90 protein-coding genes and 1 rRNA gene (1 of these 91 running past the window's edge) are annotated in these 115,343 nt (G+C 72.4%); 28 read left to right on the top strand and 63 right to left on the bottom strand.

Annotated elements, in window-relative coordinates; all coding sequences use genetic code 11:
* Both ABUW04_RS28000 and ABUW04_RS27995 read right to left on the bottom strand, forming a co-directional pair.
* Window positions 1-63: the beginning of an MFS transporter gene (locus ABUW04_RS28000; RefSeq protein ID WP_030259039.1), read on the bottom strand. 1,464 nt of this gene lie to the left of the window's left edge; the window shows 63 of its 1,527 coding nt (coding positions 1-63); it begins with the start codon at window positions 61-63; its stop codon lies beyond the left edge, outside the window.
* 118 nt (window positions 64-181) lie between these two features.
* Window positions 182-853 (bottom strand): TetR/AcrR family transcriptional regulator, encoded by a 672-nt coding sequence (locus tag ABUW04_RS27995; RefSeq protein WP_030259042.1) that lies wholly within the window; start codon window positions 851-853, stop codon window positions 182-184.
* Between the two features lie 219 nt (window positions 854-1,072).
* On the opposite strand from ABUW04_RS27995, the gene ABUW04_RS27990 reads away from it, so the two are divergent.
* Window positions 1,073-2,341: an MFS transporter gene (locus tag ABUW04_RS27990; RefSeq protein WP_380567093.1), complete on the top strand. Its 1,269-nt coding sequence runs from the start codon at window positions 1,073-1,075 to the stop codon at window positions 2,339-2,341.
* Window positions 2,342-2,425: 84 nt separating this feature from the next.
* On the opposite strand, the gene ABUW04_RS27985 is transcribed toward ABUW04_RS27990, so the two are convergent.
* Window positions 2,426-3,811, bottom strand: coding sequence for a M16 family metallopeptidase (locus tag ABUW04_RS27985; RefSeq protein WP_380567091.1), 1,386 nt, complete (start codon window positions 3,809-3,811; stop codon window positions 2,426-2,428).
* On the bottom strand, window positions 3,808-5,190 hold the full coding sequence (locus ABUW04_RS27980; RefSeq protein ID WP_380567089.1) for a M16 family metallopeptidase: 1,383 nt from the start codon (window positions 5,188-5,190) through the stop codon (window positions 3,808-3,810). Before ABUW04_RS27980 ends, ABUW04_RS27985 begins: the two co-directional genes overlap by 4 nt.
* Window positions 5,191-5,432: 242 nt before the next feature.
* On the opposite strand from ABUW04_RS27980, the gene ABUW04_RS27975 reads away from it, so the two are divergent.
* The 3 genes from ABUW04_RS27975 (at window position 5,433) to ABUW04_RS27965 (ending at window position 9,324) form a co-directional block, all read left to right on the top strand.
* Window positions 5,433-7,889 carry a DNA gyrase/topoisomerase IV subunit A gene (locus ABUW04_RS27975; RefSeq protein WP_380567087.1) on the top strand — a complete coding sequence of 819 codons (2,457 nt, stop codon included), beginning with the start codon at window positions 5,433-5,435 and terminating at the stop codon, window positions 7,887-7,889.
* A 334-nt stretch (window positions 7,890-8,223) separates the two neighbouring features.
* Entirely contained in the window at window positions 8,224-8,898 is a 675-nt protein-coding gene (locus ABUW04_RS27970; protein WP_380567085.1) for a DUF6082 family protein, read from the top strand.
* A gap of 237 nt (window positions 8,899-9,135) precedes the next feature.
* A complete protein-coding gene (locus tag ABUW04_RS27965) occupies window positions 9,136-9,324 on the top strand; it encodes a hypothetical protein (protein ID WP_134005651.1) in 189 nt (62 codons plus the stop codon).
* Between the two features lie 7 nt (window positions 9,325-9,331).
* On the opposite strand, the gene ABUW04_RS27960 is transcribed toward ABUW04_RS27965, so the two are convergent.
* Entirely contained in the window at window positions 9,332-10,846 is a 1,515-nt protein-coding gene (locus tag ABUW04_RS27960; RefSeq protein WP_380567083.1) for an IucA/IucC family protein, read from the bottom strand.
* A 57-nt stretch (window positions 10,847-10,903) separates the two neighbouring features.
* Between ABUW04_RS27960 and ABUW04_RS27955 the strand changes: the two genes are divergently transcribed.
* Together ABUW04_RS27955 and ABUW04_RS27950 are read left to right on the top strand one after the other, a co-directional pair.
* Entirely contained in the window at window positions 10,904-12,481 is a 1,578-nt protein-coding gene (locus ABUW04_RS27955; RefSeq protein ID WP_380567081.1) for an IucA/IucC family protein, read from the top strand.
* Between the two features lie 48 nt (window positions 12,482-12,529).
* On the top strand, window positions 12,530-13,486 hold the full coding sequence (locus ABUW04_RS27950; protein ID WP_380567080.1) for a sucrase ferredoxin: 957 nt from the start codon (window positions 12,530-12,532) through the stop codon (window positions 13,484-13,486).
* Between the two features lie 111 nt (window positions 13,487-13,597).
* Here the strand turns inward: ABUW04_RS27950 and ABUW04_RS27945 are convergent, their stop codons facing one another.
* The 6 genes from ABUW04_RS27945 to ABUW04_RS27920 form a co-directional block, all read right to left on the bottom strand.
* On the bottom strand, window positions 13,598-15,223 hold the full coding sequence (locus tag ABUW04_RS27945; protein ID WP_030259066.1) for a solute symporter family protein: 1,626 nt from the start codon (window positions 15,221-15,223) through the stop codon (window positions 13,598-13,600).
* A 23-nt stretch (window positions 15,224-15,246) separates the two neighbouring features.
* Entirely contained in the window at window positions 15,247-15,603 is a 357-nt protein-coding gene (locus tag ABUW04_RS27940) for a DUF485 domain-containing protein (protein WP_380567336.1), read from the bottom strand.
* A 438-nt stretch (window positions 15,604-16,041) separates the two neighbouring features.
* On the bottom strand, window positions 16,042-16,770 hold the full coding sequence (locus ABUW04_RS27935; RefSeq protein ID WP_380567078.1) for a response regulator: 729 nt from the start codon (window positions 16,768-16,770) through the stop codon (window positions 16,042-16,044).
* Between the two features lie 9 nt (window positions 16,771-16,779).
* Window positions 16,780-17,970: a sensor histidine kinase gene (locus ABUW04_RS27930; protein WP_380567076.1), complete on the bottom strand. Its 1,191-nt coding sequence runs from the start codon at window positions 17,968-17,970 to the stop codon at window positions 16,780-16,782.
* A gap of 11 nt (window positions 17,971-17,981) precedes the next feature.
* Entirely contained in the window at window positions 17,982-18,470 is a 489-nt protein-coding gene (locus tag ABUW04_RS27925; protein WP_380567074.1) for a DUF1453 domain-containing protein, read from the bottom strand.
* 158 nt (window positions 18,471-18,628) lie between these two features.
* Window positions 18,629-20,764: a DNA gyrase/topoisomerase IV subunit B gene (locus ABUW04_RS27920; RefSeq protein ID WP_030259078.1), complete on the bottom strand. Its 2,136-nt coding sequence runs from the start codon at window positions 20,762-20,764 to the stop codon at window positions 18,629-18,631.
* A gap of 611 nt (window positions 20,765-21,375) precedes the next feature.
* Between ABUW04_RS27920 and ABUW04_RS27915 the strand changes: the two genes are divergently transcribed.
* Window positions 21,376-21,606 (top strand): DUF7455 domain-containing protein, encoded by a 231-nt coding sequence (locus tag ABUW04_RS27915; RefSeq protein WP_380567072.1) that lies wholly within the window; start codon window positions 21,376-21,378, stop codon window positions 21,604-21,606.
* A 164-nt stretch (window positions 21,607-21,770) separates the two neighbouring features.
* Here the strand turns inward: ABUW04_RS27915 and ABUW04_RS27910 are convergent, their stop codons facing one another.
* From ABUW04_RS27910 to ABUW04_RS27880, 7 genes are all read right to left on the bottom strand, one after another.
* Window positions 21,771-22,601 carry a S1 family peptidase gene (locus tag ABUW04_RS27910; RefSeq protein ID WP_380567335.1) on the bottom strand — a complete coding sequence of 277 codons (831 nt, stop codon included), beginning with the start codon at window positions 22,599-22,601 and terminating at the stop codon, window positions 21,771-21,773.
* 218 nt (window positions 22,602-22,819) lie between these two features.
* Complete coding sequence (locus tag ABUW04_RS27905) at window positions 22,820-24,445, bottom strand: RNA polymerase sigma factor (RefSeq protein WP_380567070.1); 1,626 nt, start codon at window positions 24,443-24,445, stop codon at window positions 22,820-22,822.
* A 349-nt stretch (window positions 24,446-24,794) separates the two neighbouring features.
* Window positions 24,795-25,757: a FadR/GntR family transcriptional regulator gene (locus tag ABUW04_RS27900; protein WP_380567068.1), complete on the bottom strand. Its 963-nt coding sequence runs from the start codon at window positions 25,755-25,757 to the stop codon at window positions 24,795-24,797.
* Window positions 25,758-25,962: 205 nt separating this feature from the next.
* Window positions 25,963-26,718: a hypothetical protein gene (locus tag ABUW04_RS27895; protein ID WP_380567066.1), complete on the bottom strand. Its 756-nt coding sequence runs from the start codon at window positions 26,716-26,718 to the stop codon at window positions 25,963-25,965.
* A 4-nt stretch (window positions 26,719-26,722) separates the two neighbouring features.
* Window positions 26,723-27,856 (bottom strand): ATP-binding cassette domain-containing protein, encoded by a 1,134-nt coding sequence (locus ABUW04_RS27890; protein WP_380567064.1) that lies wholly within the window; start codon window positions 27,854-27,856, stop codon window positions 26,723-26,725.
* A 127-nt stretch (window positions 27,857-27,983) separates the two neighbouring features.
* Window positions 27,984-28,730 (bottom strand): NUDIX hydrolase, encoded by a 747-nt coding sequence (locus ABUW04_RS27885; RefSeq protein WP_030259093.1) that lies wholly within the window; start codon window positions 28,728-28,730, stop codon window positions 27,984-27,986.
* A 19-nt stretch (window positions 28,731-28,749) separates the two neighbouring features.
* Window positions 28,750-29,958, bottom strand: a complete 1,209-nt coding sequence (locus ABUW04_RS27880) for a DUF4192 domain-containing protein (RefSeq protein WP_380567061.1) — start codon at window positions 29,956-29,958, stop codon at window positions 28,750-28,752.
* A gap of 183 nt (window positions 29,959-30,141) precedes the next feature.
* Here ABUW04_RS27880 and ABUW04_RS27875 point away from each other — a divergent pair, with 183 nt between their 5' ends.
* Together ABUW04_RS27875 and ABUW04_RS27870 are read left to right on the top strand one after the other, a co-directional pair.
* A complete protein-coding gene (locus ABUW04_RS27875) occupies window positions 30,142-32,334 on the top strand; it encodes a RecQ family ATP-dependent DNA helicase (protein ID WP_030259099.1) in 2,193 nt (730 codons plus the stop codon).
* 192 nt (window positions 32,335-32,526) lie between these two features.
* Window positions 32,527-33,189: a hypothetical protein gene (locus ABUW04_RS27870; RefSeq protein WP_051725914.1), complete on the top strand. Its 663-nt coding sequence runs from the start codon at window positions 32,527-32,529 to the stop codon at window positions 33,187-33,189.
* 28 nt (window positions 33,190-33,217) lie between these two features.
* Here ABUW04_RS27870 and ABUW04_RS27865 read toward each other — a convergent pair whose 3' ends face one another.
* The 3 genes from ABUW04_RS27865 to ABUW04_RS27855 all read right to left on the bottom strand — a co-directional run bounded on the left by ABUW04_RS27865 (window position 33,218) and on the right by ABUW04_RS27855 (window position 35,431).
* Window positions 33,218-33,595 (bottom strand): hypothetical protein, encoded by a 378-nt coding sequence (locus ABUW04_RS27865; protein ID WP_232242422.1) that lies wholly within the window; start codon window positions 33,593-33,595, stop codon window positions 33,218-33,220.
* Between the two features lie 457 nt (window positions 33,596-34,052).
* The gene (locus tag ABUW04_RS27860; RefSeq protein WP_380567060.1) at window positions 34,053-34,733 is read right to left on the bottom strand and encodes a ribonuclease HII; all 681 of its coding nucleotides are present in this window, start codon (window positions 34,731-34,733) and stop codon (window positions 34,053-34,055) included.
* A 149-nt stretch (window positions 34,734-34,882) separates the two neighbouring features.
* Window positions 34,883-35,431 carry a TetR/AcrR family transcriptional regulator gene (locus ABUW04_RS27855; RefSeq protein WP_380567058.1) on the bottom strand — a complete coding sequence of 183 codons (549 nt, stop codon included), beginning with the start codon at window positions 35,429-35,431 and terminating at the stop codon, window positions 34,883-34,885.
* Between the two features lie 186 nt (window positions 35,432-35,617).
* On the opposite strand from ABUW04_RS27855, the gene ABUW04_RS27850 reads away from it, so the two are divergent.
* Both ABUW04_RS27850 and dapA read left to right on the top strand, forming a co-directional pair.
* The gene (locus tag ABUW04_RS27850) at window positions 35,618-37,204 is read left to right on the top strand and encodes an MFS transporter (protein WP_380567056.1); all 1,587 of its coding nucleotides are present in this window, start codon (window positions 35,618-35,620) and stop codon (window positions 37,202-37,204) included.
* A gap of 173 nt (window positions 37,205-37,377) precedes the next feature.
* On the top strand, window positions 37,378-38,274 hold the full coding sequence (gene dapA, locus ABUW04_RS27845; protein ID WP_380567334.1) for a 4-hydroxy-tetrahydrodipicolinate synthase: 897 nt from the start codon (window positions 37,378-37,380) through the stop codon (window positions 38,272-38,274).
* On the opposite strand, the gene ABUW04_RS27840 is transcribed toward dapA, so the two are convergent.
* Window positions 38,238-38,870: a histidine phosphatase family protein gene (locus ABUW04_RS27840; protein WP_030259119.1), complete on the bottom strand. Its 633-nt coding sequence runs from the start codon at window positions 38,868-38,870 to the stop codon at window positions 38,238-38,240. The two genes, dapA and ABUW04_RS27840, sit on opposite strands and share 37 nt — an antisense overlap.
* Before the next feature lie 100 nt (window positions 38,871-38,970).
* On the opposite strand from ABUW04_RS27840, the gene ABUW04_RS27835 reads away from it, so the two are divergent.
* Together ABUW04_RS27835 and ABUW04_RS27830 are read left to right on the top strand one after the other, a co-directional pair.
* Window positions 38,971-39,459 carry a MarR family winged helix-turn-helix transcriptional regulator gene (locus ABUW04_RS27835; protein WP_380567054.1) on the top strand — a complete coding sequence of 163 codons (489 nt, stop codon included), beginning with the start codon at window positions 38,971-38,973 and terminating at the stop codon, window positions 39,457-39,459.
* A gap of 75 nt (window positions 39,460-39,534) precedes the next feature.
* Window positions 39,535-41,004, top strand: coding sequence for an MFS transporter (locus tag ABUW04_RS27830; RefSeq protein WP_380567052.1), 1,470 nt, complete (start codon window positions 39,535-39,537; stop codon window positions 41,002-41,004).
* Between the two features lie 93 nt (window positions 41,005-41,097).
* On the opposite strand, the gene ABUW04_RS27825 is transcribed toward ABUW04_RS27830, so the two are convergent.
* Both ABUW04_RS27825 and nrdR read right to left on the bottom strand, forming a co-directional pair.
* On the bottom strand, window positions 41,098-44,007 hold the full coding sequence (locus ABUW04_RS27825; protein WP_380567050.1) for a vitamin B12-dependent ribonucleotide reductase: 2,910 nt from the start codon (window positions 44,005-44,007) through the stop codon (window positions 41,098-41,100).
* Between the two features lie 177 nt (window positions 44,008-44,184).
* Window positions 44,185-44,685, bottom strand: a complete 501-nt coding sequence (gene nrdR / locus ABUW04_RS27820; RefSeq protein ID WP_030259129.1) for a transcriptional regulator NrdR — start codon at window positions 44,683-44,685, stop codon at window positions 44,185-44,187.
* Between the two features lie 680 nt (window positions 44,686-45,365).
* Between nrdR and lexA the strand changes: the two genes are divergently transcribed.
* Complete coding sequence (lexA, locus tag ABUW04_RS27815; RefSeq protein ID WP_051725920.1) at window positions 45,366-46,103, top strand: transcriptional repressor LexA; 738 nt, start codon at window positions 45,366-45,368, stop codon at window positions 46,101-46,103.
* A gap of 65 nt (window positions 46,104-46,168) precedes the next feature.
* Here the strand turns inward: lexA and ABUW04_RS27810 are convergent, their stop codons facing one another.
* The 11 genes from ABUW04_RS27810 to miaA form a co-directional block, all read right to left on the bottom strand.
* A complete protein-coding gene (locus ABUW04_RS27810) occupies window positions 46,169-48,304 on the bottom strand; it encodes an ATP-dependent DNA helicase (RefSeq protein ID WP_380567048.1) in 2,136 nt (711 codons plus the stop codon).
* A gap of 39 nt (window positions 48,305-48,343) precedes the next feature.
* Entirely contained in the window at window positions 48,344-49,723 is a 1,380-nt protein-coding gene (locus ABUW04_RS27805) for a lysine N(6)-hydroxylase/L-ornithine N(5)-oxygenase family protein (protein WP_380567046.1), read from the bottom strand.
* Between the two features lie 44 nt (window positions 49,724-49,767).
* A complete protein-coding gene (locus ABUW04_RS27800) occupies window positions 49,768-50,457 on the bottom strand; it encodes a GNAT family N-acetyltransferase (protein ID WP_380567044.1) in 690 nt (229 codons plus the stop codon).
* Window positions 50,458-50,513: 56 nt separating this feature from the next.
* Window positions 50,514-52,403: an IucA/IucC family protein gene (locus ABUW04_RS27795; protein WP_380567042.1), complete on the bottom strand. Its 1,890-nt coding sequence runs from the start codon at window positions 52,401-52,403 to the stop codon at window positions 50,514-50,516.
* Window positions 52,400-53,920, bottom strand: coding sequence for a pyridoxal phosphate-dependent decarboxylase family protein (locus ABUW04_RS27790; RefSeq protein ID WP_380567041.1), 1,521 nt, complete (start codon window positions 53,918-53,920; stop codon window positions 52,400-52,402). The genes ABUW04_RS27795 and ABUW04_RS27790 overlap by 4 nt, the downstream gene beginning before the upstream one ends.
* The gene (locus ABUW04_RS27785; protein ID WP_380567333.1) at window positions 53,917-55,317 is read right to left on the bottom strand and encodes a diaminobutyrate--2-oxoglutarate transaminase family protein; all 1,401 of its coding nucleotides are present in this window, start codon (window positions 55,315-55,317) and stop codon (window positions 53,917-53,919) included. The genes ABUW04_RS27790 and ABUW04_RS27785 overlap by 4 nt, the downstream gene beginning before the upstream one ends.
* Before the next feature lie 271 nt (window positions 55,318-55,588).
* Complete coding sequence (hflX, locus tag ABUW04_RS27780; RefSeq protein ID WP_030259149.1) at window positions 55,589-57,136, bottom strand: GTPase HflX; 1,548 nt, start codon at window positions 57,134-57,136, stop codon at window positions 55,589-55,591.
* A gap of 7 nt (window positions 57,137-57,143) precedes the next feature.
* On the bottom strand, window positions 57,144-59,513 hold the full coding sequence (locus tag ABUW04_RS27775; RefSeq protein ID WP_380567040.1) for a RelA/SpoT family protein: 2,370 nt from the start codon (window positions 59,511-59,513) through the stop codon (window positions 57,144-57,146).
* A gap of 195 nt (window positions 59,514-59,708) precedes the next feature.
* On the bottom strand, window positions 59,709-60,623 hold the full coding sequence (gene dapF / locus ABUW04_RS27770) for a diaminopimelate epimerase (RefSeq protein ID WP_380567332.1): 915 nt from the start codon (window positions 60,621-60,623) through the stop codon (window positions 59,709-59,711).
* Between the two features lie 50 nt (window positions 60,624-60,673).
* Entirely contained in the window at window positions 60,674-61,165 is a 492-nt protein-coding gene (locus ABUW04_RS27765) for a hypothetical protein (protein ID WP_084714893.1), read from the bottom strand.
* 286 nt (window positions 61,166-61,451) lie between these two features.
* On the bottom strand, window positions 61,452-62,381 hold the full coding sequence (gene miaA / locus ABUW04_RS27760) for a tRNA (adenosine(37)-N6)-dimethylallyltransferase MiaA (protein ID WP_380567039.1): 930 nt from the start codon (window positions 62,379-62,381) through the stop codon (window positions 61,452-61,454).
* A 139-nt stretch (window positions 62,382-62,520) separates the two neighbouring features.
* Between miaA and ABUW04_RS27755 the strand changes: the two genes are divergently transcribed.
* Window positions 62,521-62,784, top strand: a complete 264-nt coding sequence (locus ABUW04_RS27755; RefSeq protein WP_380567038.1) for an antitoxin — start codon at window positions 62,521-62,523, stop codon at window positions 62,782-62,784.
* Here ABUW04_RS27755 and ABUW04_RS27750 read toward each other — a convergent pair whose 3' ends face one another.
* Entirely contained in the window at window positions 62,785-63,480 is a 696-nt protein-coding gene (locus ABUW04_RS27750; protein ID WP_380567036.1) for a class III extradiol dioxygenase subunit B-like domain-containing protein, read from the bottom strand.
* Between the two features lie 33 nt (window positions 63,481-63,513).
* Complete coding sequence (gene miaB, locus ABUW04_RS27745; RefSeq protein ID WP_380567033.1) at window positions 63,514-65,001, bottom strand: tRNA (N6-isopentenyl adenosine(37)-C2)-methylthiotransferase MiaB; 1,488 nt, start codon at window positions 64,999-65,001, stop codon at window positions 63,514-63,516.
* A gap of 101 nt (window positions 65,002-65,102) precedes the next feature.
* On the opposite strand from miaB, the gene ABUW04_RS27740 reads away from it, so the two are divergent.
* A complete protein-coding gene (locus ABUW04_RS27740) occupies window positions 65,103-66,137 on the top strand; it encodes a TAXI family TRAP transporter solute-binding subunit (RefSeq protein WP_380567031.1) in 1,035 nt (344 codons plus the stop codon).
* 8 nt (window positions 66,138-66,145) lie between these two features.
* On the opposite strand, the gene ABUW04_RS27735 is transcribed toward ABUW04_RS27740, so the two are convergent.
* Together ABUW04_RS27735 and ABUW04_RS27730 are read right to left on the bottom strand one after the other, a co-directional pair.
* The gene (locus ABUW04_RS27735) at window positions 66,146-66,991 is read right to left on the bottom strand and encodes a MerR family transcriptional regulator (protein WP_380567029.1); all 846 of its coding nucleotides are present in this window, start codon (window positions 66,989-66,991) and stop codon (window positions 66,146-66,148) included.
* Window positions 66,992-67,044: 53 nt separating this feature from the next.
* Window positions 67,045-68,001, bottom strand: coding sequence for an alpha/beta fold hydrolase (locus ABUW04_RS27730; RefSeq protein ID WP_380567027.1), 957 nt, complete (start codon window positions 67,999-68,001; stop codon window positions 67,045-67,047).
* Between the two features lie 187 nt (window positions 68,002-68,188).
* Between ABUW04_RS27730 and ABUW04_RS27725 the strand changes: the two genes are divergently transcribed.
* Entirely contained in the window at window positions 68,189-68,995 is an 807-nt protein-coding gene (locus ABUW04_RS27725) for a class I SAM-dependent methyltransferase (protein ID WP_380567025.1), read from the top strand.
* 35 nt (window positions 68,996-69,030) lie between these two features.
* Here ABUW04_RS27725 and ABUW04_RS27720 read toward each other — a convergent pair whose 3' ends face one another.
* Window positions 69,031-70,467: a sensor histidine kinase gene (locus ABUW04_RS27720; RefSeq protein ID WP_030259181.1), complete on the bottom strand. Its 1,437-nt coding sequence runs from the start codon at window positions 70,465-70,467 to the stop codon at window positions 69,031-69,033.
* The gene (locus tag ABUW04_RS27715; protein WP_030259183.1) at window positions 70,467-71,222 is read right to left on the bottom strand and encodes a response regulator transcription factor; all 756 of its coding nucleotides are present in this window, start codon (window positions 71,220-71,222) and stop codon (window positions 70,467-70,469) included. Before ABUW04_RS27715 ends, ABUW04_RS27720 begins: the two co-directional genes overlap by 1 nt.
* A gap of 265 nt (window positions 71,223-71,487) precedes the next feature.
* Between ABUW04_RS27715 and ABUW04_RS27710 the strand changes: the two genes are divergently transcribed.
* From ABUW04_RS27710 to ABUW04_RS27695, 4 genes are all read left to right on the top strand, one after another.
* Window positions 71,488-72,231 carry an amino acid ABC transporter ATP-binding protein gene (locus tag ABUW04_RS27710; protein ID WP_030259186.1) on the top strand — a complete coding sequence of 248 codons (744 nt, stop codon included), beginning with the start codon at window positions 71,488-71,490 and terminating at the stop codon, window positions 72,229-72,231.
* Window positions 72,232-72,424: 193 nt separating this feature from the next.
* A complete protein-coding gene (locus ABUW04_RS27705) occupies window positions 72,425-74,047 on the top strand; it encodes an FAD-dependent monooxygenase (protein ID WP_380567023.1) in 1,623 nt (540 codons plus the stop codon).
* Between the two features lie 494 nt (window positions 74,048-74,541).
* Window positions 74,542-75,063, top strand: a complete 522-nt coding sequence (locus ABUW04_RS27700) for a cupin domain-containing protein (protein ID WP_030259193.1) — start codon at window positions 74,542-74,544, stop codon at window positions 75,061-75,063.
* Entirely contained in the window at window positions 75,063-75,455 is a 393-nt protein-coding gene (locus ABUW04_RS27695) for a rhodanese-like domain-containing protein (RefSeq protein WP_380567021.1), read from the top strand. Before ABUW04_RS27700 ends, ABUW04_RS27695 begins: the two co-directional genes overlap by 1 nt.
* A 159-nt stretch (window positions 75,456-75,614) precedes the next feature.
* Here ABUW04_RS27695 and rny read toward each other — a convergent pair whose 3' ends face one another.
* The 6 genes from rny to ABUW04_RS27665 all read right to left on the bottom strand — a co-directional run bounded on the left by rny (window position 75,615) and on the right by ABUW04_RS27665 (window position 82,190).
* The gene (gene rny / locus ABUW04_RS27690; RefSeq protein WP_030259198.1) at window positions 75,615-77,039 is read right to left on the bottom strand and encodes a ribonuclease Y; all 1,425 of its coding nucleotides are present in this window, start codon (window positions 77,037-77,039) and stop codon (window positions 75,615-75,617) included.
* A 121-nt stretch (window positions 77,040-77,160) separates the two neighbouring features.
* A complete protein-coding gene (gene recX / locus ABUW04_RS27685) occupies window positions 77,161-77,832 on the bottom strand; it encodes a recombination regulator RecX (protein ID WP_380567019.1) in 672 nt (223 codons plus the stop codon).
* A 2-nt stretch (window positions 77,833-77,834) separates the two neighbouring features.
* Window positions 77,835-79,025 (bottom strand): recombinase RecA, encoded by a 1,191-nt coding sequence (recA, locus tag ABUW04_RS27680; RefSeq protein WP_030259202.1) that lies wholly within the window; start codon window positions 79,023-79,025, stop codon window positions 77,835-77,837.
* A 126-nt stretch (window positions 79,026-79,151) separates the two neighbouring features.
* Window positions 79,152-80,387, bottom strand: a complete 1,236-nt coding sequence (locus ABUW04_RS27675) for an AI-2E family transporter (RefSeq protein ID WP_380567017.1) — start codon at window positions 80,385-80,387, stop codon at window positions 79,152-79,154.
* A gap of 30 nt (window positions 80,388-80,417) precedes the next feature.
* A complete protein-coding gene (locus ABUW04_RS27670; protein WP_030259206.1) occupies window positions 80,418-80,612 on the bottom strand; it encodes a DUF3046 domain-containing protein in 195 nt (64 codons plus the stop codon).
* A 30-nt stretch (window positions 80,613-80,642) separates the two neighbouring features.
* Window positions 80,643-82,190: a S8 family peptidase gene (locus ABUW04_RS27665; RefSeq protein ID WP_380567016.1), complete on the bottom strand. Its 1,548-nt coding sequence runs from the start codon at window positions 82,188-82,190 to the stop codon at window positions 80,643-80,645.
* A 206-nt stretch (window positions 82,191-82,396) separates the two neighbouring features.
* Here ABUW04_RS27665 and ABUW04_RS27660 point away from each other — a divergent pair, with 206 nt between their 5' ends.
* Window positions 82,397-87,049 (top strand): ATP-dependent helicase, encoded by a 4,653-nt coding sequence (locus ABUW04_RS27660; RefSeq protein WP_449341757.1) that lies wholly within the window; start codon window positions 82,397-82,399, stop codon window positions 87,047-87,049.
* Here the strand turns inward: ABUW04_RS27660 and ABUW04_RS27655 are convergent.
* From ABUW04_RS27655 to ABUW04_RS27615, 9 genes are all read right to left on the bottom strand, one after another.
* Window positions 87,046-87,345, bottom strand: coding sequence for a hypothetical protein (locus ABUW04_RS27655; protein ID WP_380567013.1), 300 nt, complete (start codon window positions 87,343-87,345; stop codon window positions 87,046-87,048). The two genes, ABUW04_RS27660 and ABUW04_RS27655, sit on opposite strands and share 4 nt — an antisense overlap.
* A 189-nt stretch (window positions 87,346-87,534) precedes the next feature.
* Window positions 87,535-87,891, bottom strand: coding sequence for a helix-turn-helix domain-containing protein (locus tag ABUW04_RS27650; RefSeq protein ID WP_030259216.1), 357 nt, complete (start codon window positions 87,889-87,891; stop codon window positions 87,535-87,537).
* A gap of 192 nt (window positions 87,892-88,083) precedes the next feature.
* A complete protein-coding gene (locus ABUW04_RS27645; protein ID WP_380567012.1) occupies window positions 88,084-88,578 on the bottom strand; it encodes a CinA family protein in 495 nt (164 codons plus the stop codon).
* Complete coding sequence (gene pgsA, locus ABUW04_RS27640; protein ID WP_380567011.1) at window positions 88,575-89,183, bottom strand: CDP-diacylglycerol--glycerol-3-phosphate 3-phosphatidyltransferase; 609 nt, start codon at window positions 89,181-89,183, stop codon at window positions 88,575-88,577. The genes ABUW04_RS27645 and pgsA overlap by 4 nt, the downstream gene beginning before the upstream one ends.
* A gap of 68 nt (window positions 89,184-89,251) precedes the next feature.
* Window positions 89,252-90,784, bottom strand: coding sequence for a 30S ribosomal protein S12 methylthiotransferase RimO (gene rimO, locus ABUW04_RS27635; protein ID WP_380567009.1), 1,533 nt, complete (start codon window positions 90,782-90,784; stop codon window positions 89,252-89,254).
* A 104-nt stretch (window positions 90,785-90,888) separates the two neighbouring features.
* A complete protein-coding gene (locus ABUW04_RS27630) occupies window positions 90,889-91,809 on the bottom strand; it encodes a RodZ domain-containing protein (protein ID WP_030259229.1) in 921 nt (306 codons plus the stop codon).
* A 220-nt stretch (window positions 91,810-92,029) separates the two neighbouring features.
* On the bottom strand, window positions 92,030-94,858 hold the full coding sequence (locus ABUW04_RS27625; RefSeq protein ID WP_380567007.1) for an FtsK/SpoIIIE family DNA translocase: 2,829 nt from the start codon (window positions 94,856-94,858) through the stop codon (window positions 92,030-92,032).
* Between the two features lie 144 nt (window positions 94,859-95,002).
* Window positions 95,003-95,734, bottom strand: coding sequence for a response regulator (locus ABUW04_RS27620; RefSeq protein WP_380567331.1), 732 nt, complete (start codon window positions 95,732-95,734; stop codon window positions 95,003-95,005).
* Between the two features lie 459 nt (window positions 95,735-96,193).
* Complete coding sequence (locus tag ABUW04_RS27615; protein WP_380567005.1) at window positions 96,194-100,894, bottom strand: HAMP domain-containing protein; 4,701 nt, start codon at window positions 100,892-100,894, stop codon at window positions 96,194-96,196.
* A 246-nt stretch (window positions 100,895-101,140) separates the two neighbouring features.
* Here ABUW04_RS27615 and ABUW04_RS27610 point away from each other — a divergent pair, with 246 nt between their 5' ends.
* The 3 genes from ABUW04_RS27610 to ABUW04_RS27600 all read left to right on the top strand — a co-directional run bounded on the left by ABUW04_RS27610 (window position 101,141) and on the right by ABUW04_RS27600 (window position 107,207).
* Window positions 101,141-103,813 carry a SpoIIE family protein phosphatase gene (locus ABUW04_RS27610; protein ID WP_380567003.1) on the top strand — a complete coding sequence of 891 codons (2,673 nt, stop codon included), beginning with the start codon at window positions 101,141-101,143 and terminating at the stop codon, window positions 103,811-103,813.
* 96 nt (window positions 103,814-103,909) lie between these two features.
* Complete coding sequence (locus tag ABUW04_RS27605; protein ID WP_380567001.1) at window positions 103,910-106,378, top strand: cellulase family glycosylhydrolase; 2,469 nt, start codon at window positions 103,910-103,912, stop codon at window positions 106,376-106,378.
* A 247-nt stretch (window positions 106,379-106,625) separates the two neighbouring features.
* Window positions 106,626-107,207 (top strand): acetate uptake transporter, encoded by a 582-nt coding sequence (locus ABUW04_RS27600; RefSeq protein ID WP_030259242.1) that lies wholly within the window; start codon window positions 106,626-106,628, stop codon window positions 107,205-107,207.
* Between the two features lie 36 nt (window positions 107,208-107,243).
* Here the strand turns inward: ABUW04_RS27600 and ABUW04_RS27595 are convergent, their stop codons facing one another.
* Both ABUW04_RS27595 and ABUW04_RS27590 read right to left on the bottom strand, forming a co-directional pair.
* Window positions 107,244-108,095, bottom strand: coding sequence for a phosphatase PAP2 family protein (locus tag ABUW04_RS27595; RefSeq protein WP_063757595.1), 852 nt, complete (start codon window positions 108,093-108,095; stop codon window positions 107,244-107,246).
* 162 nt (window positions 108,096-108,257) lie between these two features.
* Window positions 108,258-108,839, bottom strand: a complete 582-nt coding sequence (locus ABUW04_RS27590; protein WP_380566999.1) for a helix-turn-helix domain-containing protein — start codon at window positions 108,837-108,839, stop codon at window positions 108,258-108,260.
* A 64-nt stretch (window positions 108,840-108,903) separates the two neighbouring features.
* Between ABUW04_RS27590 and ABUW04_RS27585 the strand changes: the two genes are divergently transcribed.
* Window positions 108,904-110,091, top strand: coding sequence for a benzoate/H(+) symporter BenE family transporter (locus ABUW04_RS27585; protein WP_380566997.1), 1,188 nt, complete (start codon window positions 108,904-108,906; stop codon window positions 110,089-110,091).
* Here ABUW04_RS27585 and ABUW04_RS27580 read toward each other — a convergent pair.
* The 4 genes from ABUW04_RS27580 to ABUW04_RS27565 all read right to left on the bottom strand — a co-directional run bounded on the left by ABUW04_RS27580 (window position 110,040) and on the right by ABUW04_RS27565 (window position 113,301).
* Complete coding sequence (locus ABUW04_RS27580) at window positions 110,040-110,711, bottom strand: VC0807 family protein (RefSeq protein ID WP_380566995.1); 672 nt, start codon at window positions 110,709-110,711, stop codon at window positions 110,040-110,042. The genes ABUW04_RS27585 and ABUW04_RS27580 overlap by 52 nt on opposite strands.
* Window positions 110,708-111,298, bottom strand: coding sequence for a TetR/AcrR family transcriptional regulator (locus ABUW04_RS27575; protein ID WP_380566993.1), 591 nt, complete (start codon window positions 111,296-111,298; stop codon window positions 110,708-110,710). Before ABUW04_RS27575 ends, ABUW04_RS27580 begins: the two co-directional genes overlap by 4 nt.
* A 105-nt stretch (window positions 111,299-111,403) precedes the next feature.
* A complete protein-coding gene (gene lpdA, locus ABUW04_RS27570; RefSeq protein ID WP_380566991.1) occupies window positions 111,404-112,810 on the bottom strand; it encodes a dihydrolipoyl dehydrogenase in 1,407 nt (468 codons plus the stop codon).
* A gap of 62 nt (window positions 112,811-112,872) precedes the next feature.
* Window positions 112,873-113,301, bottom strand: coding sequence for a DUF3224 domain-containing protein (locus tag ABUW04_RS27565; RefSeq protein ID WP_380566989.1), 429 nt, complete (start codon window positions 113,299-113,301; stop codon window positions 112,873-112,875).
* Window positions 113,302-113,481: 180 nt separating this feature from the next.
* Here ABUW04_RS27565 and ABUW04_RS27560 point away from each other — a divergent pair, with 180 nt between their 5' ends.
* On the top strand, window positions 113,482-114,288 hold the full coding sequence (locus ABUW04_RS27560) for a class I SAM-dependent methyltransferase (RefSeq protein WP_380566987.1): 807 nt from the start codon (window positions 113,482-113,484) through the stop codon (window positions 114,286-114,288).
* A 70-nt stretch (window positions 114,289-114,358) separates the two neighbouring features.
* Window positions 114,359-115,120, top strand: a complete 762-nt coding sequence (locus ABUW04_RS27555; RefSeq protein WP_380566985.1) for an LLM class flavin-dependent oxidoreductase — start codon at window positions 114,359-114,361, stop codon at window positions 115,118-115,120.
* Window positions 115,121-115,232: 112 nt separating this feature from the next.
* Here the strand turns inward: ABUW04_RS27555 and rrf are convergent.
* Window positions 115,233-115,343: ribosomal RNA gene (rrf, locus tag ABUW04_RS27550) — 5S ribosomal RNA — on the bottom strand; the annotation flags it as partial.

Genomic DNA, 115,343 nt, shown 5'->3' with positions numbered 1-115,343 from the left:
CTTCCAGCGCTGTGGATCGGGTTCGAGCGCGACGGGCTGAGCCGTCTGGTCTGTCTTGGACATGACTTTTCCCATGGCTGTGTAGGCATGTGTGAACTAGGGCCGGCACGCGGTGGTCGCGTGCCCGAGATCCGCCGCCGAGGTGCCGGCGGTTGTTGGTGCGATTCGGCTCAGCGAGTGGTCATTGCTGCGGGCCCGTCGGCACGGCGCACTGGCCGCGGAGGTCCTGCAGGGTGGCGGGCTGTCCCGGGAGGACGGAGCGCTGCGGTGCGCGCAGTCCGTCCAGGACCAGCTGGATGTACCGGTGGACGAATTGGACGTGCAGGAGGGGTGTCGTCCCCGGGAGCGGCCGGGCGATCTGCGAGGCCAGGATCATGACGTCGCCGGGGGCGACGTCGGTACGCAGTGTGCCGTCCGCCTGGGCTTCGTCGAAGAGCCGTTCGACCACGTTGTCGAGGCGGTTGCGGGCGGCCAGCAGCTCGGGGTCGTCGACGTCCATCCACTCCGAGAACATCGGGCAGAGGGCGCCGACCTTCCATTCCACCGCACCGTGGACGATCGCCTCGAGCGCCGCGAAGGCGTCGGGGGCCTCGGCGGCGATCGTCTCCGCCTCCTTGGCCATGGTGCCGAAGACGGACAGGACGACACTGCGGGCGAGTTCGCGCCGGTCGGGGAAGTGCCGGTAGAGCGTGGCATTGCCGATGCCTGCCCTGCGGGCGATCTCGTCCAGCGGTACGTCCGCCCCGAACTCGACGAACGCCTCCTGCGCCGCGGCGACGATGCGCTCGCGGTTGCGGGTGGCGTCCGCACGCAGGCGCGGGGTGCCGGGCTTGACGGCGGTCTGGCTGACCATGGTGGCGCTCCTCTACCTGCTCCGGGTCCTGGCGGACGACGGTCAACAACCGGGGATTTCCTCCCCGCTTCATTCAGTCAATCAGCTAAACGGGGAGGAGCTCCCCGGAAATCCCGCTATCGGGTGTGACCTGAGTCACATTCACAGCTGTCTCATATATCGATCGCTGGGTCCGCCAGTCGGACGGTAGGGTGCAGCCGACTCGGGAGGTCCAGACCAGTGACGGCAGAGGCGGCGGCAGCGGCGACGGAAGAGGCCACAGCGCAGGCGGGGACGCCCGAAGGGGTTGGCGGCGCGCTGACCCGGATCGGACGGGTGCTGCGGCGCCGTGACTTCCGCTGGTGGTTCGGCAGCCAGGTGCTCGGCGCCTCGGGAGCGGCGACCCAGGCCGTCGCCCTCTCCTGGGTGGTGCTGCAGAACACCGGCAACGCCTTCTGGCTCAGTGTGGTGACCGTGTGCACCTGGGGACCGATGCTGGCGCTCAGCCCCTGGGCCGGCGCCCTGGTCGACCGCCACGACCGCCGCCAGGTCCTGCTGGTGACCCAGTCACTGCTGCTGGTCAGCAGCCTGACCCTGGGCGTGCTGGCCGCCACCACCCGGCTGCCGCTGTGGCTGATGCTGGGCATGTCGCTGCTGGCCGGATCGGTCGGCGCGGTGGACGGCCCGGCCCGGCAGGTCTACATCGTGGACCTGGTCGGCCGGGAAGGGGTCGCCAGCGCGATCGGGCTGTGGGAGGTCGTGATCAACTCCTCCCGGGTGCTGGGACCGGCCTTCGGCGGCCTGCTGCTGGCCACCAGCGGTGCGGCCGGCTGCTTCCTGGCCAACGCCCTGACCTTCCTCGGCCCGCTCTTCGTGCTGTGGCGGCTGCAGCCCCAGTCCCACGAGAAGCTGGTGCGACCGCCGAAGCAGCCCCGGGCGATCCGCTCCGGCCTGCGCTACGCCTGGCGCACCCCGGTGGTCCGGGCCTGCCTGCCGATGGCCGCCGCCAGCGGCATGCTGTTCACCATGGGCATCGCGCTCACCCCGCTGGCCACCAGGTCACTGCACCTGGGCGGCGGCGGATACGGGGCGCTGATGGCCATGTTCGGGGTCGGCGCGCTGCCCGGAGCCCTGCTGGCGGCAGGCACCAGCACCCCCAGCGGCGCCCGGGTGCGGACGCTCTGCGTGGCCACCGGGGTGTGCGTGCTGCTGGTCGCCTGGTCCCCCACCCTGGTGCTGACCTTCGCCGCGATGGCGCTGACCGGCTTCGCCTCGATCTGGTTCATCGCCACCGCCAACACCCTGGTGCAGCTGCGCACCGAACCGGGGATGCTGGGCCGGGTGATGGGCCTGTGGAGCATGGCGCTGCCGGGAACCACCACCCTGACCGGCTTCCTGATCTCCGGCATCGGCGAGAGCCTCGGCGCCCGGGCCGGCTTCTCCTGCTCGGGCGTTGCTCTGCTGCTCTCCGCCCTGCTCGGCTGGCGCGCCCTCGCCGACCGCGGCTGAGCCGGACCCGCCGCCGCGGTTCGGCGGCGGCGGATCCGGCCCGGCTCGCGGACCGACCGGCCTCGCGAGCCCGCCGGCTGCGGGTCAGCTGTGCACGACGGTGACCTCACCCAGGCCGAGGTCCTTGAGCGGCCCGGCGATTGACGCCGCGTCACCCACGAGCACGGTGACCAGCCGGTCCGGCGGGAAGGCCGCCACCACGGCGGCGGTGGCCTCGGCCGTGGTGGTCTCCGCGAGACGGCGGTAGACCTGCGCCTGGTAGTCGTCGGGCAGGCCCTGCTCCACCTGGTCGGCCAGGGTGGAGCAGACCGCCGAGGCGGTCTCGTAGCGCAGCGGGGCGACGCCGACCAGGTTCTGCACGGCGACGTCGCGCTCCTCGTCGGTGAGCCCCTCGGCGGCGAGGGTGCGCAGGATGGTCCAGGTGTCGGCGAGCGCGGGGACCGTGGAGTCGGTGTCCACCGAGCCCGAGATCGCCAGCATGGCCCGGCCGGTGCCGTCCGCCGCCGAGCGCAGCGGCTGGGCGAAGGACCGCACCCCGTAGGTGTAGCCCTTCTCCTCGCGCAGGACCCGGTCCAGCCGCGAGGTGAGGGTGCCGCCGAGGCAGTAGGTGCCGATGGTCTGCGCCGCCCAGGAGGGGTCGTGCCGGTCCGGGCCGATCCGGCCGATCAGCAGCTGGGTCTGCACCGATCCGGGCCGGTCCACGATGATCACCCGGCCGCTGTCGTCCGCGGTGACCGGCTGCGGGACCGAGGGGGTGCCCGCGTCGCCGGTCCAGGCGCCGAGGGTCTCGGCGAGGACCGCGTCGAAGTCGACGGCCGCGAAGTCGCCGACGATGACGGCGGTCGCGGTGGCCGGGCGGACGTGCGCGGCGTAGAAGGCCGCGACGGCGTCCCGATCGATGCCCTTGACGGTGTCCGCGGTGCCGGCGCGCGGCCGGGAGATCCGGTCCGCCGCGTCGAACAGGCTTCCGTACAGCGCGAAGGCGGCCCGGCGGCCGGGGTTGGCCAGCTCGTGCACGATCTCGTCCAGGCGGTTGGCGACCACCCGCTCGATCTCGTCGGCCGGCAGCGCGGGGGCACGGACCGCCTCGGCGAGCAGGGTGAGGCCGCGCTCCAGGCGGGAGGCCGGGACCTCCAGCGAGAGCCGCAGGCTGGTGTGGTCGGCGTGGGCGTCCAGGGTGGCCCCGGCGCGCTCCAGCTCACCGGCGAACTCCTCGGCGCTGAGGCTCTCGGTGCCCTCGGAGAACGAGCGGGCGAGGATGGTGGCGACGCCGTCGAGGCCGGCCGGCTCCGCCGACAGCGGGGCGTCCAGCAGCAGGTCGACGGCGACCAGCTGCTGTCCCGGCCGGTCGCAGCGCAGCACGGTCAGGCCGTTGGGCAGGGTGCTGCGGGTCGGCGCGGGGAACGCCCAGGGGGTGGCCTCGCCCGGCTCGGGGCGCGGGTGGAACGTCATGGTGGGCGCGATGGTCATGCGGTCACGTCCTCGGCGGCGTCGTTCTCGGTGGAGTCGTTGTCGGCGGCGGCGTCGTCGGCGAGTTCGTCCTCGGCAGGCTCGTCCTCGGCCGGTTCGTAGGTCAGCACGGCCCGGTTCTCCGGCGTCAGATACCGGGCGGCGACGGCCCGGACCTCCTCGGCGGTGATGTCCAGGACCTTGGCCAGCGCGGTGTTCAGCAGCTTGGGGTCGCCGAACAGCACCGCGTAGCGGCAGAGTTCGTCGGCGCGTCCGTGGACCGTGTCCAGGCTGTCCAGCCACTCGCGCTCGACCTGTGCCTGGGCCCGCTCCAGTTCCTGCGGCGTCGGGCCCTCGGCCGCGAAGCGGGCGAGCTCCTCGTCCACGGCCGCCTCGACGTCCGCGATGCAGGCCTCGCCGGAGGTCTTGGCGTCCAGCCAGCCCAGCGAGGGGGCGCCGGACAGCCGCAGCAGTCCGAAGCCGGCGGTGACGGCGGTGCGGTCGCGGCGGACCAGCCGGTTGTACAGCCGGCTGGACTCGCCGGAGCCGAGCACGGTCAGCGCGAGGTCGGCGGCGTCGGCCTCACGGGTGCCATCCAGCGGCAGCAGGTAGGCGGCCATCAGCGCCTGCGAGGGCACCTCCTCGACCAGGTGCTGGCGCAGCACCGCTCCGGGCTCCCGGCTGACGGTGCGTCCGTCGCGCGGCGGGCGCTTGCCGTCGTGCGCGGGGATGCTGCCGAAGTACTTCTCGATCCAGGCGAGGGTCTGCTCCGGGTCGATGTCGCCCACCACGGACAGCACCGCGTTGTTCGGCGCGTAGTACGTCCTGAAGAAGTCCTGGGCGTCGGTCAGCGTGGCCGCGTCCAGATCCGCCATCGAGCCGATGGGGGTGTGGTGGTAGGGGTGGCCGTCCGGGAAGGCCATGCCGACCAGGCGTTCGAAGGCGGTTCCGTAGGGCACGTTGTCGTAGCGCTGGCGGCGCTCGTTCTTGACCACCGCGCGCTGGTTGTCCAGACCGGTCAGGTCCAGCGCGGAGAGCAGCGAGCCCATCCGGTCGGCCTCCAGCCACAGGGCCAGCTCCACCTGGTGCGCGGGCATGGTCTCGAAGTAGTTGGTGCGCTCGAAGCTGGTGGTGCCGTTGAGGGAGCCGCCGGCGCCCTGGACCAGCTCGAAGTGGCCGTTGCCGGGGACGGACGCGGAGCCCTGGAACATCAGGTGCTCGAACAGGTGCGCAAGTCCGGTGCGGCCGGCGACCTCGTGCCTGGAGCCGACGTCGTACCAGAGGCACACGGCGGCGACCGGGGTGAGATGGTCCTCGGAGAGCACCACCCGTAGCCCGTTGGCCAGGGTGTGTTCCATGATGACGAATCCGTCGGTGGTGCTGGGGGCCGTGTTGGCCATCCGCTCCTCGTCCTTCCGGTCGCTGTCTTGCTCGGGGGGTCCATTGTGGTCCAACGCGGGCGGGCTCCGAAGTGTGCTCGTGTTCGCTGCGAGCGTGGCGGGTGCGGAGCACGACGCCGGCCCCCGAACGATCGGAGCCGCTGCGAGCGTGGCCTCTGCGCGGCGCTGTCGGCACCAGGGTCCACAATGGGGTCTGCCCGTACCGGAACAGAACTAGCAATTGGCAAGGGAGCCCCGCCGCGATGGCCCGCCGCAGTTCGCAGACCCCACCGCCCGAGGATTTCGAGGAGCGGATCCTCGACATCGATGTCGTGGACGAGATGCAGGGCTCCTTCCTGGAGTACGCCTACTCCGTGATCTACTCGCGCGCCCTTCCCGACGCGCGGGACGGACTCAAGCCCGTGCACCGCCGGGTGCTCTACCAGGCCAACGAGATGGGCCTGCGCCCGGACCGCTCCCATGTGAAGAGCGCCCGCGTGGTCGGCGAGGTGATGGGCCGGCTGCACCCGCACGGCGACGCCTCCATCTACGACACCCTGGTGCGGATGGCCCAGCCGTTCTCCATGCGGCTGCCGCTGATCGACGGTCACGGCAACTTCGGCTCGCTCGGCAACGACGACCCGCCGGCCGCCATGCGTTACACCGAGTCCCGGCTGACCGCCGCCTCGATGGCGATGGTGGAGTCGATCGACGAGGACACCGTCGACTTCAGCCCCAACTACGACGGCAGCGAGCAGGAGCCCGGCGTCCTCCCGTCGGCCTTCCCCAACCTGCTGGTGAACGGTGCGACCGGGATCGCGGTCGGCATGGCGACCAACATGCCGCCGCACAACCTCGGCGAGGTGGTGGCCGCAGCCAGGCATCTGATCCGGTATCCGAACGCCGACCTGGACGCGCTGATGCGCTTCATCCCCGGCCCCGACCTGCCCACCGGCGGCCGGATCGTCGGGCTGAGCGGCATCAGGGACGCCTACGAGAGCGGCCGCGGCACCTTCAAGATCCGGGCCAAGGTCACCGTCGAGGACGTCACCCCGCGCCGCAAGGGCCTGGTGGTGACCGAGCTCCCGTACAACGTGGGGCCCGAGAAGGTCATCGCCAAGATCAAGGACCTGGTCAACGCCAAGAAGCTCCAGGGCGTCTCCGACATCAAGGACCTGACGGACCGCTCGCACGGCCTGCGGCTGGTCATCGAGGTCAAGAACGGCTTCGTCCCCGAGGCGCTGCTGGAGCAGCTCTACCGGCTCACGCCGATGGAGGAGTCCTTCGGCATCAACAACGTGGCGCTGGTGGACGGGCAGCCGCTGACGCTGGGCCTGAAGGAGTTGCTGGAGGTCTACGTCGACCACCGCTTCGAGGTGGTCCGGCGGCGCTCCGACTTCCGCCGCCGCAAGCGCCAGGAGCGGCTGCACCTGGTCGAGGGCCTGCTGGTGGCGCTGCTGGACATCGACGAGGTCATCGCGATCATCCGGGCCAGCGACAACACCGCGATGGCCAAGGAGCGCCTGATGGAGCGCTTCTCGCTGTCCGAGACGCAGACCGTCTACATCCTCGACACCCCGCTGCGCCGGCTCACCCGCTTCGACCAGGTCGAGCTGGAGGCCGAGCAGGACAAGCTGCACAACGAGATCCAGGCGCTGACCGAGATCCTGGAGTCGGACACGGTGCTGCGCAAGGTCGTCTCCGACGAGCTGGCGGCGGTGGCGAAGAAGTTCGGCACCGAGCGGCGCACCGTACTGCTGGAAGCGGGCGCCGTGCCGACGGCGGCGGTGCCGCTGGAGGTCGCCGACGACCCGTGCCGGGTGCTGCTGTCCTCGACCGGGCTGCTGGCCCGGACCGCCGACGCGGTGCAGGCGGTCGACTCCGAGAGCGGCCGGGCCAGGCACGATGTGATCGTCTCGGCGGTGGCCGCCACCGCACGGGCCGACATCGGCGCGGTCACCACGGCGGGACGGGTGCTGCGGCTGCCGGTGATCGACCTGCCGTCGCTGCCGCCCAGCTCCACCACGCCGACGCTGTCCGGCGGCGCCCCGGTGTCGGAGTTCCTCAAGCTGGACGCGGGCGAGCGGGTGCTGGCGCTGACCACGTTGGACGAGTCCTCGCCCGGCCTGGCGCTCGGCACCGAGCAGGGCGTGGTCAAGCGGGTGGTTCCGGACTGGCCGGAGAACAAGGACGAGTTCGAGGTGATCGGCCTCAAGGACGGCGACCGGCTGGTCGGCGCGGTGGAGCTGCGCACCGGCGAGGAGGACCTGGTGTTCATCAGCTCCGACGCGCAGCTGCTGCGGTTCCAGGCCTCGCAGGTCCGGCCGCAGGGGCGGCCGGCCGGCGGCATGGCCGGGATCAAGCTCGCCGACGGCGCGACGGTGCTCTCGTTCACGGCGGTGGACCCGTCCGGGGAGGGCGTGGTGGTGACGGTCGCGGGTTCCTCCTCGGACACCCTGGAGGGGCTGGGCGGCCTGGGCACCGCCAAGGCGACGCCCTTCGACCAGTACCCGCGCAAGGGGCGGGCCACCGGCGGGGTGCGTTGCCAGCGGTTCCTGAAGGGCGAGGACAAGCTGGTGCTCGCCTGGGCCGGCGCGACCCCGGCCCGCGCCGCCACCGCCAACGGCTCCCCCGCCGAACTCCCCGGCCGCGACCCCCGCCGCGACGGCTCGGGCGTCCCGCTGGCCAAGGAGATCTCCGCGGTCGCCGGCCCGGCGTAGGCCGCGCAGGGGCGCACCGGAGGGCGTACAGAGGCACGAACGAGGGGTGCGTCAGGGATTTCACCGTCCCTGAGGCACCCCTCCGACGCACCGTCACCGGGGGTACCTGGCCGGGCCCGAGCGCCGCCGAACTGCGCGGTAACCGCAGTTTCCGGCGCTCCCCCACGGGCATCCCAACCTATGAAGGCAGCCGGGTCGTACCCACCACCCGAACGCCCATGGCCGACCGGCCAGCGTTGCTCGGCAGTCATGCGTACATCCACCAGGCGCTGTCGCGAGTCCCTGTTCGCCGAACGTGACTCCGTCGCGCCTTGGCACGGATCGGGGGTTCTCCGTGGACGACAACGAGGTAAAGCGAGGAACAGTCTGGCGCTACGTCCGGGGGACCTTTGTCGGTCTAGTCATGCTCGCGGTCGTGGTAGTGGCCTGCGTGGCGCTCAGCGGCTGGATGAACCACTCCGTGGAGACATTCTGGGGCAGCCGCAGCCGTGCAGCGCAACTCGGCACCGTGGGCCAGTACTTCGACGCAGGCAGTGCTGTGTTCTCCGGACTGGCGCTGCTACTGGTGATCGGCACTACGGTCATGCAGCGCAAGGAGCTTGCGATGCAGCGAGACGCGCTCAGCAAGTCGCACTGGGAACTCCGGCGCTCAGCCGAGGCCGATCTGCGCCGGCTCCACATGGAATTGATCAAGATGGCTATCGACGACCCGGCGCTGGCCGACGTTTGGGGTGCCTACCGCACTGAGATCCCGATGGAACGGAGACGCCAGTACTTGTACGCCAACCTGATCTTCTCGCACCTCTACCTGAACCATAAGCTGCAGATCGCCGACGACGCGGAAATGCTGGGACACCTCCGAGTCATCACGAAGAACGAGATCTTCCGGGAGTACTGGAAGGAAGCCTCAGGCAGCAGAGCTCCGTTGGCCGAAGGATCTGCTGAGCGGATCTTCGGCCGACTCGTCGATCAAGCAATCGCGGAGCGGTCACCGAATGGAGTCGACTGATCGCATTCCGCCTGCAGATCATCGACTTTGAGCACAAATGGCAAAAGAATCACAACGAATCAGCCAAAATGTTGCCATACAGGCACGTAACCTATTGCCCCACTTGTAGTTACTGTAGTCGTGCTGCCTCTTAACGCCTACGGGCCCCGTGCGACCCACCGCCCGAGCCATACCCCAACAGAGGTCATTCCTCTCATCCTACGAAGGGTCGGCGCCAGCCCCCGCGAGCGCGGCAGTATGCAAGGAGGGAACTGTCCGGACATCTTCGAACTATCTGACGGCCGATTTGCCGTCATTGGTACTGAGATGACCGCGGAACTCGATGCGCATCTGCCCCTCGACGCCTCACGCGCCGATTACGAGAAGATCGTTGTCATCAGTCGGGACACACTCCTTCGAGCAAAGGCGGACATTCCTGATCTCTAGTGACATGTCAACCAACCCGCAGGGGGTTCGCTAGCGGGGTGTAGGTCGAGTCGCCTCCGTCCGCTCCGGTCCAGCGTAGGAGCAGGTTGGTTTTGGCCGGGACGGACGGGGCGGCGAGCAGGGTGCGGACTTCGGGGTGGTCGGTGAAGCGTTGGAAGACCTCGCGGGCCTGCGGCCACAGCTCGTCGGCGGCCGCAGGGCACTGCTCCGCCACCGCACCGGCGATCTCCAGCAGATGGTTCGTCACCAGGCAGTAGACCAGCCGCTCCCAGCCGTACCCCCCGTCCACGCCGGGTGTGGGGACGTCAGTCCCCATGCTCGCCAGCGGTTCGGCATGCCGCTCCCGCAGCAGCTTCACCCCCTCGTGGTCCCGGAAGACCGCACGGCTCGGCATCCCGTCCGCGTCCATCGCCACCAGCACGTTCTGCAGATGGCACTCCAGCACCACCCCGTGCTGGAAGAACGCGTGCAGCACCGGCGGGACCACCCGCTCCACGTACCGCCGCCACCACTCGACAGCCCGAGGCATCGCCGCGGGCAGCGGACTGCCGTCGAACCCCTCGCTGAGCCCCGCGGAGAGCAGCGGCCGCGCCCCCGCGCCGAACCCCTCCCGGACCAGTACCGCGTAGGCCTCGTAGGCGTCCTCGCCGCCGACCCCCGCGGTGCGGTACCCGCTGTCGGCCAGCATGGACGCCCCGGCCGGGGCGTCGGCGAAGGCTTTGGCGACCGCCTCGTCCACCGCCACCAGCCAGCGCAGATCGCGCAGCCACAGCCGGCGGATGTCATTGGTGATCCGCACGTCCAGGCTGAACTTCAGTGACAGGTCGGCCTCCGGCAGGTACACCGTGCGCACCGACGAAGTCGCCCAGGCTCGCTCCCCGGTCACGCCGAGGTCGATCAACCGGCCGTCTCCCACAGCCATGTGATCACCGATCAGCCGCAGCTGCCAGGGGTGGGCCGGCAGCACCCGGTAGCCCTTCGGTGCCCGGTCGCCCCAGAGCACGTCCAGGACGCCGGTGTCGCCCTCGCCCGCCAGCAGGTCCTCGCGCACCCCGAGCAGCCTCAGCGGGAACTCCGCACAGGCCTCCGGCGCATACGGCAGCCAGGCCTCCGGCGGCCCGCCGCCCCGGGTCTTGGCTGCCGGGTGGTAGCGGTGGCCGGCGACCAGCGCCTGCTCGGAGCACAGGTACAGGTCGTCGGCGGGCCGCGCCACCGCGCGGGCGGCCAGCAGCGCGGCCACCACCTCCCTGCTGTCGCGGATCTCCGCGCCGAGCGCGGTGTTCCGTACCCCGGTCCGCGCCTCCAGTTCCCGCTCGGCCACCGCGATCAGACCGGCGAGGTCCAGTGGCTGCCAGCCCCCGGGGGTCCGCAGTTCGGGGTCGGAGGGCCACCGGCCGGGTGCGACCCGCATCACCGCGCCGCTCGCCGGCAGCAGCAGCGCCCCGCCGTCGACGCTCCGGGCCAACTCCCTGACCAGGCAGTTCAACAACCCGGTCCGGGCCACCAGATCAGCCGTCCCCATACGTTCACCCCTTCAAGAGCTGCGCCCCCGTCCTGAGCTGGGGTATGACCTAGTCTCATGCATTCCGAACCAGGTTCGTTGGAAACCTCCTTCGCCGCCGAGCTGCGCGCGGTCCGCCCCGGGCTTGTCGCACCGTACCGGGAGGCGCTGCCCGGTGCGCGGGCCGCGGTACTGGCGCGGTTGTGGCGCTCGCTGTGCTTCGAGGAACTGCCCTGCCTGGACCGGCGCCGGCTGCGCGGACCCGAGGTGCGGCCCTACGACAGCGGAGCGCCCAAGGACGAGCTGACGGTCTGGGCCGACGGCACGGAGTACTCCCGTCCGGCAGCGCTGCTCGCGGCGCTGGGCGTCCCGGGCAGCGCCGGGCTGGTCGCCGAACTGGAGCACAGCACGGCCTCGCTCGCCCTGTCCCGGGCGGGCGCGGCCGCGTCCGGCCCCGCCGAACCGTCCGACCGCAGCGCCGGTGCGCTGCTGCTCGCCGCGGAGCAGAGCGTCGTCGACGGTCATCCGTACCACCCCTGCTGCCGCAGCCGCCCGGGTCTCACCGTCGCCGACCAGCTGGCGTTCGCGCCGGAGCACCACCCCGTGGTCGGCCTGCGGCTGCTCGCGCTCCCCGCCGCGGACTGCACCGTCGTCGGGGACTGGCCGGACCGGCTGCGGGACGCCGGGGGGCGGCTGCTGCTGCCGGTCCACCCCTGGCAGGCCCGGGAACTGCTGCCGGGCCTGGGCCTGGAGGTCGAACCCGGCGCCGGGCTCCCGGCCCACCCGCTGCTGTCACTGCGGACCCTCGCCCCGGCGGACGGCGGCCCGCACATCAAGACCGCCCTGTCGCTGCGGATGACCTCGTCGGTCCGGGACATCTCCGGCGGCTCGGTGCTCGACAGCGCCCGGCTGTCCGCCCTGCTGGAGGACGTGACCGGACGCCTGGACGGACAGTTGGTGATCTCCCGCAACCTGGCCGCGGCGGGCGTCCTGGTCGACGGAGCGCTGAGCCCGGCCCTGGCCGCACTCCTGCGGGAGTCGCCCGAACTGGCGGCCGGGCCCGGCGAGCGGGTGGTGCCGCTGGCCGCGCTGACCCCACCGGCGCACCGGCCGGCGGACTGGCTGCGCTCGCTCGCCCGGCTGCTCTGGCCGCCGCTGCTGCGGCTGCTCTCCTGGGGGGTCGCGCTGGAGGCGCACGGGCAGAACCTGCTGGTGGTCCTGGACCCCGAGGACCGCCCGCTGCGCCTGGTCTACCGGGACCTCGCGGACATCCGCCTCAGTCCGCGACGGCTGGCCGGCATCGGGGTGGGCACCGACGGCCTGGGGACCCGCATCCTGGACGACGATCCGCCGGCGCTGCGCCGCAAGCTCTACGGCTCCGTGCTCGGCGGCAGCCTCAGCGCCCTGGTGTCGGCCTTCGGCGGCGGCGACCGCAGTTCGGAGGCGGCGCTGTGGTCCGCGGTGGCCGAGGAGGCCGAGCGGGCTGCCGACGTCCTGTCCCCGGAGGACCGGCGCGCGCTCCTGGAGCAGCCGCTCCAGGTGAAGGCCCTCTGCCGGATGCGCCTGACCTGCGGCCCCACCGGCGACCAGTGGACCGCACTGCCCAACCCCCTGGTGGTACGACCGGCGGCAATCGGGCGGCAATCTGCGCCGTAAGAGTTCTTAAGGCGAGAATCCGACGTTGGTAAGGCTACCCTTGCCAATGTGAGCACCTGCACCTCCCTCTCCAGGGAACTGACTGAGCCCCTGAGCGGCACGGCCGCCATCGGGACCACCTGGCTGCTGCTCGAGCAGCCGGGTCCCTGGGGTGCGCGGGCGCTGACGGAAAGCCATCTGCCCCCCGGACTCGGGCAGGCGCTGGAGGCGCGGGCCGAGGGAACCGGACTGCGGATCGCGCTGATCCGTCGCCCCGGCCGGCACGCCGACGCCCCGCCGACACCGTCCCGCCAGGTGTTCCTGGCACACACCCGTCCGGGCCACTCCTGGATCCGCTCCCTGGACATCGAGGACCCGGCCGAACTGCTCGCGCTGGACTTCGCCGCCCTCGCCGCGGGCGACCACGGCGGCATCGGCAGCGCCTACCAGGGCGAGCCGCTCGCCCTGGTGTGCACCAACGGACGGCGGGACCGCTGCTGCGCCCTGCTCGGCCGTCCGCTCGCCGCCGAACTCGCCGCCGGCGGCCACGCCCAGGTATGGGAGGTCACCCACCTCGGCGGCCACCGCTTCTCGCCCACCGTGCTGGTGCTGCCCTACGGGTACCTCTACGGCCGGATGTCCGCCCACCAGACGAAGGAGATCCTGGAGGCCACCAAGGACGGCCGGATGGTGCCGGAGTGGTGCCGCGGCCGCTCCTTCTGGGACCGTCCCGGCCAGGCCGCCGAACTGGCGGTCCGCGAGGCGATCGGCGAGGACGCAGCCGAAGCGCTGACGGTCACTCAGCACCAGTTGGCCGAGGACCTCTGGTCCGTTTCGGTGGCCCATGCGAACGGATGGCGCTGGCACGTCGAGGTCCGCCGGACCGAGGCCGGGCCCGCCCGCGCGGAGAGCTGCCTGGCGTTCCCGACCCGTCCCGACCGCTTCGAGGCGGTGCTCATCACCGCGATCCCCCAGTCGGTTCCCGGTCACGACCGATCCGAACCGGCCACCGGACCAGCCCGCTAGGGGCTACGCTGGAAAACGCCCCCGGGTGCGCCTCCCCCGTCGCACCCGGGGGTCTTGCTGTCCCCCGCGCGAACCCCGTCCGGGCCCGTCGTCCCGGCCCGTCCGGACCGCTCAGACCGCGCCGGCGCCGGTCAGCGCCCGTACCTCCAGCTCCGCGTAGCCGTCCGGATCGGCGCTGCTGCCCGAGGTGACCGTGCCCAGCCAGCCGAAGAGGAATCCGCACGGGATCGAGACGATCCCGGGGTTCTGCAGCGGGAACCAGTGGAAGTCGACCCCGGGGAAGATCGCCGCCGGGCTGCCGGAGACCACCGGTGAGAAGACCACCAGCACCAGGGCCGGTACCAGCCCGCCGTAGATGGCCCAGGTCGCGCCGCGGGTGGTGAAGCGCCGCCAGAAGAGGTTGAAGAGCAGCGCCGGGAGGTTGGCCGAGGCCGCCACCGCGAAGGCGATGCCCACCAGGAAGGCCACGTTCAGCTTCTGCGCGAACAGACTCAGCACGATGGCCACCACACCGATCACCACCGCGGCGATCCTGGCCACGACCACCTCCTGGTGCTCCGTCGGCTGCTCCTCGTCCTGGTGCCGGAAGGCCCTGGCCCACAGGTCATGGGCGAAGGAGGCGGACGAGGCCAGGGTGAGGCCGGCCACCACGGCCAGGATGGTGGCGAAGGCCACCGCCGAGGTCAGCGCGAAGAGCACCGCACCGCCGTTGCTGCCGCTCCCGCCGCCCAGCACCTCGGACAGCAGCGGCACCGCCGTGTTGCCCGCCTCGTTGGACGACCGGATCGTCGAGGCCCCGACCAGGGCCGAGGCGCCGAGGCCGAGCACGATGGTCATCAGGTAGAACGAGCCCACCAGGCCGATCGCCCACATCGCCGAACGCCGCGCGGCCCGCGCCGTCGGAACGGTGTAGAACCTGGCCAGGATGTGCGGCAGACCGCCGGTGCCGAGGACCAGGGCGATGCCCAGGCTGACGAAGTCGAGCCGGTTGGTGGCGCTCCCGCCGTACTTCAGCCCCGGCGAGAGGTAGGCGTCGCCGAAGCCGCTGCCCGAGGCCGCGGACCTGGCCAGCGAGCCCAGGTCGCCGTGGAAGCGGACCACCACCAGCACGCAGAGCAGCAGCGTGCCCGAGAGCAGCAGCACGCACTTGACGATCTGGATCCAGGTGGTCGCCTTCATCCCGCCGACCGTCACGTACACCACCATCAGCGCTCCGACTCCGACGATGGTCCAGCCCCTGGCCTGGCCCGAGTCCAGCCCCAGCAGCAGCGACACCAGGCTGCCGGCCCCCACCATCTGCGCCAGCAGGTAGAACAGCGTCACCACGATCGAGGAGATCCCGGACGCCGCACGCACCGGCCGCTGCCGCATCCGCATCGCCAGCACGTCACCGATGGTGTAGCGGCCGCAGTTGCGGACCAGCTCGGCGACCAGCATCAGCACGACCAGCCAGGCCACCAGGAACCCGATGGTGTACAGCAGCCCGTCGTAGCCGTAGAGCGCGATCAGACCGGTGACGCCCAGGAACGAGGCGGCCGACATGTAGTCGCCGGAGATGGCGAAACCGTTCTGCAGAGGACTGAAGTCGCGGCCCCCCGCGTAGAAGTCCTCGGCCGCCCGACTGCGCCGGCCGGCCCAGGCGGTGATGCCCAGGGTGACCACGACGACACCGACGAACAGGCCGATGGCCAGCGTGTGGTGACTGCCCCCGGCGGTCGCCGCAGCGGCGGTGTCCATGGACTGCTCCCCTCCTGAGGACCTCATCGGAGCCGGTCCTGGGTCTCCCAGCGCAGGCCGAGCGCCAATCGGTCCCGCCGGTCGCGGGCGTGCCGGGCATAGAGCCAGGTGATCAGGAAGGTCGAAGCGAACTGCAGCAGTCCGAGCGCCCAGGCGACCGTGAACGGGCCTGCGATCTGACGGTCCATCACTCCGGGCAGGGTCACCGCGGCGACGATGTAGGCCAGGTACCAGGCCAGGAAGGCCGCGCAGGCCGGGAACACGAAGCGGCGGTACTCACGGCGGACCTCCCGGAACTCCTCACCCGCCTGGACGTGCCGGTAGACCTCGGCAGCCCGGGGCGCGGGTTCAGCCACCCCCTCAGCCACCCCCCTGGCCACCTCCGTGTCGACCGGGGCCGCCGGCCCCGCCACGCCCGGCTCCGGGGCCGTCCGCGCAACCCGCTCCGGGCCCGCCCGCCCGGGCCCGGGCTGCCCCGGTACCACCTCGGCCTCCTGGGGCTCGGCCTCCTGTGTCTGGGCCTGCTCCGGCTGGACTGCCTCTGTCCGGGCCGCCACGGCCCGGGGCCGCGACGTCGGCGCCGCCCACCAGTCGAAACCGGCGGCACCGCCCCGCCGACCGTCCTGGTCTCCAGCCGGCGCCTCGGCGGCCTGCGCCTCCGGCGGCGTTTCCGGTTCCCGGTGTCTCAACAACTGTGCTCCCGCGTCGATGGAGTGACGGGTCCCCCGGATTCCCCTCCCGTCTCCCCCAGCATGCTGAGCGCCGGGCGCCGCCGTGGTCCGGTGTGCGGACGTTCACCCCATCAGGTGATGCGACCGCTAACCGTGCGAGAGACCGTGCCGGTAGGCGTAGCCGACCGCCTGGGCCCGGTCCCTGACCCCGGTCTTGGCGAAGAGGTTGTTGATGTGGGTCTTGACGGTGGCCATGCTGACGAACAGTCGGGCGGCGATCTCGGCGTTGGAGAGCCCGTCGGCGATCAGGCCCAGCACCTCCGCCTCACGCGCGGTCAGCCCGTCCGGCAGCGTCGGCGCGACGGCGGCGGGGGGCGCCGGATCCGGATCCGCAGCAGCCGCGCCGGACGGAGCGGGCGAGGCGGGCGGGGCGGGCGGGGCGGACGGGGCGGCGAAGCGCTCCAGCAGTCGGCGCTGGATCTGCGGCGAGAGCCCGGCCGCCCCGGCCCGTACGTCGTTGATCGCTCGGGCGATCTCCTCGGCCCCGGCGTCCTTGGTCAGATAGCCGCGGGCGCCCGCCTGCAGGGCTGGGAACAGCGAGTCGTCGTTCGCGTAGGTGGTCAGCACGACCACCTCGGTGGCGGGATGCGCGGCCCGGATCCGGCGGGTCGCCTCGACCCCGTCGCACCGGGGCATCCGCAGGTCCATCAGCACCACGTCGGGCAGTTGCGCGGCGGCCAGCGCCACCGCCTCCTCGCCGTCACCCGCCGCTCCCACCACCTCGATCCCGGGGAGCAGCCCGAGCAGCATCACGATCCCCTCGCGCACGACCTTCTGATCGTCCGCCACCAGTACCCGCACCACAGCGTCGCTCATCGCTCCACCCTAGGCGGCGGGCACCCTCAGCAGGACCTTGAACCCCTCGCCGTCCGGTCCGGCCTGCAGGGATCCGCCGAGCAGCTCGGCCCGCTCGCGCATCCCCAGCAGCCCCAGCCCGCTTCCGCTGCGGGTCAGTTCGGCGCCGTCCGGGCCGTCCTCCCGGCGGGCCGCCGCCCCGTTGCGCACCTCCAGCTCGACGCTGCCCTCCAGGTACGACAGCCGGATCGCGCAGGGAGCCCCCGGAGCGTGCTTGCGGATGTTGGTGAGCGCCTCCTGCGCGGTGCGCCGCACCGCCACACCGGCCTCGGCGCCGAGCGGACGGGCCAGTCCCTTGATCTCCACGGTCGCCCCGTCGGCCTCCGCCAGCGTCTTCAGGAACTCCGACACCGGCGCGAACTCCCCGCGCAGCGCCGACAGCGCCTGCTTGGTCTCGGCCAGCCCGTCCTGTGCCATCCGCCGCGCGGCGACGATCCGTTCGCGCAGCTGCGCCCGGTCGGCGCCGGCGTCCAGCATCACCCGGGCCGCCTCCAGGTGGACCAGCTGCGCCGACAGGCTGTGCGCCAGCACGTCGTGGATCTCCCTGGCGATCCTGGCCCGCTCGGCCAGTGCCGCCGACTCCGCCTCGGCGACCCGCGCCGCCCGCTCCTGCGCCAGCAGCCGCTGGGTGTTGGCCCTGGCCTCCCAGTCCATCCTGGTGACGTAACCGAGCACGCCCAGACCGGTGATGACGGCGGCATTGCCGTAGCCCTGCACCGAGGCGGACGCCAGCAGCATGAACAGCAGGGTGCCCAGGGACACCGCCGGGACCGCCACGATCAGCGGGAGCCGCTGCAGCGAACCGAGGGCGATCACGCACATCAGCAGGACGCCGAGGGCCTCGCCCCCGTTGGTCACCGCGAACAGTGCCTGGACGAAGACCACCGCCACCCAGAGCAGTGCCGGGGTCAGCCGCTGCTCCCGGCTGCGGCGCAGGAAGCGCCAGAAGGCCAGCACCCCCACGGCGGCGATCGCGGCCACCGCCCAGGTGTGCGCCGCGTCGCGGTGCTCCTGGGCGAAGGTCACCCACAGCACCGCGCCGAGCCCCACGCACCGGCCCCCGTAGGCGAACCAGAGCCGGGCACGGGTCCGGCCCTCCCGGTCGACCGCCTCCCGGGAGGGCCATTCGGTCCAGTTGTCCACGCCGTGTCCGTCCGTCATCCGTCGGGCCGTCAGCCCACCGCAGGGACACCGTACGACGGGCCCGTCTCGCGTGCCCTCCAGCTGACCACGGCGGTGCGCACCAGCAGCACGGCGGCCAGCGAGAGCAGCAGCACGCCCTGTCCCTCGGCCACGCCCATCGCGCTGCCGACCGCGTAGAGCGCGATCCTGGCGACGATCATGCCGACCCAGGCGAACCCGGTGGCGACGGTGCCCTTGGCCCAGACCGTACCGGAGGCGTCCCGCCAGACCCGGGTGGTGAAGCCCCAGGCGAAGCCCATCGCCACCTCCAGCAGGATGCTGACCACCAGCAGCGCCACCGAGGCGGTGCGGTGGGCGTGGTCGATCAGGCTGTGGTCCCTGAGGGCCAGGACGGCGAGGACCGCGGGGACGACCAGCATCCTCCGGCTGTCGCTGGTGATCCGCCGGGCCCGGAACTGACGGACGACGACATAGATCACGACCACGACGGTCAGGGCGACGTTCGCGGTGCTTCCCATGATCTGCTCCGGTTTCGAGGGGTTCGAGGGGTACTGAAGACACTCTCGAAGGTACGGATCGGCGCAGTTCAGAGCCTCGGAGCAGGGGTGGAAGCGGGGATGGAGAAGGCCCTCCACCCCAGGGTGGAGGGCCTGCCCGGGACCTGCCCGGACCGGGGTCAGACGTCGATGCGGGAGCGGTCCAGCAGTGCCGCCGAGTCCACGATGAACTGCTTGCGGGGGGCCACGTCATTGCCCATCAGCAGGTCGAAGACCTTCTCCGCGGCGTCCAGGTCGCCGACGTTGATCCGCCGCAGGGTGCGGTGCCGCGGATCCAGCGTGGTCTCCGCCAGCTGGTCGGCGTCCATCTCGCCGAGGCCCTTGTAGCGCTGCACCGGCTCCTTCCAGCGCTGCCCCTTGCGCTGGAGCTCCAGCAGGGTGTTCCGCAGCTCGCTGTCGGAGTAGGTGTAGAGGTACTTCTCCTGTCCCTTGCGGGGGTTGGTCAGCTCGATCCGGTGCAGCGGCGGCACGGCCGAGAACACCCGCCCGGCCTCGACCATCGGCCGCATGTACCGCTGGAACAGCGTGAGCAGCAGGATCCGGATGTGGGCGCCGTCGACGTCGGCGTCGGCGAGCAGCACGATCTTGCCGTAGCGGGCCTGGTCGATGTCGAAGGTCCGGCCCGAGCCCGCTCCTATCACCTGGATGATCGCCGCGCACTCGGCGTTCTTCAGCATGTCCGAGACGGACGCCTTCTGGACGTTGAGGATCTTGCCGCGGATCGGCAGCAGCGCCTGGAACTCGGAGTTGCGGGCCAGCTTGGCGGTGCCGAGCGCGGAGTCCCCCTCGACGATGAACAGCTCGCTGCGGTCGACGTCGTCGCTGCGGCAGTCGGCCAGCTTGGCCGGCAGCGAGCTGGTCTCCAGAGCGGTCTTGCGGCGCTGGGCCTCCTTGTGCTGCCGGGCGGCGACCCGGGTGCGGGCGGCCGCGACCACCTTGTCCATCACGGCACGGGCCTGGGCCTTGTCGTCGCGCCTGGTGGAGGTGAGGAACGCCTTGAGCTCCTTGGCCACCACCGCGGCCACGATCCTGGTCGCGGCGGAGGTGCCGAGCACCTCCTTGGTCTGGCCCTCGAACTGCGGCTCGGCCAGCCGGACGGTGATGACCGCGGTCAGGCCCTCGGTCGCGTCGTCCTTGGTGATGTCGTCCTCGGCGACCCGCAACAGCTTGGCGGCGCGCAGCGCCTCGCCGAGGGTCTTGGTGAGCGAGCGTTCGAATCCGGCGACATGGGTGCCGCCCTTGGGGGTGGCGATGATGTTGACGAAGGAGCGCTGGGTGGTGTCGTAGCCGGTGCCCCAGCGCAGCGCGATGTCCACCCCCAGCTCCCGGGTGACCTCGGTCGGGGTCATGTGGCCGAGGTCGTCCAGGACCGGCACGGTCTCCTTGAAGCTGCCGGTGCCCTGCAGCCGCAGGGTGTCGCAGACGGCCTTGTCCGGAGCCAGGAAGTCGCAGAACTCGGCGATGCCGCCGTCGAAGCGGAAGGTCTGCTCGTCGGTGGGCGCCCCGTCCAGGGCCCGGTCGTCGCGCACCACGATGGTCAGCCCGGGGACCAGGAACGCGGTCTGCCGGGCCCGGGCGTGCAGGTTGTCCAGCGAGAGCCTGGCGTCCTTGAGGAAGATCTGCCGGTCGGCCCAGTAGCGGACCCGGGTGCCGGTGCGGCCGCGCGGCGCCTTCCTGGCCTTGGCCAGGGCGCCGTTCGCCCCTGAGGCGGCGGTGAACCCGGCGTCGGGACCCTCGCCCGCGAAGGTCCCGGGGGTGCCGCGGCGGAAGCTGATGGCGTGGGTGTGGCCGCTGCGGTCCACCTCCACGTCCAGGCGCGCGGAGAGCGCGTTCACCACCGAGGCGCCGACCCCGTGCAGACCGCCGGAGGCCGCGTAGGAGCCGCCGCCGAACTTCCCGCCGGCGTGCAGCTTGGTCATCACCACCTCGACCCCGGAGAGGCCGGTCTTCGGCTCGACGTCGACCGGGATGCCGCGGCCGTTGTCGCGCACCTCGACCGAGTTGTCGGCGTGCAGGAACACCTCGATCCGGTCGCAGTGGCCGGCCAGCGCCTCGTCGACCGCGTTGTCGATGATCTCCCAGAGGCAGTGCATCAGGCCGCGGCTGTCGGTGGACCCGATGTACATGCCGGGCCGCTTGCGGACCGCCTCCAGGCCTTCGAGGACGAGGAGGTGCCGCGCGGTGTAGGAACCGTCGCTGGCGGAGCTCCCGCCGGCGCTGAGGGCGGCGGTCGGCACGGTTGTTTCGGCGGTCACGCGCTACTACTCCGGTCTCTCGATGCGGTGGCGCTTCGCTCGTCGCGGCCACCTGCGGGCTTCACAGCCTCGGGGGCGAGCCCCCGAGTCGTTGGACTCCTCAATGGTCGGTCCGGTCAATGGCCGGTCCGGCGCTACGCGGAGCGCGAACACGGGCCCTTTTCCTGGCCCCCCTGCGGGAGGCCGGTGCACCATGGCGTCAATGCTGCCGGGATGCAGGCTACCGGTGTGTGGGCTGGGGCTTCTGCTCCGACCTGCTCGCCGCTTATGCTACGCGCACCCCGTAGGGTAAGTCGGACAAGCGTTCGATATCCCGCACGAGTGACGTGCATGCCATAGTCGGCAGCAGGCATGAACCAAGGGAGCGCGGGGCACGTCCTCTCCAACAAGAGAAAATCCCCGAGGCTCCAAGGGGAGAAGCGGCAGCGACACAGCGGTCACCGCCGTCTCCCCTCCTCCGCTCCTTCAGGCGGGGGATCCCCTTCCCGGCTCAACGGCCGGGCCGACCCGCACCCGAGCGTCACAAAAGAAAAGCCGCAAGCGGGAACGTTTTCGGCCTGGTTGGATGTTGACCCTGGTACGACAGCTCGTCGAGCTAGAGAAGAGGCGACGTGACTACAGTTCTGACCCCCGCGAGCCCGCTGACCGCAGCTGACCGTTGCGACCGGTGCGGTGCCCAGGCCTACCTGCGCGTCTTGCTGGCATCCGGCGGCGAGCTGCTCTTCTGCGCTCACCACGGCCGCAAGTTCGAGCCGGAGTTGAAGAAGATCGCAGCCGAGATACAGGACGAGACCGGCCGGCTGACGGCCGCACCGTCGTCCTCGGGTGAAGAGGATCACTGAGGCGCTCCACCGGGCTGCGCTGAAGGCAGCCCCGACGACGAGCTGAACAGCGACGAAGAGCCGGGCTCCGACCGAGAGGTCGGGGCCCGGCTCTCTGCGTCCGCCGCGCTGCCGGCACGCAAGGGTGACGCATATCACACCCTGTCAGCTCACAGTGCGTCAGGTCACAGCTGGCCCCGCACCGCGTCGGCCATCGCGGCGACCCTGGTGTACACCCCCGGGTGGCCCGCCTCGGCGCAGCCCGTCCCCCAGGACACCAGGCCCACCAGCCGCCCGGCGACCACCAGCGGGCCCCCGCTGTCGCCCTGGCAGGCGTCACGGCCGCCCCGGGCCTGGTCCCCCGCGCACACCATGCTGCTCGCCCGGAAGGCGCCGTCGGGCCCGCCGGGGTAGTCCCGGGCGCAGGTGGAGTCGGCGATCATCGGCACCTGGACCGAGTGCAGCGTCATCGGGTACTGCCCGTTGCCCCTGGTGTCGCCCCAGCCGTAGACGGTGGCCGCCGTCCCCGGCTGGTAGGGCGCCGTGGCGCCCTGATCCACCAACGGGAGCACCGCGCGGCCCGGCTGGGGCACCGCGAGGGTGAGTACGGCCACGTCCCACATGTTGCTGCGCATCGAGTAGTCGGGGTCGATCCACACCTGCGAGACCGGCACCTCGGAGCCGGCCGAGGTGGACAGGTCGCTGCGGCCGACGATGACCCTGAGGTCGGGCCGGTTCGCCGGACGCATGGTCGACTCGTCGTACAGGCAGTGCGCCGCGGTGACCACCTTGGTCGGGGAGACCAGCGTCCCTCCGCAGAACTGCCCGGAGCGGTAGTCGCCGTAGACCGACCTGCTGCCCAGCGCCACCATCCAGGGCTCCTGCTGGGTGCTGGCCCCGGTGCCGCCGATGATCCGCAACTGCCCCTGCGCCAGGGCCGGGGTACTGGTCGCCACCGGTACCGGCAGCGCGGCCAGCAGGACCAGCAGGACCCTGCGCCCCCTCCGCCGCGCCACTGCCCCCGCCGCCCCGGCCGCCTCCGCCGTACGCCTCTTGCCCGCCACCCGTCGCCCTTCGCCGCTTCCGCACCCCTGCGCACATGCGCATGGCTGCGACCCAGCGTATGCGCCCGGTCACGCTCGGCATCCGGTCGGCGCGCACAAAGGCGGCGGGCACATCCCTTCGAGGGATGACGCCCGCCGCCGGTGCCTGCTTCCTGCCGGGTGCGGCTCCGCTAGTCCAGGTAGTCGCGCAGGACCTGGGAGCGGGAGGGGTGGCGCAGCTTGGACATGGTCTTGGACTCGATCTGGCGGATCCGCTCGCGGGTCACGCCGTAGACCTTGCCGATCTCGTCCAGGGTCTTCGGCTGGCCGTCGGTCAGGCCGAAGCGCATCGAGACCACGCCGGCCTCGCGCTCGCTGAGGGTGTCCAGCACCGAGTGCAGCTGCTCCTGGAGCAGGGTGAAGCTGACCGCGTCGGCCGGGACGACCGCCTCGGAGTCCTCGATCAGGTCGCCGAACTCGCTGTCGCCGTCCTCACCGAGGGGGGTGTGCAGGGAGATCGGCTCGCGGCCGTACTTCTGCACCTCGACGACCTTCTCGGGGGTCATGTCGAGTTCCTTGGCCAGCTCCTCCGGGGTGGGCTCGCGGCCCAGGTCCTGGAGCATCTGGCGCTGGACGCGGGCCAGCTTGTTGATGACCTCGACCATGTGCACCGGGATACGGATGGTGCGGGCCTGGTCGGCCATGGCACGGGTGATCGCCTGCCGGATCCACCAGGTCGCGTAGGTGGAGAACTTGTAGCCCTTGGTGTAGTCGAACTTCTCGACCGCGCGGATCAGACCCAGGTTGCCCTCCTGGATCAGGTCCAGGAACAGCATGCCGCGGCCGGTGTAGCGCTTGGCCAGCGAGACCACCAGCCGGAGGTTGGCCTCCAGCAGGTGGTTCTTGGCGCGGCGGCCGTCCTCGGCGATGATCTCCAGCTCGCGCTTGAGCTTGGGGGCCAGCTTGTCGGCGGCGGCCAGCTTGTCCTCGGCGAAGAGGCCGGCCTCGATCCGCTTGGCCAGCTCGACCTCCTGCTCGGCGTTGAGCAGCGGGACCTTGCCGATCTGCTTGAGGTAGTCCTTGACCGGGTCGGCGGTGGCGCCGGCCACGGCGACCTGCTGGGCCGGGGCATCGTCCTCGTCGTCGTCGGAGAGCGTGAAGCCCTGCGACTCCTCCTCGCCCTCGACCGGTTCGCCCTCGGCCTTGGCCGGTGCCGCGTCCTCGGCGGCCTCGTCCTCGGCGCCGAGGTCCTCGTCGGACTTGGCCTTGCCCGCGGCGGTCTTCTTGGCCGCGGTCTTCTTCGCCGGGGCGGCCTTCTTGGCGACGGCCTTCTTCGCCGGGGCCGCCTTCTTGGCCGGAGCGGCGGTCTCCAGCACCGGCGCCGCCTCGTCGAGGTCGTCGGCCGGGCCCGCCGGGACCACCACGGCTGCGGGCTGGGGCGCGGTCACGGCGGCGGCACGCGGTGCCGCCGCCCGGGTCGTGGGAGCGGGAGCCGCAGGCGCCGTACGCGTCGGCACGGCCCTGGTCGCGGTCGCCTTCGTCGCTGTGCTCTTCGCCGCGACGCTCTTGCGGGGGCGCTTGGGGGCGGACGACTCCGCCGCGCTCACCATCAGCGTCACACCCTCCTCATCGAGGACCTGGTTGAGGCTGCGCATGACGTTCTTCCACTTGGTGACCGGGATCTGGTCCACCTCGAAGGCGTGGCGCACGTCATCGCCGGCGATCTGCCCCTGTGCCTTACCCCGCTCGATGAGTGCCATCAGCGCGGTGGACTCGGCGATTTCGGGGGGGAGCGAACGGGATGTGCTGGCCGACACGAACAACCTCTCGGACGTGAGTGAACAGAAACCGACCCGTGAGGGCGGATTCTGGTAACTGCTGGACGTGAAATCTGGAGCTGAACCGGGTTCGGCGCCCGGCACACGAAGTGCCGCCGCCTCCGTAGACATCGCTGCCCGCGGAGAAGTGTTACGCCTCGCTTTGGTGGTGCAGGTCACAGTCGCCCGAGGACGCTGCTGCCCGGAACCTACCCAGGACAACCCGGGGAGATGGCGGGATCATTCCTGTGGTCGCCCGATCCGGTGAAGGTTACGCGGAACTCGGCCGCGGGACGCAGCAGGCCGCCGCCCGGATCCGGGCGGCGGCCTGCTGGCGGGGACGGCGGGCTCAGTGCTCGCGGGGCGCCGGAACCACGTGGTCGACCTCCGGATGGACCGTCAGAAGCGCACGCATGGCCGCTTCCGCCGCCGTGCCGTCACCCGTGCCGAGCGCCTCGACCAGACGGGTGTGCAGCCCGACCGACGGCTCGGACGGGCGCTCGCACGCGGTGACCGGGCTTCCGGACACGGTGAGCGCGGAGCCGACGATCCCGGCCAGGTGCTCCAGCATCCGGTTCCCGGCCAGCTCCAGCAGCAGGGCGTGGAACTCGCTGTCGGCACGGCTGAAGGTGACCTGGTCGCCCTGGGCGACGGCGTGGCCCATGATCTCGGTCATGTCCACCATCCGCTGGTGGACCTCGTCCCGGCCGTGCCCCGCCGCGAGCCTGGCGGCCAGCGGCTCGATCGCCCAGCGCAGTTCGAACAGTTCGCGGCGCTGGTCGTCGCGCTGCGGACCGTAGGCGCGCCACTCGATGATGTCGGGGTCGAGCAGGTTCCAGTCGGCGACCGGGCGGACCCGGGTGCCGACATTCGGACGGGCACTGACCAGGCCCTTGGCCTCCAGCACCCGCAGCGACTCGCGGACGACGGTGCGGGAGACCTCGAAACGCTGGCCGATCTCCTCGGGGACCAGGGGGCGGTCCGCGCCCAGGTCACCGGAGACGATCATCTGCCCGAGCTGCTGGACCAGCTGCCCGTGCAGTCCCCGGCCCCGGCCGCCGGCGACCCGGCGGCCGGGCCGGCCGAGGTCGGACTCGGCGCTGTCCCAGTGCAGTGAGGGGCCAGGAGCCCCGCGCTCGGGAAAGGCCCGCTCGGCGGTGCGTTCGCCGACGGGGAAGCGGTCCAGCTCGCCGACGCCGGAGCGGGACGGCTCGGACAGGCGGGTGGTGGTCATGGGGGGATGCGCAACGGTACTCACGTCTCCTTTGTCGGCGATGGCGGCCCGCGCCTTGAGGACTTTCGTGAAAAGCACACGAAAGGGTGATCGCCTGTCACCAGACAATTGACGCTTTATCTGCATCTTCTGCGCAAAACAGGCAGAGTCTGGCGAGGATGGGGCCCTGACGATCACTCAGCGTCAGCACACCTGGTCGAGCGGTCGCGCGGATCCCCCCGTTCCCCGCCGTCCCTGGACCCCCGCCGTCCCTGGCCGCCGCCGTCCCTGGCCGCCGCCGTCCCTAGACCCCGCGGCGGCGGGGCAGCACGGCGAGGTAGCCGAGCAGGAGCAGCAGGACCGGACCGGCGGCCAGCAGCAGCAGACCCCGCGGCGACAGCGAGGCGGTGCTGTGCAGCCCGCTGAGCGGCCCGTAGAGCCAGGCGTGGCCGGTGTCCACCGGGAACAGCCGGTGCCAGTGCGCGGCCCGCAGCCGGTCCCCGGTCAGACTGCCGTCGCGCAGCAGCCGCACCGCCGGCTCCACCAGGACCGGCAGGGTCAGCAGCACCAGCACCCCCGCGGCGGCGCTGCGTAGCAGGGCGGCCGCGAGCAGCCCGATCCAGCCCGCCGCCACCGCGAGCGCGGCGAAGCCGACCAGGGCCGGCGCCGGCGTCGGCGGCCGGTGCAGTACGACGGCGTACACCCCGGCGTCGACCGCCAGGGTCGCCGCGACCAGCAGCACCGAGTAGACGGCGGAGACCAGCAGCTTGGCCAGCAGCAGGCCGAGGCGGCGACGGACGGGCAGCAGCAGGGGCTGCAGCACCGGGTAGCGCACCTCGTGCCCGTACGACAGTGCGCCGACCACACCGGCGCCCAGGGCGGCGATCGGCAGCGGCAGCAGCGGGACCCCGGCGGTGAGCACCCGCACCGGGTCCGCCAGCGAGGGCTGGCGGACCGTCAGCGCGGCCACGGCGGCGTCGGCGAGCAGTACGGCCGCCAGGACCAGCCAGGTGGACCGGATCCCGGTGAGCCGTCGGCGCTCATAGGTCAGTGCGTGCACGTGCTCACTCGCTTCGCTGGTCGGACGCGGGGGGCTCGTCCCGGTACAGCGGACCGCTGACCGAGGCGAGACCGGCCGGGACCCGGGAGCGGGTCGCGGTGTCCGCCGTCGGTACCGGCACCGAGGCGGAGACCGCGCTCCCCGGGGTCAGCACGACGACGGTCTCGCCGGGCTGCGCCGGCGCGGCCGAGGGCGGGGGCAGGGCGCTCGCGCCCGCCGACGTGGACTGCGGGACGGCCACCGGTGCGGGCGCGGGCGCGATCCCGGGCCCGGAACTGGAGCCGGCTGCGCGATCGGCGAGCTCGTGCAGCAGGATGCCGTGCCGGTAGGCGAGTTCACCGATCTGGGTACGGGAGGCGCCGACCACGGCGATGCCCGCACCGCCCTCCCTGCGCACCTGGGCGCCGGACTCGGTCAGCAGGTCGGCGAGCCGGCCCACCTGGGGACCGCGTACTGACACCTCGTCACGCAGCCGGCTGCCGACGAAGTCGGCCTTGGCCTGGTCCGCCATGAGCCTGCCGCCGTCCAGGGTGACCACCCGGTCCGCCAGCGCCGCGGCCTCGCGCGGATCCCGCACCGTGGCCAGGACCGTGCCACCGCCTGCGGCGAAGGCCCGCAGGAAGGCGTGGAACCATTCGGTGTTCTTGGGTGAGAGCCCGTGGGTGGGCTCGTCCAGCAGCAGCGTGCCGGGATCGCCGAGCAGCGCTTCGGCCAGGGCGAGCCGACGGCTCATACCCGGCGAGAAGGTGCGCAGCCGGTGTCCGGCCGCCGGGGCGAGCCTGGTCTGCTCCAGCAGCTGGTCGGCGCGGCGGGCCGGGACCCCGACGGCGGCGGCGACCATGCGCAGGTGCCCGCGGGCCTCCCGGCCCGGATGCCCGGTGTGCCGCCCCGGATCACCGAGGACCGCACCGACCTCCCGCTCCGGACGCCGGATCCGCCGGTAGGGACGGCCGTCGAAGAGCGCGACGCCCTGGCCGCGGTCCAGTCCGAGGGCCAGCCGCAGCGCCGTGGTGCGACCCGAGCCCTCTGCTCCGAGCAGGACGGTGACCTGCCCCTCGCGCGCGTCGAAGGAGAGGTCGAGCAGGGCCGGGGGACGCCCCCTGCGCCAGCTCTTGGTCAGTCCGATCGCCTGGAACACAGGGCCTCACCTCGCGATGCCGGTGCGCAGCCTTCCTCCGCCCGTTGCCAGCACGATAGACCGACTTAGTTACTTTGCGTGGTATTGGCGCTACGGCATGTAGGCGTCAGCCCCCGGGTGTCAGGCCTCAGGCGTCGGGCCTCAGCATGGGCGGGTTCAGCACCGTCGCGTCCCCGGCCCGGAACAGCTGGGCCGGGCGGCCGCCCTGACGGGTGGTGGTACCGCCGGCCGGCACCAGGAACCCGGGCGTCCCGGTGACCTTCCGGTGGAAGTTGCGCGGATCGAGCGAGACCCCCCAGACCGACTCGTAGACCTGCCGCAGCTCCCCGACGGTGAACTCGGCCGGACAGAAGGCCGTGGCCAGCGCGGAGTACTCGATCTTCGAGCGGGCCCGCTCGACGCCGTCGGCCAGGATCCGGGTGTGGTCGAAGGCCAGCAGCAGGCCGTCGTCCTTGCCGCGCCCCAGGAGCTCCTCGACCGGTGCCCAGCGGGCGCTGCGGACGTCCCCGCCGGGGCGCGGGGTGGGCAGGTCGGGGGCGAGGGCCAGATGGGCGACGCTGACCACACGCATCCGCGGGTCGCGCTGCGGGTCGCCGTAGGTCGCCAGCTGCTCCAGATGGGCCCCCTCCCCGGGCTCCTGGCCCACCGCGCCATGGGTGCGCAGCCCGGTCTCCTCGGCCAGTTCGCGGGCGGCCGCCTCGATCAGCCCCTCGTCGGGGCGCACGAAGCCACCGGGCAGTGCCCAGAAGCCCTGGAACGGCGGCTCGCCGCGGCGCACCATCAGGGCGCACAGTGCATGATCGCGAACGGTCAATACGACCAGGTCAACAGTGACCGCGAACGGGGGGAAGGCCGACGGATCGTAACGCGACATGGGCGCGATCATAGTCGTCTCACTGACGATAAACACCCCCGGACGGTGGAGCCGCGCAACCCGTCCCCCGGCCGGTCCTGACCCGTCTGCGCTCGCCGGGGGCCCGTCCGGGACGGCGTCCGGCCCCGCGCCGCTGCCGGGCGCGGCGCTCCGCGCGGAGGGTGGCGCAGAGCGACTGCGGCTGGGCCCCGGTGTTGACCGCCTCGTAGAGCAGCCGGGCGAAGGTGTAGTCCTCGTCGGTCTCCAACGCCCGTCGCAGTGCGATCCTCGCGGTGACCTGGTCCCCGGTGACCCAGGCGGTCCAGGCCAGCAGCGAGAGCGGGGCGGCCGCGTGGTCGTCGAAGGGCCCGGTGCAGCGGCGGGCCAGGAACCGCCACAGCCGTTGGGCGTGCTCCACCTCGGGCGGGTCGAGCCACTCCGCGGCCCGGTCCCTGGCCAGCCGGTCCTGCAGGCCGAGGATCAGCCGGGCGGCCTCCTCCGGCGGGAGGTCGACGGCGCCACCGCCGAACCGCAGCACCGCGGCGTCCACCAGTTCCGCGGTGCGCGCCCTGACCGCCTCCCGGCCGCCGTCCTCCGACAGTTCGGCCACCAGGGCCGGAACCACCCGCTCGAAGGCCCGCAACTGCTCCTCCGCCCCGGAGGCACCCACCGGGGCGAGCTCCTGCTCCAACTCCTTGAGGCTGCCGCGCACGCTGATACCGGCGTAGGCGGCCGCCGCGGCCACCGCCGGCGTCCTGCCCGGCCGTTCGACCGGCGTGCCCTCCTCGGGGCAGCAGACCGGGTTGCCGCAGGCGTAGGACCACCAGCGCCCCGCCGAGACACAGAGGGACTCGTGCAGCGGGATGCCCACCGCGCGGAACGCCTCGGCGAGTTCGGTCGCCAGCGGCGCCAGCGCGTCGCGGACGGCTCGGCCGTCCTGCCCTGGTTCGGGATCGCGGCAGAGGTAGAGGATCACCGCGTCGGGACGCCGGTCGCGGTGCTCGGAGAGCGCCACCAGGTAGCGGGCCACCTCCGCCGCGGCGCCGGGCCAGGACGGCGGCGGGGGCAGGTCGATCCGCACCGTGCCGCCCTGCCTGCGCCGCGGGCCCTGCAGCCCCAGCGCGACCACGCTGTCGCTGGGGAAGAAGCCGAGCAGGAAGGGCAGGACGTCGACCATGTCGGCGGGGGTCCGCATGGTCACCACGGGATGGTCGAGGGGAGTCGTCGGGGGCTGCGCGTGCTCGTTCATGGGTCGAGCATGTCCGGTCCGCGGCCCCGGCCCGGGAGGTCCGGCGCTCGCTGTGGACAACCCGGGGGATGTGGAGAACCCGGCCACCCGCAGGTGTGAAGCAGAAACGTCCCTGTGCTCCGCGAGCACCCGGACTCCCCACGCCGTTCGCGGTTTGTCGGACCCAGCGGCTATCAATGAGCCATGGACCAGACCCCGGACACCCAACCTCTCACCGACCGTGCGGCGGTCCGCGAGCGGGCCGACGCCGTGCTCCGCGAGCTGGCCGGCGGCGACGCCCGGCTGCGCGAGGACCAGTGGCGTGCCATCGAGGCGCTGGTGGTGGACCACCGCAGGGCCCTGGTGGTGCAGCGCACCGGCTGGGGGAAGTCCGCCGTCTACTTCGTGGCCACCGCCCTGCTCCGGGCGGCCGGCGCCGGCCCGACCGTGATCGTCTCCCCGCTGCTGGCGCTGATGCGCAATCAGATCGACTCGGCCGCCCGGGCCGGGATCACCGCACGCACCATCAACTCCGCCAACGCCGACGAGTGGGAGACGGTCCAGGCCGAGGTCGCCGCGGGCGCCGTGGACGTCCTCCTGGTCAGCCCCGAACGGCTGAACAACCCCGACTTCCGGGACCAGGTGCTGCCCCGCCTCGCCGCCTCCACCGGGCTGCTGGTGGTCGACGAGGCGCACTGCATCTCGGACTGGGGGCACGACTTCCGCCCCGACTACCGGCGGCTGCGCACCATGCTCGCCGAGCTCTCCCCCGGCGTCCCGGTGCTGGCCACCACCGCGACCGCGAACGCCCGGGTCTCCGCCGACGTGGCCGAGCAGCTCGGCACCGGCGGTGGCGAGGCGCTGGTGCTCAGGGGCCCCCTGGACCGGGAGAGCCTGGCCCTGTCGGTGCTGCCGCTCGGCGACCCGGCGCACCGGCTCGCCTGGCTCGCGGACCACCTCCCCGAGCTGCCGGGCTCCGGCATCGTCTACACCCTGACCGTGGCCGCCGCCGAGGAGGTCACCGCCTTCCTGCGGCAGCGCGGTTTCCCGGTCGCCTCCTACTCCGGGCGCACCGAGGACGTCGACCGCCGCAGCGCCGAGGCGGACCTGCTGGCCAACCGGGTGAAGGCGCTGGTCGCCACCTCCGCCCTGGGCATGGGCTTCGACAAGCCGGACCTCGGCTTCGTGGTGCACCTGGGCTCCCCGCAGTCCCCCATCGCCTACTACCAGCAGGTCGGCCGGGCCGGGCGCGGTATCAAGCGCGCCGAGGCCCTGCTGCTGCCGGGCCCCGAGGACCAGGCGATCTGGCGCTACTTCGCCGGCCTGGCCTTCCCGCCCGAGGAGCAGGTCCGGGCCACCCTGGCGGCCCTGGCCGGCCACACCGGCCCGGACGGCGAGCCGCTCCCGCTGTCCACCCCGGCCCTGGAGGCCAGGGTCGACCTGCGCCGCAACCGGCTGGAGACCATGCTCAAGGTCCTGGACGTGGACGGCGCCGTGAAGCGGGTGCGCGGCGGCTGGATCTCCACCGGCCGCCCCTGGTCCTACGACAGCGAGCGCTACGCCAGGGTCGCCGAGACCCGCCGGGCCGAGCAGCAGTCGATGCTGGACTACGCGTCGACCACCGGCTGCCGGATGGACTTCCTGCGCCGCCAGCTCGACGACGGGGAGTCCGAGCCCTGCGGCCGCTGCGACAACTGCGCCGGAGCCCGCTTCCCGCTGGAGTCCTCCGCCGAGGCCCTGGACGCGGCCCGGGCCTCGCTCGGACGGCCGGGCATCGAGCTGGAGCCCAGGCGGCAGTGGCCGACCGGGCTGGCAGCCGCCGGGATCGGCCTCAAGGGCAGGATCGCCCCCGGCGAGCAGGCCGCGCCCGGGCGCGCCCTGGGCCGGCTGTCGGACATCGGCTGGGGCACCCGGCTCCGCGGCCTGCTGGCCCCGGGAGCACCGGACGCCCCGGTCCCGGCCGACGTACTGGACGCGGTGGTCACCGTCCTGGCCGACTGGGCCCGTGGCCCCGGCGGCTGGGCCGGTCCCGACGCGGCCGCGGCCCGTCCCTCCGGAGTGGTGACGCTGGCCTCCCGCAGCCGTCCGCAGCTGGTGGAGAGCCTGGGCGCGGGCATCGCCCGGGTCGGCAGGCTGCCGCTGCTGGGCCGGGTCGAGTACACCCCCGGCGAACACCCGCGCGGCTCGCGCAGCAACAGCGCGCAGCGGCTCAGGACCCTGCACGGCTCCTTCGAACTACCCGAACAGCTCAGTACCGCCCTGGCGGCCCTGGAGGGTCCGGTCCTGCTGGTGGACGACTTCACGGACAGCGGCTGGACCCTGGCCGTGGCCGCCGGAATGCTGCGCCGGGCCGGTGCTCCGGGGGTGCTCCCGCTGGTGCTGGCGCAGCAGGCGTGAGCCTCCGGACGCGGTCGTGCCTACCAGCACATCATCGCAACGGTGCGGATAATGAAAAGAACTGACAGAAGATTGCCGCAGGATCGGCTGAACACGGACACTTCCGACACAGTGCCCGTTGCCGCATCCGACCCCGGGACGTGAGAATTGGACCGACCGGCACATGGGGCACGGGGAGGGAGGGCCTTGAGTATGGACTCCGGCAATCGCAGGCCCTCCGGCAGAAGCCCGGCCCGCATCACCCTGCACGCGGTGTCCCTGCCCGGCGCCTCGACCCGGGTCATCGACCAGGAGAGCTGGGTCCAGACCACTCCCCCGCTGCTGCGCGCCCCGCGCGAGCTCGTCAACGACCTGCACCGGGTGCACCGTCCGCAGCCGGGCACGGCCGTGCTCGGGGTGCTGGCGCAGGACGGCCGGATGGTCGCCGGGGCCTCGTTCTCGGCCCGGGTCGGGTACGGGGACGGCTGGCAGTACCGCAACAGCATCCTGGCGCAGCTGCGCGGCATCGTGCCGCACGACCTGCGACTGCCCCGCCCGGTCCGCACCGCGGTGCTGATGCTCTGCCGGCGCGGCACCCCCGAGTGGACCGAGACGGACGGCGCCTGGATGTGGGCGCTGCGGGACGCCAGCGGGCTGCACGGTCTCCGCTGCGGCGCCTACGTCACCCTCACCGACGCCGGCTGGCAGGTGATCGGGGACGACCGCGGCGGCCGCCATCCGCACGCGGGCTCCTGGGCCGAGGAGGCGGTGCCGCCGGTCCGCGCCATCAGCGCGCTGCCGCCGCACCACGGCGCGATCCAGCCGCTGCGGGTCCTGGAGGCAGCGCCCGAGCAGGCCAGAGCCGCCGTCCACTGACAGGCGGACGGCTGCGGGCCCGAAGGCGTCAGCCCTGCTGCTGCGCCGGGATCAGACCCGGGTCGCCGCAGAGCACCACCAGTCGGGTCGCCCGGTCCAGGGCCGCGGCCAGCGCCTGCCTGGCGACAGCGGGCGAGCCCCCGTTCACCGCGAGTACGACGACCTCGCGGCGGACCGGACGGCACTGCGCCGCATCGGCGTAGAAGACGTCATTGCCCTCCTCCAGCTGCGCCCAGTAGCGCTCGGCACCGAAGGACTGCTCGTGCTGCTGCCACGGGTGCGGCTCACCCGTCGTCAGCACCAGTACCTCACCGGGCCGTCGGCCGGAGTCCAGCAGCAGGTCGACCGAGTCGTCGGCACGCGACAGCGCACCCTCCGAACCGGCCGGAACGGACTGGATCTCCACGGTGGGCGACGCCGGCGCGACCGGCGCAGCCGGAGCGGCGGAGTGCGGGTGCAGCGGGGCAGCCGGGCGGCGTGGGACAGGACCCGGCTTGGGCACACGCGGCGGCCCGGGTCGCGGGACCGGACGCGCGGCAGCGGCAGGACTGTGTACGGCTGGGTTCGCAGGCGGTGTCACAGAAGGCATGGTGCGGGCTGTCGCGTCCGTCTCGTCGTTGGATGGAACACGAGGGCCCGGGGCGGTCTTGTGGATCTCCAGCTCCTCGGCAGAATCTGGCGGCACTCCGGATGGCGTCGCACAGCGCCCCAGAGCTTACTCGGTGCCGTCGAACAGCCGGTAGGGGGCCCGCCCGTCCCTCGGGGACAGTCTGTGAACTCCGTGAGGACGCCCCGGGAACCGCACAAGAACTTGTCGATCCGCCGTCAGGAAAGCCCGGTGACCTACCGTCAGAAGCCCGCCGTCAGAAGCCCAGCGACAGCTGCTCCGAGTCGTCCTGGAGGCGCGAGGTCCGCAGGTGCCGCCAGGCCGGGAGGTCGTCCAGGTACGACCAGGAGAGCCGGTGGTGCGGGGTGGGGCCGTGCTCGGCCAGCGCCGCCCGGTGCACCGGGGAGGGGTAGCCGGCGTTGTCCCCGAAGGCGAACGCGGGGAAGTGGGCGCCGAGCTCGGCCATCAGGCCGTCCCGTTGGACCTTGGCCAGCACCGAGGCGGCGGCGACCGCGACACAGGACTGGTCGCCCTTGATCACCGTGCGCACCCGCCACGGGCCGCCCAGATAGTCGTGCTTCCCGTCCAGGATCACCGCGTCGGGCCGCACCGGCAGGGCCTCCAGCGCGCGGATCGCGGCCAGCCGCAGCGCGGCGGTCATGCCCAGTTCGTCGCACTCCAGCGGCGAGGCGTGACCCAGCGCATGGGCGGTGACCCACTCGGCCAGCACCGGAGCCAGTTCGTTCCGGCGCCGGACGGTCAGCAGCTTGGAGTCGGTCAGCCCCTGCGGCGGCCGGCGCAGCCCGGTGACGGCGGCGCACACGGTGACCGGACCGGCCCAGGCGCCGCGGCCGACCTCGTCCACCCCGGCCACCACCTCCGCCCCCGCCCTGCGAAGGGTGCGTTCGACACGGTGGTCCGGTGGCTCCACGGGCATCTGCGGTCACTCCGAGTTCTTCCGGATCCGGGCGGTGCGGCGGCGGCCTGTCAGTGGCCTGGTGCACAGTGGTAGGTGCACCGTTCCAGTGTCCCAGTCGCGGCGGAGTGCTCCGCCCGGCCGGAAAGGAGCGCACCGTGCGAGCCGACTCAGGCCCGGACCAGGGGCAGCAGCACCTCGTCGACCAGGGCGACCACGTCCGCGTCGGTCGGCGGGCCCTGCATCTTGGCCCGGTACAGCATCAGCGCCGGGGCGACGTCCGCCACCAGCGGGGTCACCGCCTCGGGGCGGACCTCCCCGCGCCCGGTTCCGCGCCGCAGCACCTCCAGCACCGCCGCCTTGCCCGGATCCATCACGCATTCGTGCATCAGGCCCAGGAACGGCCGTGCCCGCTCCTGGTCGAGTTCGCCCATGATCACCCGGACCGCGCTGCCGGGGAGCGACAGCATCGCCGCCCTGGCGTTCCGCATCAGCTCCAGCAGATCGCCGCGCAGGCTCCCGGTGTCCGGCACCGGGCCGACCGGGGGCAGCATCGCCCGCATCGCGCTGAGCACCAGTTCCTCCTTGGACGCCCAGCGGCGGTAGACGGCGGCCTTGCCGGTCTGCGCCCCGGCGGCCACGGCCTCCATGCTCAGGCGGGCATAGCCGGAGGCCACCAGTTCGTCCAGGGTCGCCTGGAAGATCGCCTGTTCGAGCACTCTGCCGCGCCTGCGCGAAGAGCGAGGACCGACGCCCCCGGTCGCCCCTGCCGTCACCAAGGAAGCCGCCTCCAGAAAATCATTAGTGAACGGTTGCGTTCACAACTGTTGCGTACGCAACGCCGACACCACTACCGTCGATTCTAGTGAACGACTGCGTTCACTCCAGGTCCACAGGGGGAAACCGTGGCCATTCCCAGCACGATCACCCGCTCGTCACCACCCCGGGCACGCCGCGGCCAGCACCCGGGCATCGCCCTCGCCGTCATCGCCACCACCCAGTTGATGGTCATCCTCGACGCCACCATCGTGAACATCGCGCTGCCCCACATCGCGACCGCGCTGAAGCTCTCGACCACCAATCTTTCCTGGGTCATCAACGCCTACACCCTCACCTTCGGCGGGCTGCTGCTGCTCGGCGGCCGCATCGGCGACATCATGGGGCGCCGGCGCACCCTGATGGCCGGCGTGCTGCTGTTCAGCTTCGCCTCGCTGCTCGGCGGCCTGGCCACCGCTCCGTGGATGCTGCTGGCCGCACGGGCGCTCCAGGGCATGGGCGGCGCCATCGCCTCGCCCACCGCACTGGCCCTGATCACCACCAACTTCAAGGAGGGGCCCGAGCGCAACCGTGCCTTCGGGGTCTTCTCGGCGGTGGCCGGGGCCGGCGGCGCCATCGGCCTGCTGGCCGGCGGTATGCTCACCACCTGGCTCTCCTGGCGCTGGGTGCTCTTCGTGAACGTGCCGATCGGCATCGCGATCGCCCTGCTCGCCCCGCTCTACATCAACGACTCCGAACGCCGCCCCGGCCGCTTCGACCTGCCCGGTGCGCTGAGCTCCACCGTCGGCATGGTCTCGCTGGTCTACGGCTTCATCCGGGCGTCCCAGGACGGCTGGTCCGACCCCTGGACCCTGGGCGCCTTCGGCCTGGCCGTGGTGCTGCTCGCGGCGTTCCTGCTGATCGAGTCCCGCACCGCGCAGCCGATCACCCCGCTGCGGATGTTCCGCAACCGCAACCGCTCCGGCAGCTACGGCATCATGCTCTGCCTGGCCGCGGCGATGTTCAGCATCTTCTTCTTCGTCACCCTGTTCGTGCAGGACGTCCTCCTCTACAGCCCGCTGCGGGCGGGCCTGGCCTTCCTGCCGATCAGCTTCGCCATCGTCACCGCGGCGCAGATCTCGGCCCGGCTGCAGATCAAGCTCGGTCCCAAACCCTTCTTCATCCTGGGCTCGCTGCTGGTCACCGCGGGCATCTCCTGGCTCACCCAGATCGACGTCGGCACCAGCTACGTCAGCGGGATCCTCGGCCCCACCCTGCTGTTCGGCCTGGGCATGGGGTGCATCTTCGTCCCCATCATGCTGACGGCCGTCGCAGGCGTGGCACCCGCGGAGACCGGGGCCGCGACCGGAATGCTCAACGCCACCCAGCAGGTGGGCGGCTCACTGGGGCTGTCCATCCTGGTGACCGTGTTCGGAACGGCCAGCCGGAACGAGGGCAAGCACCAGGCCGCGCAGTTCCTGGCGCACGCCACTCCGCAGCAGCTCGCCGCCTTCAAGCAGAGCGGGCAGTTGCCCAAGCACTACTCCGACCTGGTGCTCACCCACGGCATCTCCACCGCCTTCGAGATGGGCCTGGTCTTCGCCCTGCTGGCCGCCGTGATCTCGGTGTTCGTCATCAAGAAGCCACCGGCGCCGGCGACTCCGGGCGACCCCGGGCTGCACGACGCGGCACCGGCCGGCGAACCGGCGAAGGAGGCGGACGAGGAGGCGGCCTGAGCCGCCGTCAACCACCGGTTGCCCTGCTCCCAGCACCGACTGTTAACGCTTGCTCAACGGTCGGCGGTAGAACAATTTGCTGGTGGAACCGAATCATGGACCGGCACCCTGGGACCACCCCCTCCCCCAGGAGCTGAGCCGTGACCCTCCCCTTCGGCAGTACCGCCGCCGCGATGATCACTCCGTTCCACCCCGACGGAAGCCTGGACGCCGACGGCGCCCAGGCCCTCGCCGTCCACCTGGTCGACCGGGGCTGCGACGCACTGGTCCTCAGCGGCACCACCGGGGAGTCCCCCACCACCAGCGACGCCGAGAAGGACGCCCTGCTGCGGGCGGTCCTGGAGGCGGTCGGCGACCGCGCCCGGATCACCGCCGGCGTCGGCAGCAGCGACACCCGCCACAGCATCGAGCTGGCCCAGGCTGCCGAACGCGCCGGAGCGCACGGCCTGCTGACGGTCACCCCCTACTACAACCGTCCGGGCCAGGAGGGCATCCGCCGTCACCTGGCCGCCGTCGCGGACGCCACCGCACTGCCCGTCATGCTCTACGACCACCCCGGACGCACCGGCAGCCGGCTGGACCGGGAGACCCTGCTGCGGCTGGCCGAGCACCCGCGCATCACCGCGGTGAAGGACTCCACCGCCGACCTGGCCGCCTGCGCCCACATGATGGCCCGCACCGACCTGCACTACTACTCCGGGATCGACGAACTCAACCTCCCGCTCTACGCCCTGGGCGCCGTCGGCGCCGTGAGCACCGTCGCGAACCTCGCCCCGGGCGAGACCCGGGCGGTGCTCCGGGCCCATCGCGACGGCGACCCGGCCGCCGCGCTCCGACTGGACCGCCGGCTCCGTCCACTGGTGGAGGCGGTGATGAACCTGGCCCCCGGCACCGTCACCACCAAGGCCCTGCTCAACCACCTGGGCCTGCCCGCCGGCCCGGTCCGCCTTCCGCTGCTGGACGCCGAACCGGCCCTGACCGCCGTCCTGCTGGAGGCGCTGACCGGTGCCCTGGACGACGGGACCGACCCTGATCAGATCCAGCGGTCGAAGGGCCGGTCCAGGGTGTAGCGGCCGTCCGGGCCCAGCAGCAGGGTCCGGTACTCCCCGTTGTCCGGATTGGAGAGCGCCTCGAACTCCTCCACCGACCAGTGGAACCAGCGCATGCAGAACAGCCGCATCATCAGGCCGTGCGTCACCAGCAGCACATTCGGCGGATAGTCGGGGCGCTCGAAATTGCGGTGCAGGGTCTCGAAGAAGGCGCCGACCCGGTCGTAGACATCGGCGCCCGACTCGCCCTGGGTGAAGCGGTAGAAGAAATGCCCGTAGGCGTCCCGCGCCTTGCGCTGCCGGCGGATGTCCTCGGCGTCCTGGAGATTGCCCCAGTCCTGCTCCCGCAGTCTCGGCTCCTCCATCACCCGGGTCCGCGAGGGATTCATCCCCAGCAGTGCATAGGTCTGCCGATTGCGCAGATAGGGGGAGACATAGGCCTGCACCGGATCGATGCCGAACTGCCCCCGCAACTCCGCCCCCACCGCCCGCGACTGCTCCCGCCCTTTCGCGGTCAGTTCCAGCGCATGGTCGGGTACCCGCTCGTAGATCGTCTCATCGACGTTCCCCTGCGACTCCCCGTGCCTGACCAGCACAATGCGCTGTGGACGTGCCATACGACCACCCTAACCGGCCCTTTCGGGGCGGGCGCGGCGCCCTTGACAAAAGTTCTCTTCTGGATAATCCGCCACAGATCGAATTGCTACCCTGGTGGGCATGACCTCCATGACGCCCACACGCACCGAGCCGGACCTGTCGTTCCTGCTCGACCACAGCAGCCATGTGCTGCGGACGCAGATGTCGGCGGCGCTCGCCGAGATCGGTCTGACCGCCCGGATGCACTGCGTGCTGATCCACGCCCTGGAGGAGGAGCGCACCCAGGCCCAGCTCGCGGAGATCGGCGACATGGACAAGACCACCATGGTGGTCACCGTGGACGCCCTGGAGGAGGCCGGCCTGGCCGAGCGCCGACCGTCGAGCCAGGACCGCCGGGCGCGGATCATCGCGGTGACCGCGAGGGGCGCCCAGGTCGCCGAGGAGAGCCAGCGGATCGTCGACGACGTCCACCAGCGGGCCCTCGGCTCGCTGCCGCCCGATGCCCGCGCGGCCCTGCTGAACGCACTGAACCTGCTGGTCGGCGACCATCTGGCAACGGCGGCCGCAGCCCCGCGGTCGGCTCGCCGGGCACGGCAGCGCGAGAAGTAGGGCTGAAACAGATCGTCTATAACAAAACAATCTGCTAGCGTCTCTTCTGTCGCCCCTTCGGACAGGAGAGTCCGCATGCCTGCCACAGCCCGTACCGCCGCATCCCGCACCCGTCCCCTCGCCCGTCCCCTCGCTCTTGCCGTCATCGCCACCGGCCTGCTCATGGTCGTGCTCGACGGATCCATCGTGACCGTGGCCATGCCGGCCATCCAGAACGACCTCGGCTTCTCCGCCACCGGACTCAGCTGGGTCGTCAACGCCTACCTGATCGCCTTCGGCAGCCTGCTGCTGCTCGCCGGACGGCTCGGTGACCTGATCGGCCGCAAGCGGATGTTCCTCGCCGGAACCGCCCTGTTCACCGCGGCCTCGGTACTGGCCGGAACCGCCACCACCCCGGCGCTGCTGATCGCGGCCCGGTTCCTCCAGGGCGTCGGCAGCGCCATGGCCTCCGCCGTCGGCCTGGGCATCCTGGTGACCCTGTTCACCGAGCCCGGGGAGCGCGCCAGGGCCATCGCCGTGTTCAGCTTCACCGGCGCGGCCGGTGCCTCGATCGGCCAGGTCCTCGGCGGCGTCCTCACCGACGCCCTGGACTGGCACTGGATCTTCTTCATCAACCTGCCGATAGGTCTGGCGACCCTGGCCGTCGCCGCGGTGGTCCTGCCCGCCGACCGCGGTCTCGGCCTGCGGGCCGGAGCCGACGCCGTCGGCGCGGTGCTGGTCACCGCCGGGCTGATGCTCGGGATCTACACCGTCGTCAAGGTCGAGGAGTACGGCTGGACCTCGGCCCGCACGCTGGGTCTCGGCGCGCTGGCCGCCGCCCTGCTCGCGGCGTTCGCCGTCCGGCAGGCGACGGCCCGCAATCCGCTGGTCCCGCTGCGGCTGTTCCGCTCCCGTACGGTCACCGGTGCCAACCTGGTCCAGATGCTGATGGTCGCCGCGCTGTTCTCGTTCCAGGTCCTGGTCGCCCTCTACCTGCAGCATGTGCTGGGCTACAGCGCCACCCGGACCGGCCTGGCCATGCTCCCGGCCGCCGCCGTCATCGGCGCGGTGTCACTGGGCGTCTCCGCCCGGCTCAACGCACGCTTCGGCGAGCGCCGGGTGCTGCTCACCGGGTTGCTGCTGCTGGTCGGCGTGCTCGGACTGCTCGCCCGGATCCCGGTCCACGCCCACTACGCGACCGATCTGCTGCCGGTGATGCTGCTCGCCGCCGGCTTCGGACTCGCCCTCCCCGCGCTCACCACGCTGGGCATGTCCGGCGCGAAGAGCGACGACGCCGGGCTCGCCTCGGGGCTGTTCAACACCACCCAGCAGATCGGCATGGCCCTAGGCGTCGCCGTCCTCAGCACCCTCGCCGCCGGACGCACCGGCCGGCTGCTGGCCCACGGCAGCGCTCCGGCCGCCGCCCTGACCGGCGGCTACCACCTGGCCTTCGCCGTCGGAGCGGGGCTGCTGGTCGCCGCCTTCGCGGTGGCCGCCGCGCTGCTCCGCCGCCCCGCCGACCAGCCGCAGCCGACCCGGCCCGCCGCCACGACCGTCTCCGTCTGACACCGAATCAGGCTGCGGCCGGCTCCCGAGACAGTGCGTCCCCCGAAGCGAACCGCTTCGGGGGACGCACTGTCTCGGGCTGTTGCCCCGTTGTCAGCTGCAGCCGCTGGTGGAGCCGCAGCCCTCGCAGAGGTAGCAGCTGCCGGCGCGGCGCATCTTGGTGCCGCAGGAGAAGCAGAGCGGGGCGTCGGAGTTGATGCCCTGCTGGAGCTCCAGCAGCTCGGTGGAGTTGTGCACCACCGGGGTCGGCAGCGGCTGGGCCGCGGCCGCCGGAGCCGCCGGGGCGGCGGGGGCGGACGGGACCGCCTGCGGCCTGGTGACGGCCCGCGGGGCGGACTGGGACAGGCCCTCGACATCCACGTCCTCGTCGGCCGGCTCGTAGGAGCCGGTCTCCAGGTGGCGGGTGCGCTCCTCGACCGAGTGGATGCCGAGCGCGGAGCGGGTCTCGAAGGGCAGGAAGTCCAGCGCCAGGCGGCGGAAGATGTAGTCGACGATCGACTGGGCCATCCGCACGTCCGGGTCGTCGGTCAGGCCGGCCGGCTCGAACCGCATGTTGGTGAACTTGGAGACGTAGGTCTCCAGCGGGACGCCGTACTGCATGCCGACCGAGACCGCGATGGAGAAGGCGTCCATCATGCCCGCGAGGGTCGAGCCCTGCTTGGACATCTTCAGGAAGACCTCGCCCAGGCCGTCGTCCGGGTAGGAGTTGGCCGTCATGTAGCCCTCGGCGCCGCCGACCGTGAAGGAGGTGGTGATGCCGGGACGGCCCTTGGGCAGGCGCTTGCGGACCGGGCGGTACTCGACCACCTTCTCCACGGCGGCGGGGGCGGAGGGCTTCGCCTCGGCCTTGCCGTCGTTCTTGGACTTGGCCGACAGCGGCTGGCCGACCTTGCAGTTGTCGCGGTAGATCGCCAGCGCCTTGACGCCCAGCTTCCACGCCTCGAAGTAGATCTCCTCGACCTCTTCGACGGTGGCGCTCTCGGGCATGTTGACCGTCTTGGAGATGGCGCCGGAGATCCAGGGCTGGATCGCGGACATCATCCGGACGTGGCCCATCGCCGAGATGACCCGCTCGCCCATGGCGCAGTCGAAGATCGAGTAGTGCTCGGACCTCAGTCCGGGCGCCCCGACGATGTTGCCGTGGTCGGCGATGTGCGCGACGACGGCCTCGACCTGCTCCGGCTGGTAGCCGAGGCGCTTGAGGGCGCGCGGCACGGTGTTGTTGACGATCTGCATGGAGCCGCCGCCGACCAGCTTCTTGAACTTGACCAGGGCGAGGTCGGGCTCGACGCCGGTGGTGTCGCAGTCCATCATCAGGCCGATGGTGCCGGTGGGCGCCAGCACGCTCGCCTGGGCGTTGCGGAAACCGTTCTTCGCACCGAGACGCAGCACGTCCTGCCAGGTCTCCGTGGCCGCGGCCCAGATCGGACCGTCCAGCTCGTCACCGCGCGGGGCGGCGGCGTTGGCGTCGGCGTGCTGGCGCATCACCCGCTGGTGCGGCTCGGCGTTGCGGGCGTAGCCGTCGTAGGGGCCGACGATGCCGGCCAGCTCGGCGCCGCGCTTGTAGGCGGTGCCGGTCATCAGCGAGGTGATGGAGCCGGCCAGGGCGCGGCCGCCGTCGGAGTCGTAGGCGTGGCCGGTCGCCATCAGCAGCGCGCCGAGGTTGGCGTAGCCGATGCCGAGCTGGCGGTAGGCGCGGGTGGTCTCGCCGATCTTCTGGGTCGGGAAGTCCGCGAAGCAGATGGAGATGTCCATCGCGGTGATGACCAGCTCGACCACCTTGGCGAAGGTGACCGCGTCGAAGCTGTCGTCGTCGCGGAGGAACTTCATCAGGTTCAACGAGGCCAGGTTGCAGCTGGAGTTGTCCAGGTGCATGTACTCGGAGCAGGGGTTGGACGCGTTGATCCGGCCGGACTCCGGGCAGGTGTGCCAGTGGTTGATGGTGCTGTCGTACTGGATGCCGGGGTCGGCGCAGGCCCAGGCGGCCTCGGCCATCTTGCGGAACAGGCCCTTGGCGTCGACGGTCTCGATGACCTCGCCGGTGAGCCGGGCCCGCAGGCCGTACTCGGAGCCGTTCTCCACCGCGGTCATGAACTCGTCGTTGACCCGGATCGAGTTGTTGGCGTTCTGGTACTGGACCGAGGTGATGTCGTCCCCGCCCAGGTCCATGTCGAAGCCCGCGTCGCGGAGGGCGCGGATCTTCTCCTCCTCCTTGACCTTGGTCTCGATGAAGGCCTCGACGTCGGGGTGGTCCACGTCCAGCACGACCATCTTGGCCGCACGGCGGGTCGCACCGCCGGACTTGATCGTGCCGGCGGAGGCGTCGGCGCCGCGCATGAAGGAGACCGGTCCTGAGGCGTTGCCGCCGGAGGTCAGCAGTTCCTTGGAGGAGCGGATCCGGGAGAGGTTCAGGCCGGCTCCGGAGCCGCCCTTGAAGATCATCCCCTCTTCCTTGTACCAGTCCAGGATCGAGTCCATGGAGTCGTCGACGGAGAGGATGAAGCAGGCGCTGACCTGCTGCGGCTGCTGGGTGCCGACATTGAACCAGACCGGCGAGTTGAAGCTGAACACCTGGTGGAGGAGGGCGTGGGTCAGCTCGTGCTCAAAGATCTCGGCGTCGGCCGGGGAGGCGAAGTAGCCGTTCTTCTCACCGGCGGCGCGGTAGGTCAGCACCACCCGGTCGATGATCTGCTTGAGGCTCCACTCGCGCTGCTCGGTGCCGAGCGCGCCGCGGAAGTACTTGCTGGTGACGATGTTGGTGGCGTTGACCGACCAGAAGTCGGGGAACTCCACGCCGCGCTGCTCGAAGTTGACCGAGCCGTCGCGCCAGTTGGTCATGACGACGTCGCGCCGCTCCCACTCGACCTCGTCGTAGGGGTGCACGCCGGGGGTCGTGTAGATGCGCTCGATGCGGAGACCCGCGCCGGCCTTCGGGCCGGTGGCCTTGCCGCCCTTGGCCGCACCGCCCTTGCCTGCCCGGGTACCGCTGGTGGTGTCCGTCATTGCCGCCTCCTCCTGGGCAAAACGCCCTGGGCGCCCCGCTGCTTCCCGGGGACCCGTCGTATCCGCAAAATCCGCAAATCAATTCCGCGCAGGCAGAAGCGCCCCCTCGGGCGTCCCTGGTGCGTTGGCGTGTGGTGCGTGCCGTTGTCGTGCGTGCTCAGGCTGCTGGAACGGTGCCTACTGCGACGCGGTGGCGGGAGCGGGCACGGCAGTGCCCTCCTCCGCCGCTGGAGGCCGGTCCACGCGGAGCTCCGCGATGGCGGCCTCGAAGTCCTCGAGTGATTCGTAGGCCCGGTACACCGAGGCGAACCTCAGGTACGCCACCACGTCCAGCTCCTTGAGCGGGCCGAGTATGGCCAGGCCGACGTCATGGGTGGAGAGCTCGGCGCTGCCGGTCGCCCGGACGCACTCCTCCACCCGCTGGCCGAGCAGGGCGAGCGCGTCCTCGCTGACGGGGCGCCCCTGGCAGGCCTTGCGCACGCCGCTGACCACCTTCTCGCGGCTGAACGGCTCGGTGACCCCGCTGCGCTTGACCACCATCAGCGCCGCGGTCTCCACCGTGGTGAAACGGCGGTTGCAGTCCGGGCACTGGCGGCGGCGGCGGATCGAGGTGCCGTCGTCGGTGGTGCGCGAGTCGACCACCCGGCTGTCCGGGTGCCGGCAGAAGGGGCAGTGCACGGTGCTGGTGTCCCTTCTGTCGTCGGCGTGCCGGAACAGCCGTCCCGACCGTGCGGCCGGGCGGGTTCCAGGCTGATTCTAGGCGATGGCCCAGGCGGGGCTCCACGGGGGGAACCACTACCTGTGGCCGTCGAGGACCTATGTAACCACTAGATCTGGTGCTCGCGCCAAGCCTTCGCGCACCGCGTGTCGTAGCCCGGAGCTCACGCCCAGCGATCACCGCAGGTCAGAACGGAGGGGCTGGTGGAGCGCCTGGGGAACTCTCACCCGGTTGGCCCGCGAGGGACGAAAAGTGCGGGAAGGGACCGCTGCGCCGGGATTCATGAGATCCTGCTGCTCGAACAAACGATCGCATCATCAGCCGTGCCAGCGCCTTGTACACCGCCAACCTTGATCACGTCAGGCGACCCAGGAATAATTCACTCGAACGTGTGTTTGGCGCAACCTTTCGATCGGTCATACCGTTGGCCTATTCAAAGGGAGAACGTCCGTCGAGAGGGGCCGCCGTGACCACCGCAAAAAGTAGCACCGTCCCGGTGCAGGAAAGCTCCCAGCACTCCAGCACCGCGCCCACCAGCCAGACCCAGACCCGTAGCCGGGAAGACATCGGGAATACCGTCTCGGGACTCCTTCCGAACCAGGCATCCGGTCCTTCCGCACCCCACTCCTCGGGACACTCCTTGGACGCTCTTGAGAATGCCGCGGCCGACAGCGCCGCCGACGAGACCCTCGCGGGTGAAAGCCCCGCGCGCTCCCTTCCCGGCCGCCCGCCCGGAATCCGCACCGACGAGGCCGGGCTGACCGAAAGGCAGCGCCGCGTCATCGAGGTCATCAGGGATTCCGTGCAGCGGCGCGGATATCCGCCGAGCATGCGGGAGATCGGCCAGTCCGTGGGCCTCTCCAGCACCTCCTCGGTCGCCCACCAGCTGATGGCGCTGGAGCGCAAGGGATTCCTGCGGCGCGACCCGCACCGTCCGCGCGCCTACGAAGTACGCGGCATGGATGTGGTCCGTCCGGTCCCGGAAAGCACCACCGGACGCCCGGCGACCTCGTACGTCCCGCTGATCGGCCGGATCGCCGCCGGTGGGCCGATCCTCGCCGAGCAGTCGGTGGAGGACGTCTTCCCGCTGCCCCGGCAACTGGTCGGCGACGGCGAGCTGTTCGTGCTCAAGGTGAGCGGCGACTCGATGGTCGAGGCCGCGATCATGGACGGCGACTGGGTCACCGTACGACGCCAGCCGGTGGCGGAGAACGGCGACATCGTCGCGGCGATGATCGACGGCGAGGCCACGGTGAAGCGCCTCAAGCGCGAGGACGGCCACATCTGGCTGATGCCCCACAACGCCGCCTACGAGCCGATCCCCGGCGACAGCGCGACCATCCTCGGCAAGGTGGTGGCGGTGCTCCGCCGGCTCTGACCCGGCGGCACACACGGTCTTGCGGCGGTCCCCGGAGGAGGGTGACCGCCGCAAGTCCTTTCGCGCTACCGGGCCTTCACCGGCCGGGGCGGCGCGGCGGCGGCGTTGATGGCGGCCAGCGAGCGGCGGACCTGGTTGCGGTCCGTGGTGTACCAGAAGTCCGGCATCGAGGAGCGGAAGAAGCCCCCGTAACGGGCCGTCGCCAGACGTGAGTCGAGCACCGCGACCACGCCGCGGTCCTCCGCCGCCCGGATCAGCCGGCCGGCGCCCTGGGCCATCAGCAGCGCGGCATGGGTGGCCGCCACCGCCATGAAGCCGTTGCCGCCGTGCTCCTCGACCGCCTTCTGCCGGGCGCTCATCAGCGGATCATCGGGCCGCGGGAAGGGAATGCGGTCCATCACCACCAACTGGCAGGCGGAGCCGGGGACGTCGACCCCCTGCCAGAGCGAGAGGGTGCCGAAGAGGCAGCTCTCGGTGGAGGCCGAGAAAGTGCGGATCAGTTCGCCCAGGGTGTCCTCGCCCTGGAGCAGGATCTCGCCGGGCACCCGCTCCCGCAGCGCCTCGGCCGCCGCCTTGGCGGCCCGCATCGAGGAGAACAGGCCCAGGGTGCGGCCACCGGCGGCCTCGATCAGCTCGGCGAGCTCGTCCAGCATCGCCGGACGGTCGGGCTCGCGGCCCGGCGGCGGCAGATGCCGCGCGACGTAGAGGATGCCCTGCTTGGGGTAGTCGAAGGGCGAGCCGACGTCCATGGCCCGCCAGGCGGGGGTGGACTCCGCCAGCGGCTCGCCGACGTCGTCACGGCCCGCTCCGCCGGCCGGGGCCTTCCCGTCCTCGCCGAGCCTGCCCTCCGGGCCGAGGCCAAGTGAGAGCCCGACTCCGTTGAAGTCGCCGCCCAGCTTCAGCGTGGCCGAGGTGAGGACGACCGAGCGCTCCTTGTAGAGGTTCTCCCGCAGCAGTCCGGAGACGCTCAGCGGGGCGACCCGCAGCGAGGAGGTGCCGGCGCCGAAGCGGTCGTTGTTCTCGATCCACAGCACGTCGTACTCGGAGCCCTCCAGCATCCGGTCGGTGGTGTCGTGGATGGTCTCCACCGAGGCCAGCGCCTGCTTGCGGACCGCGTCCTCGTCGCTGACGCCCTTGTCACGCACTTCGCCGATGGAGGTGATGACGGCGCGGGACGCCTCGCGGATGGCGGCGACGGCGTAGCCGATGTTCTCCGGCAACTCCTCGACCCGGCCCGGCTGGGCGATCTCCATCAGCCCGTGGAAGTTCTCCGCGGCGGCCTGGAGCTGGTCCACCGCCTTCTCGTTGGCGAGTTTGGCCGCCCGCTTCACCGCACGGTTGACCGCGCCGGTGGTCAGCTCGGCGGTGGCGATACCGGTGACCCGGGAGACCAGTTCATGGGCCTCGTCGACGATCAGCAGCTCGTGCTCGGGGAGGACCGGCGCGCCCTCCAGCGCGTCGATGGCGAGCAGCGCGTGGTTGGTGACCACCACGTCGGCGAGCTTGGCACGTTCGCGCGCTGACTCCGCGAAGCACTCGCCGCCGTAGGGACAACGGGTGGCTCCCAGACACTCCTTGGAGCTGACCGCCATCTGCGCCCAGGCCCGGTCGGAGACGCCGGGTGACATGTCGTCACGGTCGCCCGTCTCGGTCTCGTCGGCCCAGTCCCGGAGCCGCATGATGTCCTGGCCGAGCTTGCTGGTCGGGCCGCCCAGCACCTCGGCCGGGTCGAACAGCCCCTCGCCGTCGTCACTGGGCGCGCCCTCGTGCACCCGGTGCAGGCAGAGGTAGTTGGAGCGGCCCTTGAGCATCGCGAACTGGGGACGGCGGCGCAGTAGCGGCTGCAGCGCGTCCACGGTGCGCGGCAGGTCGCGCTCCACCAGCTGCCGCTGCAGGGCCAGGGTGGCGGTGGCCACCACCACCCGGTCACCGTGGGCGAGGGCGGGGACGAGGTAGGCGAGCGACTTTCCGGTGCCGGTGCCGGCCTGCACCAGCAGGTGCTCGCCGCCGTCGACGGCGGCGGCGACCGCCTCCGCCATGGCGATCTGCCCGGGGCGCTCCACGCCGCCGACGGCGGTGACGGCGGCGTGCAGGAGTTCCCCGATCCGGCCGGACCCGGCGGGGGTTTCCGCCTCGCCTGCCGGGGAGGCCGATGGGTTGTCGTCGGTGGCGCCCTCGCCGGGCGTGGGAAGTTCAGTCATGGCTCGCCCAGCCTAGAGGTCGGCACTGACATGCGGGCATCACACAGTGGCGGGCGCGGACCCGGACGCGGCTTCGGACGCTGATTCCGCTGACGGGGCCGAGGGCCGCGGCACCCCGAAGGTGGTCCAGGCGGTACGCCCGGGAAGGCGGTGCACGGTGCGGTCGGCGACGGCGTTGAGGATGGTGGCGGCCCGGTGCGCACCGAGGCCCAGGTCGGGCGTGCCCACCCCGTGCGTGTGGAGTTCGGCGTTCTGCACGTAGATGCCGCCGGTGACCTCGGCGTCCAGGCCGATCCGGTGCTCCAGGTCCACCACCAGGCGCCCCTGGTCGTCCCGGAGGACGAGTTCGCCCAGCGGGTCGAGCAGGGCCGGGCGGCGGGCGGCGTGACCGGTGGCCAGGATCACCGAGTCGGTGCGCCGGGTGTAGCCGATCCCGGTCTGCAGGTGCCGGCAGTGCAGTTCCAGGCCGCCGCTGGACGCACGACGGGCCGCCTCGACCTCGGTGCCCGGCAGGATCTCGACGTCGGCCGGGGCCGCGCCGAGGGTGCGGTCGTAGAGGGCCGAGTGGATGTCGGCCAGGGTCTCCGCGCTGGCCGCCTTGTAGAGCTGCCACTGGGCCGGCACCAGGGCGTCCTTGGTGCGGGCCGGCAGGGCGTGGAAGTAGCGGGTGTAGTCGGGGGTGAAGTGCTCCAGGCCCATTTTGGAGTACTCCATCGGGGCGATGGCCCGGCTGCGGGTGATCCAGCGCAGCTGCCGTCCGGGTGCCTGACCGCGGCTGCGGAGCAGGTCCAGGAAGACCTCGGCGCCGGACTGGCCGGAGCCGACGACGGTGACGTCGGTGCTGTCCGCCAGCGTGTCCCGCACGGACAGGTAGTCCTCGGCATGGTGCGCGACGCCGGCGCCCTGGAGTTCCGCGAACGCCGCGGGGACTACGGGTTCGGTGCCGATGCCCAGGACGATGTTGCGGGTCGCCACCGACTCGCCGTCCGGCAGCCCGATCCGGAACAGCCGGCTGTCCGCGTCCCAGGTGACCGCGTGCACCGGGCTGGAGAAGCGGCAGTTGGGCAGGCGGCCGGCGGCCCAGCGGCAGTAGTGCTCGTACTCGCGGCGGCTCAGATGGGACCGCTCGGCGAAGTAGAAGGGGAACAGCCGGTCGTGCTCGTGCAGGTAGGCGAGGAAGGTCCAGCGGCTGGTGGGATCGACCAGGGAGACCAGGTCGGCGAGGAAGGGCACCTGCATGGTCGCCCCCTCCACCATGAGGCCAGGGTGCCAGCTGAACTCGGCCTTGGCGTCCAGGAAGAGCGTCCGGAGCTCGGCGACACCGTCGGCCAGGGCGGCCAACGAGAGGTTGAAGGGGCCCAGGCCGACACCGACCAGGTCGTAGGGCGCGGCGGAGCTGGCGACTTCGGTGGTGTCCACGGCGGAGGTGCTTTCGTCAGGGGAACGGGTTCGGTGACGGGTGGTCAGACACGGTCGCGGACCATCAGGGCGGCCCGCTTGGCCGGCAGGTCGAGGTCCTGATGGTGGCGGAATCCCGCCTTGAGGAAGGCCCGTACGGAGGGGATGTTGCGCACATCGGGCTCGGCCACCACCCGCGCGGCCGAGTGGCGCTCCCTCAGCGCGCGCTCCGCGACGGCCCGCAGCAGCCGGGGGCCGACGCCGCGGCCCCGGCACTCGGGCGGCCCGAGCAGCAGGTGCACCCCGGTGTCGTGGGGCCGGGCCGGGTAGTGCCGGGCGATCGGGTCGAGATCGGCCCGGTAGAGCTCCCAGTAGCTCATCGGCGTGCCGTCCAGCAGTCCGAGGCAGGGGGCACTGCGGCCGTCGCCGTCGAGTTGGGCGCTGATGTGCTGCTCCGTCAGCTCGGCCGGTCCGGAGAGTTCCCAGAAGGCGGCGACCACCGGGTCGTTCATCCAACCCGCGACCAGGGACAGGTCCCTCGGCAGCCGTACCGGGTGCAGCCGGAACTGGCCGACCGGGGTGTCCATCACGCCCCAGCGGCCGATCCCGTCGAGCAGGTCGGCGGCGGGCAGCCGGGGCCGCGGCGGGCGCGCCGGCGCCTGCGCCGGGACGGCGCCGCGCGACGGGGGGAGGGAGTCCGGGGGGAGGGAGTGCGGGGCGAGGTGGTGCGGGGTGAGCACGTGGTGCCAGGGCACCGGACGCCCCGGTCCCGAGCCCGGTCCTGACCCCGGTGCGGGGATCGGCGGCCGGCTCACCGGGACGCCCCCGGGGCCGGTGCGGAGCCGGCGCCGGGGCCGGCGGCGACCTGGCCCGGGCCGGCAGCCGTCACCAGCGGATTGTCGACGGTGACGTACACCGACTGTGTCTCCACCGGGCCGACCAGCTCGTCCAGGCCGTTCAGCCGGGTGCGCAGATTGGCCTTGCAGCGCAGGGTCGGGGCGTCGAGGAGTCGGGCAGGCAGGCCGGACCCGGTGGCGGCCGCGGCGGAGCCGGCCAGGAATCGGCGCAGTGCGGCCAGCAGCAGCTGCTCGTCCGCGAGCCGTTGCGACCCGAACGCGCCGACCAGGCCCAGCAGATGGTTGATGCCGAGGTAGTAGCCGAAGCGCTCGTCGGCGACGGTGTCCGGGACGAAGGTGTCGCTCCGGGTGCCGATCCCGGGCAGTCGGGCGTCCAGGGCGGCCGCGCGCGACTCCCGGAAGTAGTAGCCCTGGTTGTCCCGGTAGCGGCCGCCGACCGGCCAGCCGTGGGCGTCCAGCTCCACCAGGCTGTTCTGCTGGTGCGCCTCCAGCGCGATCCCGGCCTGCCCGTCCAGCCAGAGCAGCGGCAGCACCACGACGTCGAGGTAGCGCAGGAACCACTCGGTGGCCACGGTGGCGGTGGGGCGGCCGCTGCGGGCTGCGAGCCGGTGCAGCAGGTCGCCCAGTCGGGAGGCTGCCGGAATGCCGCCCTCGGTGCGGCTCGGGCGTTCGGCGACCAGGCCGGCCACGCACAGCACCCGCTCCGCGGCGCCGAAGGGGTTCTGCCGGATCACGGTGTCCAGACCTCCGGCTCCCTCGGTACCCGCCGCCCCCGCCAGGTCCGCGCCGATCCAGGCCGGATCGCGGACGATGTCGAAGCCGGGGTGGGCGGCCCGCCACTCCTCGCCGAGTCCGCCGGCGAGCAGCCGGTGCACCTCCACGCCCCGGTGCAGTTCCTTGCGCAGGTTCTCCCGGCGGGAGTTGGTGATCCGCAGCCCCAGCGACAGCTTCAGCATGAACGGGGCGCCGGGCCGGTGCACCGTGCGCAGCGAGGAGGTGGGGTACCAGAGCGGCCCGGACGGCCCCAGGTCGTGCAGCCGTCCCTCGCCGAGCAGCCGGTGGACGTCCTGCCGGTGCGTCAGTTCCCGGGCTTGCCAAGGGTGCAGCGGAAGTGCGACGGTGCCGGGCGGCAGCGGCCGGGCGTCCGGTCCGCGCAGCGCGGCGGTGATCGCCGCGGCCGGGGAGGGCAGCGCCGAGTCCGAGGCGGCCAGCTCCTGGTCGACGGCGAACCAGTGCAGCCGGTGCGCACCGCGCAGTTCCGGCGAGAAGGCGGCGGCCTCGGACTCGCCCAGGCCCTCGCGGCTCTTGGGGGTGGGATGCAGTGGATGCCCCAGCAGCAGGGCCTGTTCACCGTCCAGGAACGGGCTGGTGCCGGGCGGCGGCTCCGGGGCGCGCCGGTGTTCGGCGATGAACGCGGCGGTGCGGCGGACCGAGTCCACGACGCGTCCGGCGAGGTCGGCGACATGGCGCGGGGCGACGGGTTCGCCGCCGGAGCCGCCGCGGGCCAGCAGCGCCGCGACGGTGACCGCGTCGACCGGATGGCCGCCCTCCCGGCCGCCGGCCCCCGCGACCAGGACCGCGCGGCCGAAGCGGTGCCAGCCGCAGGGCGACCAGTAGCGGACCGGGACCACCAGGTGCAGCCCGTCGCCCAGGGCCACGGTGAGCAGGTCGCCCGGTGGACCGGTGATGCCGGTCTCCCGTACCCAGCAGCGCAGCAGGCTCTCGGTGGCCGCGCAGTCGGCGGCCACCGCCGGATCCGGGTGCAGCAGCGGATCGGTGTCCGCCGCCGGGTCCGGTCCGGTCTGGCCCTGCGCGGGGACTCCGCCACGGGCAGCAGTGCTCACGAGTTGGTCTCCCGTTGTTCGTCGGCGTCCGGCGGTTCGCTGTCGGCGCCTGCGGCGAGGACGAGTTCGATCAGTCGGTCCAGCTCGGCCGTGCTGGTGCCGGGGTTCAGCAGGGTGAGCTTGAGCCGCACCGAGCCCGGCCCGCTGCCGAGTTCGGTGCGGCCGACGACGGCGCTGCCCTGTTCGAGCAGGCGTCGGCGGAGCGCGGCGTTCACCCGGTCCGTCTCCGCACCCGCTGCGGCGCCCCGCTGCGGCAGGTACCGGAACAGCACCGTGGTGAGCACCGGCTCCGCGGTCAGCTCCAGTCGGGGTTCGGCGGCGATCCGCTCCGCCGCGTACCCGGCGAGGTCGTGGCAGCGGTCGACCAGCGCGCCGAGACCGGCCCGGCCGAGGGTGCGCAGGGTGACGGCGACCTTGAAGGCGTCCGCCCTACGGGTGGTCCGCAGCGAACGGCCCAGCAGCGAGGTGTAACCGGCGTCTTCGTCGTCCTCCGGATTGAGGTAGGCGGCACGCTGCTCCAGCGGTGCGAACATGACCGCCTCGCGTACCAGCAGCACCCCGGCAGCGATCGGCTGCCAGCCGAGTTTGTGCAGGTCCAGCCCGATGGTGTCGGCCTCCGACAGCCCGTCCAGCAGCGGTGCCAGCCGCCGCGAGAACAGCGCTCCGCCCCCGTAGGCGGCGTCGACGTGCAGCCGAACCCGGTGCCGGCGGGCGACGGCCGCGACCGCGGCGAGCGGGTCGACGGCCCCCAGGTCGGTAGTCCCGGCCGTTGCGACGACGCAGCAGGGCACCCGTCCGGCGGCCCGGGCGTCGGCGAGGGCCCAGTCCAGCACCCGGGGGTCCATCCGGCCGTCCGGCGCGGTCTGCACCGGGACGACGGCGTCCCGGTCCAGGCCCAGCAGCGCGGCGCCCCTGGCGATGGAGAAGTGGGCGGCCTGCGAGCAGTGCACGGTGAGCCGTCCGGAGGCGAACTGCTCCCTGGGGAAGGCGTCCCGGGCCAGCAGCAGCGCCATCAGATTGGACTCGGTTCCGCCGCCGGTCAGTACGCCGGCTGCGGCCTCCGGCCGGGCAAAGCCGACCAGTCCGGCGAGCGCCCGGACCACCGCCAGCTCCACCGACGTGCTGCCGGGGGCCTGGTCCCAGGAGTCCAGCGAGGGATTGACCGCGGCCGTCGCCAGCTCCGCCGCGACCGCGACGGCCAGCGGCGGCACATGCAGATGGGCCGCGCAGGCGGGGTCGGCAGGATCGGCGGCGGTGGCGGCCAGCGCTTCGACCAGTGCTTCCAGCGCGCCCGGATCGCCTTGCTCGGGAAGGAGCGCCGACGGCGCCAGCAGCGCCCGCAGCCGCTCCGCCACGGCCGCGGGGCCGCCGGGCGGCAGCGGGCCGCCCCGGCGCGCTGCACCCCGGCGCAGCGCCGCGAGCACCTCCGCGACCAGCGGCTGGAGCGCACCCGGGCCCGCGGTTCCGCCCGCGAGAGCGGATCCCGGCGGGCGGTCGAACGGCTTCGGCGCGGTCACCGGTACTCCCCCGCCCGGGCCGGCGGAAGGCCGCGGTGCGCCGCCGAGGCGGCGTGGACGGCCTCGCCCAGGCGCTCCAGCACGGTCTCCGCCTGCTCGTCGGTCATGGTCAACGGTGGCAGCAGCCGCAGCACGCTGTCATGGCGGCCGCCCAGTTCCACGATCAGCCCGCGCCGCAGTGCCTCCTGCCGCACCGCCGCAGCCAGCCCCGGCGCGGCCGGACGCGCACCGAGCGGGTCGGCGTCCGCCTCCGGGTCGACGATCTCCACCCCCAGCATCAGCCCGCGGCCGCGGACGTCGCCCATGGCCGGCAGCAGGCAGTGCAGCGCGCGCAACCCGGCCAGCATCCGCTCGCCGAGGGCCGCGGCCCGCTCCGCCAGCCTCTCCTCCCGCACGAAGCGCAGCGTCGCGGCGCCGGCCGCCATGGCGAGCTGATTGCCCCGGAAGGTGCCCGCGTGCGCGCCGGGCGCCCAGACGTCGAGCTCACCCCGGTAGACGACGGCGGCCAGCGGAAGGCTGCCGCCGACCGCCTTGGACACCACCATGACGTCGGGGACCACGCCGGAGTGCTGCACCGCCCAGAACGCCCCGGTCCGGCCCACGCCGGTCTGCACCTCGTCGACGATCAGCGGAATGCCGTGGGCGGCGCTGATCCTGCGCATCTCGCGCAGCCAGCCGTCGGGGGCGGGAAGCACACCTCCCTCCCCCTGGACCGGTTCGACGATCATCCCGGCGGCCGGCTCCACCCCGCCCTTGGGGTCCGCCAGCAGCGACTCGGTCCAGCGCGCCGCGATCCGCGCGGCCTCCGGACCGCCCAGCCCGAACGGGCAGCGGTAGTCGTAGGGGAACGGCAGCCGTACCGGGCGCCCCGACGCGCCGCCGAGCCCGGCCGCGCGGTCTCCACCGGCGGCCAGTGCCCCCGCGGTCATGCCGTGGTAGGCCCCGGTGAAGGCGAGCAGGCCGCTGCGCCCGGTGGCGGTGCGGACCAGCTTGAGGGCCGCCTCGACCGCGTCCGTGCCGGCCGGCCCGCAGAACTGGATCCTGGCGTCGCGGGCGAACTCCTCCGGCAGCGAGGCGAAGAGCTCGGTGGTGAACGCGTCCTTGACCGGCGTCGCCAGGTCCAGCACGTGCAGCGGAGCGCCGGAGTCCAGCAGCTCGCGGATCGCCTGCAGCGCCACCGGGTGGTTGTGGCCCAGGGCGAGGCTCCCGGCTCCGGAGAGGCAGTCCAGATAGCGTCTGCCGTCCGCCCCCTCCACCGTCATGCCCTGCGCCCGCACCGGGACGATCGGCAGCGAACGGGCGTAGGTACGGGCCGCGGACTCGCGGGCGGCCTGACGGCCGAGGATCGCCTCGGGATCGACGGCGGAAGCGGCGGCGGCTGGGCCCGGGGTCGGCAGGGCCCCGGCTGGTGGCAGGACGGTCGGCGGCACGGCCTCGGTTCCTCCTGGCTGGTCAGGGCGGTCCGCAGGGCCCGGCGCCGCCCCCGGAGGGACCGCTCCGCGCGCTGGGATGGGCACCCCCTCGGGTGACGCCCCTTTGGTCTAACGAGCCAGCACCCTCCCAATCACGCGCGATCTCAGCCACGATCGCGGATCCGCCCGGAAACGGCGACGGGCGGCCGCGCCCCGGGGGGGAACGGCCGCCCGTCGCAGGCCGGCTGAGACCGGGTCAGCTCGCCTGGGCAGCCAGGCTGTAGCGCTCCAGCTCGGCCGCCAGGTCCGGCAGCACCCGGGCCTTGAGCAGGGTGCCCTCGCCGGTGTGCTCCTCGGAGAGCACCTCGCCGTCCTGGTGCACCCGGGAGACCAGGTCGCCGCGGGTGTAGGGGACCAGGGTGGTGACCTCGACCGCGGGCCGCGGCAGCTCGTTCTCGATCAGCCGCAGCAGCTCCTCCATGCCCTCGCCGGTGCGGGCCGACACCACGATGGCGTGCGGCTCGCGACGCAGCAGTCGCGCCAGGACCTCGGGGTCCGCCGCGTCCGCCTTGTTGATCACGACGATCTCGGGCACGTTCTGGGCGTCCACCTCGACGATGACCTCGCGCACCGCGGCCAGCTGGGACTCCGGCTCCGGGTGCGAGCCGTCGACCACGTGCAGGATCAGGTCGGCGTCGCCGACCTCCTCCATGGTGGAGCGGAACGCCTCGACCAGGTGGTGCGGCAGGTGCCGGACGAATCCGACCGTGTCGGCCAGGGTGTAGATCCGGCCGCCCGGCGTCTCGGCCCGGCGGACCGTCGGGTCCAGGGTCGCGAACAGCGAGTTCTCCACCAGCACACCGGCCCCGGTGAGCCGGTTGAGCAGCGAGGACTTGCCCGCGTTGGTGTAGCCGGCGATGGCCACCGAGGGGACCTGGTTCCGGCGCCGCTCCTGCCGCTTGGTCTCGCGGCCCTTCTTCATGTCGGCGATCTCCCTGCGGAGCTTCGCCATCCGCTCGCGGATCCGTCGCCGGTCCGTCTCGATCTTGGTCTCGCCGGGACCGCGGGTGGCCATACCGCCACCGCCGCCGGCCGAGGAGCCGCCGCCACCACCCATCTGCCGGGAGAGCGAGGCGCCCCAGCCGCGCAGCCGCGGCAGCATGTACTGCATCTGCGCCAGCGAGACCTGGGCCTTGCCCTCACGGGACTTGGCGTGCTGCGCGAAGATGTCCAGGATCAGGGCGGTACGGTCGACCACCTTGACCTTGACCACGTCCTCCAGGTGGATCAGCTGGCCCGGGCTGAGCTCACCGTCACAGACCACGGTGTCGGCGCCGGTGGACTCGACGATCTCCCGCAGCTCACGGGCCTTGCCGGAACCGATGTAGGTGGCCGGGTCGGGCCGGTCGCGGCGCTGGATCACGCCGTCGAGGACCTCGGAACCGGCGGTCTCGGCGAGTGCGGCGAGCTCCGCCAGGGAGTTCTCCGCCTCCTCCACCGTGCCGTCGGTCCATACGCCGACCAGGACCACCCGCTCCAGGCGGAGCTGGCGGTACTCGACCTCGGTGACGTCCTGGAGCTCGGTGGAGAGCCCGGAGACCCGGCGCAGCGACGCACGGTCGCCGCGGTCGAACTGGTCGCCGTCGTAGTCGTTGCTGCGGCCTGCGCCGCCGAGGGCCTCGTCGAATCCCGCGAGGTCCTCGTCCATCAGTGCGTCCGCCCTACGGGTGGCCCGGTCCTGCAGAGGATTCTGCCGGGGGTCCTGCTGGGAGGCAGCGTCGCGGGTTTCGTACGTGGAGGTCATTGCATCCTTAGCGGAAGGGATCAGGTCCAGGAAGCGGGACAACCGCCTCCTCATCGAAGAACGTCCCAGCACTGCTGCGGATTCCCGACGACGACGATGGTCGCACGCCCTCTCCGGGGCCGTCACCCGGATTTGCCGTCTGCGGGACCGCCCGGTACACGTCGTAGACGCCGGCCACCCTGAGCATGGCCTTCATCAGCCCCGGCAGCAGCCCGGCGTCGGGAAGCGTGACCGTGTACCGGTGCCGGACCCGGAGCTCCTGCGGCGGTTCCACCGAGGCCGAGACGATGTCCGCGCCGACCGCGGAGATCGCGGCGGTGAGGTCGGCCAGCAGCCGCGGCCGGCCCAGCGCGTCGGCCTGGACGGTGACCATGTAGCCGACCGGTGCCGCGCCCTGCCCGCCGGCGTCCTGGGCCCAGGCGACCTCCACCGGCGTGCGCCCCCCGCCGGCCATGCCGCTGCCGGTGGGGCAGCCGCTGCGGTGCACCGCGATGCCGCCCTTGACGGCGAAGCCGAGCAGTTGGTCGGGCGGGACCGGGGTGCAGCACCGCGCCAGCCGCACCGCCGCACCCGGCCGCCCCGCGGCGATCACCAGGGCCCGGTCCCGCGGGTCGGGACCGGGGGCCGACGGGAGCTCGACGCCGAGCCGCTCCAGCGGCGCCCCGGCCTCCGACCCGTCCGGCTCGACCTGCGGTTGGGGATGCTCGGCGAGCCAGCGTTCGATGGCGATCCGGGCGGACGCCGTCCGCGCGTGGCCCAGCCACTCCGGGGAGGGGCCGCCCGGCTCCCCCGCCCCGACCGGGGCGTCCTCGGTCAGCACGTCCACGACGTCGCCGTCGTGCAGCTCGGTGGAGAGCGCGGCGAGCCTGCCGCCCAGCCGCACCCCGATACATCGGTGGCCGACCTCCTCGCCGAGTGCGTAGGCCGCGTCCACGCAGCTGGAGCCGACCGGCAGGTGCAGCGTCCGGCCGTCCTCGGTGACCACGGTGAGCTCTCCGTCGCCGGAGAGGTCGGCGGTGAGGGCGGACCAGAAGGTGTCCGCGTCCGGGGTCTCCCGCTGCCACTCCAGCAGCCGGCTGAGCCAGCCGGGCCGGGCCGGGTCGGTGCGGTCCAGCTCGTCCCTGCCGCCGGCCGCCTCCTCCGCGTGCGCCTCGTCCGCGCGGGCACCGGGGCTGCCCAGCGCGACCACCCCGAACTCGGCGACCTGGTGCATCCGCGCGGTGCGCACCAGGACCTCGACGACATCCTCGCCGGCCCCGCCGGGCGCGGTGGCGACGGCGGTGTGCAGCGACTGGTAGAGGTTGAACTTGGGCGCGGCGATGAAGTCCTTGAACTCCCCCGGCAGCGGTGACCAGCAGGTGTGCAGCTCACCGAGGACGGCGTAGCAGTCGGCGTTCTCCTCCACCACGACCAGGACCCGGGCGAAGTCGCAGGGCGCGAGCTCGCCGCGGCGCAGCCGGCTGCGGTGCACCGAGACGGCATGCCGGGGGCGTACCGACACCTCGGCCTGGATCCTGGCCTCGCGCAGCTGCCGCCGCAGCGCGCCGGCGAAGTCCGCCAGCGGGTCGAGCCCCTCCTGCTGGGCGGTCTCCCTGGCCGCGATCAGCGCCCGGGTCTCCGCGTACTCCTCGGGGTGCAGGGTGGCCAGGACGATGTCCTCCAGCTCGGTCTTGACGACCTGGATGCCGAGCCGCTCGGCCAGCGGGATCAGCACGTCCCTGGTGACCTTGGCGATCCTGATCCGGCTGGCCGGCTTCATGTGCCGGATGGTGCGCATGTTGTGCAGCCGGTCGGCCAGCTTGATGACCATCACCCGGACGTCCTCGCCGGTGGCCAGCAGCATCTTGCGGAAGGTCTCCGCCTCGGCGGCGGCGCCGAAGTCCACCTTCTCCAGCTTGGTGACGCCGTCGACCAGGTAGGCGACCTCCTGGCCGAAGCCCTCCCTGACCTGATCGAGCGTCACCGCGGTGTCCTCGACCGTGTCGTGGAGCAGCGAGGCGACCAGCGTCGTGGTCTCGGCGCCGAGTTGGGCCAGGATCATGGTGACCGCGAGCGGATGGGTGATGTACGGCTCGCCGCTCTTGCGGGTCTGCCCGCGGTGCGAGGCCTCGGCCAGCTGGTAGGCCCGGTCGAGCAGGGCGAAGTCCGCCTGCGGGTGCTGGGCCCGGTGCGCCCGTATCACCGGCTCCAGGGCGTCGGCGAACTGCGGCCGCCCGCCGCCGACGAGAAGCGCCGCGAAGCCGGCCCGGCCCAGCCCGGAACGCGCCCTGGCCCGACGCAGGCCACCGCTGCCCGCCTCGCCGCCCTGGTTCGGCGGAGAGACGGTTCTGCGACCGCCCAGGGGAACGGCTGGGAGATCACCGGCATCGACGTTCATGCACACCTCCGGCAGCGATCACCGGAGCGGCTCGGCACCCCGATGGTCCATGCTAGCGATTGCAACACGCGCAGCGATGCCGCGTGTTCCCAACGTCACCTTGATCACCCGTTCGGGGGATTTGAACCGGCGCGGAATTGGCAAGGTTCTAAGGTTGCCCGAAAACCGCCCCGGCGCAGGCCGGCTGAGGCCGGATCAGGACTCCAGCCAGTCGGCGGACAGCTCGCCCTCCGCGACGATCACCGCGGGACCGGTCATCTCGACGACGCCGTCCACCCGTTCGGTGATCACCAGCCGGCCGCCGGGGACGTCCACGGTGTAGGTGACCGGCTGCCCGGTCACCGCCGGGTCGGCGCCGTCCCTGCGTGCGGCGGCGACCATGACCGCGCAGGCGCCGGTGCCGCAGGAGCGGGTCTCCCCGGAGCCGCGCTCGTGCACCCGCATGGCGACGTGGCGCGGCCCGCGGTCCACCACGAACTCCACGTTGACACCGGTCGGGTAGGCCGAGGCGGGCTCGACGGACGGGGCCGCGTACAGGTTCCCGGCCTGCGCGAGGTCGTCCACGAAGGCCACCGCGTGCGGATTGCCCATGTTGACGTTGAGCGCGGGCCAGTCGTACTCCCCCACCGACACCGTGACGGACCCGGGCCCGGGCAGTTCGGCCCGTCCCATCCGCACGGTGACCTCGCCGGGCGCGCCGGGCCGGTCGGCCGCGACGTGGACCTGGCGTACGCCCGCACGGGTGGCCACCGCCAGATCGCCGCTCTTGGCCAGGCCGGCCAGTACAAGGTAGCGGGCGAAGACCCGGACGCCGTTGCCGCACATCTCGGCCACGCTGCCGTCGGAGTTGCGGTAGTCCATGAACCACTCCGCCTCGGCGGCCATCGGCAGCGCCTCGGGGTGGGCGGCCGAGCGCACCACCCGCAGCACCCCGTCCGCGCCGATCCCGGCCCGCCGGTCGCACAGCCGGGCGACCAGGGCGGGCGGCAGGTCGAGGACGCCGTCGGGGTCGGGCAGGATGACGAAGTCGTTCTCGGTCCCATGGCCCTTGAGGAATCTGGAGCCCTTGAGGAACCTGGGGCCGTTGACGACTCGCGGACTGTTCAAGATCTCGCTCACCCCTCCATCGTAGGGGGAGCCGCTCCGGGCCGGACTCCCGCTCAGGCGCCGATGCGGGCGACCCGCCACCAGCCCAGCGCCAGCGCCAGCGCCACCAGCGCGGCGTAGGCGAGCAGGGCGCGCCAGCCGGCCCGGCGCCCCGAACCCTGCCGGGGCAGTCCCGGCCAGGCGTATCCGGCCCGGCGGGCGGCCATGCCGCCCCATCCGGCCGAGGCGGTGGTCAGCAGCAGCCCGAGCATGCCCACGAACCGGCCGGCGTCCCCGGACTGGAAGGCCAGCGGAAAGGCGAAGAGCAGCGAGCCGAGGATGGCCAGGGCGGCGATGGGGATGATCTGCCAGAGTCGGAGCAGGCCCGCGGGACGCAGCTCCCGGCCTTCGAGCGCGGCCTCGGCGACGCTGTCAGCCGGCGGCAGCGGTGTCAGTTCCGACCGCGGCCGCTTGGAGAGGTCGATCAGCGCCGGGTGCGGCAGGGGCGGTCCGTCGATACCGAAGGGGTCGTCCGGAAGACGATGGGTTTCGGGGCCGGTATCCATCGACACGCGGCCTCCCTGGCGATTGGTGCCGGTGGTGATCCACGACGGCGGAATGTCTCCCTCAGAGCTCGATGATGGCACGTGGGCACCGGCCGACCATGCTCTCCAGGGCCGGATCGGTGATCCGTGGCCATGACGTGATCAGCCCGTAACCGCCAGCCCCCGCAAGGCTCCACGCGCACACCCGGATGTGCGCCGGGGGCGCGCGATCCGCCGCTTCCACGCCTCTGGGCAGCGACTCTTGCTGTGCGGCGGCTGTCAGCGGCCACCCGTCGGGCGCCCGGACTCAGCCCCCGGCCACCAGCTCCAGCGAACGGCGCAGCAGCTCCGAGCCGTCGGCCGCGTCCTCCGGGCCGAGCCAGTGCACCCGCGGGTCCCGGCGGAACCAGGACTCCTGCCGCCGGGCGAACCGCTTGGTGGCCCGCACGGTCTCCTCGCGCGCCTCCCGCTCGCCGCACTCCCCGTCCAGTTGGGCCAGTGCCTGCTGGTACCCGAGGGCCCTGGAGGCGGTACGGCCCTCGCGCAGCCCGGCCGCCGAGAGCTTCTCCACCTCGGCGACGAGTCCGGACTCCCACATCCGGTCGACCCGCAGGGCGATCCGCCGGTCCAGTTCCGGCCGCGGCACCAGCACGCCGATCTGCACCGCGTCGTAGACCGAGTCATGGCCCGGCAGATTGGCGGTGAAGGGCTTCCCGGTGATCTCCACGACCTCCAGGGCCCGGACGATGCGCCGCCCGTTGGAGGGCAGGATGGCCTGTGCCGCGGGCGGGTCCAACTCGGCCAGCCTGCGGTGCAGTTCGCCCGGTCCGACCAGGTCCAGCTGCTGCTCCAGCCGGGCCCGTACCAGCGGGTCGGTGCCCGGGAACTCGAGTTCGTCGATGGCGGCGCGGACGTACAGCCCCGAGCCGCCGACCAGTACCGGGGTACGCCCCTGGGCCAGCAGCGCGTCGATGGTCGCCCGCGCCATCCGCTGGTACTCGGCCACGCTGGCGGCGACCGTCACGTCCCAGACGTCCAGCAGGTGGTGCGGGACGCCCTGGCGCTCCTCGACGGTGAGCTTGGCGGTGCCGATGTCCATGCCCCGGTACAGCTGCATGGAGTCGGTGTTGACCACCTCGCCGCCGAGCTCCCTGGCCAGGGCCACGCCGAGGTCCGACTTGCCTGCGGCGGTGGCGCCGACGACGGCGATGACACGGGGTGCGCGGGGGTTGTTCACCCGACAAGTCTCCCAAACGCACGCATGCACCCGCTCCACAGCTGCACCGTGCGGTGATCGACAGTACGGTGTGCCTAAGTACGGGCGTTTTGTCCAGGTAATCGGCCAGGCCGCCCCGGCCCGCTACGCAGGAGCAATCATGGGTCTCTCGGACACTCTGAAAGGCGCGCTCGGTCAGGCCAAGGAGAAGGCCACCGAGTTCGCCGAGAAGCACAACTCGACCATCGACTCCGGCCTGGACAAGGTCGGCGAGATGGCCGACAAGGCCACCAAGGGCAAGTACAGCGACAAGATCACCACGGGCCGCGACAAGGCCAAGGAGGCCCTGGACAAGGTCCACCACGAGCCGGACACCACGGTCCAGGGCGAGACCGTGGAGCGCGAGGACCCGCCTGCGTCCTGATCAGGTCCAGGCGGCGACGAAGTAGCCGACGCCGTACGGAGCGTCCTCGTAGAGCAGCTCGGCGTCGAGCGAACCGGCCGCGGCACCCGCGAGCACCTGCCAGGGTGCCCGGCCGGAGGCCATCAGCTCGTACGCCAGCTCGTCGTCCAGGGTGGACAGCTCGCCGTCGGCGTCCGCCGTGGCCAGCCCGCGGGACACCACCGCGTCGAAGCCCTCGGCCCGGTCGTCCAGGTAGCCGGGGGCCTTCAGCGAGCGGCGGGCGCTGCCCTCGCCGACGACCAGCAGGCCCACCCGTCCGGCCGACTGCGCCAGCCTGACCCCGTTGGCGGCGCACAGGTCCGGTTCCAGGTAGTCGGGCACGGCCAGGCCGCGGGCCCGTCCGGCCCAGCCCGCGCGCTGCAGCAGCCAGGCCCCCACGGTGAGCGAGGCGGGCAGCGGCTCCGGGGCGCCGCCGTCGCCGAGCACCACCGAGACGTCGACCCCGTACGGCTGGAAGGAGCCGGTGCCGCCGTCGTCGAAGCTGCTGTGCTCGGCATCGGGACCGACCACCCAGACCACCTCGGGCTCCGCCGCGAGCACCGCGCCGAGCGCGGTGTCGCAGGCGGTGCGCAGTCCGTCCAGCTCGGGTGCGGCGCCCGAGGCGACCTCGGGGACCAACAGCGGCGGACAGGGGCAGACGGCGGCGGCGACCAGCATGGGTCCGACCCTACCGTCGTCCGGCCGTGCGGTTCAGCGGCAGCTCGGGGCCTCGGCCAGCGGCAGCGGTGCCGGGACGCCGACGGACGGCAGCCCCAGCATCACCCCGGCGGGCGCCGGCGGAGCCGCCTGCCGCCGCTCCCAGGCGTCACCCGCACGGGTGCGCCGCACGGACAGCGGCGCGCCCTCGGCCAGCAGGTGGTGCGGAGCGGCGTAGGTGATCTCCACCCCCACCATGTCCCCGGGCCGGACGCCCTCCTCGGGGCGGGTGAAGTGGACCAGGCGGCTGTCGGGGGCACGGCCGGAGAGCCGGTCGGTGTGCTGGTCCTTACGGCCCTCGCCCTCCGCGACCAGCACCTCCAGCACCTTGCCGACCTGCTTCTTGTTCTCCTCCCAGGAGATCTCCTCCTGGAGCGCGACCAGGCGCAGGTAGCGCTCCTGGACGACCTCCTTGGGGACCTGCCCCTCCATGTCGGCCGCGGGGGTGCCGGGCCGCTTGGAGTACTGGAAGGTGAACGCCTGCGCGAAGCGGGCCTCGCGGACCACGTGCATGGTCTGCTCGAAGTCCTCCTCGGTCTCGCCGGGGAAGCCCACGATGATGTCGGTGGAGATGGCCGCGTCGGGCATGGCCGCGCGCACCTTCTCGATGATCCCGAGGTAGCGCTCCTGCCGGTAGGAGCGCTTCATGGCCCGCAGCACGCTGTCCGAGCCGGACTGCAGTGGCATGTGCAGCTGGTGCATCACGTTCGGCGTCTCCGCCATGGCCGCGATCACGTCGTCGGTGAAGTCCTTGGGGTGCGGGGAGGTGAAGCGGACCCGCTCCAGCCCGTCGATCCCGCCGCAGGCGCGCAGCAGCTTGGAGAACGCCTGCCGGTCGCCGATGTCCTGCCCGTAGGCGTTGACGTTCTGCCCGAGCAGGGTGACCTCGACCACGCCCTCCGCGACCAGCGCCTCGACCTCGGCCAGGATGTCGCCGGTCCGGCGGTCCTTCTCCTTGCCGCGCAGCGCCGGGACGATGCAGAAGGTGCAGGTGTTGTTGCAGCCGACCGAGATCGACACCCAGGCGGCGTAGGCCGACTCGCGCCGGGTGGGCAGGGTGGAGGGGAACACCTCCAGCGACTCCAGGATCTCGACCTGGGCCTCCTCCTGGACCCGGGCGCGTTCCAGCAGCGCGGGCAGGTGGCCGATGTTGTGGGTGCCGAAGACCACGTCGACCCAGGGGGCGCGCTTGACGATGGTCTCCCGGTCCTTCTGCGCCAGGCAGCCGCCGACCGCGATCTGCATCCCCGGCCGGACCGCCTTGACCGACGCCAGCTGCCCCAGGTTGCCGTAGAGGTGGTTGTCGGCCTTCTCGCGCACCGCGCAGGTGTTGAACACCACGACGTCGGCGCTGTCGCCCGACGGCGCCTTGGCGTAGCCGGCGTCCTCGAGCAGGCCGGCCAGCCGCTCGGAGTCATGGACGTTCATCTGACATCCGTGCGTGCGGATCTCATAGGTCTTGGAAGCTTCTGCGGTACCCACGCCCACAAGGGTACGGGCAGGGCGGAGCGACCAGATCCCGAGCGGCTCCCGACCAGGTTCCGCGCTTCCCGAAGGGGGGTACGACTGGCAGGATCACCCGCATGGCGGATACCTGGCGGCTCCACGACCTCCTCTCCCGAGGGGTGCGCTCGCCCGCCGTCCGGGTGCTGACCGTCATGGCGGCGCTGGCCGCCGCCGCCCTCGGCTACTGGCTGGCGGCACCGCACGGGGTGGCCTACCCCAGGGGCGTGTACGGGATGGCGACCGGATCCAGCGGCGGCGTGTACGAGAAGTACGGCCAGCTACTGAAGCCCAATGTGGACCGGGACCTGCCCGGCGTGCGGCTGCGCCTGGACTCCTCGGCCGGCGGCCCCGACAACCTGGCCAGGATCGCGAGCGGACGGGACGACTTCGGCATCGCGACGGCCGACGCGGTGGCCCACTACACCGGTCCGAACGCCGGCGAGCTGCGGGCGATGGGACGGCTCTACGACGACTACGTCCAGCTGGTGGTACCGACGGACTCCAGCATCAGGAGCGTCTCCGACCTGCGCGGCAAGAAGGTGGCGATCGGCCAGGCGAACTCCGGGGTGGCGCTGATCGCCTCGCGGATCTTCCAGGTGTCCGGGCTGGATCCGGCCAAGGGGGACCTGACCACGGTGCCGCTGGGCATCGACGAGGCGCCGACCCAGCTCTCCCAGGGCCGGATCGACGCGTTCTTCTGGTCGGGCGGCATCCCCACCTCGGGGGTCGCCGATCTCACCGACAGCTTCCACGTCCGGCTGGTACCGCTGGGCGCCCTGGCCACCGCGCTGGACACGCTGGCCACCCAGGAGGACCCGAAGGCGCGGAACAGCCAGATCTACCGCAGCTCGACCATGCCGGCCAGCGCCTACCAGCACACCGATCCGGATGTCGCGGTCCCGACCATCGCCGTCGCCAACCTCATGGTGACCCGGGCCGACGTCCCGCTCGGGCTGGTCCAGCGGGTGACCGCCGCGGTCATCGACAGCAGGGACTCCATCGGGAAGCAGGTCCACTCCGCGCAGCTGGTGGACATCCGCTCGGCGATCTACACCGATCCGCTGCCGCTGGCGGAGGGCGCCCGCAGGTACTACGTGTCGGCCAAGCCCTGAGTCCGGTCCTACCCCTCGGTGTCAGGGCCGCCGCCGGCAGAGCCCCCGCGATCGGTGCTGCCGCCCAGTTCGTGCTGCACCATCTCGCGCAGCGGTCCGCTCACCGCGGCGTCCAGCAGCCGGGTGGCCTCCACCCGCATCGCCCTGGCCAGCTCGGCGTCGACCACCGACTGGGCCAGCGGCCGCAGCCGGCGCACCGTGCCGATCGCCTCGGCCGCCTCGGCGTCGCCCAGCTGGTGTCCCGCGTAGCGGACGAAGACGTGGACGGCGCTGAACTCGACGAAGCGGCGCGCGAGATGGTCGATGTCGCCGCGGAGCTCCTCCAGGTGGGCGACGATCGCGGGCAGCGGCACGCCCAGCTCGTGCAGTTCCACGGCGACGGCCAGCAGCCCCGGGCTGGGCACCAGGAACCGGTCCGCCTCGGCCGGGTCCACCAGTGGCGGTTCCGGTTCGAGCACCCCGAGCCGGACCGCGTCGGCTATCGCCTGCTGGTCCTCCACCCCGTGGAAGGAGGCCACCAGGGCCTCCCGGCTGATCCGCTCGGCGGCCTCGTCCGTCCAGGGCGCGGTGACCTCGGCGACCAGGCCGAGGACGCCGCCCAGGCCACGGCCGCTCTCCCAGGCGTCCAGGAGTTCCTTGATGCCGGCCAGGGTGTGCCCGCGGTCCAGCAGTTGGGCGATCAGCCGCAGCCGTTCCAGGTGCTCGTGCTGGTAGACGTTGGCGCGTCCGCGCCGGTCCGCCGGGGGGAGCAGGCCGCGGTCCTGGTAGGCGCGCACATTGCGGACGGTGGTTCCCGCCGCCCGGGCGAGGTCGTCGATCCGGTACTCCGCGCGCCGTTTGGGCACCGTCGTCACGTCGTGCTCCTCCACTCCCCCGGCCGGGCCCGGCCCAGACCTGCATCGGCCCGCTAGCGCGGAACCGAGCGTACCGCCGGTTTCGGCGGCCGTGTGGGCCAGGGGACGAGGCCGGAGCGCACTTCGTCGACGAAGTCGGCGATCAGTTCGGCCAGCTGGTCCGGCCGGGTCAGCGGGAGCCAGTGGCCCGCACGGACGGTGCGCCGACGGAGTACCGGAGCCCACTGTTCGAGATCGTCGTAGAGATGCGGCGACAGATAGGGATCACGCAGCGGGACGACCAACTGGACCGGGACGGTGGCGATCCGGTCCAGGCGCGGCCGCCGCGTCAGGGGGCGGACATTGGCCCGGTAGAGCCAGGTGCCGTTGGCCGCGTCCGCACCCAGGGTGTCCGAGGGGCGGTCGTCGGCCACCGGCAGCCGCTCCATGGCCCGGCGCAGGGCGGGCCAGCACCGCCCCAGCGGACCGCGCCAGAGCAGTTCGGGCAGCCGGGGCAGCTGGAACGCGTAGATGTACCAGGAGCGCATCCCCTGTCCGGCCGCCTGGACCAGGTGACGGAGGGTGGGGCGGCGCAGCCGGGCCCGCAGCCACAGGGCGAAGTGGTCCAGGCAGGGACCGGAGATACTGGTGAACGAGGCGAGGCCGCCGCACAGCCGGGGCGAGGTGGCGAACTCCCAGCCCTGGACCGAGCCCCAGTCGTGGCCGACCAGGTGGACCGGGCCGTACGGAGCCAGTGCGTCGAGGACCGCGAGGAAGTCGTCCTCCAGCCGTTCCAGCAGGTAGTTCTCGGCCCGTGGAGCTGGCGCGGTGGACCGTCCGGCACCGCGGACGTCGTAGGCGACGACGTGGTAGCGGTCCGCGAGCCGGCTCATCACCGGCTCCCAGACCCGCTTGCAGTCGGGGTAGCCGTGCAGGAAGACCAGCGTGGGCCTGGTGGCGTCGCCGGCCTCGACGACGTCCAGCTCCACCTCGCCCGAGGACACTCGGTGCCCGACGGCTCCGGGGATCATCGCCGCTCCCTTCCGCCGTGCGGTCGTCTGCCACGCGCCAATGTGCCAGTGGGTGATGGCGTGGTCAAGGACTGCGCCGGGCCAATTCGCTGTCTCGATATATGAGACGAATCTTCTCAACCAGAGAGACAGTGCCTAGAGTCCCGGACATCGGAAGTTCCACTGACGCACCGACAGGGAGACGACCATGAGCAGCAAGGCCACCTACACCCACGGCTTCCACCCCTCCGTGCTGCGCTCGCACAGCTGGCGCACCGCGGCCAACTCCGCGGCCTACCTGGTACCGGAACTGAAACCGGGTCAGGAGCTGCTGGACGTCGGCTGCGGCCCGGGCACCATCACCGCCGACCTGGCCGGGCTGGTGGCTCCGGGCCGGGTCACCGCCGTGGACAGCTCCGCCGAGGTGGTGGCGCAGGCCGAGCGGACGGCGGCGGAGGCCGGCGTCGAGGGCATCGTCTTCGCGACCGCCGACATCCATCAACTGCCCTATCCGGACGACTCCTTCGACGTGGTACACGCCCACCAGGTGCTGCAGCACGTGGCCGACCCGGTCCAGGCGCTGCGGGAGATGCGTCGGGTCTGCCGCCCGGGCGGGGTGGTCGCGGCGCGCGACTCCGACTACGCCGCCTTCACCTGGTTCCCGGCCCGCCCCGAGCTGGACGAGTGGAACGCGCTGTACCACCGCGTCGCCCGGAGCAACGGCGGGGAGCCCGAGGCGGGGCGGATGCTGCGGTCCTGGGCACGGGCGGCCGGCTTCGAGCGGATCCAGTCCGGATCCGGCACCTGGTGCTACGCCTCCGACGAGGAGCGTGCCTGGTGGGGCGGGATGTGGGCGGAGCGGATCAGCTCGTCGGCGATCGCCGCCCAGGCGCTGGCCGAGGGCTTCGCCACCGAGGCGGACCTGCAGCGGATCTCGGCCGGATGGAGCGGCTGGGCCGCCGACCCGGACGGCTGGTTCAGCGTGCTGCACGGTGAACTGCTGTGCCGCGTCTGACCGTTCGGCAGGTCAACCGCGGAGGCGGCAGGCGGTCAGGCCCGCCGCCCCGCTGACCCTCCGGACCCTCCGGCGGAGGGGACGGTGAGGGTGACGGTCAGCCCGCAGGGCTCGTTGGGGGTGAACTCCAACGAGCCCCCCGAGGCCGCGAGCAGGGTCCTGGCGATGGAGAGGCCGAGACCGGAGCCGTCCACGTTCTGGTGGCGCGGGCTGCGCCAGAAGCGGTCGCCGATCCGGCCCAGCTCCTCCTCGGTCAGCCCGGGCCCGGCGTCCGACACCGCCACCGCGACCCGTCCCGGTGCACTCCGCTCCAGCACGGCTACCCGCACCCGCTCCCCGGCCGGGGTGAACTTGAGGGCGTTGTCGATCACCGCGTCCAGCGCACTGCCGTACCCGACCGGGTCGGCCAGGCCCAGCAGCGGTCCCGCCGGCTCCACCAGGTCCAGACCGACCCCGCGCTCGGCGGCCAGCGCCGTCCAGCCCTCGACCCGTACCGCGGCGAGCGCGGACAGGTCCGTCGGCTCGGCGCCGTGGCCCGCGTTCTCGGCGACGGCCAGACCGAGCAGGTCGTCCAGGACCGAGGCCAGCCTGCGCCCCTCGACCCGGACCCCGGCCAGCTCGTCCTCGTGGCCGTCCGGCAGTTCCATCCCCATCGCCTCGACCCGCAGCATCAGCGCCGCGAGCGGGTTGCGCAGCTGGTGCGAGGCGTCGGCGACGAAGGCCCGCTGCTGGTCCAGCACCTGCTCGACATGGTCGGCCATCTCGTTGAAGGCCCGGGCCAGCCGCCGCAGCTCGGGCGGGCCGCCGGCCGGGGCGACCCGGGAGGCGAGCCGTCCGGTGGCGATGTCATGGGTCACCTTGTCCAGGTCCTGGACCGGACGCAGCACCCAGCCGGTGAGCAGCACCGCCGCCGCGACGGCCACCAGCACGGCGCCCGCCTCACCCCCGGCCAGCAGCAGCCAGCGGCGCAGGATCCGGGCGTCCAGCGCCCCGGTCGGAGACTCGGTGACCACCACGGCGACCACGTCCCCGTCCCACACCACCGGCGAGGCGACCACCAGTTCGCGGTGCGACTGCCAGGGCCAGGCCTGCGCCGGGTCATGGCTGCGGCGCCCGTCCAGCGCCTCGGCGAAGGCCTGGGCCGAGGCGCCGTGCGCGGCGTCGGTCCAGTCGGACGGGTCGGCGGTGACCGGATTGCCGTCGAGCCCGAACACCCCGGCCCTGATGCCGTAGACGTCGTAGTACCGGCGCAGCTCCGTGATCAGCGTGTTCAGCTGCTCCTGCGCGGCCGGGGTGCCGGACTGGCCGATCGGGTTCTGGGCCAGCGCGGCGAAGCGCGCGGTGTCGTCGATCCGGTCCACCACCAGGCGCTGCTGCTCGGCCGCGGCCTCGCTGATGGCCAGCGGCAGACCGAGGGCGACCAGCACGCAGGCCATCAGGGCGAGCAGGATGCCGAGCAGGCGGGTGCGCATCAACCAGCGGCCGGAGCGGCCGACGGGCCCGGCCGCCGCTCACCGGCGGGCTCGACGACCAGCCGGTAGCCGACCCCGCGCACCGTCTCGATCAGCGAGGGGACGGCGAGCTTCTGCCGCAGCGAGGCGACATGGACCTCCAGGGTCCGCGAGGTCCCCTCCCAGCTGCTGCGCCAGACCTCGCTGATGATCTGCTCGCGGCGGATCACCACTCCGGGGCTCTGCGCCAGCAGCGCCAGCAGGTCGTACTCCTTGCGGGTCAGCGGCACGTCCCGGTCGTGGACCAGGGCCTTGCGGGCGGCGGGGTCCAGCCGCAGACCGCAGGAGCGGCTGATCCGCTCGGCGGCCGTCTCGGCGGGGCGGGCCTGGTCGGCGACGGGCTGCGGGGCGGCGCCGCGCCGGGCCACCGCGTGGATCCGGGCCAGCAGCTCCCCCATGTCGTAGGGCTTCACCACGTAGTCGTCGGCGCCGAGGTTCAGTCCGTGGATCCGGGAGTTGATGTCCGAACGGGCCGTGACCATGATCACCGGGATGCCGCCGCGGCGGCGGATCTGACCGCAGACGTCGAAGCCGTCCCGGTCGGGCAGCCCCAGGTCCAGCAGCACCACCCGGTAGGGGCCGCGCCCGTCCGGCACCAGGGCGTCCAGCGCCTCGTTGCCGGTCCTGGCGTGGCGCACCTCGAAACCGTGCTTGGTCAGCACGGCCACCAGCGCTGCGGCCACATGGTCGTCGTCCTCGACAAGGAGCAGGCGCACGGTCGACTCCTCTGCGGTGCGGGCCTCGGGTGCCGGTCGGGGGCGGTACCGGGAGGTCCGGTGCCGGGCACTCCCGTGTGCAGTACCCCATCCCGGTTGTGCCCTCCCGGTCAAGAGGATGTCCCCGGGAGCACACGGACCGTTACCGAGCTGCGATGAACGTCACCGGTGGCGCTACCTCAAATCCCCCTCAGATGTTTCGCTTCCCCGCTGCGAGCAGGCATATCGTCTGAGGTGATCACCAGTTGGCGAGGGGGGCACCGACGTGCGCGACGGCGTGCAGCAGGAGGGCGCGAGCCTGGTCACCCTGCGCGGCGTCAGCAAGCGCCAGGGACTGGTGCAGGTGCTGCACGAGATCGACCTGGACCTGTGCGCCGGGGAGGTCGTCGCCGTGCTCGGCCCGCTCGGCGCCGGGAAGTCCACCCTGTTCCGGGCGATCAACGGGGCCGAACGGATCGACTCGGGAAGCATCTGCGTCGAGGGCCGCAAGCTGCTCCCCCGCCGGCGCCCGCTGCTCTGGACCCGCCGACCCGCTCGGGACCCCGACGAACTCTTCGCCTATCGGACCGTGCTGCAGAACGTCGCCCTGGGACAGGCCTGGCTGCGCCGGCTGACCCAGGCCGAGGCCGCCCGGCGGGCCCAGGTCCTGCTGGAACGGGTCGGAGCGGGCGACTGCGCGGCCAGCTACCCCTGGGAACTGACCAGCGGCCAGCGCCAGCTGGTGTCGATAGCCCGGGCCCTGGCGGTCAACCCCCGGCTGCTGCTGCTGGACGAGCCCTGCGGCACCGGCGCCCCCACGGTGCTGCGCGAACTGGCCGCCGAGGGCATGGCGGCGCTGCTCGCCACCAGCGACCCCGCCTTCGCCCGCGCCGCCGCCGACCGGATCCTCTTCATGGCCGGCGGCCGCATCATCGAACGCGCCACCCCCGAGGAGTTCTTCACCACTCCGCGCACCGCCCGGGCCCGTGACTTCCTGGCGGGTGGGGCGAACGGGGGCGCGCAGCGCTGACGTGCCCGCCGGGGCGGGCGCGGCGCGGGCGCGGGTCGGCCGCGCCACGAACCGGCGTACCCCCGAAGCTGCTTGACGCCGCACCAGGCGATCTGTTGCAGTGACTCCAGGACCGGTCCTGCCCGCACCGAGAAGTCCGGCGACCGCCGGCACCCAAGGCTGCGGGCGGCCCCGTCGGAGTCGAGAGGCAGCCGTGGACCCCGTGATCATCGTCGGCGCCGGCCCGGTCGGGCTGGCGCTGGCTCTGGCGCTCGCGCGCCACCAGGTGCCCACCGTGGTGCTGGACGACGGCGCCGGGGTGTCCCCCGAGGGGGCACGCTCGACCGTACTGCGTGCCGACACCACCGAGTTCCTGGCCAGGATCGGCTACGGCCGGGTCACCGCCGACGGCCGCGCCTGGACCTCCTGGCGCACCCTGCGGCGCAACCGCGAGCTGCTGCACCTGCCACTGCCCGACGACGAGCTGCTGCACCTGGCCCAGCACCGGCTGGAGCGCGGGCTGCGCGACGCCGTCTCGGCCACCCCGCTGATCGAGCTGGTCCACGACTCGCCGGTCAGCGAGATCGAACAGGACGAGGACGGGGTCAGCGTGCACGCCCGGCGCACCTGGTGGCGCGGCAGCCACCTGGTGGGCTGCGACGGACCACGCTCCACCGTGCGCAAGCAGCTGCAGCTGCGCTTCCCCGGCCGTACCGCCGCCGACCACTACGCCGTCGCCACCGTCCGGGTCGACCTCCCGTTCCCCGGCGAGGCCCGGCTGCACCGGGATCCGCACAGCGACCGGGCCCAGGTCAGCCGCGAGGTGACGGCCCGCCCGCTGCCGGACGGCGTCTGGCGGCTCGACTGGCGGCTGCCGGTCGGGCACGGACCGCTCGCCCCCGACGCCCTGGTCGAGCAGCTCCAGGCCACCCTGGCCGGCTGGCACGAGGGCACCGTCCCCGGGTACGAGCTGGTCACCACCGCCGACTACACGGTGCAGCAGCGGTTGGCCACCCGCTTCCAGGTCGGTCGGGTGTTCCTGGCCGGGGACGCGGCGCACCTGCTCGGCGCGCTGGGGATGCAGAACCTGGACGAGGGTCTGCGCGACGCCGACAACCTGGCCTGGAAGCTCGCCCTGGTCTGGCACAACTGCGCCACCGAGCGGCTGCTGACGACCTATCAGCAGGAGCGGCGGAGTTCGGTGATCGCCCGGCTGCGGGCCGTGGACCAGGCCATGCCGCTGCTGGAGCCCGCCACCCCGCTGCTGGAGGCCCGGCGCAGCGTGCTCTCCGGCTCGCTGCGCCGCAATGCCACCCTGCTGTCCGACGGAACCCTGGGCCGGGGCCGGCTGGGCGCGGCCCCGGCCTACCCCGAGCGGAACCGTCCCTCGCTGACCCCGGCACTGTCGCCGACCAGCCCCGGGGTGCTCGTCCCGGACGTGCCGGTGGTGACCCCGGACGGCTCCACCGACCGGCTGCGGGCCAGGCTGGGCCGGGGGTTCCTGGTGGTCCTGGTCGCGCCGGGCACCGGGGTCTGGGCGGTCGAGCACTGGCTCGGCGCCGGTCTGATGCCGCAGCTCAGCGAGGCCACCAGGGCGCTGCCGCTGCCCGCCGAACTGCTGGTCACCGAGGACTACCCGTCCGCGCCGCCGCACACCGTGCTGCTGATCCGCCCGGACGGCCATCTGGTCGCCGCGCTCCGCGGCTGCCGTCCGGACGATCTGTGGGCGCTCGCCGACCGGGCCCGCGGCGGCTCCGCGGACCTGCCGACCCCGCGGTCCGCCGGTGCGGCACGGCCGGCCGACGCGCGCGTCGCGGGCGACCGGGCCAGGGCCTGAGCGGGCACGACGGGGCAGGATCCGGCGGGATTCCACAGCTGATCCACAGCCGTCTGACGCTTGATCAGTATTGACGATCACCCTGCTCCGTGCTTCACTGACGCCCATGCGGCAGCAGTGCAGGTGGCTTCGGCCACTCGGAGTTTCGGCGGAGAGCCCGGGTGTCGCCCCCCGGGACGTCGGAGTGCTGTCCCTCACCGGTGCGACCAGCGTCCGTCTGGTCCGGCGCGCCCACCTGGACCTGGTCCGGTACGTAGGCGCCCTCTGTACGGCCGGCTAGCAGCCGTCCTGCCCCGGTAGATCCACCGCACCTGTCGCGGCCGCCTCGCCGCACCTTCGCGCACGCCCCGGTTCCCGGGGTTGCTGCGCCGTACCCACGCACCCGTAGCAGCGCGCTCCGTCGGCACCCCCTGCCGCCGTGAGCGCGTCCAGTGCGCAGCGCCGCGCACCGCTTCCGCGTATCCGGCCGCCTTTTCAGACCCCAGGATGCCCCCATGTCGACCACCCGTACCCGCACGGAAACGCCGGCCCCCACCCTCACCGAACTGCTGGCCTTCGCCAGAGCGACCGCCGCGGATCCGGAGGTGCTGGCGCAGCTGCCGCTCGACCCCGAGCAGCGCACCTGGGTCCGCATCGAGGGTCCGCACGGCAGCGAGGCCTGGCTGATCGGCTGGCCGCCCGGGTCGGAGACCGGCTGGCACGACCACGGCGGATCCAGCGGCGCGTTCGTCACCGCCGACGGCGAGCTCAGCGAGTTGTCGCTGGGGCTGCCCATCCCCACCGACGGCTGGCGCAGCCTGGAACTGCAGGAAGGGGTCGACCGGCAGCGCAGCCTGCCCGAGGGCCGGGGCCGCTCCTTCGGCCCGCACCATGTGCACCAGGTGATCAACCCCTCGGACGAGCGGCACGCCGTCTCGGTGCACTGCTACTACCCGCCGCTGCCCAAGCTGCGACGCTATGAGCGCAGCGGCGACGTGCTGCGGCTGAGGCTGGTCGAGATCCCCGAGGAGTGGTGATGGTGGCGGTCGGCATCGACGAACTGCTCGAACGCGAGCGCGAGAAGCTGGACCGGCTGAGCCCCGAGCAGGCCGCCGCAGCGGTGGCGGAGTCCGGGGCGGTGCTGGTGGACATCCGCTACGCGGCGCTCCGGGACCGGGACGGTACCGTCCCCGGTGCGCTGGTGGTGGAGCGCAATGAGCTGGAGTGGCGGCTGGACCCGCTGTGCGACTACCGGCTGCCGGAGGCCACCGGGCACGATCTGCAGGTCATCGTGGTCTGCAACGAGGGTTACGCCTCCAGCCTGGCCGCGCGCTCGCTCCAGGCGCTGGGGCTGAGCCGGGCCACCGACCTGATCGGCGGGTTCCAGGCCTGGGCGGCGGCGGGGCTGCCGGTGACGGCGCCGGGATGACGGGGTTCTGACCGTTTTCGACTGCGGACCGTAGTGGGCTTGTCGCGCAGTTCCCCGCGCCCCTGATTAGTGCAACTTTCTCGCAGTGGGTCAGTTGCAGCCCCCTTAGGGGCGCGGGGAACTGCGCGACCAGCCATCTACGGCCTGCAGCCGAAGGCCCTACCGGGCGAACTCCGTGGCCCGGCTCTCCCTGATCACGGTGATCCGGATCTGCCCGGGGTAGGTCAGCTCCTCCTCCACCTGCTTGGCCACGTCACGGGCGATGACCTGCGCCTGGAGGTCGTCCACGGCCTCCGGCAGCACCATCACCCTGACCTCGCGCCCGGCCTGCATGGCGAAGACCTTGTGCACACCCTCGTGCCGGCGGGCGATCTGCTCCAGCCGCTCCAGCCTGCGGGCGTACAGCTCCAGCGACTCCCGGCGCGCGCCGGGCCGCCCGCCGGAGCAGGCGTCCGCGGCCTGGGTCAGCACCGCCTCGACGGTCTGCGGGTCGACCTCGTTGTGGTGCGCCTCTATCGCATGGACGACCTCGTCGGCCTCGCCGTAGCGGCGGGCCAGCTCGGCGCCGATCAGCGCGTGGCTGCCCTCCACCTCATGGGTGACCGCCTTGCCCACGTCGTGGAGCAGCGTGCAGCGCTTCACCAGTGCCGGGTCCACCCGCAGCTCGGCTGCCATCATCCCGGCGATGTGGGCGGACTCGACGAGATGGCCCAGCACGTTCTGCCCGTAGGAGGTCCGGTAGCGGAGCCGCCCCAGCAGCCGCAGCAGTTCCGGGTGCATCTCACCGACACCGATCTCGGCGAGCGCGTCCTCGGCCGCACGCTCGCACTGCCGCTCCACCGCGGCCAGGCTGCGCTCGTACTCTTCCTCGATCCGCAGCGGCTGGATCCTGCCGTCGGCCACCAGTGCCTCCAGCGTCAGCCGGCCGACCTCCCTGCGCACCGGGTCGAAGCAGGACAGCAGCACCGAGGCGGGGGTGTCGTCGATCACCAGGCTGACGCCGGTGACGGACTCGAAGGAGCGGATGTTGCGGCCCTCGCGGCCGATGATCCGGCCCTTCATCTCGTCCCCCGGCAGCCGCACCGTGGTGACCACCGACTCGGCGGTCTGCTGGGCGGCCACCCGTTGGACGGCGGTGGCGACGATCTCCCGGGCCCGGGCCTCGCCCTCGGCTCGCGCCCTGCGCTCGATCTCGCGGACCGTCCGGACCGCCTCCCGCTTGGCCTGTTCCTCGGCCGCGTGCACGATCTCGGCCCTGGCCTGGGCACCGCTCAGACCGGCGACCCGCTCCAGGGCCAGCCGCCGTTCGGCCTCCGCCATGGCCGCCTCGGCCCGCAGCTCCTCACGCTGCCGGGCGAGAACGGCCTGGATCTCGGCCGCGTCGACCGCGCAGTTGTGCAGGCGCCGCTGCTCCTCGTCCAGCCGGCGTTCGCGCTCGGCACTGCGGAGTTCCCGGCGTTCCCACTCGATGCGCAGCCTGGCCGCTTCCTCGCGCTCCTCGCGACTGCGGCGGCGGTGGGTGAAGGCGGCATACAACAGCGCCGCCAGGGCCAGACCGGCCAATACGACAAGCGCGATCTCCATGGGCCCTCCCTCACTGAAGGTGAGGCTACGGGTAGGTTACGAAACGGTCAAGATAGCGATCAGATCTGACCATTCGTCACCAGCCCGTTCACACAACCTCCTTGCCCCGTCCTCCGAGCGTTCACGCCAATGGATCCCCCTCTTCCTGCTCCAGCTCCAACTCCTGCTCCCGATCCAATGCGGCACGGACGACCCGCAGTGCCAGCCCCTCCGAGTAGCCGCGCCGGGCGAGCATCCCGGCCAGGCGTCGGATCCGGACCTGCCGCTCCAGGCCGCGGGTCGAACGCAGCTTGCGCTCGACCAGCTCCCGCGCCGTGTCCGCCTCGCGTTCCGGATCGAGCTGGGCGACGGCCTCGGCCACCACTCCGTTGTCCACACCCCGACTGCGCAGCTCCATCGCCAGGGCCCGGCGGGCCAGGCCCCGGCCGCGGTGCCGCGACTCCACCCAGGCGCCGGCGAAGGCGCTGTCGTCGATCAGCCCGACCTCCTCGTAGCGGTCGAGCACCTGCTCGGCGATGTCGTCCGGGATCTCCCGCTTGCGCATCGCGTCCGCGAGCTGCTTCCGGGTCTTCGACGATCCGGTGAGCAGCCGCAGGCAGATCGCCTTCGCCTGCGCGACCGGGTCCTTCGGCTCCCCGGGGGCTCCCTCGGGGGCCTGCTCCTCGGGCTGCTCATCGGCCGGCAGGAACGCAGGCAGGGGCTCGGTGTCGGCGGGGAGGAGGTCGAACTCCTCCCCGCCGACACCGTTGACCGACCAGTCGAGCGGCCCCCAGGCCTCGCGTTCCGGCGGCACGGTCAGGACTTGGCCGCGGCGGTCACCGGCTCGGCCGGCGTCGCGGGAGCGGCGGCCGGGGCGGCGGGCTCAGGGACCACGGGAGTCGCCGCGGCAGCGGCTGCCTTCTCCGCCCTGGCCTTGCTGGCCCGGGTGGTCACCGACTTCACCACCGGGGTGATCTCCTTCACCGCGGGCTCGGCGGAACCCTCGACCTTGCGCGGGCCGACGCCCAGCTTCTCCTTGATCTTGTTCTCGATCTCGTCGGCCAGCTCGGGGTTGTCCCGGAGGAAGTTGCGGGCGTTCTCCTTGCCCTGCCCCAGCTGGTCGCCCTCGTAGGTGTACCAGGCACCGGCCTTGCGCACGAAGCCCTGCTCCACGCCCATGTCGATCAGGCCGCCCTCGCGGCTGATGCCCTGGCCGTAGATGATGTCGAACTCGGCCTGCTTGAACGGCGAGGCGACCTTGTTCTTGACGACCTTGACCCGGGTGCGGTTGCCGACCGCCTCGGTGCCGTCCTTCAGGGTCTCGATCCGGCGGATATCCAGCCGCACCGAGGCGTAGAACTTCAGCGCCCGGCCACCGGTGGTGGTCTCCGGGGAGCCGAACATCACGCCGACCTTCTCCCGGAGCTGGTTGATGAAGATCGCGGTGGTCTTGGACTGGCTCAGCGCACCGGTGATCTTGCGCAGCGCCTGGCTCATCAGCCGGGCCTGCAGACCGACGTGCGAGTCGCCCATCTCACCCTCGATCTCGGCGCGGGGCACCAGCGCCGCCACCGAGTCGATGACGATCAGGTCGACCGCGCCGGAACGGATCAGCATGTCCGTGATCTCCAGCGCCTGCTCGCCGGTGTCCGGCTGGGAGACCAGCAGCGCGTCGGTGTCCACGCCGAGCTTCTTGGCGTAGTCGGGGTCGAGCGCGTGCTCGGCGTCGATGAAGGCGACGATGCCGCCCGCCTTCTGGGCGTTGGCCACCGCGTGCAGGGTGAGGGTGGTCTTGCCGGAGGACTCCGGTCCGTACACCTCGACCACCCGGCCGCGCGGCAGGCCGCCGACGCCGAGGGCGATGTCCAGCGCGATCGAGCCGGTCGGGATGACCTCGATCGGGGCCCGCGTCTCGTCGCCGAGGCGCATCACCGAGCCCTTGCCGAACTGCCGTTCAATCTGGGCGAGCGCGGTCTCGAGGGCCCGCTCGCGGTCATTCGCTGCCATGGATTCCGTCCTGGGGGTCTGTGCTGAGCGCTTCATCACCAAAGACGCTAGCGCGCACCACTGACAATCGGCCGCCGTGCGGATCCGACCCTGTGGACAACTCGCCGTTCCCCAGTATAGGGAACATCAGTTCGATTCACCCGCATTACCCTCATCCGACCCATCCTGCCCACCACGACCACCCTCCTGAGCTGGGCCTTCCCCAACTGCACCGGCGCGCCGCGCACCTCCGCGCGCCCTCCCCGTAGTCGGCACCACCACCTCGTAACGGCGAATGTAGGTGCCGAGGAATCCCTGCAGCGTGGCCGTCACCGGGATCGCGATCAGCGCGCCGACCGCGCCCAGCAGCGCCGCCCCGGCGATGACCGAGCCGAAGGCCACCGCCGGATGGATCTCCACCGTGCGCGCGGTGATCCTCGGTTGCAGCAGGTAGTTCTCGACCTGCTGGTAGACCACCACGAAGATCAGGATCCAGACGGCGTCCATCGGGTCCACGGTCAGCCCGACCAGCATCGGCAGCGCCCCGGCCAGATAGGTGCCGATGGTGGGGATGAACTGCGAGATCACCCCGACCCACACCGCCAGCGCCCCCGCGTACGGGATGCCCAGCAGCTTCAGCATCACGTAGTGGGACAGCGCCGAGACCACGGCCAGCAGCGCCCGCGAGTAGAGGTAGCCGCCGGTCTTCTCGATGCCGATCTCCCAGGCCCGCAGCACCTCGGCCTGCCGGGCCGGCGGCAGCATCGAGCACAGGGCGCGCCGCATCCTGGGGCCGTCGGCGGTGAAGTAGAAGGTGAACAGGGCGATGGTGAAGAGCTGGAACAGCCCGCCCAGCAGCGAGCTGGACACCCCCCAGATGTTGTTGGCGGCCTTCTGGGCGTACTGCTCGATGCTGCCCGCGTTGTTCAGCAGCGTCTGCTGCAGCTTGTCCATCGAGAAGTCGCTGTGGAAGGTGCTGTTGACCCACTCGATCAGCGAGTCCAGCAGGTGCGGCAACTGTGCCGCGACCTGGCCCACCTGGTCGACCAGCAGGGTCACCAGCGCGGCGACGAAACCCAGCGCCAGCACCACGGTGACCAGGAACACCAGGAAGGTCGCCAGCCCCCGCCGCATCCCGCGGGCCGCCATCCGGTCCACCGCCGGCTCCATGGCCAGCGAGAAGACGAAGGAGACCAGCAGGGTCGACAGGAACCCGGTCAGCTGCAGGAAGGCCCAGCTGGCCAGCTCGAACAGGGCGACCAGCAGCAGGCCGACCACCATCGCCCGGGGCAGCCAGCGCGGCATACCGCGCAGGAGGTGCTCACGGGCTATCGGGTCGGATGCGGACCGCTGGTCCTGGGAGATGTCATCGGTGGCTGCCACCGGGCCAGTCTGTCCCAGAATCCGCCGGGTTCAGCGCAGCGAGGCCGGTACGTCCATGACCGTGCAGACCACCCGCCAGACGTCCTTGGCCTCCCAGCCCGCGTCCAGGGCCTGGTGCACCGTGCGGCCGCCCAGCTCGGTCATCACGTGGTCCCGCGCGAAGCTGTCCGCGTACCCCGCCCCGAAGTGGGCGTCCATCCTCTTCCAGAACTCCGTCAAGCGCATGGCGTCCAGTATCGGACATCGTCCACCGGCCTAGCGGGTCGGCAGTTCGACCAGCCCGTAGCCGTAGTAGGCCGCCCCCGGGCAGCCGCTGCCGCCCACGTTCCCGGACGGGCACTGCACCGGCAGCGCCGCCTGCTCCAGCAGCCGGACCAGTTCGGCGCTGCTGTCCCCGGGGTGCCGGGCCGCCTCCACCGCCGCGGCGGCGCTGACGTGGGCGGCGGCCATGGAGGTGCCGGCCAGGGCGGCGTAGCCGCCGCCGGGCCAGTCGGACACCACGGACTGGTCGGGTCCGCCGTCCGGGTCCCCGCCCGGCGCCGCCAGCTGCACCCGGCCCTCGCCCCAGTTGGAGTAGCCGGCGAGGCTGCCGTCGGCGTCCACCGCGGTCACGTCCACCACTCCGGGCAGGCCGCCGGGGAGGCGGATGCACTCGGCGCCGAGGTGGCGGTCGGGCTGCGGGGCGCCGTCGGCCCGGTCGTTCGGGCTGCGGTCGTCGGTGCGGGGGGCGCCCAGGTCCTGGGCGTCGTTGCCGGCCGAGGCGACCACCACGGCGCCGCGCCGCTGGGCGTAGGCCACCGCCCGGCCGACGGCGGCGGTGATGGCGGCCTGGTCCGGGTCCTCGGGGCAGTTGTACTTCCACGGGTCGGAGAAGTAGCTGTCGTTGATCACCCGGGCGCCGTGGTCGGCCGCCCAGAGGAAGCCGCAGACCATGTTCTCGCCGTAGTACTGCCCGGCCGGGCCGAGCAGCCGCACAGCGGCGATCCGCACGCCCGGGGCCACCCCGGCCACGCCGTCGCCGGGCCGGTCGGCGGCGATGATGCCGCTGACGTGGGTGCCGTGGCCGCTCTCCCCCACCTGGGGGTCGGGCCGCCAGGCGCCGGGGGCGCTGTCGGGGCTGCCGGTGGCGCAGGACGCCGAGGCGCTGGGGTCGACGGCCTGGCGCAGGTCCGGATGGGTGTCGTCGACCCCGGAGTCGAGCACCGCGACCACGGTTCCGCGCAGCGCCGCCGCCGACGGGAGCGGGCCGCCCGCCATCATCCGCTGGTTCCACTGCGGCTGGCCGTGCGGGTCGGGCGCGGGCGGGGTGTCGTCCTGGTGCACGGCGTCTTGATGTTGCGAGTCTTGATGTAGCGAGTCTTGATGCAGCGAGTCCTGGGCGGACGGGCCCGGCCCGGAGGCGCCGGTGGCGACCGATCCGGAGGATCCGGACGATCCGGCGCCCGAATCCGCGAACGGAGCGGTCCGGCTCGCACCGGCGACCAGCACACCGGGCTCCCGGCGCACCCGCGCCGCGAAGTCGGAGTCGCCGGCGTACGCCAGCACCGTACCGATCTGGGGGTACTCGGCGACCACCCGGCCACCGCCGTCGCGCACGGCACGCTCCAGCGCGGGCAGCGCGCCGGGGCCGCTCTGACGGCCCACCACCAGGTAGCTGAGCGAGAGCCTGGTGCCGGCCGAGTCGTAGGGGACCGCGCCGCCGAGCAGCACCCCGGCCAGCGCCAGGACGGCGGCGCAGCGGGCGAGCCCGGCGGTGCGACCCGCGCCGCGGCCCGCTCCCCATTCCTCGCTCACTGCACGCACGCGGCCTCCAGATCGAGAAAGCCCTGGTCGTCACGGTGGGACCAGGGATATTCATACGATATGAGTGGATATCCGATCGCGCTCGCCCTGTTCGGCCGCCCGGCCGCAGCCCGGCCCCCGCCACCGCCCCGTGCTGTTCGACGCCGCGCTGTCGGTGCCGCAGTGTGAGTGCCGCAGTGTCAGTGCCGCGGTGCAGGATGGTGTGCATGGCCGGAACCGACCTCCCCCGCCCCGCCGGCGCCAGCCCCGACGAGGCGTCCGACCCGCTGGCCGGCTTCGGCGCGCCCGCGCGCGAGTGGTTCCGCGGCGCCTTCACCGCGCCGACCGCCGCCCAGGCCGGGGCCTGGCGAGCCATCGGCGAGGGCTCCGACGTGCTGGTGGTGGCCCCGACCGGCTCCGGCAAGACCCTCGCGGCGTTCCTCTCCGCCCTGGACCGGCTCTCGCTCACCCCGCCGCCGGCCGAGAGCCGCAAGCGCTGCCGGGTGCTCTACGTGTCACCGCTCAAGGCGCTGGCCGTCGACGTCCAGCGCAACCTCCGCGCCCCGCTGGCGGGCCTGCGCCAGGCCGCCCAGCGGCTAGGCCTGTCCGAGCCGGAGATCGAGGTCGGCATCCGCTCGGGCGACACCCCGGCGGCCGAACGGCGGCGCTTCGCCACCCACCCCCCGGACATCCTGATCACCACCCCGGAATCGCTCTTCCTGATCCTCACCTCGGCCGCCCGGGAGGCGCTGCGCGGTGTCGAGACGGTGATCCTGGACGAGGTCCACGCCGTCGCCGGGACCAAGCGCGGCGCACACCTGGCGCTCACCCTGGAGCGGCTGGACCAGCTGCTGCCCGCCCCGGCCCGGCGGATCGGCCTCTCCGCCACGGTGCGCCCGGTCGACGAGGTGGCCCGCTTCCTGAGCCCGCAGCGCAGGGTGACGATCGTTCAGCCGCCCTCCGAGAAGCGTTTCGACCTCTCCGTGGTCGTCCCGGTCGAGGATCTGGGCGAGCTCTCCGGCGGCAGACCGGACGCCGAACAGCCCGAGAAGAACGCCTCCATCTGGCCCCATGTCGAGGAGCGGATCACCGACCTGGTCCAGGAGCACCGCTCCACCATCGTCTTCGCCAACTCCCGCCGGCTCGCCGAACGCCTCTGCGGGCGGCTGAACGAGATCGCCTTCGAGCGGACCACCGGAGACTCGCTGGCCGACGTGCACGCCCCGGCGCAGTTGATGGCGCAGTCCGGGGTGAACAAAGCCGCTCCCCCGGTGCTGGCCAGGGCGCACCACGGCTCCGTCTCCAAGGAGCAGCGCGCCGACGTCGAGGAGCAGCTGAAGTCCGGTCGGCTCCCGGCCGTGGTCGCCACCTCCAGCCTGGAGCTGGGCATCGACATGGGCGCGGTCGACCTGGTGGTCCAGGTCGAGTCGCCCCCCTCGGTCGCCTCCGGACTGCAGCGGGTCGGCCGGGCCGGGCACCAGGTCGGCGCGGTCTCGACCGGGGTGGTCTTCCCCAAGTACCGGGGCGACCTGGTGCAGGCCGCCGTGGTGGTGGAGCGGATGCGCAGCGGCGCCATCGAGTCGCTGCGGATCCCGCGCAACCCGCTGGACGTGCTGGCCCAGCAGATCGTCGCGATCACCGCGATGGACGGCTGGGACGTGGACGAGCTGCTGGGTCTGGTCCGCCGGGCCGCCCCCTTCGCCGCGCTGCCCCAGTCCGCCTTCGAGGCCGTGCTGGACATGCTGGCGGGGCGCTACCCCTCCGACGCCTTCGCCGAGCTGCGCCCCCGGATCGTCTGGGACCGCGTCGCCGGGACCGTCACCGGACGGCCCGGCGCCCAGCGGCTGGCGGTCACCTCCGGCGGCACCATCCCCGACCGCGGCCTGTTCGCCGTGTTCCTGGCCGGACAGGACCCCAAGAAGGGCGGTGGCCGGGTCGGGGAACTGGACGAGGAGATGGTCTACGAGTCCCGGGTCGGCGACGTCTTCACCCTGGGCACCTCCTCCTGGCGGATCGAGGACATCACCCACGACCGGGTGCTGGTCTCGCCCGCCCCCGGCGTCCCCGGCAAGCTGCCGTTCTGGCACGGCGACTCGCTGGGCCGCCCGCTGGAGCTGGGCCGGGCGCTGGGCGCCTTCCTGCGCGAGCTCGGCGGGCTGGACCCCGAGGCCGCCACCGCCAGACTGCACGGTGCCGGCCTGGACGACTGGGCGGCGTCCAACCTGCTCTCCTACCTGGCCGAGCAGCGCCAGGCCACCGGACACCTGCCCGACGACCGCACCATCGTGGTGGAGCGCTTCCGGGACGAGCTGGGCGACTGGCGGATCGTGGTCCACTCCCCCTTCGGCGCCCAGGTGCACGCCCCCTGGGCACTGGCGCTGGGCGCCAGGCTGGCCGAGAAGCACGGCCTGGACGCCCAGGTCATGCACGCCGACGACGGCATCGTGCTGCGGCTGCCGGACGCCGACCTGATGGACTTCCCCGATCCCGACGCACCCCTGGCCCCCGTCGGGACGGCCGCCGAGGAGGCCCCGATCGGCGCCGAGGCGACCGTCTTCGACCCGGGCCAGATCGAACAGACCGTCACCGACCAGGTCGGCGGCTCGGCCCTGTTCGCCTCCCGCTTCCGCGAGTGCGCGGCCCGCGCCCTGCTGCTGCCCCGGCGCAGCCCCGGCCGCCGCACCCCGCTCTGGCAGCAGCGCCAGCGCTCGGCCCAACTGCTGCAGGTGGCCAGCGAGTTCGGCTCCTTCCCGATCGTCCTGGAGGCGGTCCGCGAGTGCCTGCAGGACGTCTTCGACGTGCCCGGGCTGGTCGAGCTGATGGGCGACATCGAGTCGCGCCGGGTCCGGATGGTCGAGGTCACCACCCCGGAGCCGTCGCCGTTCGCCCGCTCACTGCTGTTCGGCTACGTGGCCCAGTTCCTCTACGAGGGCGACTCCCCGCTCGCCGAGCGCCGCGCCGCCGCGCTGGCCCTGGACTCCCGGCTGCTCGCCGAGCTGCTGGGCCAGGCCGAGCTGCGGGAACTGCTCGACCCGGCGGTGCTGGCCGAGCTGGAGTCCGAGCTGCAGCGGCTCACCCCGGAGCGGCGGATCAAGGACGCCGAGGGCCTGGCCGACGCGCTGCGGCTGCTGGGGCCGCTCTCCGCCGCCGAGCTCGCCGACCGCGGCTGCGCCGCCGACTGGCCGGCAGAGCTCGAAGCCGCTCGCCGGATCATCGCCGTCAGGATCGCCGGGGAGCAGCGCTGGGCCGCGATCGAGGACGCTGGACGGCTCCGCGACGCCCTGGGCACGCCGCTGCCCGTGGGCGTCCCCGAGGCCTTCACCGAGCCGGTCAAGGACCCCCTCGGGGACCTGCTGGCCCGGCACGCCCGCACCCACGGTCCTTTCACCGTCCATGACGCCGCCGCCCGCTTCGGGCTGGGACCGGCGGTCGTCCAGGGCACCCTGCAGCGGCTGGCCGCGCACGGCCGGATGGTCCAGGGCGAGTTCCGCCCGGGCGGCTCCGGAGCGGAGTGGTGCGACGCCGAGGTGCTGCGACGGCTGCGGCGGCGCTCGCTGGCCGCGCTCCGGCACGAGGTCGAACCGGTGCCCCCGCGCGCCCTGGCCGCCTTCCTGCCGCAGTGGCAGCACCTGGGCGCGCACCGGCTGCGCGGCGTCGACGGCCTGCTGCGGGCGGTCGAGCAGTTGCAGGGCACGCCGGTGCCGGCCTCGGCGCTGGAGCGGATGGTGCTGCCGTCCCGGGTCGCCGACTACAGCCCGGCGCTGCTGGACGAGCTCACCGCCGCCGGCGAGGTGCTCTGGTGCGGCGCCGGCGCGCTCCCCGGCAAGGACGGCTGGATCACCCTCGCCCCGGCCGACACCGCGCCACTGCTGCTCCCCGCCGCGCTGCCGCTGGAGCAGACACCGCTGCACCGCGCCCTGCTGGCGGCGCTGGCTCCGGGCTACGGCCTGTTCTTCCGGCAGATCGCCGACCAGGTCCAGCAGCAGGGCCTGACCGCCACCCCGGCGGAGCTGGCCACCGCGCTCTGGGACCTGGCCTGGGCCGGGTACCTCAGCAATGACACGCTGGCGCCGCTGCGCGCGCTGCTGGGCTCGGGGCGCACGGCGGGCGCCACCGCCCACCGCTCCCCCCGCGCGGCTCCGCGCCCCCGCTACGGCAGCGCGCGCCCCGCCGCCCGCAGCACCTCCCTGCCGACCACAGCCGGACGCTGGTCGCTGCTGCCGGTACCGCTCGCCGATCCGACCCAGCGCACCCACGCCCTGGCCCAGACGCTGCTGGACCGCCACGGGGTGGTCACCCGCGGCGCGGTCCAGGCCGAGCGCGCACCGGGGGGTTTCGCCGGGGTGTACCGGGTGCTGACCGCCTTCGAGGAGAACGGCCGGACCAGGCGCGGTTATGTCGTCGAGGGCCTGGGCGCGGCCCAGTTCGCCACCGACGGCGCCATCGACCGGCTGCGCGCCGTCGCGGCCAGGCTCTCCGGGAACGGCGGCCCCGACGACGGCGCGGCCGGCGCGGTGGTCCTCGCAGCCGCCGACCCGGCCAATGCCTACGGGGCCGCCCTGCCCTGGCCGGAGGCCCCCACCGGGCAGTCCCCCGGCCACAAGCCGGGACGCAAGGCCGGCGCCCTGGTGGTACTGCTGGACGGCGAGCTGACCGTCTACCTGGAGCGCGGCGGCAAGTCCATGCTCACCTGGGCACCGGACGAGGGCACCCTGCGGCTGGCCGCCGACGCGCTCACCCGCGCCCTGCACGCCGGCGCGCTGCCGACGCTCACCATCGAACGCATCAACGGCGAGGAAGCGCTCACCTCCGTGCTGAGCGCCCCGCTGGAAGCCGCCGGATTCCACCCCACCCCGCGCGGCCTCCGACTCCGGGCCTAGCCGGGACCCGGCTCCGCCTCGGCCGCCTCGGCCGCATCCGCCGCCGTCACGTCCGCAGCCGCCGCCTGCCCCAAGCGCACGGGACGCCGACGGATCGGACGGGGGCGGAAGCGGGCGCTGTGCACCGGCAGCAGGCTCAGCGTCCAGCCCCCGGCGAACATCAGCCCGACGCCGCTGCGGGCGCTGAGCACCCCGCCGAGCAGGGCGCCCCAGCAGGCCAGGGTGAGCAGCGCGGTCAGCCCCCACACCAGCGGGCTCCGGCGCGGGAGTCCACCGGCTATCGAGGGCCGTCTCATTCAGCACCGCCTTGGAGAGCCCGCCGAGAAGCGGCGGGGCAGAAATTCCATCCTAGTCAGATACCGACAAATCGGGCAGATCGCAGAAGAGTGATGGCAGTGTGACGCAGCGCACAGAACGGCGCGCGACCAAAACAGTGCGCCGGTGACTCCGGATGGGAGTCACCGGCGCATCAGTGCCGGGGGTCGTCAGGCTGCGACGACATCCATTGCGCTGGACTTGGGAACCAGCGACGGCATTCGATCGGGCGCACCGGCGGGTACCGGCACCGGCTCGACCAGGACCGGTCGCACCGGCTCGCCGGCGGCCAGCTCGGCGAGCGAGAGCTCGTCGCTCACCTCACGCATGACCTCGGACATACGCACGTCCAAGGCGTCGCAGATGGCGGAGAGCAGCTCGGAGGAGGCCTCCTTCTGACCGCGTTCCACCTCGGACAGGTAGCCGAGCGAAACCCGGGCGGCGGCAGAGACCTCGCGCAGGGTGCGGCCCTGGCGCTGGCGCTGCCGACGCAGCACGTCACCCAACAGACGACGGAGCAGGATCATCGGTGGCTCCCTCCTTGGACCGCGGCTCGAGACGTCACTGCCCCACCGTACCGCTTGGCCCGCGTCGCGTGCGGGGAGCCCGGTCGTGTTCACTCTGAGCTGTATCCATGGCCCCTCCCCTGCTGTTCGCGGTATGGACGTCCGCCGTTTTCGGTCCGTCACTTGTTCCTATTCCCGGTGGGACCACCCTCGCTAACCCTCCGGAGCATCGCTGTTGCCGGATCGCAGTGCCTCGCCCAGCAGCCCGAGCGCGGCCTCCACGGTTCTGCGTCGGATTGTGACACGCCCCTGTGACAACACGAGTGAAGAGCCGAATACTCCCCCCGGCCCCGCGACCGCGAGGTGTACGGTGCCCACCGGGTGCCCGTCCTGGGGGTCGGGGCCGGCGACCCCGGTGGTGGCGACCCCGTAGTCCGCCGCCATCAGCCGCCGTACGCCCTCGGCCATCTGCACCGCCACGGTGGGGTCCACAGCGCCCTTCGCGGCGAGCAGGTCCGGGTCCACCCCGAGCACCGAGCCCTTGAGCTCGGTGGCGTAGGCGGTGACCGAGCCGCGGAAGGCCCGGGAGGCCCCGGGGACCGCGACCAGCTCGGCCGCCAGCAGACCGCCGGTGAGCGATTCGGCCACGGCCACCGTCGCCCCGGCCGCCACCAGCGCCGCCAGTACCTCCTCGGCCCCGTCGCTCACGAGGCGGCCGCCCGCTCCCGGGCCAGCCCGGCCCGGCGCAGCACCACGGCCTGGCGGACGTAGTCGACGCCGGTGGCCACGGTCAGGATCACCGCGAGCCCCATCAGCCAGGCCCGGGCGCTCGCCAGCGGCCCGGTCAGCTCCAGCACGTACATGCCCACGGCGATGCCCTGGGTGAGGGTCTTCAGCTTGCCGCCGCGACTGGCCGGGATCACCCCGTGCCGGATCACCCAGAACCGCATCAGGGTGATCCCGATCTCGCGGAACAGGATGACGATCGTCACCCACCAGGGCAGATCGCCCAGCGCGGACAGCGCGACCAGCGCCGTGCCCATGATCGCCTTGTCCGCGATCGGGTCCGCGATCTTGCCGAAGTCGCTGACCAGGCCCATCCGCCGGGCCAGCTCACCGTCGAAGAGGTCGGTGATCATGGCGATGGCGAAGGACGCCCAGGCCACCGATCGCCATTTGGGGTCGTGGCCGCCGCCGGCCAGCAGCAGCGCGGCGAAGACCGGGACGATCAGCAGCCGCAGCATGGTCAGCATGTTGGGGATGTTCCACAGGCCGGGCCGGTCCTCGGAGTCGTCCAGGACCTCCACGTCCACCTGCGCAGCCTTCTCGGTGCCGTCACCAGCCGTAGCGCGGCCTCTGACTCCCCCCTCGGCGCCTCCGATCACGCGCCCACCCCGGCAGCCGTCCCCAGCACCTCGGCGATCAGGTCCACGCCCTCGCTGGCCACGACCTTGGCCGTGAGCAGGTCGCCGACCTTCACCCCGTCCAGGTCGCCGGTGAGCGAGGTGATGCCGTCGGTCTCCGGGGCCTGGTGCTCGGCCCGGCCGATCACCGAGCCGTCCCCGTCACCGTCCTCGTCGTCCTCGTCGATCGACTCGACCAGGACCGTCACCGTGCTGCCGATCCGCTCCTCGGCGCGCTGCGCGGTCATCTCCTCGGCCAGCCGGCTGATCTTCGCCAGCCGCTCGGCCACCACGTCCTCGGGGAGCTTGCCGTCGTAGTCGGCCGCCTCGGTGCCGTCCTCGTCGGAGTAGCCGAAGACCCCGATGGCGTCCAGCCGGGCGTGGGTGAGGAAGCGTTCCAGCTCGGCCAGGTCGGCCTCGGTCTCGCCGGGGAAGCCGACGATGAAGTTGGAGCGGGCACCCGCCTCCGGCGCCTTGGCCCGGATCTGGTCCAGCAGCGCGAGGAAGCGGTCGGTGTCGCCGAAGCGGCGCATCCGGCGCAGCACATTGGCCGCCGAGTGCTGGAAGGAGAGGTCGAAGTAGGGCACCACGCCGGGGGTGGCGGTCAGCGCATCGACCAGGCCGGGACGCATCTCGGCGGGCTGCAGGTAGCTGACCCGAACCCGCTGCAGCCCCTCGATCGCGGCCAGCTCCGGCAGCAGCGTCTCCAGCAGCCGGATGTCGCCCAGGTCCTTGCCGTAGGAGGTGTTGTTCTCGCTGACCAGCATGATCTCGCGGACCCCCTGCTCGGCGAGCCAGCGGGCCTCGTTGAGCACGTCCGAGGGACGGCGGGAGAGGAAGGAGCCGCGGAAGGCCGGAATGGCGCAGAAGGAGCAGCGGCGGTCGCAGCCCGAGGCCAGCTTCACCGAGGCCACCGGGCTGTCGTCGAGCCGGCGGCGGAGCACCCGCGGCCCGGAGACCGGGGCCAGGCCCTCGGGGAGGTCGGCGATCGGCGTCTCCTCGACCGGGGCGACGGCGGCGGCCGGCGCCTCCGCACCGTGGCCGGGCAGCGCGACCGCCCCGCCCTCGGCGGCGGCCTGCCGCTCGACCGGGCTCAGCGGCAGCAGCTTGCGGCGGTCCCTGGGGACGTGCGAGGTGTGCTTGCCGCCGGAGAGGATGGTCTGCAGCCGGTCGGTGATGTCGGCGTAGTCGTCGAAGCCGAGCACGGCGTCGGCCTCCGGCAGCGCCTCGGCAAGCTCCTTGCCGTAGCGCTCGGCCATGCAGCCGACGGCGACGACCGCCTGGGTACGGCCGTGGCCCTTGAGGTCGTTCGCCTCCAGCAGGGCGTCGACCGAGTCCTTCTTCGCCGCCTCGACGAAGCCGCAGGTGTTCACCACCGCGACGTCGGCGTCCGCGGCGTCGAGGACCAGCTCCCAGCCGTCGGCCTCCAGGCGCCCGGCGAGTTCCTCGGAATCCACCTCGTTGCGGGCGCATCCGAGCGTGACAAGGGCGACTGTGCGGCGTTGGGACATGACGCCAAGATTACCGAGGTTTTCAGGCCGGTGACGCGAAGGGCCCACAGGGACGTCGTCGATCTTGTCCCGTGGGCCCTCGTCCGCCACCGCGCTCGGCCAGGTCACCCGGCCTGCGGGTCGCCCGGGGTGTACGTCGCCTTGACCACCTGGCCGTCGTCGCCGGCGGTGCCGAGGTCCTTGCCGTTCACCCAGAGGTGCGCCGCGCCGCCGTCGCCGTAGACCACCTTGAGGCTCTTCGGGTCGGTGAAGACCTTGGAGTCGCCCTTGGCCAGATCACCCTGGAAGAGCTGGTCGCCCTTGCTGTTCTTCACCAGCAGCCAGCTGTCCCCGGACTCCGCGCTCACCTTGAGGGTGACCCGGCCGGCCGGGGCCGCCGCCACCGGGCTGGGCTTGACCGGCGCCGGCTTCTTCGGCGCCACCGTGGCGGAGGGGTGTGCCGAGGGCACCACCGCGGCCTCCGCCGTGGGGGTCTTGTCCTTGCCGGCCGCCAGGTTGAAACCGATCACCGCGACGACCACGACGATCGCCGCGACCATCGCGCCGGTCCAGTTGGGGCGGCGCCGCTCGGCGCGGATCTTCTGCGGTTCGAAGGCGGCGACCGGACGGGCCGCCGAGGGCGCACCGCCATGGGCCGCGTCGTAGCGGGCGACCAGCGCCTCGCCGTCCGCGCCGACCGCCCGGGAGATGGCACGGATGTGCCCGCGGGCGTAGAAGTCGCCGCCACAGCGGTCGAAGTCGTCCTCCTCCACCGCCTGGATCAGCGGCACCCGGACCCGGGTCTCGGCGCTGACCTCCTCGACGGTGAGCTCGGCCGCGAGACGTGCCGAACCGAGCACCTGACCGATCGTCGGCTCGGCGCTCGCGGACGGGCCCTTGGGCTTGCTCTGGCCGGCCTGCGGTGCGGAACTCTTCGCCGTGCTGTTCTTCGAGCTGTTGTTCGCCGCGGCGGGACCGGACGGCTTCGCGGCCTTGGGTCGCGCGGCTCGGCCGGGGTCTCCGGAAGGGGACTTGCCGATGGTCACAATGGCGCCTTTCGAGCGTTGGCCACCTGCTGTGCTGTCAGTCTATGGGGCGACCCCGAGAGGTCATCAACCCGGATACGGCCGAAAGAGGAGACGGCCGTCCGGATGACGCGGAGCGACCCGGCAGCGGTGGTGACGGTCGGTCAGGGGCGCGGGACCCGCGGCCCTCCGACACCCGGACCAACGGCGGCCGGGGCACCGGCGATGCGCCCTGAGACGATCATTCCCCCCGGAGGGTGAGCAGAATCGCGTCGAGCTCGTCGGGCTGGACCAGGACGTCACGCGCCTTGGAGCCCTCGCTGGGACCGACGATGTTGCGGGACTCCATCAGGTCCATCAGCCGGCCGGCCTTGGCGAAACCGACCCGCAGCTTGCGCTGCAGCATCGAGGTCGAGCCGAACTGGGAGGTGACCACCAGCTCGGCGGCCTGGACCAGCAGATCCATGTCGTCGCCGATCTCCTCGTCGATCTCCTTCCTGGGGGCGCTGCCCACCGTGACGTCGTCGCGGTACTCGGCCTGGGTCTGCGCCTTGCAGTGGTCGACGACGAGGGCGATCTCCTCCTCGGTCACGAAGGCGCCCTGCATCCGGGTCGGCTTGCCCGCGCCCATCGGCAGGAACAGCGCGTCGCCCTTGCCGATCAGCTTCTCGGCGCCGGGCTGGTCCAGGATGACCCGGCTGTCGGCCAGCGAGGAGGTCGCGAAGGCCAGCCGGGACGGGACGTTCGCCTTGATCAGACCGGTGACCACGTCCACCGAGGGGCGCTGGGTGGCCAGCACCAGGTGGATGCCGGCGGCGCGGGCCAGCTGGGTGATCCGGACGATGGAGTCCTCGACGTCGCGCGGGGCCACCATCATGAGGTCGGCCAGCTCGTCCACGATCACCAGCAGGTACGGATAGGGCTCCAGCACCCGCTCGCTGCCCAGCGGCGGCTGCACCTTGCCGCTGCGCACCGCCTTGTTGAAGTCGTCGACGTGCCGGAAGCCGAAGGCGGCCAGGTCGTCGTAGCGCAGGTCCATCTCGCGGACCACCCACTGCAGCGCCTCGGCGGCCTTCTTGGGGTTGGTGATGATCGGGGTGATCAGGTGCGGCACGCCCTCGTAGGCGGTCAGCTCGACCCGCTTGGGGTCGACCAGGACCAGCCGGACCTCCTCCGGGGTGGCCCGCATCAGGATCGAGGTGATCAGGCAGTTGATGCAGGAGGACTTGCCCGCGCCAGTGGCGCCGGCCACCAGGATGTGCGGCATCTTCGCCAGGTTGGCGACGCTGGTCTGCCCCTCGACGTCCTTGCCCATGCCCACGATCATCGGGTGCGGGTCCCCGGTGGCGATCGGGGAGCGCAGCAGGTCACCGAGGTTGACCATCTCCCGGTCGGTGTTGGGGATCTCGATGCCGACGGCGGACTTGCCCGGGATCGGGCTGATGATCCGGACGTCGGGACTGGCCACCGCGTAGGAGATGTTGCGGGCCAGGCTGGTGATCCGCTCTACCTTGACCGCGAGGCCCAGTTCGACCTCGTAGCGGGTGACCGTCGGGCCCCGGGTGAAGCCGGTGACCTTGGCGTCCACCTTGAACTCGGCGAAGACCGCGGTGAGCGCGGCCACCACGTCGTCGTTGGCCTTGCTGCGGGCCTTGCCGGGGCCGCCCCGGGTGAGCAGGTCCGGCGAGGGCAGCTGGTAGGTGGTGTCGGCCGGCAGGCGCAGCTGCTCGGAGCGCAGCGGCGGGATGGTGCCGCCCTCGGCGGCGGGCGCCTCGCCGGCCGGGGAGCCCTCGGACCCGGCCGGGCTGTCGGCCGGGTTGTCGGCGGAGTCCTCGCGCCGCGCGGGCGGGACCTCGGCCGGCTCCTCACCCTTGGTGAGCGGGACGGCGGGCCCGGCGTCGCTCGGAGGCGTCCGGTCCTTCACCCGGTTCAGCACGTCCGCCAGCGAGGAGGACGGCTGCACCCCGTTCACCAGCACGCCGTTGAGCAGCGCACCGTCCAGGTCGGCCGCCGCGGCGGCGGCCACGTCGATCGCGTCCAGGCCGCCGGGCAGGCCCTGCGGCTCCGGTGCGGCGCCCTGGCGCCGGCGGGGCCGGCGGCGGCGCGGCAGCGCGCCCTCCTGCTCCAGCCGCTCGCGCTTGGCGAGCAGCGCGGCGCGCTCGGCGGGCGTCCCGGGCTCGCCGGAGAACTCGCCGTCCTCGGGGCCGCCCTCGTAGTCGGTGACGAAGCCGAGGCCGTCCAGGTCACCGTCGGAACGGTCGCCGTGGTTCGGGGCGAGCGGCTCCACCAGGGACAGCCGCTCGGCCAGCAGCCGGAGCCGCTGCGGGATCTGGTTCACCGGCGTGGCGGTGACCACCAGCAGTCCGAAGAAGGCCACGATCAGCAGCAGCGGTACGGCCAGCACCGGTCCGGCCGCCGCCATCAGCGGACGCGAGGCGGCCATGCCGATCAGGCCGCCGGAGTTCCTGATGTGGGTGGCCCCCGCGCTCATCCCGGGCGCACCGCAGCCGATGTGCACCAGGCCGAGGACGCCGAGGCTGAGCGCGCCCAGGCCGATGACGATGCGTCCGTTCGCCTCGGGCCGCTCCGGATGGCGCATCAGTCGGACCGCGACGCCGGCCAGCAGTATCGGCACCACCACGGACAGCCGTCCGAAGGCGCCCTTGACGATGTTGGTGACCGCGATGCCGAGCCACCCCTGCGGATCCGACCAGGAGCCGGCCGCGATGAGCAGGCCCAACGCGACCAGCAGCAGGGCCAGGCCGTCCTTGCGGTGCGCCGGGTGCAGCCCCTTGGCGCCGTCGCCGACGCCGCGGGCCATCGCGCCCACCCCGTGCGCCATCCCCAGCCAGGTGCCGCGCACCGCGCGGTAGGGCAGCGGCTTCGGCGGGGCCGGGGGCTTGGCGGGGGCGGCGGCCTTCTTCGCAGCCGCGGTCTTCTTGGCGGGGGACGGCTTCTTCGCCGCCGCCTTCTTCGCGGGTGCGGCCTTCTTGGCAGGTCCGGCGGCGGCCTTCCGCGCCGCCCCCGCGCCTGGGGAACGCGAGCTGCTTCCGGACATGCGTGTGGCCATGCGGCTCAGGTTACCGGTGGTGGGTCCGGTGCAACATGTGCAGCGTCCGGTTGCCCGGGGTGTGTCGTGTGTCGGAAGAGATGACGATCGGTCAGCCGCAGCCGCAGTGCAACGCGCCCGTCGGCCGGTCGGTCCGGCGGAGCGTCAGCTCCCGGCGCCGGCAGTGCTGCTGCCCGCTCCGGGGGTGCCCGGCTCCAGTGCGTCCAGCGCCCGGCGCAGGCCGGAGAGCTTGCGCTCCAGGTGCGTCGCGGTGGCGACCGCCGCCGGGTCCGCCGACTCGTCCAGCTGCTTGGTCAGTGCCTCCGCCTGCTCCTCGACCGCGGCGAGCCGGGCCGAGAGCTCGGCCAGCAGACCGCCGCCGGGGGCGCCGCGGCGGACCGCCTCGGGGCCGGATCCGGCCCCGCTACCGTTGCTGCCACTGCCGTTGGCGGTGGGCGCGCCGCCGTCCAACTGCAGGCGCAGCAGCGCCGCCTGCTCCTTGAGCTGGCAGTTCTTCATGTAGAGCTCGACGAAGACGGAGACCTTGGCGCGCAGCACCCAGGGGTCGAAGGGCTTGGAGATGTAGTCCACCGCGCCGGCCGCATAGCCCCGGAAGGTGTGGTGCGGACCGTGGTTGATCGCGGTGAGGAAGATGATCGGGATGTCGCGGGTGCGCTCGCGCCGCTTGATGTGGGCGGCGGTCTCGAAACCGTCCATGCCCGGCATCTGGACGTCCAGCAGGATCACCGCGAAGTCGTCGGTGAGCAGCGCCTTGAGCGCTTCCTCCCCGGAGGACGCCCGGACCAGGGTCTGGTCCAGCGCCGAGAGGATCGCCTCCAGCGCCAGCAGGTTCTCCGGCCGGTCGTCGACCAGGAGGATCTTGGCCTTCTGCACCATGGCCCGCCCTCCTCGCCCCGGGGCCACCCCGGTGGACGTCTCGCGGCTCCTGGTGCCGCTGCCGTTCGTGCTCGTCACGGTCATGCTAGCCGCACCTCACTGCCCGCCACCCATGCCACCGTCAATCCGCGCCTCAGGAGTGTCCAGGTACGGTCCCTGGTGACCCAGCCGATACCTCTGGCAACGCGGAGTGACCCTAGCCGGTTCCCTTCGGACGCTGCCACCACCCCTACGAGTGGGGGCAGATCCGACGCCTGCGCGTCCGAGGGGCGCCGGAGGCACACCGATGCCGCGGTGTCCCTCGTCTGCCCCCGGTCCCGCGGTCGAATCTGCGCGGGCCGTGGCGGTTCCGTGCCGGTTCCGTGCCGCAGACGAACAGCCCTGCCCACGGCGGTGCGCCTGGACGGATGCTCGCTGGCGCGGGCACCCGCTGGACACCGGCCCCGAACCGGCCCCCCGCTACCTCCTGGCGCGCAGCCAGTGCTCCATGACCGCGAGCAGATGGTCGGTGTCCACCGGCTTGGTGACGTGGTCCGAGGCCCCTGCGGCCAGACTCTTCTCCTTGTCGCCCTTCATCGCCTTGGCGGTGAGCGCGATGATCGGCAGGCCGGTGAACTGGGGCATCCTGCGGATCGCCTCGGTGGTGGCGTAGCCGTCCATCTCCGGCATCATGATGTCCATCAGCACCACCGCCACGTCCTCGTGCTGCTCCAGCACCTCGATGCCCTCGCGACCGTTCTCCGCGTAGAGGACCGTCAGGCCGTACTGCTCCAGCACGCTGGTGAGCGCGAAGACGTTGCGGATGTCGTCGTCGACGATCAGCACCTTCTCGCCCTCGAAGTAGCCGCCGAAGGGACCGGACGGCAGGAAACCGTCCACCGGTACCGGCAGTTCCTCCGACTGGTCCGCGGCCTCGTCCCGGAACTCCTCCGGCACGACCGGGCCCTGACCGTTGAGCCCCTGCCCGTTCTGCCACGCCGGCGCCGAAGGGCGGGCCGGCTCCACCGCCGGGCGCGGCAGCGCGGCCGCCAGCGCCGCGGCCTCGCGGCGGCGCTCCTGGGCCGCCTCGCGCACCTCGTCGGCCCAGAGCTGGGCCGGGCTGGTGCCCGGCGCCAGGTGCCGCCCCCAGACGTCGGACGGATGCGCGTCCACGGCCCCGGGGGTGTCCTGCCCGGAGTCCAGCGGGAGGAACAGCGTGAAGGTGCTGCCGCGCTCCAACTCGCTGTCGGCGTGGATCTCGCCGCCGAGCAGCCGGGCGATCTCCCGGCTGATGGACAGTCCGAGGCCGGTGCCGCCGTACTTGCGGCTGGTGGTGCCGTCCGCCTGTTTGAAGGCCTCGAAGATCTCGCGGAGCTTGTTCTGCGGGATGCCGATGCCGGTGTCGGTGACCGAGAAGGCGATCAGCGGCTCGTCGGGGTCGCTGATGGCTCCGGTCTCCAGCAGCTGCTCCTGGATGTGCTGCGGGATCGGGTGCTGTCCGGCGGCGCTGCCGGCGGGCTGGATCAGCAGCTCGACGGCGCCGGAGTCGGTGAACTTCACCGCGTTGGACAGCAGGTTGCGCAGCACCTGCTGGAGCCGCTGCTCGTCGGTGTGCAGGGTCACCGGCAGTTCCGCCGAGACCCGCACCGCGAAGTCCAGCCCCTTGTCCGCGGTGAGCGGACGGAACGTCGCCTCGACGTAGTCGACCAGCTGGACCAGGGCGATCCGGGCCGGGCGGACGTCCATCTTCCCGGCCTCGACCTTGGACAGGTCCAGGATGTCGTTGATCAGCTGGAGCAGGTCGGAACCCGCGCCGTGGATGGTCTCGGCGAACTCGACCTGCTTGGGGCTGAGGTTGCCCTCGGCGTTGTCGGTGAGCAGTTTGGCCAGGATCAGCAGCGAGTTGAGCGGGGTGCGCAGCTCGTGCGACATGTTGGCCAGGAACTCGGACTTGTAGCGCGAGGAGAGTGCGAGCTGCTCCGCGCGCTCCTCCAGGACCTGCCGCGCCTCCTCGATCTCCGAGTTCTTGATCTCGATGTCGCGGTTCTGGGTGGCCAGCAGTTCGGCCTTCTCCTCCAACTCGGCGTTGGAGCGCTGCAGTTCCTCCTGCCGCGCCTCCAACTCGGCCGACCGCATCGAGAGTTCGGCGGTGAGCCGCTGGGACTCCAGCAGCAGCCCCTCGGTCTTGGTGTTGACCGAGATGGTGTTGACGGTGACCCCGATCATCTCGGCGATCTGGTCCAGGAAGTCCAGGCTGACCTTGTTGAAGGCGTTGAACGAGGCCAGTTCGATGATGCCCAGCAGCCGGCCCTCGAACAGCACCGGCATCACGATGACGTTGACCGGCGCGGCCTCGCCCAGCCCGGAGGCGATCTTGAGGTAGCCGGGCGGGGCCGAGGTCAGCAGGATCGGCCGCTTCTCCACCGCTGCCTGCCCGATCAGCGACTCGCCGGGCTTGAAGGTGGTCGGCATGGCCCGGCGCTGGTAGCCGTAGGAGCCGATCAGACGCAGGATCAGGTCGCCGTCGTCCTCGTCCTCCGGGACCAGCTCCGGCGGCCGGCTGCCCGGCTGGGCCAGGAAGAAGGCGCCGTGCTGGGCCGAGACCACCGGGGTGAGCTCGCTCATGATCAGCGAGGCCACCGCCTCCAGGTCGCGGCGGCCCTGCATCAGGCCGGAGATCCTGGCGAGGTTGGTCTTCAGCCAGTCCTGCTCCTGGTTGGTGCGGGTGGTCTCGCGCAGGTTGGCGATCATCTGGTTGATGTTGTCCTTGAGCTCGTCGAGCTCTCCGGACGCGTCCACGTCGATCCGCAGGCTGAGGTCGCCCCTGGTCACCGCGGTGGCGACCTGGGCGATGGCGCGCACCTGCCGGGTCAGGTTCCCGGCCAGCTCGTTCACCGACTCGGTGAGGTCCTGCCAGGTGCCGGCCACGCCGGGCACCCGGGCCTGGCCGCCCAGCCGTCCGTCGGTGCCCACCTCGCGGGCGACGCGGGTGACCTCGTCGGCGAACGCCGACAGCTGGTCGACCATGGTGTTGATGGTGGTCTTGAGCTCCAGGATCTCGCCACGGGCGTCCACGTCGATCTTCTTGGACAGGTCGCCCTTGGCCACCGCGGTGGTCACCAGGGCGATGTTGCGGACCTGGCCGGTCAGGTTGCTGGCCATCTGGTTGACGTTGTCGGTCAGGTCCTTCCAGATGCCGGCCACACCGGCCACCCGGGCCTGCCCGCCCAGGGTCCCGTCGGTGCCGACCTCGCGGGCGACGCGGGTCACCTCGTCGGCGAACGCCGACAGCTGGTCCACCATGGTGTTCATGGTGTCGGCCAGGCCCGCGACCTCGCCCTGGGCCTCGATGGTGATCTTCTTGGACAGGTCGCCGCCGGCCACCGCCTTGGCCACCAGGGCGATGTTGCGGACCTGCCCGGTCAGGTTGCTGGCCATGTAGTTGACGTTGTCGGCCAGGTCGCTCCAGATCCCGGAGACGCCCTTGACCCGGGCCTGGCCGCCCAGGATGCCCTCGGTGCCCACCTCGCGGGCCACCCGGGTCACCTCGTCGGCGAACACCGACAGCTGGTCGACCATGGTGTTGACGGTGGTGACCAGCTCCAGGATCTCGCCACGGGCCGAGACGGTGATCTTCTTGGACAGGTCGCCCTTGGCCACGGCCGTGGTGACCTGGGCGATGTTGCGGACCTGCCCGGTCAGGTTGTTGGCCATGAAGTTGACGTTGTCGGTCAGGTCCTTCCAGGTCCCGGAGACCCCGGGGACGGTGGCCTGGCCGCCCAGCGTCCCCTCGGTGCCCACCTCGCGGGCCACCCGGGTGACCTCGTCGGCGAACGCCGACAGCTGGTCGACCATGGTGTTCAGGGTGGTCTTCAGCTCCAGGATCTCGCCGCGGGCGTCGACCGTGATCTTCTGCGACAGGTCGCCCTTGGCCACCGCGGTCGCCACCTGGGCGATGTTGCGGACCTGGCCGGTCAGGTTCCCGGCCATCGAGTTGACGTTCTCGGTGAGGTCCCGCCAGACCCCGGCGGCGCCGGGGACCATCGCCTGGCCGCCGAGGATGCCGTCGGTGCCCACCTCGCGGGCCACCCGGGTCACCTGCTCGGCGAAGCCGGAGAGCTGGTCGACCATGGTGTTGATGGTGTTCTTCAACTCCATGATCTCGCCGCGGGCGTCGACCTCGATGGTCTGCGACAGGTCACCGCGGGCCACCGCCGTGGTCACCTGGGCGATGTTGCGGACCTGCACGGTCAGGTTGGTCGCCATCAGGTTGACGTTGTCGGTCAGGTCCTTCCAGGTCCCGGCCACGCCCGGGACGGTGGCCTGCCCGCCGAGCCGGCCCTCGGTGCCGACCTCGCGGGCCACCCTGGTGACCTCGGAGGCGAAAGAGGACAGCTGGTCCACCATCGTGTTGACGGTGTTCTTCAACTCCAGCATCTCGCCCGCGACATGGACGGTGACCTTGTTGGACAGGTCGCCCTTGGCGACCGCCGTGGTGACCAGGGCGATGTCGCGCACCTGCGCGGTCAGCCGACTGGCCATCATGTTCACCGAGTCGGTGAGGTCCTTCCAACTGCCGGACACCCCGCGGACCCGGGCCTGGCCGCCGAGCTTTCCCTCGGTGCCGACCTCGATGGCCACCCGGGTCACCTCGTCGGTGAACTCCGACAGCGAGGCCACCAGGCCGTTGACGGTGCGACCGACCTTGAGGAACTCGCCGCGCAGCGGATGGGTGCCGCCGTCGGGGCCGATGGCGCGCAGCTCCATCCGCTGGTCCAGGTCGCCCTCGGCGATGGAGCCGAGCACCCGGCCGACCTCGGCCATCGGCCGGGCCAGGTCGTCGATCAGGGCGTTGCAGTTGTCCACCGCCGCGCCCCAGGCGCCCTCACCGGCGCCGACTTCGAGCCGTTCGGAGAGCCGGCCCTCGCGTCCGACCGCCCGGCGGACCCGGGCCAGCTCACCGGTCAGGTGCTGGTTGCGCTCGGCGATCTCGTTGAAGACCGCGGCGACCTCCGCCATCACCGAGTCGCCTGGGACGGTCATCCTTCTGCGGAAGTTGCCGTCGCGCATGGCCGTCAGCGCGGCGAGCAGCTTGCGCAGGTCCGCCGCGTCGGCGCCCCGGTTCCGGCGGCTCCTGCCGCCACGGGCCGCTGCCGTTGCTGTCGCCCTGCCAGATTCCACCGGGGTCCCTCCAGAGTTGCCGACCGGCACCGTGCCACACCTCACATCCGCCGGGCCCGGTACGTTGTCCGGGGCGGGTGCGGGCGAAGACGCCTGTCCTGTACCCACAATCTAGCGACCATCGGGGGTTGCGTGAGGGGTGGCGCGGGGTATCGGCTTGCCGATCGGGCACGGAGCGACAGTCAAAAAAAGTAACCTTGCGGCCTGAGGGCCGTTGTCCCCAGCACAGAGCAGAGGAGTCACCTCGTGGTCACCGCGCGGGCAGCCGCCACGTTCGAGCCGGTAGGCCGCTCCGTGGCGTCCGCGCGCGGATTCGTCCGCGACACCCTGCAGGGGTGGGGCTTCTCCGAGGTCGTGGACGACGCGGTGGTGCTGGTCAGCGAACTGGTGACCAATGCCGTGGTGCACGCCGGGACGGCGGCCGAGGTGACCTGTCTGCGGGACGAGGCGGGCATCAGGATCGAGGTCGCCGACCGCTATCCCAAGCGCACCGTGCCGCTCTACGACGGCACCTACACCAACGGCGCGGGCGCCCCTGGCGAGGATCCGGCGTTCGAGGTCGGCCCGGCGGAACTGGAGCGCGAGGGAGGGCGCGGTCTGCTGCTGTGCGCCGCCCTTGCGACCCGCTGGGGGGTTGACTACACGCCGACCCGCAAGCGGGTGTGGTTCCGGCTCGACCTCCCGGCCCGGGCCGCCGGCACCCGCTTCGCCGGCCCGCAGGTGCCGGACCGGCTGCTGCCCGCAGCCGACTCCGCGGTACTGGTCGCCGTGGTGCGGGTGGACTCCGAGGGCGTGGTGACCGGCTGGAACCAGGACGCCGAGCAGCTGTTCTCGCTGCCCGCGGCCGAGGTGCTGGGCAAGCCGCTCAGCGGTTTCGCGGCCTGGCCGCAGACTCCCGGCACCGGCCTCGGCCTGGAGGAGGCGCTGCGGCTCTCCCGCTGGGAGGGCAGCTACGGGGTGCGCTGCGGCGACGGCCGGACCATCCCGGTGTACGGATCGCATCTGCGGGTCCGCGACAGCGAGGGCGTGGCCTCCACGGTCTGCCTGCTGGTCCGCGACCTGGAGCGGGCCGTGCTGCAGTCCCCGTTCCGCGGCCAGCCGCTGGACGGCATCGCCGGCGGCGCCCAGCACGACAGCGCCGGCAGTCCGACCTCCTTCGACGCCTTCATCGGCTCGCCCGCCCCCGACGACCTGGACGGACTGCTGCAGCGGACCGTCGAGCGGGCCAGGGACATGCTGGACGGGGACGCCGCCTACCTGCTGCTGGCCACCGACGACGAGACCGAGCTGGAGGTACGGGCCAGCTGCGGCCTGCCGTCCGGACGGCAGCGTTTCGCCCGGGTGCCGGTCGAGGCCGGCGCGGGACGCTACGGCTCGGCCCGGCTGCCCGCCGTCCACGACGACCTCACCGACCAGCAGGGAGCGGTCCCGCTGCTGACCGGGACCGGGCTGCGCTCGGTGGTGACCGTGCCGCTGAAGGTGGAGGGCCGGCTCACCGGTTCGCTGGGCGTCGCGGCCCAGGCCACCGGGCAGTACCGCAACGAGGACGCGCTGCGGCTGCAGTTCGCCGCCGACCGGATCGCCCTGGCGGTGGAGAGCGCCCGGCTGACCGAGCTGGAACGGCTGCGCAGGGGCTCGCTGTCGTTCCTGGTGGAGGCGTCGGACCTGCTCGCGGGGACGCTGGAACGGGACCAGACGCTGGCGCTGATGGCCCAGATGACCGTGCCGACGCTGGCCGCCTGGTGCGCCGTCTACACCATCTCCGAGCACTCCTCGCCGGAGCTGGCGTTCGTGCTGCACGAGGACGAGGACCAGATCGACGGGCTGCGGGAGCTGCTGGCCCGGATCCCCCCGCCGGAACCGCTGAACCTGCCCGGTGCCCGCGACTGGCGCGCCCCCGCCGAGGAGGCCCATGACGCGGCGATGCGGGTCTCGCTGCGCAGCCTGGGCCGCGGCGGAACCACCCGGCCCACCCCCGGTTCCGGCCCGGCCACGGCGCTGGCGACGGCGGCGACGGTGGGCGGGGAGACCGTGGTGCTGCCGCTGGTGGCGCGGAACCGGGTGATCGGGATGCTGACCCTGGGCAAGGCCGCCGACGAGAAGTTCCGCCGGGAGATCCTGGAGCTCGCCGAGGACCTCTCCCGCAGGGCCGCGCTGGCGCTGGACAACGCCCGGCTGTACTCCGAGCGCACCGCGATCAGCAGGGCGCTGCAGCGCAGCCTGCTGCCGCCGGACCTGCCGAAGATCCCCGGGGTCGAGGTCGAGGTCATCTACCGCGCCGCGGGCGAGGGCAACGAGGTCGGCGGCGACTTCTACGACGTCTTCACCATCCGCGAGGGCACGTACGGCTTCGCCATCGGGGACGTCTGCGGCACCGGACCCGAGGCCGCCTCGGTGACCGGACTGGCGCGGCACTCGCTGCGGCTGCTGGCCCGGGAGGGGCTGTCCGCACCCGAGGTGCTGAAGCGGCTGAACGCGGCGATCCTGGACGAGGGCGCCCGCAGCCGCTTCCTGACGCTGCTGTACGGGGAGATGACGCCCCGTCAGGACGGCACCGTCGAGCTCAGGTCGGTCTGCGCCGGCCATCCGCTGCCGCTGCGGCTGAAGCAGGACGGGACGGTCTCGGCCGCGGCCGAGCCGCAGCCGCTGCTCGGCGTCATCGAGGACCTGGAACTGGTCGAGGAAACCTTCGTCCTCGACCCGGGCGACGTGCTGCTGTGCGTCACCGACGGCATCACCGAGCGCCGCGAGGGCTCCCGGATGCTGGGCGACGACGGGCTGGCCGAGGTGCTGTCCGGCTGCACCGGTCTGACCGCGGGCGCGGTGGCGGCCCGGGTGCTGCGGGCGGTGGAACGGTTCGCCCCGGAGCCCGCCTCCGACGACATGGCCATCCTGGCACTGCGGGTACCCACTCCCTGACAGCGCGTACCAGCCGGCCGGCGGCGCGTACCGGCAGGTTGGGTGGGGTTTGTGTGACCCCTGGTGCGGGCGGGGGCGCTTCCCTACGATCATGCGGTGCCCCGATCCGACCGCCCCGCCGTCTCCCGGTCCCGCCGTGCCACGGCCGGTGTCTGCGCCGCCCTGGTCCTGCTCGGAGTGTGCGCGGCCGAAGCCCTGCTCGACCCGACCGGGCTGCTCGCCCTGGTGCCCCGGGCCCAGCTGGAGATCGGCCCGATGCACGGTCCGTGGTCCCTCACCGGGCTGGTGGTGTTCCTGCCGGTGGCCGCCGCCGTCACCGGCTGGACGGCCGCCGTCACCGTCGGCGAGGGCGCCGGGCGGTGGCGGACCCTGCTGCGCGTCTGGGGCACCACCGCACTGGCCGCCGGACTGGCCCGGGGGCTGCAACTGCTGGTCGAGGTACCGACCCGGGAGGGCGCCCGGGTGGCGCTGTGGACCTCCGGACTCACGGCCGAGCAGGCCCTGCTGGTGGGCTGGCTGCCGGGACTGGCCGCACTGCTCTTCGCCCGCGCCGGGGCCAGGAACACCGGCTTCGGCTGGCGCTGGTCGCTGACCGGCACCGCACTGCCGCTCGCCCTGATCGGACCGCTGGTGGGGACGATGCTCTGGGAGGGCTCCCCGGTCGGGGCGTTCTACGGGGAGCGGCTGACACTGCGGTCGCTCCCGCTGGGCCCGGGCCGCTTCGCGGTGGAACTGGTGGTCGCCGCCGTGGTCTCGGCCGTGCTGCTGGTGCGCTCGTCCCGGCACTTCGGCTATGCGCGGCCGACCCGGCTGCTGCTCGGCGGCTGGCTGGCGGCGATGGGCGGCGGCGCGGCGGCCGGGCTGGTGCAGACCGCCCTGGCGCTGCCGACCGGCTGGCTGGTCGCACCGCAGCTGGCGGTGCGGGTCGGCGCCGGGCTCTCGCTGGGCCTGGCGTTCGGCTGGGGCGTGCTGCCGACGCTGCTGCTGCTCAGCCGGGCGCTGGACGTGATGGCCCGCAGGCGGGTGGTGACGGTCCTCACCTCGGCGGTGGTGCTCGCGCTGGCGTCCTGGAGCCTGTCGGTGGTGACCCCCGCCGAGGCGACCACCACACCGGTCCTCACCGCCGCCGCGGCGGCCACCGCGGGTCAGCCGCTGCCGGCCCTGACCGTACGTCAGGCGAAGGGGACCACGCCCGCCCGGATCGTGGACGCCGAAGGACGCCAGGTCCTGCTGCGCGGCGTCAACGTCAACCAGCTCGTCGACTACGCACCCGGCAGCTCGGGCAGGCCGACCGTGCAGCCGCTCACCGACGCCGACTTCGCCGCGATGGCGGCGATGGGCTTCGACGTGGTCCGGCTGAGCGTCTCCTGGTCACTGCTGGAACCGCAGCGCGGCCACTGGGACACCGGCTACCTGAAGCGCATCCAGCAGGCCGTGGCGATGGCCGCGGCGCACGGGATGTACACCGACATCGACATGCACCAGGACGCCTGGAGCCGCTACATCGGCGCTCCGCCCGGGACGGTCTGCCCGTCCGGCACCGATCCGCTGCTCGGCTACGACGGCGCGCCGCAGTGGGCCACGCTGACCGACGGCGCTTCACCGTGCCAGTTCACCGGACGCGACATCGCGCCTGCGGTGGCTGCGGCTTTCACCAACTTCTACCACGATGTCGACGGCATCCAGGGCGAGTTGGTGCGCACCTGGAGCCTGCTGGCGCGGACCTTCAAGGACGATCCGGCGGTGGCGGGCTACGGCCTGCTCAACGAGCCCGGCTTCGGCGACGACGCCCCGGTGACCTCGTCGGTGCTGCTGGGCGCCTACTACCAGCGGGCGGTGAAGGAGATCCGCGCCCAGGAGTCGGGCGGCTTCCCGCACCTGGTGTTCATCGAGCCGAGCGTGCTCTGGTCGGGTCTGGGCTTCGACGCCGCACCGCCGCAGGGCTTCTCCGACGACCCGTACCTGGTCTTCGCCCCGCACCTCTACAACGAGTCGATCACCATGGACCAGGGCAGCGGGATCACCCTGGTCTCGATCGAGCAGGGCTTCACCCTGGCCGGGCAGCAGGCGGACGCTTACGGAATGCCGCTGTGGATCGGCGAGTGGGGTTGGTTCGGGGACGGCTCCACCGACAGCTCCACCGACACCGCGAAGCAGGAACGTTTCGTCCGGGCCGCCGACGCCCAGCAGCTGGGCGACGCCGTCTGGGTCTGGAAGCAGGCCTGCGGTGATCCGCAGAGCGATCCCGCGGCGGCGACCGCGGGGAACGTGGTCCGGGTCGACTGCGCGACCGGGAAGGTCCTGCCAGTGGCGGCGTCGGTCACCGCGATCCTGGACCGGCCCTATCCACGCGCCGCACCAGGGCAGTTGACGCAGCTCCGGGTGGACGGCGGCAGCCTGCTGCTGGCCGGCAGCGGCAAGGGCTCCCTCGACGTGTGGTTCCCGGGGAGCGCGAAGCCCGCCGTGCAGCCCGTCGGGGTGACCGGCGTGGAGGTCACCAGGGCGAGCGGTGGCTGGCGGGTGACCGGACGGACCGCGGGGAGCTACGGACTGACGGTGCGTTGACGCTGCCCGCAGCGGTTCTCGGTTCCTTTAGCAGCCACTCGGATGCACTGTCCGGCGTTCTCCGATAAATGCTTGATTACGTTGGGTTGATTGGCCATCACATACGGGTACTGATCGACTGTCAGGAAAACTCCGATCGACCTCGTCAGCGCGGTATCGAGCGAGGCGGGCAACGGCGCCCGACTACGCAGCGCGCACAGCAGGCACGCCCTCCAACCCACCCTGGTACCAGTCGAAAGGAGCCCCCGTGAGCAACGAAGCCGCGGTGGCACAGAACCGCACCGCCTCCCCCGCGCCCGCCTCCCTCGGATCGGCAGCCGCTCCGCTCGGCTACCTCGCCCTCGGCCTCACCCTCCTCGCCTTCGGCCTGCTCAGCACCGGCGTCCTCAACGGCGCCGGCGTCAAGGACGCCGGCAGCCTGGCGCTGTTCGTCGGCGGTGTCACCCTCTTCGTCTCCGGCCTGCTGGAGTTCCGCGGCGGCAGCGCGGCCACCGGCACCGCGTTCCTCGCGCTCGGTGCCTTCTGGGTCACCTGGGCCCAGGCCGCACCGGCAGGAAAGGACGCGACCGGACTCTTCCTGCTGCTCTGGGCCCTGCTGGCACTGACCCTGACCCTCGCCCACTGGTCCGGCGGCGACCTGGTGCGCGGGGTCTACGCCCTGTTCACCGTCGCCCTGGTCCTGCTCGCCGTCAGCACGCTGGGCGGAAACGAAACGGTGGGGAAGGCCGCCGGCTGGGTGGCGGCCGCGGCCGGACTGCTCGCCTGGTACAGCGCGACCTCGGCACTCGCCGGCGGAGCCTGGGGCCGGGTGTCCCTCCCGGTCCGCTGACCGCACGGCGCGCACCGGGGGGCGCAGCAGCCGGCCTCAGCCCACCGGCTCGCTGACGGTACGGGGGTCGGCCACCTTTCGGGGCGGTCGGCCCTCGCCGTCGCCGTCCCGGCGGCCCAGCAGCCGTCGCGCCAGCCACTGCACCAGGTAGGAGAGCAGCAGCAGGACCACCGCGGCCACTCCGTCGAGCCAGAAGTGGTTGGCCGTCACCACCACCACGGCCACGGTGATCACCGGGTGGGCGACGATCAGCCAGCGCCAGCGGCTGGGGCTGATCCGCACCACGGCGACCGCGACCATGACGCACCAGGCGACGTGCACCGAGGGCATGGCGGAGTAGGAGTCCGCCTGCAGCCCGGCGACCGTGGTCCCGTACACCGACTGCCCGTAGACCAGGGCCGTGTCCACCATCCCGCCGCCCGGCAGCAGCCGCGGCGGCGCCACCGGTACCAGCTGCACCGCCAGCGAGGCGGCGGTGACCAGGATCAGGGTCGTCCGCACCCAGGTGTAGGACTCCCGATGACGCAGGAACACCCAGGCCAGCAGGGCGACCATGGCGCCGAAGTGCATGGTCGCGTAGTAGTAGTTGGCCCCCTGGACCAGCCAGGGGTGCGGAAGCACCCAGTGCTGCAGGGTGTACTCGCTGGGCAGGCCGATCGTCCGCTCGGTGTTCCAGATCCACTCGCCGCGCGTCACCGCGTCCTGCGTGCCCATGACGCTGAGCTGCCCGGCGAACTGCCAGAGCGCGAACAGGCCGATCACCGTCGCGGCCTCACGCAGCACCAGCCCGGCACCGACCCGGCCCGAGCGGCGCGTCAGCACGGACGCCGCGTACACCGCGGCACCGACCGCCCCGGCGGACTGCCAGGACAGGGTGAGGTTCTGCATGGTGGGTGCCCTTTCCCCGTTGCTGCCTCACCGTAGCCGCCGCCACCGACAGCTCGCAGGTCGGGGTGGTCCGCGCGGGGCGCCGCCGCCGCCCCCCGGGGTGTCGCCCGGACGTCACCCGGGGGTCGCCCGGACGCCGCTCCGGCGTGGCCGGCGCTTCGCTCAACCGGTGAGCGGGTGTCGGATCAGCAGGCTGGCCTCGACCGGGACGTCGCCGATCGCGGCGTAGCTGTGCGGGCCGTCGGACACCCAGGACGCGTGCTCCCCCGTGGCCACCACCTGCGGCGCGGCGACCGGTCCCACCCTGGCCGTCCCGGAGAACACGGTGAGGTACTCGACCACACCCGGCGCATGGGCCGGGGAGACCTGGACCGCGCCGGGCCGGATGGTCAACCGGTAGAGCTCGGTGCTGACCGCGCCGTCGCGGAACACCTCGAGCAGCTTCGCGCTCACCGCCTCGCCCTCGACCGTGGGGGCCGCCTCCGGCGCGGAGAGCAGCGCGGCGAGCGGCACGCCCAGCTGACCGGCGATGGCGTAGAGGGTCTCGGCCGTCGGGTTGCGCGTCCCGGTCTCCAGCCCGGAGAGCGTGGCCTTGCCGATACCGGCCCGACGGGCCAACTCCGAGAGGCTCAGGCCGCGTTCGCCCCTGAGCCGACGGATGAGCAGCCCGGTCCCGGCGGCGGCCTCCGCCGTCCACCGGTTTCCCTGCGCGTCCTGCTCCTCGGCAGCGCTCCGCTCGACCATGGCGCCCAGTATCCCGGATGGCCTATCGTTCCATAAACGGAACGCCAGGGGACGAGGGAGATCGATGAAGCGCGTGGAGGACCTGGGCAGGCCGTTGAGCGCGGGCCTGGTCACCGCCGTGGTGGGCTTCGCCAGCTCGTTCGTGGTGGTCCTGACCGGGCTGCGCAGCGTCGGGGCCGATCGGGACCAGGCCGAGTCCGGGCTGCTGCTGCTCTGTGTGGCGATGGGCGGCCTGGCCGTCGTGCTGGGGCTGCGCTACCGGCAGCCGCTGAGTTTCGCCTGGTCCACACCCGGGGCCGCGCTGCTCATCAGTGCCGGGCTCCAGACCGGCGGCTATCCCGCGGCCGTCGGCGCGTTCCTGATCAGCGGACTGCTGATCGCCCTCACCGGGCTGTGGGCCCCGCTGGGGCGTCTGATCGCCGCGATACCCGGGCCGCTGGCGACCGCGCTGCTGGCCGGCGTGCTGCTGCCGCTGTGCCTGGCACCGGTCCATGCGGCCGTGAAGCTCCCCGCCCTCGCCCTGCCGGTCATCGCCGTCTGGGCCCTGCTCACCAGGTTCGCCCGGCGCTGGGCCACTCCGGGCGCGCTGGTCGCCACCGTCGTCGTGCTGGTGCTGCGCCCGGCCGGTCTGTCCATGGCAGGAGCGGGGCTGCTGCCGTCACTCACGTTCACCGCACCGGCCTTCCACCTCGGCGCCGTGGCCGGGATCGCGCTGCCGCTGTACGTGATCACCATGGCCGCGCAGAACGTACCCGGCCTGGCCGTACTGACCCACTTCGGCTACCGGCCGCCGTTCCGGACCGCGCTGCTGGGCAGCGGGCTGGCGACGGCAGCCGGATCCGTCGGCGGCGCCTACATGGTGAATCTCGCCGCCATCACCGCGGCCCTGGCCGCCGGACCCGACGCCCATCCGGACCGGTCGCGCCGCTGGATCGCCTCGGTGACCGCCGGCGCGCTCTACATCGTGCTCGGCCTCAGCGCCGGCGTGTCCACGGCACTGCTGGTCGCCGCTCCCCCGCTGCTGATCGAGACGGTCGCCGGGCTCGCCCTGCTGGGCACCCTCGGCTCGGCCCTGGGTGCGGCGGTCGCCGAGGAGAAGGGACGCGAGGCGGCTGTGGTCACCTTCGTGGTCACCGCGTCCGGAGTCTCCGCGCTCGGCATCGGATCCCCGTTCTGGGGCCTGGTCGCCGGGCTGGCCTTCTACGCACTGGGACTGGAACGGGTGATCCGCCACAGGCCGGCCACCTCGTAGTACACGCCGTTGACGACCTGCAGCAGCACCAGGGTGACTGGCCACAGCAGCCCGCCGAGACCGGGCACGACGTCCACCGGCAGCGTGTAGGCCATCAGCACCCGCACCGCGCCGTCCAGGATCATGGCCACGCCCCAGATCGCGGTCGAGACCCGCCAGATCCGCCGGAACCGTGCGGAGTCCTGCCAGAGCACGTCCCAGGAGGTGCCGTCGGAGCGGAACCTGCCCTCCAGCAGCGGCCGCGCCCCCACGAAGGCCAGCGGGCGGCTCGTCCGCACCGTCCAGAGGAACCACAGCCCGGCAACGCCGGTCACCCAGCCGTCCTTGGCCAGCATGAACCGGGTGCTGCCGCTGACCAGCGACGCCGCCAGGGCCAGCAGCATCACGGCGGCGACATAGGCGGCCATACCGTCCAGCCGGCGTTCGCGACGGTACTGGAGCAGGGCGCTGAGGAGCGGGACCAGCGTGGAGACGATCAGCGCGGCGTAGGTGCTCAGCCCGGCGGCCCGCAGACCGTAGAAGGCACCGATGGGGAGCGCCACGTCGGCCAGCAGGACCAGGACCGTGCGCCGTCCGCTGGGGCGGGCCGGGCGGGCGGGTGCGGCGGCGGACGGTGTCATGGCAGCCTCCTAGTGGCCAGCCCGACCCAGGTGGTGATCTCCCGTACGCACTCGTCGACGGTCAGCCCCGCCGGCTGGAACATCCGGGCGATCGCCGCGTCGATCCCGGACTTGATCGTCAGCCCCATCAGCCGGACGTCGAACTCGCGGAACTCGCCACTCTGCTGACCAGCAGTCAGAATCGGCTCGAGTTCGGTGAGGTTGGCCTCGGCCGAGGCCTCGGGTCCGTAGCGCAGCCCTCCCTCGTCGTCCCGGGCGTTCATCGAGATCTCGTAGAGGGCCCGCACCTGACCGGGGTAGGCGGCGATCCAGCGGAGCTGGGCCTCGATCCGGGCGTGCAGCCGGCCGGTCGCGGTCGTCTCGGCCGCCACCTGTTCGCCGATCGTCCGCTGGGCGCCGGTCCCCACCTCGACCAGGACCTGTTCCATGAGCTCGTCGCGGCTGCCGAAGTGGTACGAGATCAACCGGGTGCTGGAGAGGCCGGCCTGCTGGGCGATCCGACTGAAGGTCGCCCGGGCGTACCCCTCCTCGGCGATGACCTCGATCGTCGCCGCCACGATCTGCGCCCTGCGCGCCGTCGCGGCCAAGGACCGCGACGGTGGCGCATCCTGCCCGGAGCCGCCACTCGTTACTCGCACGAGTCAAAAATTACTCGCGCGAGTAACAGGTGGCAAGGCGAACGGGCCGAGCCGTCACATATTGATCATGTGCCCGGCGAGACCGTGGATCGCCTCCTTGACCGCCTCGCCCAGCGTCGGGTGGGCGTGGACATTGCGCGCGACCTCGTGCACCGTCAAGTCCCACTGCTGCGCCAGCGTCAGCTCCGGGAGCAGCTCGGTCACCTCGGGCCCGATCAGGTGCGCGCCCAGCAGTTCGCCGTACTTCCCGTCGCTGATCACCTTGACGAAGCCGACCGGGTCCCCGAGACCGTGCGCCTTGCCGTTGGCCGTGAAGGGGAACTTCACCACCTTGACGTCGTGCCCCTGCTCGCGCGCCTGCGCCTCGGTCCAGCCGAAGCTGGCGATCTGCGGCTGGCAGTAGGTCGCCCGGGGCACCATGACGAAGTCGATCTCCATGGTCTCCGCACCGGCGATCGTCTCGGCCGCGATCACGGCCATCGTCTCGGCGGCGTGCGCCAGCATCAGCTTGGCGGTGACATCACCGATCGCGTAGATGTGCGGCACGTTGGTGCGACCGCGCCCGTCCACGTCGATGGCACCGCGCTCGGTCAGCCCGACGCCGGTGCTCTCCAGGCCGTATCCGGTCACCCGCGGCGCGAAGCCGATCGCCTGCAGGACCTTGTCCGCCTCCAGGACCTGCTGCTGCCCGTTCTTGCTGACGGTGACCCGCACCTTGGCGGCGGGGTCGCTGTCGTCGATCGACTCCACCCGGGTGGAGGTCAGCACGTCGATGCCCAGACGGCGGTAGCGCTTGGCAAGCTCGGCCGAGACCTCGGCGTCCTCCAGCGGCACCATCCGGTCGAGGAACTCGACGATGGTCACCTTCACACCGTAGTTGTGCAGCACATAGGCGAACTCGACCCCGATGGCGCCGGCACCCGCGATCACGATGCTCTCGGGGAGGGCGTCGGTGAGGATCTGCTCCTCGTAGGTGACGACCCGGTCGCTCAGCGAGGTGCCCGGCAGCAGACGCGTGGTCGCACCCGCGGCGATGATGCAGTGGTCGAAGGTCACCGTCTCGGTGCCACCCGCCCGCAGCGCCACCTGCAGGGTGTGGTCGTCGGTGAAGGTGCCGCGGCCGTCGTACTCGGTGATGCCGTTCTTCTTCATCAGGTAGTGCACGCCGGCGACCCGCCCATCGGCGACCTTGCGGCTGCGGAGGTACGCCTCGCGGTAGTCGAAGGTGACGGTGCCCTCGACCTTGATGCCGAAGGTCTTGGCCTCCTGCGTGAAGACGTGCGCCAGCTCGGCGTTCCGCAGCAGCGCCTTGGAGGGGATGCAGCCCACGTTGAGGCATACGCCGCCCCAGTACTTCTCCTCGATGACCGCCACCCGCTTGCCCAGCTGGGCCGAGCGGACAGCGGCGGTGTAGCCGCCGGGGCCGGCACCGAGAACCACGACGTCAAAATGTGTACTCATAGTCCACAGCCTAGGCAGCTCTGAGGGAACAGAGACGGCATTCCGGGCAGGCGTGCCGACTCTCACACGACGCGCGACGCAGCCTCGCCGGCGTCCTCGCCGGCGTCCTCGCCGCCGAGCTCGTACACCAGGGCGAACCCGTGTCCCGGCAGGATCTCGGCGGTGCCGGACAGGCCCACCAGATCACCGGTCCCGGAACCCGGCAGGATCGTCAGCCGCATGGTGTTGTCGTCGCCGTTGGCCATCGCCGAGTGCAGCAGGCAGAAGCTTCCCTTCAACCCGTCGAACCCGACCTCCAGCCGCTCCACCGCGACGTACGCCGAGACGTCCTCCCCAACACCGAGCATCACCGCCTCCAGCGCGCTGCTCCCGGACAGCTCACCGGTGAACGTCTTCGCAGCCTGGGTACGCTGCAACTGCGCCCCGTGCCAGTCCCCCGGCTGCCCCTCCCAGCTGTCGATGGTGAACGCGCTGGTCACTCGCCTGGACATGGAAACTCCCGCTCCTCGACGGCCAACGGCCGGCCGAACCTGCTGAGGCCGAATCAAAGCCTGCGGGAAACCCTAGTCCGGGCCGGCTCCCGCGACCGAGAGGATCGATCATGTCGCCGGAGATCCCCCACCGTGGAAACCCAGCTGCAGACATTCGATCCCGCGGCGTAGCGTCGTCCAATGACCGATCTCCGTACCGTGCGGACCTTCTACGACGAACTCGCCGACGACTACCACTTCCTGTACGGCGACTGGGATGCGAGTGTGCAGCGCCAAGGCGTCGCGCTGGACCGGATACTCCGTGCCGAACTGGGCGACCAACCGCGGCAGATCTGGGACTGCGCCTGCGGAATCGGCACCCAGGCGATCGGCCTGGCGACGCAGGGACATCAAGTGGTCGGCACCGACCTCAGCCCGAGCGCCGCCGCGCGGGCCGGCGCGGAAGCCCGCTCACGCGGCCTCACTCTGCCGACCGCAGCCGCGGACATGCGCCACCTGCCGGTGACCCCGGGCGGATTCGACGCCGTCGTCTGCGCGGACAACGCGCTGGCGCACCTGCTCAGCCGAGACGACATCGCCTCCGCTCTGCGCACCATGCGAACCGCGTTGCGCGAGGACGGCCTGCTGCTCCTCAGCATGCGGGGCTACGACCAGATCCGCACCGACCACCCTTCAGCGACACCGCCCCAGGTCGCCCACACCGCCAGGGGACGCATCATCAGTTTCCAGCTCTGGCACTGGCACGAGGACGGAGAGCGGTACGACCTGGAGCACATCCAACTGCACCCTGCAGCCGACCCCAACGGCCCGGGGGCCGAGGACTGGACGGTGCGTACCCGCCGCACCACCTCCTGGGCGCTGACCCGGGACGAGGTCGCCGCAGCGGTTGCAGATGCCGGCTTCCGGGACATCACCTGGCGACTCCCGGAAGACACCGGCTTCTTCCAACCTCTGCTCGTCGCCCGAGCCCCGCGTAACGGGGGCTGAGCGCTGTCGATTGGAGGAATGAACGGGCGCAGTAGGGCAGTTGGAGCGTGGCGACAGCACAGCCGGGCTGATGCCCAGTCACTACCGAACCAACGCGGAAGGCCGTCCCATGCCCCTGCTTCGCCTCGGCGTCTCACTTCAGCCGCGCTGGCCGATCGACGACGGAGCCGACGTGCTCCATGCCGCACGCCGCGCGGAGGAGCTGGGCTTCGACCATGTCGCAGTCGGCAACCGCCTCCTGGACAGCGGATTCGGCCTCGACAACGACCCGCTCGTGCTGTTGGCGGCTGTCGCGGGCACAACGACACGCCTGCGGCTGCTCACGGCGGGGTCTGTTTTGCTGCCGAGCCCCCGTCTTGTGGCCGGGTTGCCGGTGCGTGTTCGCTCCCGGTGTTCGTTCGTCATTTCCGTGGGGCGCGTTGGTGTGTTGGTGGCTGAGGTGGCTCGCTCCGCTCGCGGCCAACTACGAGGAGCCGGGGGCGGGTTGGGGTCCGTTGCCGGGCGGAGGGTGGGTGCGGGGTGGTGCAGAAACGTTCCTGCCGAGGTGCGAGCGGGCCTTGGACTGAACCGGGGTCACTTTCGGGACAAGGTGTCACTTGATCATGCCGTAATGCCCTATTTGACCCGATTCTGGCGTACCACGAGTGACCCGGCGTCCCGGAATCGACCCCGGTTCGCGCGAGGCCCTGTCGCAGAATCGTTTCTGCGCGCCCGCACCCGGCAACGGCGCCCAGGACCGGCCCCGCTCCCCCCTGTAGTTGGCCCGCGAGGCGGAGCCGAGCAACAGCAACAAGCCACGGGCGTGCCATTCGGCATCGGTGGCGCCATGTAAGCCACCCACAACTGCCGCCCCTATCTGCGGCGGCCGGCCTCCCCTGCCCGCTTCCGGCGGGGAATGCAGGAAGCCCCCTGACCGGTGGTCAGGGGGCTTTCTGTTAATGGTTGTTCGGCGGCGTCCTACTCTCCCACAGGGTCCCCCCTGCAGTACCATCGGCGCTGTGAGGCTTAGCTTCCGGGTTCGGGATGTTACCGGGCGTTTCCCTCACGCTATGACC

The sequence above is a fragment of the Streptacidiphilus jeojiensis genome (genome assembly GCF_042510965.1).
In the GTDB taxonomy this organism is placed as follows: domain Bacteria; phylum Actinomycetota; class Actinomycetes; order Streptomycetales; family Streptomycetaceae; genus Streptacidiphilus; species Streptacidiphilus jeojiensis.
The sequence above is the reverse complement of the archived record's forward strand: the minus strand, read 5'-3'. Positions and strand labels throughout refer to the sequence as shown.

Coding starts and splice junctions, on each gene's coding strand:
- ABUW04_RS27695 (WP_380567021.1), top strand. CDS start 75,063: ATGGTGGCGGTCGGCATCGACGAACTGCTCGAACGCGAGCGCGAGAAG.
- ABUW04_RS27590 (WP_380566999.1), bottom strand. CDS start 108,839: ATGGTCGAGCGGAGCGCTGCCGAGGAGCAGGACGCGCAGGGAAACCGG.
- ABUW04_RS27730 (WP_380567027.1), bottom strand. CDS start 68,001: ATGATCCCCGGAGCCGTCGGGCACCGAGTGTCCTCGGGCGAGGTGGAG.
- ABUW04_RS27755 (WP_380567038.1), top strand. CDS start 62,521: ATGGGTCTCTCGGACACTCTGAAAGGCGCGCTCGGTCAGGCCAAGGAG.
- ABUW04_RS27835 (WP_380567054.1), top strand. CDS start 38,971: ATGACCTCCATGACGCCCACACGCACCGAGCCGGACCTGTCGTTCCTG.
- rny (WP_030259198.1), bottom strand. CDS start 77,039: ATGGAGATCGCGCTTGTCGTATTGGCCGGTCTGGCCCTGGCGGCGCTG.
- ABUW04_RS27595 (WP_063757595.1), bottom strand. CDS start 108,095: ATGCAGAACCTCACCCTGTCCTGGCAGTCCGCCGGGGCGGTCGGTGCC.
- ABUW04_RS27655 (WP_380567013.1), bottom strand. CDS start 87,345: ATGAGACGGCCCTCGATAGCCGGTGGACTCCCGCGCCGGAGCCCGCTG.
- dapA (WP_380567334.1), top strand. CDS start 37,378: ATGATCACTCCGTTCCACCCCGACGGAAGCCTGGACGCCGACGGCGCC.
- ABUW04_RS27975 (WP_380567087.1), top strand. CDS start 5,433: ATGGCCCGCCGCAGTTCGCAGACCCCACCGCCCGAGGATTTCGAGGAG.
- ABUW04_RS27740 (WP_380567031.1), top strand. CDS start 65,103: ATGGCGGATACCTGGCGGCTCCACGACCTCCTCTCCCGAGGGGTGCGC.
- ABUW04_RS27620 (WP_380567331.1), bottom strand. CDS start 95,734: ATGGTGCAGAAGGCCAAGATCCTCCTGGTCGACGACCGGCCGGAGAAC.
- ABUW04_RS27565 (WP_380566989.1), bottom strand. CDS start 113,301: ATGTCCAGGCGAGTGACCAGCGCGTTCACCATCGACAGCTGGGAGGGG.
- ABUW04_RS27870 (WP_051725914.1), top strand. CDS start 32,527: ATGGACTCCGGCAATCGCAGGCCCTCCGGCAGAAGCCCGGCCCGCATC.
- ABUW04_RS27725 (WP_380567025.1), top strand. CDS start 68,189: ATGAGCAGCAAGGCCACCTACACCCACGGCTTCCACCCCTCCGTGCTG.
- ABUW04_RS27765 (WP_084714893.1), bottom strand. CDS start 61,165: ATGGATACCGGCCCCGAAACCCATCGTCTTCCGGACGACCCCTTCGGT.
- recA (WP_030259202.1), bottom strand. CDS start 79,025: ATGGCAGCGAATGACCGCGAGCGGGCCCTCGAGACCGCGCTCGCCCAG.
- ABUW04_RS27720 (WP_030259181.1), bottom strand. CDS start 70,467: ATGCGCACCCGCCTGCTCGGCATCCTGCTCGCCCTGATGGCCTGCGTG.
- ABUW04_RS27880 (WP_380567061.1), bottom strand. CDS start 29,958: ATGAACGAGCACGCGCAGCCCCCGACGACTCCCCTCGACCATCCCGTG.
- ABUW04_RS27650 (WP_030259216.1), bottom strand. CDS start 87,891: ATGATCCTGCTCCGTCGTCTGTTGGGTGACGTGCTGCGTCGGCAGCGC.
- ABUW04_RS27750 (WP_380567036.1), bottom strand. CDS start 63,480: ATGCTGGTCGCCGCCGCCGTCTGCCCCTGTCCGCCGCTGTTGGTCCCC.
- ABUW04_RS27700 (WP_030259193.1), top strand. CDS start 74,542: ATGTCGACCACCCGTACCCGCACGGAAACGCCGGCCCCCACCCTCACC.
- rimO (WP_380567009.1), bottom strand. CDS start 90,784: ATGTCCCAACGCCGCACAGTCGCCCTTGTCACGCTCGGATGCGCCCGC.
- ABUW04_RS27955 (WP_380567081.1), top strand. CDS start 10,904: ATGCATTCCGAACCAGGTTCGTTGGAAACCTCCTTCGCCGCCGAGCTG.
- ABUW04_RS27885 (WP_030259093.1), bottom strand. CDS start 28,730: ATGTCGCGTTACGATCCGTCGGCCTTCCCCCCGTTCGCGGTCACTGTT.
- ABUW04_RS27810 (WP_380567048.1), bottom strand. CDS start 48,304: ATGACTGAACTTCCCACGCCCGGCGAGGGCGCCACCGACGACAACCCA.
- ABUW04_RS27775 (WP_380567040.1), bottom strand. CDS start 59,513: ATGAACGTCGATGCCGGTGATCTCCCAGCCGTTCCCCTGGGCGGTCGC.
- ABUW04_RS27585 (WP_380566997.1), top strand. CDS start 108,904: ATGAAGCGCGTGGAGGACCTGGGCAGGCCGTTGAGCGCGGGCCTGGTC.
- lpdA (WP_380566991.1), bottom strand. CDS start 112,810: ATGAGTACACATTTTGACGTCGTGGTTCTCGGTGCCGGCCCCGGCGGC.
- ABUW04_RS27875 (WP_030259099.1), top strand. CDS start 30,142: ATGGACCAGACCCCGGACACCCAACCTCTCACCGACCGTGCGGCGGTC.
- ABUW04_RS27935 (WP_380567078.1), bottom strand. CDS start 16,770: ATGAGCGACGCTGTGGTGCGGGTACTGGTGGCGGACGATCAGAAGGTC.
- ABUW04_RS27930 (WP_380567076.1), bottom strand. CDS start 17,970: ATGACGGACGGACACGGCGTGGACAACTGGACCGAATGGCCCTCCCGG.
- ABUW04_RS27560 (WP_380566987.1), top strand. CDS start 113,482: ATGACCGATCTCCGTACCGTGCGGACCTTCTACGACGAACTCGCCGAC.
- ABUW04_RS27980 (WP_380567089.1), bottom strand. CDS start 5,190: ATGGCCAACACGGCCCCCAGCACCACCGACGGATTCGTCATCATGGAA.
- ABUW04_RS27960 (WP_380567083.1), bottom strand. CDS start 10,846: ATGGGGACGGCTGATCTGGTGGCCCGGACCGGGTTGTTGAACTGCCTG.
- ABUW04_RS27995 (WP_030259042.1), bottom strand. CDS start 853: ATGGTCAGCCAGACCGCCGTCAAGCCCGGCACCCCGCGCCTGCGTGCG.
- ABUW04_RS27965 (WP_134005651.1), top strand. CDS start 9,136: ATGCAAGGAGGGAACTGTCCGGACATCTTCGAACTATCTGACGGCCGA.
- ABUW04_RS27830 (WP_380567052.1), top strand. CDS start 39,535: ATGCCTGCCACAGCCCGTACCGCCGCATCCCGCACCCGTCCCCTCGCC.
- ABUW04_RS27660 (WP_449341757.1), top strand. CDS start 82,397: ATGGCCGGAACCGACCTCCCCCGCCCCGCCGGCGCCAGCCCCGACGAG.
- hflX (WP_030259149.1), bottom strand. CDS start 57,136: ATGACCTCCACGTACGAAACCCGCGACGCTGCCTCCCAGCAGGACCCC.
- ABUW04_RS27670 (WP_030259206.1), bottom strand. CDS start 80,612: ATGCGCTTGACGGAGTTCTGGAAGAGGATGGACGCCCACTTCGGGGCG.
- ABUW04_RS27840 (WP_030259119.1), bottom strand. CDS start 38,870: ATGGCACGTCCACAGCGCATTGTGCTGGTCAGGCACGGGGAGTCGCAG.
- ABUW04_RS27985 (WP_380567091.1), bottom strand. CDS start 3,811: ATGACCATCGCGCCCACCATGACGTTCCACCCGCGCCCCGAGCCGGGC.
- ABUW04_RS27555 (WP_380566985.1), top strand. CDS start 114,359: ATGCCCAGTCACTACCGAACCAACGCGGAAGGCCGTCCCATGCCCCTG.
- ABUW04_RS27925 (WP_380567074.1), bottom strand. CDS start 18,470: ATGGGAAGCACCGCGAACGTCGCCCTGACCGTCGTGGTCGTGATCTAT.
- ABUW04_RS27625 (WP_380567007.1), bottom strand. CDS start 94,858: ATGGCCACACGCATGTCCGGAAGCAGCTCGCGTTCCCCAGGCGCGGGG.
- ABUW04_RS27945 (WP_030259066.1), bottom strand. CDS start 15,223: ATGGACACCGCCGCTGCGGCGACCGCCGGGGGCAGTCACCACACGCTG.
- ABUW04_RS27860 (WP_380567060.1), bottom strand. CDS start 34,733: ATGCCCGTGGAGCCACCGGACCACCGTGTCGAACGCACCCTTCGCAGG.
- ABUW04_RS27580 (WP_380566995.1), bottom strand. CDS start 110,711: ATGACACCGTCCGCCGCCGCACCCGCCCGCCCGGCCCGCCCCAGCGGA.
- ABUW04_RS27825 (WP_380567050.1), bottom strand. CDS start 44,007: ATGACGGACACCACCAGCGGTACCCGGGCAGGCAAGGGCGGTGCGGCC.